Source organism: Streptomyces sp. NPDC059909 (assembly GCF_042730885.1).
In the GTDB taxonomy this organism is placed as follows: domain Bacteria; phylum Actinomycetota; class Actinomycetes; order Streptomycetales; family Streptomycetaceae; genus Streptomyces.
This window is the reverse complement of the sequence record NZ_JBHWKX010000007.1, coordinates 1-115,343: the sequence shown is the minus strand read 5'-3', so window position 1 is coordinate 115,343 and position 115,343 is coordinate 1. Positions and strand designations below refer to the sequence as shown.

Below are 115,343 nucleotides of genomic sequence, written 5' to 3'. Positions count from 1 at the left end.
GACGGCGTCCCGTACCTCGGCGCGCAGGGCCTCCTCGTCGGGGACGACGCGGGCGCCGGGCAGCTCCGCCGCCGGGTCGCCGGGCAGACAGGCGAACGTGCGGACGCGGACGCTCAGCCGCCCGAGGGCCCGCTGGATGGCGACGTCCTCGATGGGCACCCGGGGCACCCGGCGGTCCAGAAACCAGGGGACCGTGATCAGCAGACAGGCCGGCCAGGCGTAGCGGTGGAGTCCGAAGCTGGCGACGACGTCGGGGCGGGCCTGCTGCCCGTAGTCGCGCAGCACCTGGGCGTTGTCCCAGGCGAGGAACGCGTCCAGGGCCGGCCCCCCGGCCGCGAGGTCCGCCGCCGTTACCCAGCCGCCGCCCTGGGGCGCCCGCTCGCCGTCGGCCGGCTCCTGGATCCGCAGCCCCGGGAACGCCTCGGTCAGGCGCGCGTAGGCGTCCGAGACGGGCGTGGCGGCGGGGGCGGGGGTGACAGGCCGCGAGCTGGGGAGAACGGCGGGGACGGTCATGCAGGGGACCACCGAATCGCGATCGTTGGCAGGTTAGCCTTACCTTACCCGAAGCGATCGATGTTTGAACTGCCGTCGTGTCCGCCTATCGTGCACAGGGGGCCCGCACCACGCGGGCCGGCCCCGCACGAAGCCGGAGGAGGACCCGAGTGGAGCAGGACAGAGCGCGCGGCACCGCCGCGGCACGTCCGTACGCGTCCTCCCACGCGCCCGGTGCGGAGGCGCGCGCGGCCGACGCGCAGGCACGGATACCGGAACAGGCGCGCGGCGAGCAGGCACGCGGTCCGCAGGTGCGCGGTGACCGGACGCGCGGTGACCAGGCGCACGGCGGTCACCTGCACGGCGACCAGGTGCGGGGCGAGCACACCCACAGCGAGCCCCCGGCGCCCCGGGTCACCGTCCAGCGCCACTCGGTCCGCGGCCAGATCCTGGAGGCCCTGCGCGCCGCCCTCGTCACCGGCGAGCTGGCCCCGGGCGAGATCTACTCCGCGCCCGTACTCGGCGAGCGGTTCGGCGTCTCCGCCACCCCCGTGCGCGAGGCCATGCAGCAGCTCTCACTCGAAGGCGCGGTCGAGGTCGTCCCCAACCGCGGCTTCCGCGTCGTCGAGCGCGACGCCCGCGAGCTCTCCGAGCTCGCCGAGGTCCGCGCCCTGATCGAGGTCCCGGTCATGCTCCGCCTCGCCCGCACCGTCCCGGCCGCCCGCTGGACCGAGCTGCGCCCCCTTGCCGAGGCGACCGCGGCGGCCGCCGCGACCGGGGACCGCGCAGGCTACGCCGAGTCCGACCGGGCCTTCCACCGCGCGGTCCTCTCCCTCACCGGCAACGAGCAGCTCGTCGCCATCGCCGACGACCTCCACCGTCGCTCCCAATGGCCCCTCGTGAGCGCCCCTGCCACCCGACGGGCCGAACTCGTCGCCGACGCCGCCGAGCACTCCGCGCTGCTGGAGGCTCTGATCGCCCAGGACCTGGTGGTGGTGCAGACGCTGGTACGGGAGCACTTCACCGGCGGGGACGGCTGAGAACGGGGGCGGGGCCCTTGCCTGACGCGGTCGTGTCCCTCGCGGGCCAGAGTGTGCGAGGCACCGTCTGGGCGCTGGCGAACCAACTCGGCGTGGTGGCGCGGACGCCCGGTGAGCTGATCGGTGCCCTGACGGCCGACCCGCGCCCCAGGGTGCTCGCGCTGCCGGACCTGCCCGCCGCCCGCGATCCCGAGGCGCTGGCCGAACTGATGCAGGCGCTGCGGGAGCTGGGCCACATCCGGCTGATCACCGAGGCGCGTCCGGGCGGCTCGGAGCCGGCCGGCGGCGCCCCGCCGGACCTGGACGACCCGGCCGCGGTCTGCGCCGCGGACCCGCTGCTGGTGACGGCCGCGTACGCGAACGACACCGGCGACCGGGACGACGAGCACGGAGGTCTGCGGGCGGCCTGGTTCCGGGCGGGTCAGTCCCTGGTCCGCGACCAGCCGGCCGCCGAACGCGCCCTGGTCCTGCTGGCCGCCCTCGGCGACGGCGCGGACCCCCGGCTGCGCCCCGCCCTCACCGGCCTTGCCACGGCCGCGCCCTGGCGGGTCGACTGGACCCGCGTGCGCGGCGACGTCACCCCGCCCTGGCCCGGTCCAGTGGCCGCACTGGCCCACGGCACCGGCCGATGGGCGGGCCATCTGCTCGTGGCGGATCAGCGGGGCACCGTCCGCTCGCTGCACCCTGCCGATGCCACGCACGTGCCGGGCTCCGCCCCGATGCCCGCCCGGATCAAGGCACTTGCGCCGGTGGCCGACGGCAGCCTGCTCCTGCTGGACGAGCTGGGACATCTGCATACCCAGGGCCGTACGCCCCTGACGGAAGCCGTCACGGCCACGCTGGCGAAGCACCCGGGCACGGCACTGGCCGCCAGCCGCGGCCTCGTCCTGACCGGCGACCGGCACGGCTCGGTGCACGCGTTCGGCCTTCGGAGGATGCATCAGGCCGCCCTCCACCGCGGCCGGGTCACGACCCTGGCGGTGACCGACACGACCCCGGCGCCGCTGGCCTACAGCGGAGGAGCGGACGGCACGGTCCGTGCCTGGCACCCGGGTCGCGCCCCGGCGCCGGCCCCGGTCGCCGAGCGCCACTGCCCCGTGGTCGCCCTCTCCGCACAGGGCTCTGCGCTGGCGGTCGCCTGGGCCGACGGGCTCGTGGAACTCCACCGCCCGGACGCCGCCGGTGTCCTGCCCTTCCGCCCCGGCCCTCCGGTCCGTGCCGTCGCGGTGGCCTCCGACCGGTCGGTGGTCATCGGCATGGACGAGGCCCTGATCCGTCTCACGGCCCGATCCGCGCCCTGACGGCATCGCCCCCGGCCGCTCCGTCGTACGGCAGCAGCGCGACCGCAGCGAAGGCGCGCGGTGGCACAGCAGCGACCGCCTCGTGGCCGACTGACGTCGTAGCCTCATCAGGCCGCCGATCCCTCGGTGCCGAGCTGCCTCCTTCGGCGTGCCCGCCGGCTGAACGGTGCCGGGTATCTCGGCGGCGGCTCAGGAGGACACCGTGGATTCGCTCACCGCGCAGCGCCGAGTGCGCTCCCGGAAGCGTTTCCTCCTTGCCGCCATGGGATGCGCCGGTGGAATGGTCCTGTTCGACCAGACCGTCGTCGCTGTTGCCCTGACTCCCATGGCACGGGATCTGGGGCTCGATGCCGCAGCCATGTACCGCGTGGTGCTCATCTATGTCCTGTCGCTGTCCTCACTGGCCGCCGTCGTCGGCATGATTGCGCGCCGATTCGGGTTTCTCCGCACCGTCCAGTGCGGGGTCGTGCTCTTCGCCGCCGCTTCCGCGTGCTGCGGTCTCACCCCACCGGGCGAGACCGCGGAACCGTTCATACTCGTGGCGCGAGCCGTGAAAGGCGCGGGCGCGGCTCTCATGCTCTCCGTGGCCACAGCCGTCATCACGGATGTCCACGTGGCACACGAGCGGGGAAAGGCCCTGGCGGTCTACGCGGCGTACGCCCAGATCTTCTTGGTCATGGGCCCGGTCGCGGGCGCACTTCTGACTCATGTCTTCGGATGGCGCTCCGTCTTCCTGGTCAACGTACCGGTGTCCGCCGCGATCCTCTGGATGCTCACGCAGGCGCGTCTGCCGAAGCGCGCCCAAGGAGGTGATGTCGCTGTTCTTCAGGCCGTGCTGGTCGTCCTGGCGCTGGTGGTCTTCGTCTTCGGTCTCTTCCAGAGCGGTGCCTGGGGGCTGCAGGACGCGAGAACGATCACTTTCGTCAGCGCGGGACTCCTGCTGCTCGCCCTGTCGGCGTGGGTGGTTCTGCGGTCCCGCCGACCGATCCTGGACCTGCGTCTGATGAAGCTCCGGGCCTTCGCGGTCGCTGTGGCGCTGACGTTCCTGGTACAGGCGGGACAGCTGAGCCTGTTGGTGCACGCCGCGTTGCACCTGCAGCAGGTGCAGCACCTCTCGGTGGTCACCTCCGGCGCCATGCTGCTCGCCCTGGTCGTTCCCCTGGCGGCCGGAACCTATCTGTCCGGTCGTCTGCGGGACCACTTCGGTTCGGCCCGGGCCGCGACCGTGCTCGGGCTGGCGTGCGGCACAGCAGGAGTGGCCGCGTGGACGTCGGCCCTCGCGTCGGACAACGCCTACGGGCAGATCCCCGGAATGCTCGCGGCAGGTCTGGGGATGGGTATGCCCATCCCCGCACTCAGTGCCGAGATGATGAACTCCGTGCCCGACGAGGCGAGGACCGACGCCTCCGTGCTCCGCCAGACGCTACGGCAGATGGGTGGGGCCTTCGGTCTCGCCGTGATCGGAGCGGTCGCACTCACCAGCAATGACCGCACTGCGAATGGCGCGGGCGTCTTCACCGGATCGGCCACGGTCGCCGGTTTCATCGGGGCGGGTGTCTTCCTGACCCTTGCGTTCGTGCTCGCCCTCACCATGCTGCCGCGGCACACCGAACGGTTCGCCGCGTGACGTGTGACGTGTGACGTCCGCTGAGGTGTGCAATCCACGGCGCGTTTCGCGGCTCACACCGCCGTGGGGGCCTGCGCCGGCTGCGGTCCGGCCAGAGGTGCCAACTGGTCGGCCAGCCACGTCGGTACGCCGCCCAGGAGCCGGAAGAGCCGGGCCGCCTCGACCCGCAGGCGGCCCGCCTCCGGCTCCGGCTCGGTGTCGGCGAGCGCGGCCAGGGCCGGGGCCGTACCGATCAGGTAGCCGAGCTCCTCGCGGATACGGAGGGACTCCGTGAACCCGTGCCGGGCCTCGGCCAGTTCGCCGTCGCGGAGCGCGAGCGCGGCCAGATGGCGCCAGGTGAAGGAGAGCAGCAGGGTGTCGCCCTGGGCGGCGGCACCCGTGTGGGCACGGTGGTACGCGGCGCGGGCGGCCTGCGGCGAGTCCGCGAGGTGTTCGGCGACGAGGCCGCGGCGGAAGTCGAGGAGCGGTCGGCCCGGGGCGTCCGGTGCGAGCAGGGCGGCCGCCCGGCCGAGGGCCGCGCGGGCCTCGTCCGTCCGGTCACGGACGCTCAGTACCGTTGACGCATAGGCGAGTTGCCCGCGTTCACAGGCCGCGGCGCCGCGCTCGTCGTCGTCACCGGCCGCCGCCTCCGCCGTGCGCAGGGCGTCCTCGGCGTCGGCCCAGCCCTTTCCGGTGAACAGACAGCGCTCGACGAGCAGCGCGGCGCGCTGCAGCGCGAGCGCGGGGGACTCCGTACGAGGACCCAGCAGGGCCGCCGCGTCGGTCCAACAGCCGCGCGAGCGCAACCGCCATACCGCGGTCTGGAGTGGATCGTCACCTGCAGTGCTTCCGGAACCAGACATGGCGGTATGCGCCACATTGCCCTCCCCGAGCGCGCCATTGTGCTGTTGGGTCAGACCGAATCTCAGCATGGACAGGCATGCCTGTCCAAGGGTTCTGGTGAATCAGTTCACAATCAGGTGGCGTTCAGGCGTTCGTTTGAAGCCGTCCGGGCGAACGAGGCGTCGACGACCTGGTAGTCGTGGCCCTGCCAGATGTTGTCCATGGCCATCGTCAGCCGTTCGCGTCCGCCGTCGAGACGGATCCGCCAGTCGGCGCCCTCGCCGTAGGCGCTCGTCCGCGGCGCTGGGCCTCGGCCGGTCGTCGGCTCGTCGTCAGCTCATCCTCAGGGCGAGGAAGAAGTCCAGCTTGTCCTCGAGCCGGGACAGGTCGCGACCGGTCAGCTGTTCGATCCGCCCCACCCGGTAGCGCAGCGTGTTCACGTGCAGATGCAGCCGCGTCGCACAGCGCGTCCATGACCCGTCGCAGTCCAGGAACGCCTCCAGCGTCGGGATGAGCTCGGCCCTGTGCCGCCGGTCGTAGTCGCGCAGCGGGTCCAGGAGGCGGGCCGTGAAGGCGCGGCGGACGTCGTCCGGGACGAAGGGGAGCAGTAGGACGTGCGAGGCCAGTTCGTGGTGTCCGGCCGCGCACACCCGGCCCGGGCGGGCGGCGGCGACGCGGCGGGCGTGCCGGGCCTCCTCCAGGGCGCCGCGCAGGCCCTCCGCCGAGTGGACCGCGGCGCTGACGCCGAGCGTGAGGCGGCCGTCGCCGTCGAGACCCGCGGAGAGCGGCTCGCGGACGGCGGCGAGCAGCGCGTCGGCGTGGAGCCCGGCGCTGCTGGTGCCGATGTCGGCCGCCGGGCCCTCGAGCAGGTCCTCGGGCGTGTCGGAGGCGCCGGGAACGCCGGCGGGGGCCACGGCGGGCAGCGGCACGAGGGCGATCGCCTCGTCCCCGGTGTGGGCGACGGCGATGCGGTCGGCGGACTCCGCGCCCGTCGTCGCCGGGTCGACCAGGATCTCCTCGAGCAGCGACTGGGTGACGGGTCCTGCCTCGATCGGCGCGCCGCCCTCCTGCTCCCACTCCACCCGCGCCACGACGACCTGCCAGTGCGGGGCGGTGCCGAGGCCGGGCATCAGCACGGGGGCGGCGACCCGCAGCCGTGCCGCGATCTCGGCGGGCGCGGCGCCCGTCTGGACGAGCTCCAGGACCTCCTGGGCGAGCCGGCGGCGTACGGTACGGGCCGCTTCGCGCCGGTCGCGTTCGACGGCGATGAGCTGGGTGACGCCCTGGAGCAGATCGAGGCGGGCGGCGGGCCAGTCGGAGGCGTCGGCATCGACGGCGAGCAGCCAGTCGGACAGCACGGTCTCCCGGACGTCGCGCGACGCGGGCGCGGCTCCCCGGCCGGTGTTACGGATCGGGAAGAGCGAATACGTCGAACCGGCGGCGGTCGCGCGGTGCGGGCCGCGCCGGCCGGTGCGGGTCGCGGCCAGGTGCTCACCGGCGAGCGCGGCGCTCACCCCGGCGGGCAGCGGGTCGCCCGCCCCCGCGATCTGGCGGCCTGTGGCGGAGAGGACCCAGGCGCGGAGGTCGAGGTCGGAGCCGAGGAGGTCGAGCACCACCTCGGGGCCGCCGCCCGCCGGTCCCGAGGTCATCAGCCGCCGGTGCCGGTCCACGACGGCGGCCAGGTCCCCGGCCCGCTCGCCGGACACCTGGCGGACGACATGCTCGGTGATCGTTGCGAACGCGACGGACTCGTTGACCGCGAAGAGCGGCAGCCGGTGCCGTACGCACGCCTCGACGAGATCGCCCGGGATGTCCCCGAGTTCTGCCTCGCCGGCGGCGAGCCCCGCGACCCCGGCGCTTGCGAGAATACGGACAAAAGGCTCGGAGTCCTCGGCGGTGCGACGCCAGGCGAGGCCGGTGAGGACCAGCTCACCGCCCGACAGATAGCGGCTCGGGTCCTTGAGGTCGGTCGTCATCACGCCACGGACGGTGCGGTCCAGCTCGTCGTCGCCGCCGAGCAGCCGCAGTCCCAGCGCGTCGGTTTCCAGCAGTGCGCGCAGCCGCATCTCGTCGCCGCCGATCTGTCTCGTTGTTGCCGTTGGAGTGGGGTGAGGTTCGGGCCGTTGGTGTCAGGAGGAAAGCCGTGAGGTTACCGAGTCCCGCCTTTCGTTCGAATCTACAAGACGAGGGTGGCGACCAGCCAACTCCTTCATGGTTTCGGTGACTGCACCCGGCGGGGCGGTGCTTGTGTACTTGGGCCACACCGCGTTAACAGGACATGAATATCCAGTCGAGGGCCGGCCGTCCCCAGCCCCTGCGAACGACCGAATCACGTAGAAGAGAGCCACTCATGGACTTCCTTCGCCCCGCCAGCTGGGAGGAGGCGCTCGCCGCCAAGGCCGAGCACCCCACGGCTGTGCCCATTGCGGGTGGCACCGACATCATGGTCGAGATCAACTTCGACCACCGGCGGCCCGAGTACCTCCTGGACCTGAACCGCATCGTCGAGCTGCGCGAGTGGGAAGTCGGTGAGGAGAACGTCCGCCTGGGCGCCTCCGTCCCGTACACCCAGATCATGGAGAACCTCCGGGCGGAGCTGCCCGGCCTCGCGCTGGCCTCGCACACCGTCGCCTCGCCGCAGATCCGCAACCGCGGCGGCGTCGGCGGCAACCTCGGCACCGCGTCCCCGGCCGGTGACGCGCACCCGGCCCTGCTGGCCGCGGGCGCCGAAGTCGAGGTCGAGTCGGTACGAGGCGCGCGCTTCATCCCGATCGACGCGTTCTACACGGGCGTGAAGCGCAACGCGCTCGCCCCGGACGAGCTCATCAAGACCGTCCACATCAAGAAGGCGGACGGCCCGCAGCAGTACTCGAAGGTCGGCACGCGCAACGCGATGGTCATCGCCGTGTGCGCCTTCGGTATCGCCCTGCACCCCGAGACCCGCACCGTGAAGACCGGCATCGGCTCCGCCGCGCCCACTCCGGTGCGAGCCACGGCGGCCGAGGAGTTCCTGAACGCCGCGCTCGAGGAGGGCGGCTTCTGGGACAGCGGCAAGATCATCACTCCCTCGATCGCCAAGCAGTTCGCGGAGCTGGCCTCCGCCGCCTGCAACCCGATCGACGACGTCCGTGGCACCGCCAAGTACCGCAGGCACGCCGTCGGCATCATGGCCCGCCGCACTCTCGGCTGGACCTGGGAGCAGTACCGCGGCACCGGCCGCACGCTTGAAGGAGCTGCATAGCCATGCGCGTGAATTTCACGGTCAACGGCCGTAAGCAGGAAGCGGACGACGTCTGGGAGGGCGAGAGCCTCCTCTACGTGCTGCGTGAGCGCCTGGGCCTGCCCGGTTCGAAGAACGCCTGTGAGCAGGGCGAGTGCGGTTCCTGCACGGTCCGCCTCGACGGTGTGCCGGTGTGTTCGTGCCTCGTCGCCGCCGGTCAGGTCGAGGGCCGCGAGGTCGTCACCGTCGAGGGCCTGGCGGATTTCGCCAAGCAGCGCTCCGAGGGCGGCTCCTGCGGCACGGGCGCCTGCGGCTCCTCCGGCACCTCCCTCCAGGACGCCCACCAGTGGTCCGCGAAAGGCACCGACTCCCAGACCGGCGAGGGCACCGAGCTCGCCCCGATCCAGCAGGCGTTCATCGACGCCGGCGCCGTGCAGTGCGGCTTCTGCACCCCGGGTCTGCTGGTCGCGGCCGACGAGCTGCTGGAGCGCAACGCGTCGCCGTCCGACGCGGACATCCGCGAGGCGCTCTCCGGCAACCTCTGCCGCTGCACCGGTTACGAGAAGATCCTCGACGCGGTCCGTCTCGCGGCCGCCCGTCAGGAAGAGGCGGTCTGAGCACCATGGCGCTGAATCCCCGAGTCGCCGCCGCACCGGCGGGCACTCCCACCAAGGTCACCCAGGGGACCCCGACCAAGGGCGGCATCGGCGAGTCCACGCTCCGCCCCGACGGCACCCTCAAGGTCACCGGTGAGTTCGCGTACTCCTCGGACATGTGGCACGAGGACATGCTGTGGGGCCAGATCCTGCGCTCCACCGTCGCGCACGCGGAGATCGTCTCCATCGACACGTCCGAGGCCCTCGCCCAGGCCGGCGTCTACGCCGTGCTGACGTACGAGGACCTGCCGACCGAGGTGAAGAACTACGGCCTGGAGATCCAGGACACCCCGGTGCTCGCCAACGGCGTCGTGCGCCACCACGGCGAGCCGGTGGCCCTCGTCGCCGCCGACCACCCGGAGACCGCGCGCCGCGCGGCCGCCAAGATCAAGGTCGAGTACAGGGAGCTGCCCGTCGTCACCGACGAGGCCTCCGCGACCGCGCCCGACGCGCCGCTCCTGCATCCGGGCCGCGACGACCACCACGCCGGCCACGTCCCGCACCCGAACATCGTCCACCGCCAGCCGATCGTGCGCGGCAACGCGGACGAGGCCGCCAAGCGCGCCGATGTGATCGTCACGGGCGAGTACACCTTCGGCATGCAGGACCAGGCGTTCCTCGGCCCGGAGTCCGGCCTCGCCGTACCCGCCGAGGACGGCGGTGTCGACCTGTACGTCGCCACCCAGTGGCTGCACTCCGACCTGCGGCAGATCGCCCCGGTCCTCGGCCTGCCCGAGGAGAAGGTCCGCATGACGCTCTCCGGCGTCGGCGGCGCCTTCGGCGGCCGCGAGGACCTGTCGATGCAGATCCACGCCTGCCTGCTGGCGCTGCGTACCGGCAAGCCGGTCAAGATCGTCTACAACCGGTTCGAGTCCTTCTTCGGGCATGTGCACCGCCACCCGGCGAAGCTCTACTACGAGCACGGCGCCACCAAGGACGGCAAGCTCACGCACATGAAGTGCCGGATCGTGCTGGACGGCGGCGCCTACGCGTCGGCCTCCCCCGCGGTCGTCGGCAACGCCTCCTCGCTCTCCGTCGGCCCGTACGTCATCGACGACGTCGACATCGAGGCGATCGCGCTCTACACCAACAACCCGCCCTGCGGCGCCATGCGCGGCTTCGGCGCGGTCCAGGCGTGCTTCGCGTACGAGGCGCAGATGGACAAGCTCGCCGCGAAGCTGGGCATCGACCCGGTCGAGTTCCGGCAGATGAACGCCATGGAGCAGGGCACGATCATGCCGACCGGACAGCCGGTCGACTCCCCGGCCCCGGTCGCCGAGCTGCTGCGCCGCATCAAGGCCATGCCGCTCCCGCCCGAGCAGCAGTGGGTGACCACCGAGGGCGCCGACGTGCGCGCACTCCCCGGCGGTCTGTCCAACACCACCCACGGCGAGGGCGTCGTCCGCGGCATCGGCTACGCGGTCGGCATCAAGAACGTCGGCTTCTCCGAGGGCTTCGACGACTACTCCACCGCCAAGGTGCGGATGGAGGTCATCAACGGTGAGCCGGTCGCGACCGTGCACACCGCGATGGCGGAGGTCGGCCAGGGCGGTGTCACCGTGCACGCTCAAATTGCACGCACCGAACTCGGCGTGACACAGGTGACGATCCACCCCGCCGACACCCAGGTCGGCTCCGCCGGCTCCACGTCCGCCTCCCGGCAGACCTACGTCACCGGCGGCGCCGTCAAGAACTCCTGCGAGCTCGTCCGCGAGAAGGTCCTCGAGCTCGGCCGCCGCAAGTTCGGCACGTACCACCCGGCCTGGGCCACCGCCGAGCTGCTCCTCGAGGGCGGCAAGGTCGTCACCGATGGCGGCGAGGTCCTCGCCGACCTGGTGGACGTGCTGGAGGGCGAGTCCGTCGAGGTCGAGGCCGAGTGGCGGCACCGCCCGACCGAGGCCTTCGACCTGCACACCGGTCAGGGCAACGGCCATGTCCAGTACTCGTTCGCCGCGCACCGCGCGGTCGTCGAGGTGGACACCGAACTCGGTCTGGTGAAGGTCATCGAGCTGGCCTGCGCCCAGGACGTCGGCAAGGCGCTCAACCCGCTGTCCGTCGTCGGCCAGATCCAGGGTGGTACCACCCAGGGCCTGGGCGTGGCGGTCATGGAGGAGATCATCGTCGACCCGAAGACCGCGAAGGTGCGCAACCCCTCCTTCACGGACTACCTCATCCCCACGATCCTCGACACGCCGACCATCCCGGTCGACGTGCTCGAACTCGCCGACGACCACGCCCCCTACGGACTCCGTGGCATCGGCGAGGCCCCGACCCTGTCGTCCACGCCGGCCGTCCTCGCGGCGATCCGGAACGCGACCGGGCTGGAGCTCAACAGGACGCCGGTACGCCCCGAGCACCTCACCGGCACCTGATCCCCCCACAGCTCTCCGGACCGGTGCGTGCCTCGCAGGAACGTCACAGTCCACGGCCGAAGCCCGCACCGTCCGGAGAACCCCGTGCCGCACCGCTCGCGGTCACAGCAGCACCACCCCCCGCAGTAACCGGTAGTACCAATCGTTCGTCTCGGGCCGTCCCCCGGGTCGTGCAGCCAACGCAAGATCCCAAATCCCGCAGCTTGTCCGACTTTCCGAGTCTTATGCGGGTGCCCCTGTGAACCTTGGGAGTAGGCATCATGACCCAGTCGTCAGTGGAGCCGAAGACCGCCGCGGAGGAAGCGGGCCCCGGCTCGCACGTCCCCGCCGGTAGGTCTTGGCTCGACCGGTACTTTCACATATCCGAACGAGGATCGACGGTCGCGCGTGAGGTGCGCGGCGGCATCACCACCTTCATGGCGATGGCGTACATCCTCCTGCTCAACCCCCTGATCCTCAATGGCAAGGACGTTGCGGGCAACGTCCTCGGCCAGCCGGGACTCATCACTGCGACTGCCTTCGCGGCCGCCGCGACCACCCTGCTGATGGGCTTCGTCGGCAAGGTTCCGCTCGCCCTCGCGGCCGGCCTGAGCGTGTCCGGCGTTCTCGCCTCGCAAGTAGTGCCCCAGATGACCTGGCCGCAGGCCATGGCCATGTGCGTCCTGTACGGCCTGGTGATCTGCCTGCTGGTGGTCACCGGTCTGCGTGAGCTGATCATGAACGCGATCCCGCTCCCGCTCAAGCACGGCATCACCATGGGCATCGGCCTGTTCATCGCCCTGATCGGCCTGGTCAAGTCCGGCTTCGTCGGCAAGGGCTCGGAGTTCGGCCCGCCCGTCACCCTCGGCCTGGGCGGCGAGCTGGCCGGCTGGCCCGTCCTGATCTTCTGCTTCACCCTGCTGCTGATCTTCATGCTGCAGGCTCGTAACATCCCCGGCGCGATCCTGATCGGCATCGTCGTCGGCACGATCGTCGCCGTCGTCGTGCACAACGCGGCCGGCCTCGACGCCAAGGCGTGGAACATGGCCCCGCCGGAGCTCAGCGGCGGCGCGGTCTCCATGCCCGACTTCTCGCTCTTCGGCCAGGTCGAGTTCGGCGGCTGGGGCGACGTCGGCGCGATCACCGTCGGCTTCATCGTCTTCACCCTGGTGCTGGCCGGCTTCTTCGACGCCATGGCCACGATCATCGGCGTGGGCACCGAGGCCAAGCTCGCCGACGAGCGGGGCCGGATGCCCGGCCTGTCCAAGGCCCTCTTCATCGACGGTGCGGGCGGTGCGATCGGCGGTGTATCGGGCGGCTCCGGCCAGACCGTGTTCGTCGAGTCGGCCACCGGCGTCGGCGAGGGTGCCAGGACCGGACTCGCCTCGGTCGTCACCGGCCTGTTCTTCGCGGCCTGTCTGTTCTTCACCCCGCTCACCGCGATCGTGCCGCCCCAGGTGGCCTCCGCGGCCCTGGTCGTCATCGGCGCGATGATGATGCAGAACGCCAAGCACGTGGACTGGAGCGACCGTTCGGTCGCCATCCCGGTCTTCCTCACCGTCGTGCTGATGCCGTTCACGTACAGCATCACCCCGGGTGTGGCCGCCGGTGTCATCTCGTACGTTGCCATCAAGGCCGCCCAGGGCAAGGCCCGTGAGGTGGGCGGCTTCATGTGGGGCCTGACCGCGATCTTCATCGTGTTCTTCGCCCTCCACCCGCTCGAGGGGTGGCTGGGGGTCCACTGACCCCGACGCGCCCTCCACGCATCCGCCGACCCCCTGAGGAGACCGACATGCTGGACATCGCCGACGAGCTGCACCGGTGGGTCGAGCAGGGACGTGACTTCGCCGTCGCCACCGTGGTGGCCGTCGGCGGCAGCGCGCCCCGCCAGCCCGGTGCCGCACTCGCGGTCGACAGCGAGGGCACGGCGATCGGATCGGTCTCCGGAGGCTGCGTGGAGGGCGCCGTCTACGACCTGTGCCGGCAGGCGCTCGAGGACGGCGAAAGCGTCCTCGAGCGCTTCGGGTACAGCGACGAGGACGCCTTCGCCGTGGGCCTGACCTGCGGCGGGATCATCGACATCCTCGTCACCCCGGTACGGGCGGACTCTCCCGCACGGGAGACCTTCGCGGCCGCGCTGTCCGCCGCCGCCGGAGGGGAGGCGGCGGCGGTCGCGCGGATCACCGACGGGCCGGCCGACCTGATGGGCCGCGGCCTCCTCGTCCGTACGGACGGATCGTACGAAGGCACCCTCGGGGGCCACCCGGAACTGGACCGCACCGCCGCGGCCGAGGCCCGCGCCCTGCTCGACGCCGGCCGCACCGGTACCGCCGTCATCGGCGAGGACGGCTCGCGCTGCGGGCAGCCGCTCACCCTGCTCGTCGAGTCCAGCGTCCCCGCCCCGCGCATGATCGTCTTCGGCGCCATCGACTTCGCGTGCGCGCTGGTCCGGGTCGGGAAGTTCCTCGGCTACCACGTGACCGTGTGCGACGCCCGACCGGTCTTCGCGACGGAACTCCGCTTCCCCGAGGCGGACGAGATCGTCGTCGACTGGCCGCACCGCTACCTGGAGTCGACGGAGGTCGACGGCCGTACGGTGCTGTGCGTCCTCACCCACGACGCCAAGTTCGACGTGCCCCTGCTGGAACTGGCGCTGAGGCTTCCCGTCGCGTACGTCGGCGCGATGGGCTCCCGCCGCACCCACGAGGACCGCAACCGGCGGCTGCGCGAGGTCGGCGTCACCGAGCGGGAGCTCGCCCGGCTGCGCTCGCCAATCGGCCTCGATCTCGGCGCCAGGACGCCCGAGGAGACGGCCGTGTCGATCGCGGCCGAGATCGTCGCCAACCGGCGCGGCGGCAGCGGGGTCTCGCTGACCGGTGCGCACACCCCGATCCACCACGACGGGCCGCGGGTCCCGGCGCAGGTCATCGGGTCGGTGGCCTGACGGCCCGACGCCGCCGAGGCTCCGCGTCCGGCCGCCTGACGAGCGCCCAAAAGGGGTAAAAGTTAGAATCTTGGCATGGGAGAGCGTCCCGTCGCGCCGAACGCACCTGAGCTCGTCCTCCAAACCGACGGGGGCGCGACTCTGATGAGCCCCGGCCGGGTCTACCACGTCGGGCGGGACCCCACGAGCGAGATCGTGCTCGACGACGAACGGGTGTCCTGGCACCACGCCGTGCTGCGCACCGAGGGCGGGCACTGGACCGTCCAGGACGAGAACAGCACCAACGGCACCTACGCCGACGGCCACCGCATCAACGAGTGGGGCGTGGGGCCCGGCAGCGTCATACGCTTCGGCAACCCCGCCGACGGACCGCGGGTCGTGCTCAACGGAGTGTCCGAACCGGAGCCCCGGCGCGCCACCGCGCCCCCCGCCGGGCCTGCTCGCAGCGCACCACCGTCCGCCGGGCCTCCGCGTACCGCACCACCGTCCGCCGGGCCTCCGCGTACCGCACCACCGTCCGCCGGGCCTCCGCTTACCCCACCCCCGTCCGCCGGGCCCCCGTCCGCCGTCTCCATGCCCTCCGCCACCCACACCTTCCGGCAGCCCACCTCCGTCCGCCCGCTGCTCACCCGGACCGTCCGTATCGGGCGGGCCCCGGACAACGACCTCGTCATCGACGATCTGATCGTCTCCCGCCGGCACGCTGAGCTGCACACGCACCAGGACGGCACCTACGAGATCGTCGACCTCGGCAGCCACAACGGCACCTACCTCAACGGCGCGTCCGTCAGCCACGCCCCCGTGACCGAGAACGACATCATCGGCATCGGCCACTCCACCTTCCGCCTCGTCGGCGACCAGCTGCAGGAGTACATCGACTCCGGTGAGATCTCGCTCGACGTGCAGAACCTCGCCGTCGCCGTGGACGGCGGCCGCAAGGTCCTCCTCGACGGAGTCTCCTTCCCCGTCGCCGAGAAATCGCTGCTCGCCGTCGTCGGACCGAGCGGCGCCGGAAAGTCCACCCTCCTGAACGCGCTCACCGGACTGCGCCCCGCCGACCACGGCGCCGTCCTCTACGACGGCCGCGACCTCTACCGCGACTACGCCGAACTGCGCCAGCGCATCGGACTCGTACCCCAGGACGACATCCTGCACCTCCAGCTCACCGTGCGCCGGGCCCTGCGGTACGCGGCCGAACTGCGCTTCCCGGGGGACAGCGCACCCGAGGAGCGTGAGGAGCGGGTCGAGGAGGTCATCCGCGAACTCGGCCTGGAACAGCGCGCGGACCAGCCCATCCACACCCTCTCCGGCGGCCAGCGCAAGCGGGTCAGCGTCGCCCTGGAGCTGCTGACGAAGCCGTCGCTGCTCTTCCTGGACGAGCCGACGTCGGGCCTCGACCCCGGCATGGACCGCTCGGTCATGCACCGGTTGCGCGGGCTCGCCGACGACGGACGCACTGTCATCGTCGTCACCCACAGCGTGCTCAGCCTGGACGTCTGCGACCGGCTGCTCGTGCTCGCGCCCGGTGGCCGGATCGCCTACTACGGGCCGCCCGAGGACGCCCTCTCGTTCTTCGGATTCGCGCACTGGCCCGAGGCGTTCGAGGCGTTCGAGAACGACCGCGACCGCGACTGGGCGGGACAGTACCGGGCGTCCCCGTACCACCGGCAGTACATCGCCTCCAGCGCGCAGCCCCGGCTCGACCAGGACCGGCAGCCCGTGGACTTCGCGCCGCCGCCCAAGTCGCAGAGCTGGTCCGACCAGCTCAGCACGCTCGTACGGCGCTACGCGGCCGTGCTGAGCGCCGACCGCACCTTCATCATCATCATGATCGCGCTGCCGTTCGGGATGGGCCTCATGGCCCGGGGCCTGGCCGGCAGCAAATTCACCCAGGAGACCGCGCTGGACGCCCTGCTCGTGCTGTGCGTGGGCGCGGTGCTGACCGGCGCGGCGAACGCGGTGCGCGAACTCGTCAAGGAACGCGTCATCTACCGGCGGGAGCGCGCCGTCGGACTCTCCAGATCCGCCTACCTGATGTCCAAGGTGGTGGTCCTCGGCACCGTCACCGCCGCACAGGCCGTCGTGCTCACCCTCGTCGGACTGTTCGGGGTCGACCTCAACGTTCCCGGCGGCAAGGGGGTCCTGATGCCTCCGCTCCTCGAGATCACCGTGGCCGTCGCGCTGCTGGCCCTCACCGCGATGATGCTCGGCCTCGTCGTCTCCGCGCTGGTGCCCAAGGAAGAGGTCACCATGCCTCTGCTGGTCCTCCTCACCATGGTCCAGATCGTCTTCTGCGGTGCTCTGCTGAATCTGAACGGCACCGCGGGTCTCGAGCAGTTCGCATGGCTCGTGCCGGCGCGATGGGGCTTCGCGGCCATGGCGGAGTCCGTCGACATCGCCCGGATCGTGCCGACGCCGGACACCGACGACCCGCTGTTCGAGCACTCCGCCGGGCTGTGGCTGCAGAACATGGGCATCCTGGTGGTCTTCTGCGTCGTCCTCCTGTACGTCGTCTCGCGGCTGCTGCGGCGCCATGAGCCCGCGGTCATGCGGAAGTAGAGGACGGTGGAGAGGTGACCGATTCCGCTGCCGTGCCCGGCTTCCGGCCCACGCACGTCGTCCCCGGCGATGGCCTGCAGACCTGGGAGTCGCCCGACGCGAGCCGCCCCAGCACGCCACTCGACCCCTACCTGCCGGTCGAGGTCGTCGACCGGCGCGGCGACTGGGGGCGGGTGATGTGCGCCAACGGCTGGTCGGCCTGGGTCGACGGCCGGCTGCTCGTCGCCGTACCGCAGGACCCGCCGACCGCCGGACAGCCGCTCGCCCGCACGGCCGACCCGCGGCCGCTGCTCGCCCGAGCGGAGGAGGCGCTCGGCCAGTACCGGCGAGCCGCGGAGTCCCTCGCCGGTGGCGGGACGGACGGCGAGACGTTCCGCCGGGACACCCAGGGCCTCCGGGTCGGGGTGGTCGTGGACGGGGAGTCGCTGTGGCTGTACGACGGCGAGCACGAGCGCTGGGTGTACTGCGACGGCACCCGACTGGGCACGTTCGCGACGGGTTCGCCCCCGCAGGGCACGCCGGCGCCGCCCCGCACGTCCACGGGCGGTCCCGCCGCGGCTCCGCCCCCCACGCGCGCCGTCGCCCTGGACGGCTCCGACCCACAGGCGACCCCACCCCCGCCCTCGCCCTCGCACCAGGACACCGCAGGCCGGCGCTCGCCCGGGTGAGACCCGCGTGCCGGGCGAGAGTCCCCGGCACGTGTGGGGCGGGGGCCTGCGGAGGGCCTTTCCCCCGCCGTTCCCGAGCCGGGGGCAAGCCCCCGGACCCCCGGGAACGGGACCGCTACCGTCCGGTCGGCCCGTGTGTCCGTCCTCAATCGCCGACGGGCTTGAAGCGCACCCCGCACCGCCGGCCCGCCGGAGTGTCCGTCCTCGACCGCCGGACGGGCTGAGTGCGGGCGCCCGGCACAACCGGTACACGCTCGGGGCGCAGCGTCCGGAACGGGACTCGGGGCGGCGGCCGCCGTGGGTGCGGGGCGCAGCCCCGAAAAGCGGCCCCGGGGCGCAGCTCACGGAACAGGCCCGGGCCGCCGCCCCGTCACGGGGTCTGAAGCAGCGCCCCAGTTGGGGAAGGGGCGGGGTGGGGAAAGGGCCCGCCGCAGGCGCTCACGTACGTCGGCCGGAGGGCGGCCTGGAGTGGGGAATGGGCCGCCGCAGGCACCCACGTACGTCGGCCCGGTGGGCGGCCTAGGGGTGGCCCGGATCCGGCGGGACCTCGCCGCGGCGGCGGACCGGGGCGGCCAGGAGGGCGCCGAGCAGACCGGTGACCAGGCCCCACACGAAGCCGATCCCGACCGTCGCCCACAGCCGCGGCTCCAGCGCGACCTCGCCGCCGAGCCCCTCGACGTCGCCGATGCCGATGAGCGACAGGCCGTAGCGCGCGGTGACCCGCACCAGGAGGCAGACGACCAGCATCGTGAGGGCCAGCGCGACGCCCATGTGGAGGGCGTGCTGCCAGGGCCGCATCCGCGCCGGTGACCGCGCGGCCATCAGGAACGCCGCCACGAGCACCAGCACCGCGGCGGCCACCAGCAGCCACCACGCCCGGCCGTCCCGCTCGGTGAGCGTCGAGAGGTTCAGCGTCGAACCGTCCGGAGTACGCAGCACCTCGTCCAGCACCTGGGGCATCGGCAGCCCGAACGGCCCCTGCACCTTGCCGTCCCACGACGCACCGAGGCCCAGCGTGAGCGCGAGCCACACCACGTTCGGCAGCCCGAGAAGGATCACCGCGAACGTCCGGCCGGCGTGCCCCTGCGTCGCCGCGACGACCAGGCCGATGCAGAGGCCGATGACGACGTATGCGAGCAGCAACGCCACCATCGCGAACGCCGCCGGGCGCACCGACTCCTGGAAGCGCACCAGCCGGGCGGGCAGCGGCGCACGCCGCGACACCAGGAGCGCCACCGCGATGACCCCGATCAGCCACAGCAGGCCGTAGAGGAGCGTCTGACCCACGTCCGCCGCGAAGCCGACCTCCGGCCTGGTGTCGAGGAGGTCGCCGATGTCGCCGATCAGCGAGTCCTCGCCCAGCGAGATCTGGAAGCTCTGCCGGGCGAACGCGGCCAGACCCGCGAGCGCCGCCAGCCACAGCAGCGCCGACCGGGCGAAGCGGCCCAGCAGCTCTCCGGTCCCGGCGACGGCCCGGTGCCGCAACGGACGCAGGAAGAGCTCCGCCGTCACCAGCGCGCCGGCGAGACTCACGGACAGCGGCACGACGGTGAGCTCGGCCTGCGACTCCGCGATGACTCCAGCGTCCCCGGCGAGACCGACGGAGCCGCCCGCCGCCATGACGACGACGGCGGCGACGACGCGCGGGAACGCGCTCTCGGGAAGACCGGCCCCGCCCGCCGCCCACAGCCCGAGCGCCGCCACGACGATCATGGTGATCAGGCCCGCGAGGACCGCCACCAGCGCGTCGGCCCAGGCGCGGACACCGCGCGCGGCGCGGCTCGGTGCGGTGGATCCCCGCCGGTGCACGCTGCCGAGGTGGTCGCTCACGCAGTCACCGTAAGCAGGGGTGACGTGCCCGCGCGCGCCCGGCGGGTCCGACCGCGTCGGCTTGCGGGCCGTACGGAGCAGAGGCACACAATTGGGGCAAGGGGAACAGGAGTGAGGAAGCGAGCTCCGCTGCCTGGAAGAAGGGCCCGTGAGCGACCAGCCGCCGTCAGGCCGACCCACAGGACCTCCCTCGGGCCCGCTGTCCGGCGGGGAGTCGGCGCCGTCGTCCCCGCCGCCGGGACCGCCCAGCGGGCCGACCAGCGGTGCCGCCGGACGGCCCGGCGCAGGAGCGGGCGGCCCCGGGGGTCCTGCCGGCACCGGGGGAGCGGGAGGCCCCGGTGGCGGGCGGGGTCCCGGCGGTGGGGGACCGGCCGGCGGTGAGGGGGGACGCGCCGAGCCCTGGTACCGGTCCATCCCCAAGATCGCCGCGGTCACGGCCATCGTCGTGGCGGCGGTCGTCGTCTCCGTCGTCCTCACCCGCCCCGACGGCTCGACCGGCGCCCGCGACGAGGTCGTCCTCCAGGCCGCTGACACCACCGGTCGCGACCCCTTCACCGAGTCGTCGGCCAACGGCACCGCCGAGGAGCCGCCCGCGGCCGTCCCCACCACGGCCGCCCCCACCTCGCCGGGCGAGGGCAATGTGCGGGACGTGGACGGTGCGACACCCGGCCTGTACGGCGGCACCCGCAACACCGCCAGCTGCGACGTCGAGAAGCAGATCACCCTCCTCGCCGCCGACCCGGCGAAGAACCGCGCCTTCGCGCAGGTCCTGCGCATCGATCCGTCCGCCGTCCCGGACCATCTCCGCTCCCTGACCGCCGTTCAGCTGCGGGTGGACACCTGGGTCACCAACCACGGCTACAAGGACGGCACGGCAACCAGCTACCAGGCCGTGCTGGAGGCCGGCACGGCCGTGCTCGTCAACGGCCTCGGGGTGCCCCAGGTGCGCTGTGCCTGCGGCAACCCGCTGACACCCCCCGACCTGTCCCGGAGCACGTTCAAGCGCACCGGCGACAGCTGGGAGGGCTTCGAGCAGTCCAACGTCGTGATCGTCCGGCCCGCCCCCCAGGTCGTCGACGACTTCGTCGTGTACGACCCCAAGGGCAGCGACTACTTCTCCCGCGACCGCGGCGACACGGGCGCGCATGACAAGCCCGTACCGCCGCCCAACCACCCCCTGACGCCGACCCATGTGCCGAAGCCGCCGGGGGGCGACCACCCCAGCAATCCCAAGGACAAGGACAAGGACGGGCAGAACGAGGAGGACGGGTCCAGGAGCCCGGCCCCGAAGAGCCCTTCGTCGAAAGGCGAGTCCCCGAAAGGCGAGTCCCCGAAAGGCGAGTCCCCGAAAGGCGAGTCCCCGAAAGGCGAGTCCCCGAAGAGTGAGGCCCCGAAGAGCCCCTCGTCCGAGCACCCGTCCCCGAAGGGCGAGCCGCCGAAGAGCAAGCCCCCGAAGACCCCGCCGCCCAAGAACCCTCCCGCGGAGACCCGGACCGGCGACACGGCCCCGAACGAGCTGCCCCCGATCGAGCCGCCGTCCGACCTCCCGCCGATTCCGGGCCGCAGCGCGCCGGAGGAGGAACAGCCGCCACCCCAGTCGCTCGGCCCCAAGTCCCCGCCCGCGTCCCCGCAGGCACGGTCGCTGCGGCGGTTGTCGCAGGCCCCCGGCGCGCTGCCCGAACCCCTGACGCCGGAGTCCCCGGCGCCGGCGTAGCCGTGGACGCCCCAGGGTGGGAGGAGGAGATGAGCAGGACATGACCGACCGGTCCCCGTCCGCTTCCAGGCCCCCGCCCGTCCCCGGGGGCGAGGACCGGCGGCCCGTGCTCTCGATCGCCCTGGCCGGGATGATGGACCAGGTCCATGCCCACTCCGGTGCCGTCTATCTGATGTCCCACGACAGGAAGGCGCTGGAGATGGCCGTGATGGCCGGGCTCCCGCGGGCGTTCGCCGCGCCCTGGGAACGCGTCGGCATCGCCGCGCCGATCCCCGTCGCCGACGCGGTGCGCGAGCGGCGGCTCATCTGGGTGGGCGGCGAGCAGGAGATGGCCGCCCGCTATCCGCGGATCGCGGTGGTGCTGCCCTATCCCTTTGCGCTCGCCGCGCTGCCCGTCGCCACCGCCGGCACCGTGTACGGGGCCGTGTTCGTGACCTGGCCCGGCTCCCACCCGCCGGAGCTGTCGGACGGGGAACGCGACTACCTCACCGGGGCCTGCGGGCGGCTTGCGAGCCATCTGGAGCACGCTGCCGAGGCGGGCCGGCCCGTCCGCGCCGAGCCCGATCTGCTCGGCGACTCCACCCTGACCGGCGCGTCGAGCGCGGTCGACGCGGTGCAGATGGTGAACCGCATGCCGGAAGGGCTCTGCTCGCTCGACCTGAACGGCCGGATCACCTTCGTCAACTCCGCAGCAGCCGCACTCGTGGGCGTCGACCGTCACCGGATGGTCGGCAGAAAGATGTGGACCGCGCTGCCCTGGCTGCACGATCCCGTCTACGAGGACCGTTACCGTGCCGCCCTGATCAGCCAGCAGCCCACGTCGTTCGTCGCGCTGCGTCCACCGCGCGACTGGCTCTCCTTCCGACTCCACCCCAGCATCAGCGGTATCACCGTGCGCATCGATCGGGCCCGCACGGAACGCCGCGCCGAACAGGGAGGCTGCGAAGCCGCGCCCGAGCGGCTCATCGTCATCTCCCACTGCCTCAGCCTGGCCGCAGGACTGACCGAGGCCATCGGCGTCGACGATGTGATCGAGATGGTCGAGGACGAGTTCATGCCCGCCGTCGGCTGCCAGGCCCTCGTGATGCTCGGATCGGAGGCCGGCCGGCTGAACGTGCTCGGGCACCGGGGCTACGACAACCCGCACATCGTCGAGCGGTTCCACGGAATGTCCCTGACCGCGCAGACACCGGGTGCGCAGGCGCTGGTCACCGGAGTGCCGTCGTTCTTCGAGTCACGCAAGGAGCTCGAACAGGTCTACCCAGCCCGCCACGCCACCCCCGACGGCATGGCCGCCTGGGCCTATCTGCCCCTTATCGCCTCCGGCCGCCCGGTGGGCACGTGCGTGCTCGGCTACGCGGAGCCGCACCGCTTCTCGCCCGACGACCGCTCGATGCTGACCAGCCTCGGCAGCCTCATCGCCCAGGCCCTCGAGCGGGCCCGGCTCTACGACGCCAAGCACCGGCTCGCCCACGGGCTCCAGGCCGCCCTCATGCCGCACTCCCTGCCGCAACTGCCCGGCCTGGAGCGGGCCGCCCGCTATCTGCCCGCCACCCGTGGCATGGACATCGGCGGCGACTTCTACGACCTGATGCCCGGCGACGCCCTCGGGCCGGGCGCCGTCATCGGGGACGTTCAGGGCCACAACGTGACCGCGGCCGGGCTGATGGGCCAGGTCCGCACCGCCGTCCGCGCCTTCACGGCGGTCGGACAGTCCCCCGGCGAGGTCATGACCGGCACCAACCAGCTGCTGTTCGACCTCGACGCCGACCTCTTCGTCAGCTGTGTGTACGTCCAGCTCGACGTGCCGGGCCACCGGGCCCAGATCTCCCGCGCGGGGCACCCGTACCCGCTGCTCCGCGAGCCGGACGGATCCGTGCACGTCCTCGACATCCTGGGCGGGCCGCTCCTCGGCGTCGACCAGACGTCCCGGTACCCGGCCACGGAGGTGCCCCTGCCGCCCGGATCCGTGCTCGCCCTCTACACCGACGGGCTCATCGAGGCGCCCGGGAGCGACTTCGACGCGGCCCTGGCCGACCTCGGCGCCCACCTCGCCGCGATCGGCGACCGGCCGCTCGAAGAGGTCGCCGACAGCCTCGTCCGGCACACCGAACAGACCCATGAACGAGCCGACGACATGGCGCTGTTGCTGCTGCGGGTGACCTGATGCCCCTGTGACGCTCCTGATCCCCCACCGGCCGCGGCCCGGGTCATGCCGGCCCGGGTCATGCCCATGCCCCGCATGCCCGGCTAAGGGTGGGGGCGCTCCAGCAGCGGCTGTTCCTCGGCCTTGGTGCGGCGGCGGATGCGCGCAGCGAGCAGCGCCACGTCGTCCTCCGCCTTCTCCGCGCCCAGTTCCCTGACCACAGCGTCGACCAGCTCGTCCACCGGTGCGGTGCCCGGCATCACCACGCGGGTCAGCCGCGCCAGCGACTCGTCGATGTCCTCGCCACGGCGCTCGACCAGGCCGTCCGTGAACAGGAGCAGCGTGTCCTCCGGGGTGAGCTCGCGGGTGACGAGCTCGTACCCGCCGAGGCCCGTGCCGAGTGGCGGTCCGGCCGGTACGTCGATCAGCTCGGCGTGCCCGTCACCGGTGAACACGACAGGTGGCAGATGTCCGGCGCTGGAGAACGACCCGAGCATCCTGGCCGGGTCCACGCGGACCAGCAGACAGGTCGCGGGACGGGCGCTGGTCTCGGAGATGGCGATGTCGAGCTGCCGGAGCACCCGGTGCGGCGGCAGGTCGGCGGCGGCGACGTCGCGCAGCATCGCGCGGTAGGTGTTCATCTCGACGGCCGCCTCGACGCCGTGGCCCATCACGTCGCCCATGACGAGGAGCGTCCGCCCGTAGTGGAGGCGGACCGTCTCGAACCAGTCCCCGCCCACCAGATTTCTCGTGCCGACCGGCAGATAGCGGGTCGCGAACTGGAGATTGGGGTGCGGTTTGCCGGGCTCGGTCAGCAGGGCGCGCTGGAGTTCGACCGTGGTCCGCTGTTCCGCCGCCAACTGACGGGCGTGCGTGATACCGACGGCGCCGCGGCGCGTCGCGTGCTGGGCGATGAGGATGTCGTTCCTGCCGAACGCCGCGTGCGTAAGGGCCAGCTGGACCACCCCGATGACTTTGCCGCCGGTCTCCGTGATCGGCACGGCGAGCACCGCGGCGCGGGCGCCGACGCTGTGCTCGGTGGCCGGCAGACCGGACGCGACGGCCTTCGCGGCCGCCGACTGCGCGGGGTAGCCGCTGCCACTGTCCTCCGCCGTGTCGCCGAAGAGATCCTCGGCGCCGGCGGCAGCGGCGCGCAGCATCCTGGCCGGGCCGGGGCTCTTCTGCAGCGAGCCCTTCGGCGGCGGGGCGGGGAGTACGTCGACGGCCGCCGCTTCCGCGATCCAGGAGCTCAGGAACTCCACCAGTTCCCGGCATGTGGTGCCCTCGTCGAGGGAGGTCCCGATCCGCTCGACCGCCTCGTCGGCCGCGGCGAGGCGGGCCCGGGCCAGCTCCAGCTCTTCGTACAGTTCGGGGGTGGGGGTCTCGACCACGATGCACAGGACGCCGGTCACCCTCCCGTGGTTCTCCAGCCGGACGCAGGTCGTGTGGCAGCTGCCGCCGGGGCCCGAGACCCGGCTGCGGGGGATCCCGTCGTCGAGCACCCCGGCCAGCAGGTCGGCGGGCCCGAGGTACTGCTCCGCGGGCACGCCGGGGGACCGGCCCGCGACCCTCTCCGGCTCTCCGGTCATCCGGCAGTAGGCGGGGTTGGCGAAGACGTAACGGAGGTCCGTCCCGAGAACGGCGATGCCGGCTGTGGTGCCCCGCAGAACCTCCTCCAGCGTCCAGGTGCCGGGGCCGTCGGCCTCGGACGTGCGGCGCCCGCTGCGACCCTGGAACCAGTCCCGACGATCGGCGGCCACACGATCACCTCCTCCCCTCACGGGGCGGTGACCCCAGCTTGCTCCACAGCCTCACCGCTCGCATCACCTGAGGGATACGCACGGCCCGCTCTCGCCGGCAGGGACCCGGTCGGCAGAATGGTCCTATGAACGGGGAGGATAGAGGCCAGGCGAACCGGACCGTAAGTAAGGGGACCGTGGATGACCGGGCCGTACGGCCGGCCGCGTCCATCGGCGCGGGGTCCGACTTACTCCAGCTGGACCCCCACGACGCCGCGACCGGCGGTCTCTCCGGCTGGCTGGCCGGCCGCCTCCGGCGCGCCATCGCCGACGGCCGGCTCCCGGTGGGCAGCAGGCTGCCGCCCACGCGCCTCCTCGCGGCGGAGCTGCGGGTGTCGCGCGGAGTGGTCACCGAGGCGTACCGGCGTCTGACCGAGGACGGACACGTGGTCGGGCGGGGCCGCGGCGGTACGACCGTGGTGGCGGCACCGGTGACGGCCGCGGCGCCCGCGGCCCCGGATACGCCCGCCATGCCGGCCGCTTCCGACGCGTCCGCCGGACTTTTCTCCGGAACGCCCGGGACCGGGATCTTCGACGCCGTGCGCGCCGCGGGCGCGCGGATCGACCTGTCGCCCGGAGTGCCGGAGCTCGCCGCCTTTCCGCGGGGCGCCTGGGTGCGCACCGAGCGCGCCGTGCTCGCGGAGCTCCCCGCGTCCGCACTGGGCTACGCGGACCCGCGCGGAACCCCCGAGCTGCGGCGCGCCGCCGCCGACTGGCTGGCCCGGAACCGGGGCGTCCGGGCGCACCCGGACGAGGTGATCGTCGTCGCCGGCACCGCGCAGGCACTGGGCCTCGCCGCCCAGGTGCTGCGCGCCGACGGCATCGCCCGCGTCGCGGTCGAGGACCCCGGGGCGCTCGGCTCGCGCCAGCACCTGGAGCACTGGGGCATCGACACGCCGCCCGTGCCCGTCGACTTCCGGGGCGTACGGGTCGACGCGCTCCGCGCCACCGGGGCACCCGCGGTGCTGCTGACGCCGGCGCACCAGTTCCCGACGGGCGTCGTGCTCGACGGCGCGCGGCGGCGTGAGCTCATGAGGTGGGCGGGCGGGGACGGCGGACTGGTCGTCGAGGACGACTACGACGCGGAGCACCGCTACGACCGGCCTCCGGTCCCCGCCCTGAGGTCGATGCTCCCGGAGCGCGTCCTCTACGCCGGGAGCGTGTCCAAACTCCTAGCCCCGGCCCTGCGCACCGGCTGGGTGCTCGCCCCGCCCGCCCTCCGCGACGCCCTCGTCGACGCGAAACGCTTCGCGGACCTCGGCAATCCCGTGCTGCCGCAGCTGGTCCTGGCCCGGCTGATGGAATCCGGTGAGCTGGAACGCCATCTGCGCCTCATCCGGGGACGCCACCGGCGGCGACGCGATGCCATGATCGCGGCCATCGGTGCGCGGCTTCCCGGCGCGGAGGTGCACGGCGCGGCGGCGGGGCTGCATCTGATGATCACCTTCGATGCGGGGTTCGCCGACGCCGACCTCGCGGACGCGGCGCTCGCGCGCGGCGTGAAGACGCAGCCCCTCTCCTGGCACCGCAGGCGCCCGGGCCCACCCGGTCTGGTCCTCGGCTACGCGCTGAACACCCCCGCGTTGATCGTCGAGGGCATCGCCCTCATCGCCGAGGCCCTCGCCACGGTGCGCAGATGACCCCCCGGTCGGTCGCGTCCTCGGGTGGCGGAGCCTGCGGGCCCCGTACCGGTGGCTGCGCCCCCCGGCCCCCGTACCGGTGGCTGCGCCCCGGGGTTTTCCCGATGGGTGCCGGGCACCGGACAGGGGCCGGGGCCTACGCCGTCACAGGACGGACGCCCCCGTCAGCGCAAGGGCCAGGACCGCCTGGTCGTCGTTGTCCGTGTTCGCCGCATCCGCGGCCCAGCGCTCCGTGTCCGACCGCAGGAACGCCACGATCGCCTCCGGGTCCGGCGAGCGCGCGCCGCCGAAGCGATCCGCGAGGCGCTCCAGGACCGGGTAGAACGCGCCGGACGCGTCGCGGGCCTCGCTCACGCCGTCGGTGTGGACGACGAGCACCTCGCCGGGACTCAGCGCGTGCACCGTGGCTTCCGCGGGTCCGTCCGGGCACATGCCGCCGAGCCCCAGGGGGAGCGCGGGCGCGGTGGCCAGGCGCCGCGCGCCCTGCGGGCCGACGACGATCGGGGGCGGATGCCCGCGGTCGACGACCCGGACCTCACCGCCCCCCTGCGGGAACTCCAGCACCAGCGCGGTCACGAACAGCTCGGGGTCCCCGTCCTCGACGGCAGGGCTGTTGCGGGCGATGCTGAGCTCCAGCCGCTCGGCGAGACTGCTGAGGCTCATCCACTCGTGCGCGGACACCCGGAAGCTGCCCAGGACGGCGGCGACCGTCTGCACCGCGTCCATGCCCTTCCCGCGTACGTCACCGATGATCACCCGCACCCCGAAGGGCGTCGTACACACGTCGTACAGATCCCCGCCGACGAGCGTGCCGCCCTCGCCCGCCGAGTAGAACCCCGCGGCCCGCACCGGACCGAGCCTGCGCGGCACCGGGCGCAGCAGGGTCTGCTGCATCGCATCGGCCACCGATCGTGCGCGGATCAGATGCCGCGTCGTGCGCTCGCGCTGCCAGGCGAGTGCCGTGCTCGCGGTCCCGATGAGCAGCGTGGCGATGTACAGGGCGACATGGTGCTGCTCGGCGAAGTGTCCGGGCCGCAGGGCCGCCATCAGCATCTGCAGCCCCAGACAGACGGCGGTCGCCACGGCCGTGCCCCGCGGCCCGCGCGTGGCGGCGGTCAGGGGCGGTACGCCGGTGAGCAGGAAACTCACGGGCTCCTGCCCGCGGAAGGCCAGCTCCATGGCCAGATCGGCCAGCACCGCCGCGAACGGCAGCCACCAGAGCCAGCCCTGACGCACCAGGGACCACCGGTCCCTGTCCGGGCGACGACTTCTGTCAGGCATGGGGCCAGGCATAAGGCGCACCCTAGGATCCGGGCCCGCCGCGGACGATCACGGCGTGCGCCGTGTCGTGGACCGAGCCCTCGATCCTGGCGAGTTGGGCGGTGAGACTGTTCAGCCACATTTCGAGGTCGATCAGCATGGGCAGCGGCCGTGCCTCCGCCGGCGGCGGGCAGGTCGGATCGGGCGCCCGCGGCCGCGGTGCGTCCTCGGTGGCGAGCGCGGCGATCCGTTCGGTGGTCGCGGCCAGCCGGCCGGCCGTCGTACGGGCCCAGTCGGCGACGGCCGGCGGGACCGCGACCGCGGGAACGTCGACCCGGGGGAGCCAGTGGGCGCCGAGAATGACCTGGTTCGCGGTGATGAGCACGGCGTGCCAGTCGGCGAGGGCGGTGGCCTGGTCACCGCCGGGCTCGCTCCGGTACTGGTCGTACGCGGCCTCCGCGAGCCGCAGGCGGTGCAGGGTGGGCCAGGTGGACGGCGGCTGTGACCTGGCGCCCGGCGGGGTGGTCAGCAGGACGCGGACCGTCCCCGTGATCAGCGGGCCGCAGCAGCGGAGGAGGGCGGCCATGGTCCTGCGCACCTCCCGCCGGGCACCGGCGGGCCAGGCGAGCAGCCCGCACAGCAGCCCGATCACGCTGCCCGTCACGACATCGATGATGCGCGCCTCGGCCAAGTGCCAGGACGCGGGGGCGATCTGGGCGAACGCGGACGCCACGACGAGCGTGAACAACCCCTGCGCCCACGCGATCCCGAGGAGCGGCCCGAGCGCGAACGCGACGAGCATGCCGGGCGCGAGGATGGCCGCGTACGCCTCGGTGTTCCTGCCGATCCCCTCGATCAGCGCGCCTGCCGCCACGGCTCCCACGAGGTTCCCGGCCACCGCCTTGCGCACGGCCGTCCAGGTCGCCCCGACGGTGGTCCGGCCCAGTGTCAGGACGGCGAGCAGCACCCAGAAGCCGTGCGTCAGGTCGAGCGAGCCCGCCACCAGCCGGGCGGCGCCCAGGCCCAGTGCGATGCGCGCGGCGTTCTGGAACTGCACCGACTGCAGGCTCACGTTCCCGAAGAGCCGCGCCGTCCACAGCCGTGCGGTGCTCGCGTCGGCGTACCAGAACAGCCCCTGCGGCGGGATCGGTGCCGTCCGCCGCCCTTCCGTGCCGACCAGCACCGCGGTCTCCAGGATCCGCGCCGACTCCGCCACCCCCAGCACCGCCGCCTGCCGCCGCAGCACCGGCGCGGCGGGCACGGCCTCGGGCGGCCCGGTGGCCTGCCGGACGCGCAGCTCCTGGAAACCCCGGATCGCCTTTTCGAGCACCCCGGGCGCCGGGGGCGGGGTGCCGGCGCGCAGGGCGGCCGCGATACCGGTGCACAGGGCCGCGACCCGGCGCAGGAGGGACGCGGAAGCGGCGTCGTACGTAACGGCACCGCCGCCGGGGCGCTCCATGTCCGGTCGTTCGACGTCCGGTCGCGCCGTGTCCGGCCGCGCGGCGCCGCCCGGTGGGGCCATGTCCGCGAAGTGCGCCAGCTGGTCGAGGAGGCGGCGGGCCGCGCTGCCCGCCTGGAACATGGCACGGTCCGTCCGCCAGGGGCCGGCGGGCCGTTCGGCCGGCGGCAGCTGGGAGAGACGCAGTTCGCGTCCGCTCGAGCGGAGGTCGGCGGCGGAGGCGGCGAACGGGTCCGCCGCCGCGACGGCCGCGACGTCGACCGCCTCCGCGAGGCGCTCCCGGTAGGACGCGGTCGTCGGGGCGGGCAGCAGGAGGACCTCGCAGGCGACCAGGAGCAGGACCCCAGTGGTGAGGCCGGCGAGGCGCAGCCCCAGGGTTTCGGGGGCGTACGGCGGGAAGCACGCCAGGATGTAGAAGAGCTGCAGCCCGGGCGCCACCCCGGCCGGGCGGGGGCCCGCGACCGCCGCGAAGGCGAGCAGGAAGCCGACGACGAGCATCCCGAGCACCGCCGCCCAGGTCCGTACCGCCAGCGCCGTCCCCAGCGCGACCAGCACCAGACCGATCGGCAGTGCCTTCAGCATCACGACCGCCCGCTGCCGGCCCGACCCCGGGACCCGCGACAGGATGCCGAGGGAGATGGGGGCGAACAGCGCGTACAGCGCCATCACGGGCTCGTCGAGCCCGTACAGGAAGGTGTAGAAGCCGGCGCTCGCCGCGACGGCCACCCGGACCGCCCGGTGCACGATCGCCGTACGCTCCGCCCCGCCGGTCACTGCCGGTCCTCACCGGTCCGCGGGTCCCCACCGTGCAGGTCGCCGCCACAGCCTCCGCCACCGCCCCCGCTCGGCACCGGGACGGCCCCGGCGCGCATGGACAGCGGCAGGACCTTGCCCAGGACGACGAGCCGGTGGCGTACGGCCATGACGACCACGGCCGCCGCCAGGACGACCACGCCGCCGAAGCGCAGGATCGCGTCGTACGCCTCCTCGGGCGACCGCTCCGGGGTCATGGCGGTGATCGCGGCCGCCGCCCCCGCCAGGGCGATCGCACCCAGCGTGACCAGGAACGTCAGCAGCACCCCCGACGCCTCACCCGTCCGGGCGGGCGCCACGACCTGTGAGACACGGAAGACGAACCCCGTGCCGACGCCCTGCACGATCCGCGCGGCCACGAGCGGACCGAGGCCGGGCGCGAGCGCGCACCCCACGGAACCGGCGGCGAACAGCGCGAGCCCGGCGAGCAGCGTGCCCCGGCGCCCGAAGACGTCACCCAGCCTGCCGCCCACGATGAAGAAGCAGCCGACGGCGAGCATGTACGCGGAGAGAGTCCCCTGGGCGGCCGAGGCCGTGACACCGAACTCGTCGGCGATACCGGGGATGGCCAGGTTCAGGGCGAAGAAGTCGGCCTGGATGAAGAACAGCGCGACCGCGACCGCGACGAAGGCCCCCGTCCGTGCGGCCGCTGACGACTCTGCTCGCATGAGCATGTTCCTCTCGGCCGACGCCGTGCCGACGTCGCCGATGGCGTGCCGACGTCGTGAGTGGGTCGGCGCATGCGGGTCGGGGCATGCGACCTCTCCCATTGTCGGACGGGCCCGTGAGGTCCGCAGCCCGGCCGGTTCGGTCGCGGGGGACGGCGGACGGGGGTCACCATGGCAGGAAGTCCGGGGACGCCGCCCGGGGGTCGAGGCGGGAGGTCGTACGGTGCACACCCTCCTCCTCCCGGTCCTTTTCGCCCTCGCCTCGGCTCTCAGCAACGCCTTCGCCACGGTGCTGCAGCGCGAGGAGACCCTCAAAGTGCCCAGCGCCACCGGCTTCCGCCCGGGGCTGATGCTCGATCTGCTGCGGCGTCCCCTCTGGCTGGCCGGGATCGGCGCCGTGATCGCCGCGGGGGTGTGCCAGGCCCTGGCCCTGAACACCGGGCCGCTGACGGTCGTTCAGCCGATCTTCGTCCTGGAACTGCCGCTCGCGCTGATCGTCGCCTCGCTCCTCATGCGCCGGCATCTGCCGCGGGCCGGCTGGCTGGCCGTGACCTGTGTGGTGGTGGGTCTCGCCGTCGCCCTCGCCGCCCTGGCCCCCACGGGCAATCGCACCCAGGTCCCGATGCATCGCTGGCTGCCCGCCCTCGCCGTCTGCGCCGGAGCGGTCGTCGTCCTGGCCGCGGTGGCGCTGCGGCGCCCCGAGGGGCGGGCCCGAGCGGCCTTCCTCGGCGCGGCCACCGCGATCAGCTACGCACTGACCGCGGCGCTCATGAAGTCGGCGACGCACACCCTGGACGACCACGGAGTCGCGGCCTTCTTCACCGCCTGGCAGACCTACGCGTTCGCCGTGACCGGCGGGACCGCGCTCTTCCTGCTGGAGAACGCGCTGCAAGGGGGACCGCTGGTCGCCTCGCAGCCCGCGCTCACGCTCGGCGACGCGACGGTGAGCGTCGCGCTCGGCATCACCCTCTACGAGGAGCAGGTGCGCTCCGGCTGGTGGCTGCTGCCGCAGCTCCTCGGCCTCGTGCTGATCGCCGTCGGGGCCATCGCGCTGGCCCGTGTCCCGCTCACCCGGTCGCTCGTGGCGGCCGGCGAGTCGCCCGGGACGCCGGGCCCGTCACCTCCTCCAGCCGGGCGGCAGCTGCCGTGAGCAGCATGTCGAGCGCCCTCGGGTAGGCGCTGAGGTTCATGTCCGCCACCAAATGCCGCGCCGTGGCGGCGATATGGGGGTGCGTCCCGGCGGGCAGCCTCGCATACGTCGACCGCCAGGCCGCCTCGTCCGCCTCCCGCGCGGCCGCGGGAAGCGCCGTGGCCGCCGAGTCCAGCGCGGCGAACGCCAGGGCCTGGTCGACGAAGGCGTGGTAGATCCGCACCGCCTCGGCGTCGGGGAACCCGGCCCCCCGCAGCACGCCGATCATCGTCTCCACCGCCCGGATCTCGTGGAGGCGGCCCGTCACCCGGCAGGCGCTGAGCACCGCCGCCTGCGGATGCGCGAGGTAGTCGGCGTGCATCCGCAGGCCCAGGGAGCGCAGGTCGGCGCGCCAGTCACCGGTCGGCCGCCAGGCGCGCAGCGTACGGCCGATCAGCTCGTCGGCGATGGCGAGCAGCAGCTCGTCGGTGTCCCGGAAGTACCGGTACAGCGCGCTCGGGTCGGCTCCCAGGGCGAGGCCCAGGCGGCGGACCGTGAGAGCGTCCGAGCCGTGCTCCTTCAGCAGCCGCAGGGCGGTCTCGACGATCAGCTCCTCGGACAGCACGACGCCCTGCTTGGTCGGACGTCTGCGCCGCCGGGCCGCCGGCGGTACGACGCGTTCACTCATCGGCGTCCTCCTCACCGAGAGGGTGTCCTGGTCCGGGGCACCTTATGACAACGCCATTGACCTGTGAAGCCCGGCGCCAGTTTCATGTGCGGTCACCGGGGCCGGCCAAGGCCCCTTCGGTGCGAGCGGAGCTGCCATGACAGCGAGGAACACCCCCTACGGCGCGGACCCTCCCGCGCCTGCCGCCCTGCGGAAGTCCCTCGGCGTCGTGGACGGCGTCGCCATCGCCGCCTCCAGCACGGCGGCGACCACCAGCATCGGCATCGGCCTCGGCGTCACGGCCGGAGTGGTCGGGCTGCATCTGCCCGCGATCATGCTGGTGGCCTTTCTGCCCGTCCTCGGCATCGCCGGCGCCTTCTCCCGGCTCAACCGGGTCGAGCCGAACGCCGGAAACGGCTATGTGTGGGTGGGCCGTTCCCTCACACCCTGGCTCGGATTCCTCGTCGGCTGGCTGGCCATCGTCGCCACGGTCGTCTTCCTCGCCTACACCACGGCCGTCACCGGGTCCGCGATCCTCCAACTGGCCGGGCAGGCAGGTCTCCACGAGGTGGCGGGACTCGTCCTGGACCCGGACTCCACGGCCCAGACGACCGCGGTGGGCATCCTGGTCCTCGCCGCCGTCACCCTCACCGCGGTCACCGGCGTCCGCACCGCGGCCAGGCTGCAGGGCTGGCTGCTCGTCTTCGAGTACCTGGTCCTGCTGGGCTTCTGCGGCTACGGCATCGTCACCGGACCGCACGCCTTCAGCCTCGACTGGTTCAACCCGCTCGCCATACCGTCGCCGTCCGCGCTTGCGCAGGGACTGCTGCTGTCGGTCTTCTGCTACTGGGGCTTCGAGGCGGCGTTCACCGTGAACGAGGAGGTCCACGAGCCCCGCGACGCGTCGCGGGCCGGAACCACCACCCTGTTCACGATGCTGGCGCTGTTCCTGCTCGGCTCGGTCGCCTTCCAGCGCGTCCTGAGCGAGGAGGAACTCGCGGGCCACGGCGCCCAGGGACTGGCGTTCTTCGGCGAACGGCTGGCCTCCCAGCCGCTGGCCGCGCTGCCGCTGGTGGCCCTCATGTTCTCGGCCGTCGCCTCGCTGCAGGCAGGCGTGATCCCGGCCGCCCGGGGCATGTTCGCGATGAGCCGGGACCGTACCGTCGGGCCCGTGTGGTCCCGGGTCAGCCCCCGGTACGGGACGCCGGCGGCCGGGACGCTGGTGATCGGCGCACTCGCGGGCACCGTCGCCGTACTGGCCCTGGTCATCCCCGAGCTCGCCGACATGATCCTCGCCGCGGTCAACGCGATCGGCATCGTCGTCGCCCTCTCCTACGCCCTGATCGCCCTGGCCGCCGCCGTCCGGTTCCGCGGGCTGCTGCGCGAGGCCTGGTGGCAGGGGGTCCGCGCGGTGATCCTGCCCGCGCTCAGCGCCGTCGTCCTGCTCGCGCTCGGCGGCTACCTCGCCTGGTCCTTCCTCGGCGCGGCCGACCACTTCGAAGTCAGCGCGGACAACGGCTGGTTCATGCTGCTGGTCCCGGGAATCATGATCGTCTCCGGGTTCGTGGCCGCCGCCTGGGCCAAGTGGGGCCGCAAGTCCCCCTACTTCCGTACCGGCCGAGGCACCGACGCCGACGACGTCCGGCTGCTCGCCACCGAGCCGGCCCCCTCCTCCTCCTCCACCACCTCCTGACCAGAGAAACGGAAAGCCCTATGCACTCCCGCCATGCCGACCTCGTCCTCACCGGCGGCCCCGTCCTCACCCCGGCCGCCGACGCGTCCGGCCCCGACGACCGCCGGCCGACCGCGGTCGCCGTCAGTGGCGACCGGATCACCGCCGTCGGCCACCCCGACGACGTACGCGACCTGATCGGCCCGAAGACCGAAGTCGTCGACCTCGCCGGGCGGTTGCTGATGCCCGGCTTCCAGGACGCCCACGTCCACCCGGTCCCCGCGGGCCTCGAGCTCACCCAGTGCGACCTCACCGGGACCAGCACCGCCGATGACACACTCGCGGCCGTACGGGCGTACGCCACGGCCCACCCCGACCGGGAGTGGATCACCGGCGGCGGCTGGTCCATGGAGGCCTTCGAAGGAGGTACGCCGACGAAGGAGCCGCTCGATGCGGTCGTCCCCGACCGGCCGGTCTATCTGCCCAACCGGGACCACCACGGCGCCTGGGCCAACAGCCGCGCCCTCCAGCTCGCCGGAATCACCCGCGACACCCCCGACCCCGCCGACGGTCGCATCGAGCGCGACGCCTCGGGCGAGCCCACCGGCATGCTCCAGGAGGGGGCGATGCAACTCGTCGGCCGTATCGCGCCCTCGGCCGGGCCCGCCGACCGGCTCGCCGCGCTCCTGCACGCCCAGCGGCATCTGCACGCCCTCGGCATCACCGCCTGGCAGGACGCGCTCGTCGGCGATTTCCTCGGCATGGACGACCCCTCCGCCACGTATCGCGCCGCCGCCCGCGACGGGTTGCTCACCGCCCGCGTCGTCGGCGCCCTGTGGTGGGACCGCGAGCGCGGGGCCGAGCAGATCCCCGGACTCGTCGAGCGCAGGGAGGCGCTGACCCACGGCCGGTTCCGCGCCGGCACTGTCAAGCTCATGCTCGACGGGGTCGCCGAGAACGGCACCGCGGCGCTCCTCGACCCCTATCTGGACCGCTGCGGCTGCGCGACCGCCAACCGCGGCACCAGCTTCGTCGACCCGGCACGCCTCGGCGCGTACGTCACCGAGCTGGACGCGCTCGGCTTCCAGGCCCACTTCCACGCCCTCGGCGACCGTGCCGTACGCGACGCCCTGGACGCCGTCGAGGCCGCCCGCGCCGCCAACGGCCGCACCGACACCCGCCCGCATCTGGCCCACCTCCAGGTCGTGCACCCCGACGACGTCCCGCGCTTCCGCGGCCTCGGCGCGACCGCGAACATGCAGCCACTGTGGGCCGCGCACGAACCGCAGATGGACGAGCTGACCATCCCGTTCCTCGGGCCGGAGCGGACCGCCTGGCAGTACCCGTTCGGCGCACTGCTGCGCTCCGGGGCGACCCTTGCCGCGGGCAGCGACTGGCCGGTCAGCAGCCCCGACCCGCTCCAGGGCATCCATGTCGCCGTCAACCGCGTCCTGCCGGGGGAGTCGGGGCCGGTGTTCCTGCCCGGCGAACGCATCGGCCTGACCGCCGCACTCACGGCGTACACCGCGGGCTCGGCGTACGTGAACCACCTCGACGACACCGGCGCCGTGCGCACCGGAGCCCTCGCCGATCTGATCGTCCTGGACCGCGACCCGTACGCGGGTCCGCCGGAGGCCATCGCCGAGACCCGGGTCGCGCTGACGTACGTCGGAGGCGAGCGGGTCCACGCGGCGCCCGACGCCTGACGCTCGCTCACCGGACGGGCTCGTCCTGCGCCCGTCCGGTACCTGCCGGCCCCGCGTGTCCGTACGCGAACGCCGGACGGACCGGACAGGGCGTCACACAACGCAGAACTCATTGCCCTCCGGGTCCTGGAGCACCACCGCGTAGTACTCCATACCGGGCTCGTCCATGACGCGGAGCACGGTGGCGCCGGCCTTCGTCAGCCGCTCCACCGTGCTGGTGACCCGCTGGGTGCGGACCGCCACCGGCACGGCCCGGCCACCGCCCACCTTCAGGTCCAGGTGCACCCGGTTCTTGACCACCTTCGGCTCCGGAACCCGCTGGAACCACACCCTCGGCCCCCGGCCCTCCGGATCGACGATCGACTCCGGCGCGTCCCCCGCACCGTTGGTGAGCTCCTCCTCGGGCACCCCCATGTCCGCCCAGTAGTCCCGCCAGGTGGCATGCCCGCCCGGCGGCGGCTCGGGCACGTAGCCGAGGGCCTCGCACCAGAAGGGGACCAGCCTTCGCGGGTCGGCACAGTCGATGGTCAGCTGCAGTGTCGTCTCCATGCCGGCAGCTTTCCAGACAGGTCCGACAGTGCCCTCCCAGGCCGTTGACCGGAACGGTACAAAAAGCGTTTCATTGCAGGTGAAAGGGTCAATTCAGGCTTCCGAGGGAGGCGGCCCGCAATGACCACACACCCGAGCATCGAGCAACATCCCGACCTGGCCGAGATGCGCGCCCGCTTCGAACGGGCGACCACCACGCCCCGCGCCCAGGCGATAGAGACTCTGGCCCTCCTCACGGGCCTCTACCTGGCGGCCTCGCCGTGGATAGCGGGCTTCAACGGCCTCACCACGCTGGCCGTCTGCAACCTCATCACCGGCGCTGCGTACGCCCTCTGCATGGGCGGGTTCGGTTCGGCGTACGAGCGGACGCACGCCATGGCCTGGTCCGCCATCGTCATCGGAGCGTGGACGATCATCGCTCCGTGGGTGGTCGCCGGGGACGTCGCCACGACCCGCAGCATCGTCAGCAACGTCATCGTCGGCATCGTGGCTCTGTGCCTCGGCCTCGCCATGGCCGCCACGGCCGGCGGCCCGTCCGGTGGTCGCCGTGTCACCGCGGCCCGCCGCGGCGGCCGCTCGAACATCGACCCGCTTCACTGACGCGCACCGCTTCACGAAGGGCTCCGCTCCACGAAGGGTCCCGGCCCGAGGGCCGGGGCCCTTCCGGGTGTGCGTCAGTCGTGTACGCGGGCGATGAGCAGCGCCACATCGTCCTCGCCGGTCCCGCTGCGCAGGGCCTCGAGGAGCCGGTCGCACGTCTCCTCCAGCCCCGGCCGCGGGTCGTCGAGCAGCCCGAGCAGCACGTCGAGGCGTACGTCGATGTCCTCGTCGCGGGTCTCGACGAGCCCGTCGGTGTAGAGCACGAGCCGGTCGCCCGGGTCGAGGTCGACAGTGACGGCGCGGAACGGGACGCCGCCGACGCCGAGCGGTGCGCCGGTGGGCAGTTCGAGCAGCCGCGGCGCGTGGCCGGGCCGAACCAGCACCGGCGGCAGATGGCCGGCGGTGGCGATGGTGCACTGGGCCTGGTGCGGGTCGTAGCAGGCGTAGAGGCAGGTGGCGATGTGCGACTCGAGGCCGGCGGTGACCGCGTCGAGGTGCCGCAGTACCTGCGCCGGGTCGAGGTCGAGCACGGACAGCGTCCGGGTCGCGGTGCGCAGCTGCCCCATGGCGGTGGCCGCGTTGATGCCGCTGCCCATGACGTCGCCCACCACCAGGGCGGTCCGGTCGCCGCTCAGCGGCAGGATGTCGTACCAGTCGCCGCCGACCTCCCCGGCGGTACCGGCCGGCTGGTAGCGGGAGGCGACCTCCAGACCCACCACGGGAGGCGGCTGCTGGGGCAGCAGACTGCGCTGCAGCGTCAGCGCGGTGTTGCGCTGCTGCTGGTACCAGCGGGCGTTGTCGATGCACACCGCCGCCCTGGCGGCCAATTCGGACGCCAGGACGACGTCGTCGGCGTCGAAGGGCAGCGGATTCCTGAACCGCTTGAGATCGAGTGCGCCGAGCACCTCACCGCGGGCGATGAGCGGTACGGCGAGATACGAATGGACGCCGGCCTCGGCGAGCAGGACGGCGGCCTTGGCGTCCCGCGCGATGCCCGGCAGGTCCGCCGCGCCCACGTGGGGCACCACGACCGGCTCGCCCGTCTGCACGCACTTCGTGACCAGACGGTCCGAGTCGTAGCGGGCGAGTTCGCCGGGAGGGTCGGCCGCGCGGACCGCGGGGGTGGGGGCCGCCGCGGCCACGGCGAGGGCGCGCAGGACCGCGGTGCCGCCCGCCGGGATCTCTTCGCGGCGGCCCTGGACGGCGGAGTCGAGGACGTCGACGGCGGCGATGTCGGCCAGTTCGGGCACGGCGACCTCGGCCAGTTCCCGGGCGGTCTCGCGCAGGTCCAGCGTGGTGCCGATGCGCACCGACGCGTCGGCGACCATGGTGAGCCGGTGCCTGGCCCGCTCCGCCTCCGTGGCCGCCTGGTGCCGGTCCGTGACGTCGACGACCGATGCGGCGACGCCGAGGATCCGTCCGCTGGGGTCCTCGAGCCGGTACAGGGACACCGACCAGGCCCGTTCGGTGTCCGGGTCGGCGGGCGTCCTGCCGAGGACCTGCCGGTCCAGCAGCGGCTTCCCGGTCTCCAGGACCTTCAGCATCGCGGCCTCGATGGTGCCGTCGTCCCGGAACGGCAGCGTCTCGTCCGCCCGCCGTCCGATCTGCTCCGCCGCCGGGATCCCGTTGACCCGTTCCAGCGCCGGGTTGACCGCCACGTAGCGCAGGTCGGAGTCCAGCACGGCGAGTCCGATGGGGGACTGGTCCACCAGGCGTACGGACAGGGCGAGGTCCCGTTCCACGCGGCGCAGCGTGGCCTGCTCGGCGGCCAGGCCGAGCGCGTAGTAGCTGCCGTGCACGTCCTGCAGCCGCATGTTGCGCATCTCGAGGAGCCGTATGCAGCCGTCCTTGTGCCGGACGGGGAAGACACCGGCCCAGCTCTCGCCGCTGCCCATGACCTGCGCGAAGAGGCCGAGCACCAGCTCGACGTGCTCGTCGGCGACCAGCAGCCGGGCCGCGTACTCGCCCAGTGCCTCCTCCGGGGTGTAGCCGAGCAGTTCCTCGGCCGCGGGGCTCCAGAGCGAGATCCGGCCCGACTCGTCGAGCACGACCGCCGCCATCTGCAGGACGTCCAGCAGTCCGCCCGGCGGGGCAGGCCCGAACTCCACCTGGCCGGTCGGGGCCGGGCCGGCGGAGAACGCGTCCGTGCCACCCATCCCTAGCCGCTCCTCCCGACGCCCTCGCGGCGTACTTGTGCGGACCCCCGCCCCATCGGATCCGCGCGCGTTCCATACTCCCTCCGCGACCATGGACATGCACCCCCCGCGTGCGGCTTCGTCCCCGGAGTGTGACCGAAAGGCCCGCCGGGTGACGGCTCCGGGCGGGTGACCGCTCCGGGGCCGATCCCGGGGCCGGCCGTCCTCGGGACGGAGCGCTTCCCACCAAGGAGGACCGGCTTCCCTGCGCGGGCCGCCCGGTAAACAGATCGGTATACTCGCCGCCATGGTCAGCCCGGCACCGGCCCCGGCCCCGCACCGCATCGCGATGACCCCCGGCGCACACCGCGCCCTGGAGGCCGCCACGCACCTCTTCTACGAGCGCGGGATCCACGCCGTCGGCGTCGACCTGATCGCCGCCGAGGCGGGGGTCACGAAGAAGACCCTGTACGACCGGTTCGGCTCCAAGGAACAGCTGGTCGTGGAGTATCTCGCCGCGCGGGACGAACGCTGGCGGGAATTCCTCTCCGAGCGCCTGGCGGCGGCCGCGGGGGATCCGCCCGAGGGCCGCGTCCTCGCCGTCTTCGACGCCTCGCGCGACTGGTCGGCGCGGCACTGCACCCGCGGCTGCGGCATGGTCAACGCCCATGCGGAGATCGGCGACCCGCGGCATCCCGCGTACGGGATCATCACCGGCCAGAAGGCGTGGATGCTCGCGCTGTTCATCGGACTGGCCCGCGACAGCGTTCCGAGCGTTCCGAGCGCTCCGGGCGGCGCCGGCCCGAGCGCCCCGGACCGGGCGGAGCAGCTGGGCCGGGCGCTGATGCTGCTGCACGAAGGGGCGCTGGTCGCGTACGGCCTCGGCGTCTTCGACGACCCGCTCGGCGCCGCGCGGGACCAGGCCCGTGCCCTGCTGGCCTCGGCCTGAGGGCCCGGTGAACCCGGCCCGGACGCCTGGGAAGCAGACGGAACGACGGACCGCGGACCAGGCCGCCGCGCTGCGGGGCGCGCTATGTTGAGCACGAATGGGACAAGAAGGAGGCACACGGTGCCATCAGGGCAGCAGGCGCGGGCACAGGCGTCTGCGATCACGCCGGGACGGCAGTCCCCGGACACGGAACCGTCCCCCGCGGACAAGGTCCGCGCTCTGTTCGGCGGTCACCGTCTCTCTCCTGGGCAGCGGCGCATCGCGCAGTACATCACCGACCACCTGACCGAGGCCGCGTTCCTGTCGATCACGGACCTCGCGGAACGGGTGGGCGTGAGCCAGCCGTCGGTGACGCGCTTCGCCTCGTCGCTGGGCTTCAGCGGCTACCCGGCGCTGAGGGAAGCCCTCCAGCCCATCGCACTGAGTGCGCTCGCCGGCTCCCCGGACACGGGGGACGAGCTCCGCCGCAACGAGCTCCAGGCCGCCGTCGACGCCGAAATCGCCAACCTGGAGAGCCTGCGCCGCGTCCTCGCCGACACCGACCAGGTGCTCGCCCTCGGCCGCGAACTGGCCAGGTCGGTCCCCCTGACGATCCTGGGGCTGCGGATCTCCGCGTCGCTGGCGGAGTACGTCGCGTACGCGGCCCGGCGCATCCACCCGGACGTACGCCTGGTCTCCCGCGGTGGAAGCGTGTCCTACGACGCGCTCCTCCAGTCCCGGGAGGCGGGCGGGACCTGGGTGCTGGCCTTCGCGATGCCGCGGCACGCCAAGGAGACGCTCGCGGCGGTGCGCTCCGCGCGCAGCACGGGCCTGCGCGTCGCCCTGATCACGGACCTCACGCTCGGCCCCCTCGTCGACGAGGCCGACGTCGCGCTCACCGCCGGCACCGGATCCCGTCTCGTCTTCGACTCCTACGCGGCGCCGGGCGTCCTTTGCGCGGCGATCCTTCAGGCCATGGCCGACGCCGACCCCGAGCGCACGCAGCTCCGGCTGGAGAAGTACGAACAGGCCGCCGAGCAGCACGACTTCTTCCTCGAGTACTGACAGGGGCCCGCGCCGGGGCCGGGGGTTTCACGCCAGCGCGCAGCATGAAATTTTTCATACCCTTGCTTACTTGGCGGTATATATATTTACTACTCCTGGCACTGCGGACGACACTCCTCCTCGTCGGCCCCACGGTGTTCTGACCGGGTACTTCGCTCCCCTCGGAGTGCCCGTTCCCCGGTGGCCCCGGGCAACCCCTGGGCCGGGGCCGCCGGCAAACCTCCTCACGCGCGGTCGAACGTCCTCGCGCGCGTCAGGCGAGCTTCTGCTCGGTCCAGATCGTCTTGCCCTGCTGCGTGTAGCGCGTTCCCCAGCGCTCGGAGCACTGCGCGACGAGGAACAGCCCACGGCCGCCCTCGTCACTCGTGCGGGCATGCCGCAGCCGCGGGGCCGTGCTGCTGCCGTCGGAGACCTCGCACGTCAGGACGCGGTCGCGGATCAGGCGCAGCCGGATGGGGGCCTTCGCGTGCCGCACGGCGTTGGTGACCAGCTCGCTGGCGATGAGTTCGGTGGCGAACGCCTCCTCCTCCAGGGCCCACGACGAGAGCTGGCGGGTCACGAGCGAGCGGGCCGTGGACACGATGGCCGGGTCCGTCGGCAGGTCCCACGAAGCGACCCGGCCCGAGCCGAGGGCGTGCGTACGCGCCACGAGCACGGCCGCGTCCTCGGTGGGCCGTTCCGGGACCAGCGCCTCGGTGAGCACGCGGGCGGTGTCCCGCACGGAGCCGCGCGAGCGCACGAGCAGATCCGCGAGCCGGGACTCCTCCCCGTCGCCCTGGTACGCCTGCATGAGCCCGCTGGTGTAGAGCGCGAGCACCGAACCCTCGGGCAGCGTCACCTCGGTCTGCGCGAACGGGGGTCCGGGGAGCCCGAGAGGGGCGGTGGCCGGGATGTCGAGGATCTTCGCCGTCCCGTCCGGGTAGACGACGGCGGGGCCCGGATGGCCCGCCCCGGCCACGGAGCAGCGCCGGGTGACGGGGTCGTAGACCAGATAGAGGAGGGTGCACCCGGCGCCGTCGCCCGCGGGGCGCGGCCCGGACTCCTCCTCGGGCTGCGGTTCACCGGCGCCCGCCCGGGAGTCGTCCCTGTCGAGGCGGCGTACCAGGTCGTCCAGGCGCGCGAGCAGTTCGTCCGGCTCCAGGTCAAGGTCCGAGAGCGTGTGCACGGCCGCCCGCAGCCGTCCCACGGCGGCGGCGGACCCCAGGCCGCGTCCGGGTGCGCCGCCCGCCAGGAGTGCGACCCGGGCTCCCGACAGCGGTACGACGTCGACCCAGCCGCCCCCGGTGCCGGCGTGGACGTACTCGTGGGCCACCTCCACCCCGCCGCTCTGCGGCAACTCCGCCGGAAGCAGGCTGCGTTGGAGTGCCACGAGGGAGTTGTGCTCACGGAGGTACCGGCGGGCGTTGTCCAGGCACAGGGCCGTGTGATGGCCGAGGTCGACGGCCAGGGTGAGATCGTTCTGCTGGAAGGGACCCTCGTCCCCCCACCGGTAGAAGGTCGCGATGCCCAGGGCGCGGTCCTGGGCGACCAGGGGAACGAACATGAGCGAGTGCACCTTCTCGTCCAGCATCCGCCGGCCGCGGACGGGATCGTGGAGCACCCAGTCGCTGTCGGCGTGCAGCGGGCTGATCAGGCGCGGTCGCAGATCGGCGAGGACCCGGGTGGACGGGGCGACGAGGGGGAACGTGCTCTCCTCGCCGATCGCGTAGGCACCCTGCGGTACGCCGTGCCGGCGTGAACGCGACGCCGCCCTGCGCAGCACGGAGTCGGGCCGCACCGGGCCGGGCGCGATGTCCTCGCCCGCGAGCACCGGCTCGAGGACCTCGACCGCGATGCTGTCGGCCAGCCGCGGCACCGCGACTTCGGCCAACTCCTGGGCGGTGCGCATCACGTCGAGGGTGGAGCCGATCCGGGCGCCGCCTTCGGCGAGCACGGCCAGCCGCTGCTGCGCGAGATAGCGCTCGGTGACGTCGACCGAGGCGTCGGCCGCGCCGAGGACGCGGCCGTCGGCGTCCTCGAGGCGGAACGCGGAGACCGAGTGGACGTGCTCGCGACCCGGGTCGCCGGGGGGCCTGCCGTGCTTCTCGAAGCCGATCACCGGTTCACCCGTCTCCAGGACCTGCTTCAGGATGCGCTCCGCCAACTCCGCGCTGAAGTCGGGCCACACCTCGCTCGCCCGCTTCCCGATCCCCTCAGAGGCCGGCGTGCCCTGCATCCCTTCCGCCGCGGCGTTGTACCGCACCAGCCGAAGCTCCGGGTCGACGACGAAGAGCCCCACCGGCGACTGCGTGAAGAGCGCCTCCAGCAGCGCCCGGTCAAGGTCCGACTGCCTGGCGCCCTCCGGCTCCCGTCCTTGTCCGGGCTCGTACCGTCCCTCCGGTTCGCGTCGCTTCACGGGGGCGAGCATCACTTCCCAGCGCGGCGCACCGGCCCACTGCCCTGCCTCGGCGGGGTCCTCGGCGCGGATGGCCAGCCGGAGGGGCACGAGCCTGCCGTCGCGATGCCGCGCCAGGATCGCGCCGCGCTCCGCGCCGCTCGCGGCGGCTCCCTCCGCGTCGCCGGGCTCGTGCGCCCGCTCCGCGGCCGTGGCCAGCAGGTCGGCCGCAGGGCGCCCCAGTACCCGGTCCGCCGGGTGGCCGAGCAACTGCTGGGCGGCCGCGCTCCATCCGGTCACGACACCACGCGCGTCGACCATCACACGAGCCCAGCCGGGCCGCGCGTACGCATCGCGGCCGCCCGTGCCCTGTCCGACGTCCGGTGCACCCATGGCCACCAGCCTCGCCCTGCGTCGACGTCTTCCCTGCTCCCCAGTCTCCTCTACGGAAACCCGGTCACAAGTCGGTGACCGGACCTGAATAACCCGGGGGACGATGTACTCGATCTTGGTGAGGTCGCCGGCCCCGGGAGCGAACCGTTCCGGGACGCCGGACGCCGGACGCAGACGCCGCAACGGCTTCGCGAGCGGCCGCCTCCGGTCTCCACAGGGAGATGTGACAGATTCGGGCTCGCATGCGCTGGGAGATGCGAGATGACCGAAAATCGATCCGGGGACGCCATGGACTCCAGGGACGGCACGCGGCGGCCCGCAACGCTCGACGATCTGCTGACGGCCGCCGCACGTCCGGCACCGGTGGACGCTGAGGCTGCTGAACGGGCCCTTTCCGCGTTCCTCGCCGCCCGGGACACGGGGGCCCTGTCCGCGTCCCCGCGACGAAGGGACGACTGGCGGACGACAGGGCAGCGTCGCCGCACCGTCTGGATCAAGACAGCCCTCGGTGCGCTCGCCGGCACGCTGATGCTCGGCGGCGTCGCCATGGCGACCGGCACGGTCCCGGCGCCGTTCGACCCGGAGGAAGAGAAGCCGCGCCCGCATCCCGGCGTCTCGAACGGTCGGCAGGACGGGTCCGCCGGCCAGGACAGCACCGGTTCGCAGGAGCCGGCGGGCACGCCGTCCGTGCCCCCCTCGGCCGGCCTGTCGGCCGAGGCCAGGGCGGCCGATGTCGCGCGCTGCCGCGCCTACGAGGCGAAGGCCGGGCACGGCCAGGCACTGGAGGCCACCGCGTGGCAGCGTCTGGAAGAGGCCGCGGGCGGCCCGGACGCCGTCACCGAGTACTGCGCACGCCTGCTCCACCCGCAGTCGCCGAGGAAGACCCCGGAAGAGCTGCCCGGGGGCGGCAAGGACCAGCAGCAGCCCCGCGTCACCGACAGGGAGCCCGGCGGGACGGGCGACGCGAGGCCCGGTGCCGGGCCGTCCAAGGCGCCGTGATCCGCGCGCGGTTGACGCGCGCTCCACACGTACGGCCGACCCGTGCACTTTCACGCGTGCACTTTCACGTGTGCGCCTTCAGGCGTGCACCTGTACGCGTGCACCTCACACCTGCGCCTGAATCCGCGCCCTGCTCATCCCGCGCACGCACCCCTCACGCGTGCACCCCACGCATCCTGCTCACGCCTGCCCTGTGGAGCGGGGAATGTGAACGGTGAACGGCCGGGGTCCCCTTCTCCTGGGACCCCGGCCGTTGCCTGTGTGGTGTGACGCGCGACGCGTTACGGCGTGATCTGCTTGCCGATCCCGACGCCCGTGGGCGCGCCGAGGGTCGTCACCCCGTAGTAGAAGCCCGACGACGCCACGATGCCCTGCGTACTGCTGTTGTCGAGCTGGAGGATCACACCGTTGTTCGCGTCCTCACCGTCGGCGCCGATGGCCAGGTCCGCCCGGGAGTAGCCGGACAGGTCGGTCAGCGAGACGGCGGAGCCGAGCCGGTCGTTCGGCTCGGTCGAGCCGGGTACGTTGGCGGTGTCCTGGTGGTAGGCGACCGCGCCGGTGGCCGTAGGGCCGGTGGCCGAGCCGCGCAGGAGGATCACCTGGCCCGCGTTGGCCTGGTTGACGCCGCCGCGGGTGAGGTCCTCGCCCGGCAGGCCGGTGAGGATGTCACCGTATCCGTCGAGGTTGACGTCGCCGATCGAGACCGAGGCGCCCATGTCGTCGCCGGTCTCGCCGGTGTCCGGGACGCCCGACGTGTCCTGGCCGAAGGTCTTGCGGCCGGTGGAGGTGAGGCCGGTGGACGAGCCGAACACCGCGGTGACCGCACCGCCGTTCGCGGTGTGACCGGACTCGGCCGCGCTCGGCTGGCCGACGGCGAGGTCGGTGTAGCCGTCGCCGTTCAGGTCGCCGGCGGCAAGGGAGCGGCCGCCGCGGGCGTCGAGGATGCCGACCCGTACCAGTCCGTCGGCCGAGCCCTTGAGCCAGAGCAGCCGCCCGACGCCGGCGGTGTCGCGGTAGGAGACGGCGGCGTCGGTGTAGCCGTCGTTGTTGAAGTCGCCGCTCGCTGCGGAGGCGTACAGCACGGCGGCGGTGTGTGCCGTGGTGCCCAGGTAGCCGCTCTTCGGCAGGCTGCCGTTGCTGAGGGCCCACCAGCGGCCGGGCTTTCCGGGGGCGACCGTCAGGACGTCCGCCTTGCCGTCGGCGTTGAAGTCGCCCGTGGCGAGGGCGCTGCCGAACTTGTCGCCGCTGGTGCGGTTCGCGAGCGGCGCCATCGCGCTGGTGCCCGAGGTGAGCCCCGGACCGTACAGGATGGTGACCGAGCCGGTGTCCGTCAGGCCCGACGCGTCCTCACCGGGCGTACCGATGAACAGGTCCGCGTGGCCGTCGCCGTTGTAGTCCGCCCACGCCGAGCTCGTACCGAAACCGTCGCCGGGCTCCACACTGTCGGGCACGCCCGCGCTGTTCTGGTCGATGCTCTTGCGCACAGTGGTGCTCGGCCCGTCGACGGTACCCGGCACGACGGTGACGCGCCCCGCGCCGCTCGCGGTCTTCGGCAGGCCGGCGACCATGTCGGTGATGCCGTCGCGGTTGTAGTCGGCCGTCGGGATCGCGGAGTTGCGGCCGGGGCCCGCCGCGTAGGTGCGGATCGCCGGGATCTTGGCGTAGAGGTTCTTCCCCGGACACGCGGTCGCGAAGCCGTCGCGGTGTCCGGAGATCACGTTCAGCGTGGCCTGCTGGCCCTCGGTGTACTTGCCGGTGTTGCCCTGGGCGGTCAGCGTGACCGTGCCCTTCGGGTTGCCCCCGACCTGGCCGAGCTTCCAGGCGGCCACGCGCGCGGCCGCCTCCAGTGCGGCGGTCGACGGCTTGCCCGCGGGCTTGGCGGGAGTCGCCGTCGCGTCGCCCTCGAAGTCCCCGAGCAGCGCGATACCGGTGGAGTAGCTGTTGAAGCCGTACGTGTGCGCGCCCTTGACGGGCAGATCGATGCCGCCCGCGCGGCCCTCGAAGATCTGGCCGCACTTGTCGACCAGGAAGTTGTAGCCGAGGTCGTTCCAGCCCTCGGTCGTGATGTGGTAGTCCATGATGCCGCGGACCAGGGCCGCCGACTCGGCGCAGCTGTAGTTGTTGGCTCCGACGGTGTGGTGGATGAAGACCGCCTGGACCTTCTCGATGTACTCGGCGGGGTCGTCGACCAGCGACTCGTCGGCGCCCCACTGGGCGCGGCTGATGATGGGCGGCTGTTTGACCGTCGAGGGCAGCGGTACCGGCTTGGTCGCGGTGGGGGAGGGCGACGCGGAGTCGGACGGCGTGGCGGTCGCCGTGTCCGTCGGCGTCACGGTGCCGGTGGACGTCGCGCTGTCGGTCGGGGTCGCCGGTTCCGTGGGCGTCGCGCTGTCGGCCGGAGCGGTCGACCCGGCCGGGTCGGTGGGCGTCGCCGAGTCCGTCGGGACGGCCGTGTCCGTCGGGGCCACCGTGTCGGTCGCGGTCGCGCCCGGGGTCTCGTCCACCGTGAACGCGGCGTTGTCCATGTCCGAGCCCTCGGCGGGCGTGCTGAGGGGCGCGGCCGGAGCGGCGGGGTTCTTCGCCTCCGCCTTGCTCACTCCGGGGTCCACCATGTGCAGCTTCAGGCCCTTGGGCAGGGCCTTGCCCGAACTCACGCGCACCTGCACGGCGGTGGACGGACCGACCCACAACGGCTCGGACGCGCTCCGTGCGCCCTTGGCCTCCGCGCCCTCGGGCAGGTGTGCCTCCAGGTCGACCGCCTGCCAGCCGGACCACTTGCCCGTCTCCGCGCTGCGGGTACGGACCTGCGCCGTGCCCTCGACTGCGGTGGTCGCACCGTCCCAGCCGATGCCGACGAGCGAGAACGGCTCGGCGTCCGTGGCGGGCAGCTCCCGCGCGTTGGCGCCGCCCTTGGACAGGTCCAGCGTGCGGTGCGCGACCGCCCGCTCCCGCAGGCCGGGCTTCGACGGCGGATCCGACGGATTGGCGGTGGCCACGGTGACCACCCCCGCTCCGCCCAGCACCACGGCGCCGATCGTCAGCCAGGTTCGGCGCTTCCAGCCCAACGGGCGGTACGCATGCGACTTACGCGGGCTCAACTGCCCCACCTCTCGGAAAGTTCACTGGAGGCACTCCCGTTGCGCGAGCACCTGGCGTACCCAGCGCATCGGCTTCCCGAAACATCACGGCCGAGGCGGCATATGTGACCGGCATCACCACACCGGTCTTGCCGCGAGGGAGATCCGACCTGACAGCAGCTGAACTGCCCAGATTGTCGGCATGCTTGGTGCCCTGCCCGGGCGCCCACTGGGGCGGGCCCGTAGCGACCCTTCCGACGTCCCGGACTCGTGCCCCGCCTCCTGCCGCGGGGTGGGGTGCGGATGCTCGGCACCCCACCCCATCGACACCCGTGACCAGGCAGTCACGCGACGTGATCATCACCCCGAGGCGAGCTCCCTGCGGACCGCCGTGCAGGCGGGCTTGGCCGCGACATTCTCGTCGAGCAGGTTGGCCGCGCCCTGGCCCCTCGAACCAGCCGGGCCCCCACGAGTACTTGTCGGTGAAGCCCCACACCGTGAACGACGTGCAGCGCCGGACGTTGAGGCAGGCGTCGAGCAGCCGGCGGTAGTCGTCGGCCTGCCGGGCCGGCTCGGTGTCGTCGGCCGGCAGCGTCATCCGTACGTTGACCTCGGTGAAGGCCGGTGCAGCCCGAAGGCGGCCTCGACATCGGTGAGACGGGATTGCCGGGGACGACGGCGTGGGAGAGGACCCCCGACCAGGACAGGAACGGCGCCATCCACTCAACTCGGCTTCGGCGGACAGTTCGTCGAGGTGGACCTCACCGCGGCCCTGCCCGACCGAGCCTCTCCCTCGCGGGCGTCCTCACCGCCGAGGGGACGCCGCATGCCCACGTCACGTAGCCTCGCGCCTTGTGAAGCTCATACGGACAGCATCGGGTCGTCGGCGGCTGAGGTTGGCCCGTAGCGGTGTGTCCCGCTCTCAGGTCGAGGCCCTCGGCCGCCTCCGTGACCAGTTCGAGGAGGGCCGGTACGAGGAGGCCGAGGCCGGGGCGATCGCTCTTGCGGCAGCCGCCCGGCGTGGCCGGCGTCGCCGGAGTCGCGCTGTGGTCTGGTCGGCCAGGGTCGTCGCCACCACGGCGGCCGTCGCCCACGGGCGTGGCTCCGGTGTGCCGGCCGAGCTGGACGCCCTGATCGAGGAGTTGGAACAGACGGAGGGCTCCGATCGGGCACTGCTGCTGCTCGCCCGGGTGATCCGGGCGGCCGTCCTCGTCCGGCGGGAGAGGTACACGGAGGCCGAGGCCGAGGCGCAGGACGTCCTGCGCGCCACGACCCGCATCGCGCACCTCACCAAGGTGTGGAGGATCGAGCTGGCCGCTCTGGGCACCATGGCGGAGGCGCTGTGCGGTCAGCGCCGCTACAAGGAGGCGGAGGCCATAGCCCAGGGCAATCTGTACCGGACGGAGGGGCCCATGGCGGCCGCCTTGCACTGTCTTCTGGTGCGCAGCCTGAACGGGCAGGAGCGTTACGAGGAGGCTCTGTCCGAGGCTCGTCGGCTTCCCCCGCACTCGGCCCGCGCCGGCAGCGGATCCGCGGGCATCGTCACCGCCATGGCCCTCGACGGTCTCGGCCGCCGCGCCGAAGCGGAAGTGACAGCCCGTCAGGCAGTCGCCGACTGCGAGCAGTTCCTGCATCCGGAACACCCCCGCATCCAGGAGGCCCGAACCCTGCTGGCCCGCATCACCGGCGAGGCTCCGCGCTCCTGACGAGCGTCACCCCTCGGCGGGGAAGTCCTTGACCGGCGGGTGTCCGAAGACGGGCGCGAGGACCTCGGCGAGCCGCGCCCTGACCGCGTCACCGTGGGTGAGGGCGTGCGGCGGCCCGAAGGGAATCAGTGGGACACCCTGATCGGCCAGCACATAGAGCGTCCTGAGGGTCCGCATGGCGTTGGACGCGTACACGGGCTTCATCGTCCTGCGGGAGACGGCCTCGAAGTCGGCTTGGATCGCGTCGAGCCACGACGTCGACGCCTGCACGGTCAGTTCCGGGCGAGTCAGCACCCGGGCGACGGCACCGGCGAGGCGGTCGTCCTCCTGCTGGTCATAGACATAGCTGGTGCGCGTCAGCATGCGTTCGGCCGCGAGGTCCAGCATGCCGGCCGGGTCGACCTGGGGCAGCCGCCCGAAGGTTCCCAGCAGATCGGCTCCATGGGCGACCGCGTGCAGCCAGCCGAGCACGGGATCGTAGCCCTGTAGATCGGTCTCGGCCGCGAACCAGGTGGTGAACGCGTCCAGCCAGGACTGCCTGAAATCGCCCCGGCTGACAATCATGTCCAGGACCAGCGGCGCAAACGTACGGGCCTGGATCTGCGAGTCGGTGAACCGGGCCGCCATCTCATCACCCAGCCGGATCCGGCGTTCACCCGCGATGACGTCCCGGGCGATCCACGTGCGCAGCACCACGTACGGAGCACCATCACGTATCTCTGGATCGGGGTCACGCAGGCACCGTGAGAGCTCAGCGGTGAGTACGTCGAGATCGGCACCGGCAGGCACAACGAACCCGGTGTCGCACACTTCCTCCCAGTCAATGATCACGGCCCGGGACCGTACACAGGCGTGAGAAACACCCGCAACGCGATTTCTGAGACCGGGTCACCGATGCGTCCCTCGAGCGTTGGGCGACAAGCTCAGCGTCCCGCCCGCGCGAACCATCCGCCCGCTTCGCCGAGTACCGATTCGATCCTGTCCCACGCCGCCTGGTCCCGTGCCACGGCGGGCAGTTCGCGGCCCCGGCCCGTGCCCCAGTCCGTGGCGACGGCCACCGGATCGGCGTCCGTCGCGGCGCCCGCCGCGAGCGCCGCGGCGCCCAGTGCGACGAGTTCCTGGGCCTCGGGGATCAGGACGGGCCGGCCCGAGAGGCGGCGTACCGTCTCGACCCACGTGCGACCCTGCGCACCGCCGCCGATCAGGCGGAGGGGCCGCGACCGTACGCCGGGCTCCTCGGGGTCGAGGCCGCCCGCGGCCACGAGTTCGTCCAGCGCGCGCAGCACGGTGAAGACCGCACCCTCGTAGGCCGCGCCGAGAAGCTGACGTGCCGTGGTCGCGTGGCGCAGGCCGGTGAGCAGACCCGAGGCATGGGGAAGGTCGGGCGTGCGCTCGCCGTCGAGGTACGGCAGCAGGACCGCCTCGCCGCCGGGCTCCGCGTCCTCCCGGCCGAGGCCGAGCAGCTCCGCGACCTTGTCGACCGCGAGCGTGCAGTTGAGGGTGCACGCGAGCGGCAGATAGCTGCCGTCGGTGGCGGCGAACCCGGCGAGCGCGGCCGATGCGGGCCGTGTGCGGGTGGCCGCGAAGATGGTGCCCGAGGTGCCGAGGCTGACCACGGGGTGGTCGAGCAGTCCCCCGGCGCCGAGGCCGAGCCCCACCGCGGCCGCCATGTTGTCGCCCGTGCCGGCGGCCACCGCGATGCCCTGGGGCAGGCCGAGCGCACCGGCGGCCGCGCGGCTCAGGGAGCCCACCCGCTCGGCGCCGCTCGCGGCCACGGCCGGCAGCAGCGCCGCGTCGAGGCCGACGAGGTCGAGCAGGCCGGGGTCGTACGTACCGGTGGCGGTGGAGTACCAGCAGGTGCCCGACGCGTCGCCCGGGTCGGTCGCCCCGACGCCCGTCAGCCGCTCGGTGAGGAAGTCGTGCGGCAGGCGCACGGCGGCGACCGCGTCGGCGGTGGCGGGCTCGTGCTCCCGCAGCCACTGCCACTTGGCGGCGGTCATCGAGGCGACGGGCACCGAGCCGGAGCGGGCCAGCCACGCGTCCGGACCACCGAGCGCCTCGGTGAGCGCAGCGGCCTGCGGAGCCGAGCGGGTGTCGTTCCACAGCAGGGCGGGGCGCAGCGGGCGGCCCGCGGAGTCCAGGGTGACCAGGCCGTGCTGCTGGCCCGCGACCGCGATGCCGGTCACGGCCGACGCATCCGTACCGGACTCCTTCAGGGCGAGGGCGACGGCCTCGCGCAGGGCCTGCCACCACTCCTCGGGGTCGGTCTCCCGCGCGCCGCCGTCACCCGTGACGGTGTGGGGTGCGCGCCCCACCGCCAGGATCCGGCCGGTGACGGCGTCCGTGACGGCCGCCTTGGTGGACTGGGTGGAGCTGTCCACCCCGATCACGACGGGCGATGTCGGTGTCGGCACTGCGCACCTCACTGGTGATTCATGGAGCCAGGGACGGACGGACGGATCGGATCAGGGCGGGTCCGGGCGCCTTGGCGCCCGAAGGTTTTTTGGTTATACGAAGAACAAAATATGTCCATGCCGCGTGCGCCCGTCAAGCACCGCCAATCGGCTGAATGCCAGGGGCAGGCGAGCGTCCGCACCGCACCTCCCAGGGCTCTCGGGGGCTTTGCCGGGGCCTTGGCGGGACGTCTTCCATGAGGTATTGGTTAGAGGACAAACAAATCCCGAGCCGCCGTCATCCAAGGGGCCGCAGCATGTCGGAGCAGTTCACTCCCACCTCGCAGGACAAGTTCACGTTCGGTCTGTGGACCGTCGGCTGGCAGGGCCGCGACCCCTTCGGCGAGGCCACCCGCCCGGCCCTCGACCCGGTCGAGTCCGTCGAGCGCCTGGCCGAGCTCGGTGCGTACGGCGTGACCTTCCACGACGACGACCTGATCCCGTTCGGCTCCTCCGACGCCCAGCGCGAAACGGCCGTCAAGCGCTTCAAGGACGCGCTGGAGCGCACCGGTCTCAAGGTGCCGATGGCGACGACCAACCTCTTCACGCACCCGGTCTTCAAGGACGGCGCCTTCACCGCCAACGACCGCGACGTTCGCCGCTACGCCCTGCGCAAGACCATTCGCAACATCGACCTCGCCGTCGAGCTGGGTGCCGGCACCTATGTCGCCTGGGGCGGCCGCGAGGGCGCGGAGTCGGGTGCGGCCAAGGACGTGCGGGTCGCGCTCGACCGTATGAAGGAGGCGTTCGACCTCCTCGGCGACTACGTCACCGAGCAGGGCTACGACCTGCGCTTCGCCATCGAGCCGAAGCCCAACGAGCCCCGTGGCGACATCCTCCTGCCGACGATCGGCCACGCCCTCGCCTTCATCGAGCGCCTGGAGCGCCCCGAGCTGGTCGGCGTCAACCCGGAGACCGGCCACGAGCAGATGGCGGGCCTGAACTTCCCGCACGGCATCGCCCAGGCGCTGTGGGCGGGCAAGCTCTACCACATCGACCTCAACGGCCAGTCCGGCATCAAGTACGACCAGGACTTCCGCTTCGGCGCCGGCGACCTGCGCCAGGCGTTCTGGCTCGTCGACCTGCTGGAGACGGCCGGCTACGAGGGCCCGCGCCACTTCGACTTCAAGCCGGTGCGCACCGACGGCTTCGACGGTGTGTGGGAGTCCGCGAAGAACTGCATGCGCAACTACCTGATCCTCAAGGAGCGCGCATCAGCATTCCGCGCCGACGCCGAGGTCCAGGAGGCGCTGGTCGCGTCCCGGCTCGACGAGCTCGCGCAGCCGACCGCAGCCGACGGCCTCAAGGGACTGCTCGCCGACACCTCCGCCTACGAGGAGTTCGACGTGCAGGCCGCGGCCGAGCGCTCGATGGCCTTCGAGCGTCTCGACCAGCTCGCCATGGAGCACCTGCTCGGCGTGCGCCGCTGACCGGCGGATAGGTTGACCTGTCGTCCTTGACCGGTCAGGACGACCGGCCGTCCTGACCGGTCCGTCGTCGATCGGGAGCCGCAATCCCTGCGGCCGGATCCGTCCGGTCCGGCCGAGGGCAGGTAGGGAGTGAGTACGTGCCACTGAGCGCCGCCGAAGCGGCTCGCTCCCCCGGGGCGGCCCCCGTCGACCAGGCAGCGGTCCGCCGCGTCAACCTCGTGCGCGTGCTGCGCGAGGTCCGCACGGCGGGACCGCTGTCCAGGGCGACCGTCGCCCGGCACACCGGGCTGACCCGTGCCACGGTCTCCAGCCTCGTCTCCGAGCTGATCGAGCGCCGGCTGCTGCGGGAGACCGACTACCAGCAGGACGGCACGGTCGGACGCCCGGGCCGGCGGCTGGAGATCGACGGCAGGGGAGTGGCGGCCCTCGGCCTGGAGGTCAACTCCCGCTATCTGGCGGCCTGGTCGACGGACCTCGCGGGCCGGCGGCTGCAGGAGCGGCGCCTCGTGCACGACGCGACGCACCAGGACGCCGAGCACACGATCCGTACGCTCGCCGGCCTCGCCGCCGAGCTGATCGACGCCGCTCGCGGGGCCGGGGCCCACACGGCGGGGATCGGTGTCGCCGTGCCCGGCCCCGTGGACATCGCCACCGGGTTCGTACGCTCCGCGCCGAACCTGCACTGGCGGGACGTCCCGGCCGCCGCGCTGCTGCGCGAGCTGCTCGACCTGCCGGACGAGGTGAGCGTCGTCGTCGACAACGAGGCCAACCTGGCCGCCCTGGCCGAGCGTGGCCACGGCCGGTCGAGCGCCGCCGACCTGGTCTACGTGACCGGGGAGGCGGGCATCGGCGCGGGCATCGTCGCCGGCGGCAGGCTGCTGCGCGGCTCCGGCGGCTTCAGTGGCGAGCTCGGGCATCTCCAGGTCGACCCCGCGGGCGAGCGCTGCGCCTGCGGGCGCAGCGGCTGCCTGGAGACCAAGGTCGGGCTGCCCGCGGCAATGCGTCTCGCCGCCCCGGACCTGGCGGACGGCATGACCCCGGAGGGCATCTCGGCGGGCGCCGCGTCCCACGACCCCCAGGAACAGGCCGGCGAGCTGCTGCGCCGCGCCACGGCGGGCGACCCGCGGGCGCTCACCGGTCTGGACGAGATCGGCCGCTGGCTCGGCATCGGCCTGTCGATCCCGGTCAATCTGCTCAATCCGGATGTGATCGTGCTCGGCGGCTACTTCGCGGCGGTCGCCCCCTACCTCATGCCGGCCGCGATGCGCGAACTGCGCGAGCGGGCCGTGGCGGGCGATGCGGCGGTGTGCCGGGTCACCGGCTCGGCCCTGGGCTTCACGGCGGCGGTGCGCGGCGCGGCGGACGTCATCGTGGAGGAGATCTTCGCCGACCCCGGCCGCGTGGCCGTCCCGGCATAGGATCCCGAAACTTTGCCGGAACTCTTCACGTCTCCAGCGCACAACCGCGGTCGGCCCGCCGCAGCACTCGCCTGCGGCAACAGCAGCTGGTCCGGGCGCCCACCGGCCGGCAGCGGCCCTCGCGCTCAGTCCCCGGACGGCGGCGGCGCCGTGCTCTTCCTGACGACGAGGCTCGTCGCCAGCTCCAGCCTGGTCGCCGCGGGTTCCTCGGTGCGCAGCCGCAGCAGCATCTGCGCGGCCTCCTCGGCCATCTGCCGCAGCGGCTGGTGGACCGTGGTCAGCGCCGGGCTGGACCACCGGGCGACCTGGACGTCGTCGTAGCCGACGACCGAGAGGTCGTGCGGGACGCGCAGCCCGTTGACGCGCGCCGCCTCCAGGACGCCGAGGGCCTGGAGGTCGCTGCCCGCGAAGATGGCGGTCGGCCGCTCCGGCAGATCCAGCATCTCCATCGCCCTGTCGTACCCGCCCTCCACATGGAAGTTGCCGAACCGGACCAGTTCGGGCCCGGTGTCCAGGCCGGCCATGCTCATCGCCGAGCGGTAGCCGTCGAGGCGGGCCAGCGAGCACAGCATGTCCTCGGGGCCGGTGATGATGCCGATCCGCCGGTGTCCGAGCTCGATGAGATGGCGCGTCGCGGCCAGGCCGCCGGTCCAGTTGGCAGACCCCACCGACGGCACGTCGGGATCGGGGTCACCGGCCGGGTCGATAATGACGAACGGAATGGAGCGGGCCCTGAGTTGCTGCTTGACCGCCTGGGGGAGGGCCGAGAAGACCAGCACCACACCGATCGGCCGGCGCTGCAGGACCCCTTCGATCCAGTCGGGACTCGGTGAGTGGCGGGTGCCGCTCTCGGTCAGGACCACGCTGGCCTGGTTGGCCTTGGCGACGTTCTCCACCCCCCGGATCAGCTCCAGCGCCCAGATGCTGTCCAGCTCGTGGAAGACGATCTCGATGAGCGGTGCCTCCCGGGACGACCTCGCCGTGCGTCGGTAGGCGTGGGTCTCCAGGAGGCGCTCCACCTTGATCCTCGTCGGGGGCGCCACGTCCTGCCGCCCGTTGAGGACCTTCGAAACTGTCGAAATGGAGACGCCGGCCTTCTGAGCCACCTGGGCCAGAGTGATGCGGCCCATCTCCTCGTCATCGCGCATGGCGGGAGCATAAGGCACGCCCAGGCGGCGCAACAGGCGTAACGCTTTGGTAACTCGGCGTTCGAGGGTTGACCCCCCAGGTGGGGAGGCCTAGCGTCCCCACTCGTGAACTTTCGGTAATGGTGCCGAAATAGTTTCGAGAGGCGAGGCGATGAAGCAACGCGCACGGTTCCCGCGAACCGCCGCCGTCGGTGGTGTGGCGCTGGCCATGGTGCTCTCACTGTCCGCGTGCGGCGGGGGCTCCGACGACTCGGCCGGCCGGGCCAACGAGATCCACGTCCTGGTCTACGGGGACGCGACGAACAAGGTCGAGAAGCAGCTGATCGAGACCTTCAACAAGACCTCTGAGGTCAAGGCCGTCCTGGACACCATCCCGGGCGCGGACTACCAGGCCAAGCTGCAGACGATCATCAACAGCAAGCAGGCCCCCGACGTCTTCTTCAACTGGGGCGGCGGCAGCATCAAGCCGTTCGTCGACGCCGGCCTGCTGATGCCGCTGGACGACTTCATCGCGAAGGACCCTGGCCTCAAGGACAAGTTCCTGCCCTCGGTCTTCAACACCGCCGTCGTCGGCGGAAAGCCGTACGGCGTCCCCATGCGCGGCACCCAGCCCGTCATGCTGTTCCACAACAAGAAGGTCCTCGCGGATGCCGGTGTCACCCCGCCCAAGACCTGGGACGAGCTGCTGGCGGCGGTCAAGACCCTCAAGGGCAAGGGCGTCACCCCGATTGCGCTCGGCGGCGGCGACAAGTGGCCGACGCAGATGTGGTACCAGTACGTCTACGACCGCGTGGCCGGGCCGGAACTGTTCCAGAAGGCCCTCGGCGGCGACAAGAGCGCCTGGGAGAGCGCCGACAGCAAGAAGGCCCTCTCCATGATCAAGGAGCTCGTCGGCGCGGGCGCCTTCGGCACCAACTTCGATTCGGTGAAGTTCACCGACCAGGGTTCGCCGACCCTGCTCGCCACCGGCAAGGCCGCCTTCGAACTGATGGGCTCGTGGGAGTACTCGACCCTGCAGGACGCCCACCCCGACTTCGCCAAGAACGACCTCGGCTACGGCACCTTCCCGACCGTCACCGGCGGCAAGGGCGAACCGGCCAACATCGCCGGCAACACGAACAACTTCTACTCGGTGCTGAAGAAGACCAAGCACCCCGAGGCGGTCGCGGAGTTCCTGAAGCTCCAGTACTCCGACGAGTTCGTCAAGGCGCAGCTCGGCGTCGGCAACCTGCCCACGACGACGAACACCCCGGACTTCCTCGACACCTCCGCGAACCCGGCGTACTCGAAGTTCCAGTACGACCTGGTCGCGAAGGCCCCGGCGTTCCAGCTCTCCTGGGACCAGGCATACCCGCCCGCGGCGACCACCACGATCCACACGGCCGTCCAGCAGTTCTTCAACGGCCAGATCGACGCGGACGGATTCATCAAGGCCATGCAGTCCCTGCCGGCCGCCTGACCCACCGACACCGATCCGGATCACCTGACATGACCACTGCCACTGCATCCGCCGTGGACAGCGAGAAGACCGACCGGACCGGCCCGCTCCGCGGCCGGTCCGGCACCGGAGTGGGCCGCCCGGGCTTCGCCTGGGCGGCACCCGCCGCCGTGTTCTTCGGACTCTTCGCGATCATCCCGCTCGTCATGGTCGTCGTGCTGTCCTTCGCCGGCTGGAACGGCCTCGGCGAACCCGAGTTCGCCGGCCTCGACAACTGGAAGAAGCTGCTCGACGACCCCGTCATGCTGGAGAGCCTCTGGCTCAGCGTCCTGCTCACCGTCCTCGGCGTCGTCGTCCAGACGCCGATCAGCCTGCTGCTCGGCGTGTGGGCCGCGGGCCACCAGCGCAACCGGGCGGTCCTGTCCGCCGTCTACTTCGTTCCGCTGCTGCTCTCCATGACGGCCGTGTCGGTGCTGTGGCGCGCCGTGCTCGACCCGAACTTCGGTGTGCCCTCGCAGGCCGAGTGGCTCTTCGGCGACGGCAATCTCTTCGGTACCCAGGCCGGCGCGATCGGGGTCCTGGTCTTCGTCAGCACCTGGCAGTTCACCCCGCTGCACACGCTCATCTACCAGGGCGCGGCCCGCGCGATCCCGCAGGTCCTCTACCAGGCTGCCCAGATCGACGGCGCGGGCACGGTACGGCAGTTCTTCCACATCACCCTGCCGCAGCTGCGCAACAGCATCATCACCTCGATGATCCTGATGGTCGTCGGCGGCCTCACCACCTTCGACACCGTGCTGATCCTCACCCAGGGCGGCCCCGGCACCGACACCACCATCAGCGCCTACTACATGTACCAAAAGGCCTTCAAGAGCTTCGACTTCGGCACGGGCGCCGCCATCGCGCTGCTGCTCGTCCTCGTCGCCACGGTCATCTCGCTGATCATGGTCCGGCTGTCCGGCTACGACAGGATGCGCAGCACCATGGAGGGCGTGTGATGAAGAGCCGTCCCAACTACCTGGCGGGGTTCGGCTCGCTCGTCTGGCTCTTCCTGGTCGGCCTGCCGCTCTATGTCATGCTGATCGCCACGTTCCAGACCCGCGCCGACTACGCGGCGAACGGCCCGCTCGCCTTTCCCGAGCACTTCACGCTCGACAACTACATCAACGACCTCAACAGCGGCTTCGGGCAGTACTTCCTCAACACGGTGATCGTCACCGTGTCCGTGGTCGGCATCGTCGTGCTGCTCGTGCCGCCGTTGGCGTACGCGATCGTCAGAAGCCAGGGCCGGACCACCACCACCGTCTTCCGGCTGTTCCTGCTGGGCCTCGCGATCCCCTCGCAGGCCGTGATCGTCCCGATGTTCTACGTCATCAGCAAGGCAGGTCTCTACGACAACCTCATCGGCATCATCCTGCCGACCGCGGCCTTCGCGATGCCGGTGTGCGCGCTCATCCTCACCGGCGTCATGCGTGACATCACACCCGACCTGTACGAGGCGATGACCGTGGACGGCGCCTCGCCCTGGCGGGTCTTCTTCCAGCTGGTCCTCCCGCTCTCCAAGAGCGGCCTGTCGACGATCGTCGTCTTCTCGGCGCTCCAGGCCTGGAACGGCTTCCTCTTCCCGCTGGTCCTGACCCAGTCCACGGAGACCAAGGTGATCACCATGGGCCTGTACGACTTCCAGACCGAACACGGAGTCGACATCCCGGGCCTGCTCGCCGCCGTGGTCCTGTCCATGCTTCCCATCCTGCTCGTCTACCTGTTCGCCCGTCGCGCCCTGGTCCAGGGGCTGATGGGAGTCGGAGGAAAGTGACCGACAACGTGGCTGTAGAGGACAACGCGACCGTGGAGACCGCTTCCGCCACCCGGTTGTGGCGCGATCCGTCCCTCGACGCGACGACCCGTGCCGACGCCCTGATCGCCGAGATGACCCTGCGGGAGAAGATCGCCCAGCTCTTCGGCGTCTGGGTGGGGGCCTCCGACGAGGGCGCCGAAGTCGCCCCCCACCAGCACGACATGGAGGAGGCGGTCGACCTCGACGACCTGCTGCCGTACGGGCTCGGCCAGCTGACCCGGCCCTTCGGCACGGCCCCGGTCGACCCGGCCGTCGGTGCGCTGTCGCTGGCGCGCACCCAGCGGCGGATCGCCGGCGCGAACCGGTTCGGCATACCGGCCCTGGCCCACGAGGAGTGCCTCGCGGGCTTCGCCACCTGGGGGGCCACCGCGTACCCCGTGCCGCTTTCGTGGGGCGCGACCTTCAACCCCGCGCTCATCCGCGAGATGGCCGCCGCCATCGGCCGGGACATGCGCGCGGTCGGCGTCCACCAGGGACTCGCCCCTGTCCTCGACGTCGTACGCGACGCACGCTGGGGCCGGGTCGAGGAGACCATCGGCGAGGACCCCTACCTCGTCGGCACCATCGCCACCGCGTACGTCCAGGGCCTGGAGTCCACCGGCATCGTCGCCACGCTCAAGCACTTCGCCGGGTACTCCGCCTCCCGGGCCGGACGCAACCTCGCCCCGGTCGGCATGGGGGCCCGCGAGCGCGCCGACATCATCCTGCCGCCGTTCGAGATGGCCGTGCGGGAGAGCGGCGTCCGCTCGGTCATGCACGCCTACACCGACACCGACGGCATCCCCTCCGCCGCCGACGAGCGCCTGCTGACCGGTCTGCTGCGGGACAGCTGGGGCTTCACCGGAACCGTCGTCGCCGACTACTTCGGCATCGCCTTCCTCAAGACCCTGCACGGCGTCGCCGGAACCTTCGGCGAGGCGGCCGGCGCCGCGCTCGCCGCGGGCGTGGACGTGGAACTGCCCACGGTCAAGACCTTCGGCGAACCGCTGCTCGACGCGGTCACCGCGGGACGGGTGCCCGAGGCGCTGGTCGACCGTGCCGTACGGCGCGTACTGGTCCAGAAGGCCGAGCTCGGGCTGCTCGACCCGGACTGGAGCCCGCGGCCCGCCGCGCTGGCCGGAGCCGACGCCGGAGCCGGAGGCGGGTCCGCGGCCGGAGCCGACGCCGGCTCGGAGGCCCTGCGCGGCACGATCAGCCTGGACGCGGACGACAACCGGGCCCTGGCCCGCCGCGTCGCCGAGCAGGCCGTCGTCCTGCTCCACAACGACGGCACGCTGCCCCTCGACCGGTCCGCCTCCGCAGCGGAGCGCCCGCGCAGGATCGCGCTGATCGGCCCCAACGCCGAGGCCCCCACCGCGGTACTGGGCTGCTACGCCTTCCCGGTCCACGTCGGTGTCCAGCACCCCGAGGTCCCGGTCGGGATCGACCTGCCGACCCTGCGCGAGGCATTGGCGGCCGAGTTCCCCGACTGCGAGATCGTCGTGGCCCGGGGCGCGAGCGTCGACGGCACCGACACCGACGGCTTCGCCGCGGCCGCCGAGCTCGCCCGCGGCTCCGACATCGTTATCGCCGCACTGGGCGACCGGGCCGGGCTCTTCGGCCGCGGCACCAGCGGCGAGGGCTGCGACGCCGAGTCCCTGGCCCTCCCCGGAGTCCAGCAGCAGCTGCTCGATACGCTCCTCGACACCGGCACACCGGTCGTGGTGACCCTGCTGGCCGGGCGGCCCTACGCCCTGGGCCGGGCGGTGACGGAATCCGCCGCCATCGTCCAGTCCTTCTTCCCCGGCGAGGAGGGCACGACGGCCATCGCCTCCGTCCTCGGCGGCCGGACGGCCCCGGCAGGCCGGCTTCCGGTCAGCATCCCGCGCCACCCCGGCGCACAGCCGTCCACGTACCTGGCGGCACGCCTCGGCCACTCCAGCGAGGTCTCCAGCATCGACCCGACACCGGCCTTCGGCTTCGGGCACGGACTGACCTACACCACCTTCGCGTGGACCGACCTGGTGGTGGAGAGCGGCGACGCGGCCACGGACGGCGCGTTCCGGCTCTCCTGCACGGTCCGCAACACCGGTCCGCGCGAGGGCACCGAGCTGGTGCAGCTGTATCTGCACGACCCCGTGGCCTCGGTGGTCCAGCCCGTCCAGCGGCTCGTCGGCTACGTCCGTCTGGACCTCGCACCCGGCGAGGCCGTACGGATCCACGCGACGGTCCCCGCCGACCTGGCCGCCTTCACCGGTCGCGGCGGAAGCCGCATCGTGGAGCCGGGTGAGCTGGAGCTGCGGCTCAGCGCGTCGAGCACCGAACCGCGGCTGACGGCACGGGTCACGCTCACCGGCCTCGTACGGGAGGTGGACCACCGGCGCAGGCTCCACGCGGAGTTCACGACGGTGCCGCACCCGGCACGGTGACCCGCCGGTGCCCCGGGCGCGTCGTCGCCCGGGGCACCGCACCGGACGTCGCCCGGGTGTCGGACGGGCCGGGTGCCGGGCAGGTGCTGCCCCGGACCCCGGCTTTTCCGTCGTACGTGTCACGAGTACCGCCGTACGTGTCACGCGTACTCCCGTGACAGTCACATGGCAGCGGTGCGAAGCTGTCGTTGCAGTTGTGGGGCTGCCAACTGCCGCCCGTTGACCGGCGATCGGGGCCTGGATAGCTTCGGCGGCATGTGGATCTCCCCGCGGTTCACCCGACGCCGAGCCGTCGATCTGATGCGTGTCACCGCCGCGCTATGTAGCTGACCTGGCACCGCACGCCGTTTCCCGTGCGTCGCACGGCTCGTTACGCAGCCGTCCGCACGTCCCGGCACCGCCCGTCGGGCAGGCCCCCTCAGGTGCCTGACGCCTGCGCGTGCAGTCGTGCCCCGCCGCACTCATCGGACAGCCCCGCGAAGGAGTACGCATGTTTCCGCTGAATTCGCTGATTCCGCTCAGAACCCGCCGCCGCATCGTCCCTCCCGCCCGCACCGCCCTCGTGGCGCTGGGCTCGCTCACCCTCCTGGCCGGATCCGTCAGCGTCCCGTCAGCGGCCGCCGCCACGGCCGAGGCGCGGCAGTCGACACGCGACGCGTCCGTGGCGCTCGACTGGTACGACACGACGGCCGCGACCGTCGCCGCGGGCGGCGCCCCGACCCAGATCACCAACAGCCGTACCTGGGCCATCAGTTGGCTGTCGGCGGCCCGGGCCGTACGGGAGGCGCCGTCGGGTGCCGGCCGGCGCGACTTCCAGGACGCGGCCCTCGCCACCGCCGTGCACGACTCCCTCGTCACCCTCGTCCCGTCGCGCGCCGAAGCCCTGGACACGGCGCTGCGCACGACGCTCGACCGCGTCCCGGACGGACCCGCCGAGTCGGCCGGCGTGGCGGCCGGCACCCGCCAGGCCCGTCTGGTGCTCGCGTCCCGTGAGGGCGACGGCCTGGACCCGGCTTCGGTGAACGCGCCGTTCACGGTGCCCCCGGCGGCCCCCGGGGTATGGCGGCCGACCCCGCCCGCCTACGCTCCGGCCGCGCAGTACGGCAACCGGCTGGCCAGGCCCTTCCTGCTGGACAGCGCCGACCGGTTCCGGCTCCCCGCACCCCCCGCGCCGGACTCGGCGCGACACCGTGCCGATCTGGCCGAGGTGCGCGCGTACGGCGCCGTCAACAGCGCCGTACGCACAGCGCACCAGACCGAGACCGCCACGTTCTGGCTCGGCTCCTCACTGACGCTGTACACCGAGCCGCTTCGGGTCGCCCTGTCCAGGTCGCCGCGGTCACTCGCCGAACGGACCAGGCTGGTGGCGCTGTTCCACGTGGCCCTGGTGGACACGCAGATCGCCACCTCCGACAGCAAGTACGCGTACCAGACCTGGCGCCCGGTCACGGCCATCCGCACCGGCACGATCGACCCCGACCCCGCGTGGACGCCGCTGCACACGACGCCGGCCCACCCGGACTACCCCAGCGGCCACAACACCTACTCGGGGGCGGCGGAGGCCGTGCTCTCGGCGCTGACCGGGCCTCGTACGGCCCCGTTCGAGCTGACGAGCCCCACGGCACCCGGAGTGACCCGCACGTACACGTCCTGGAACAGGCTGTCGCAGGAGAACGAGGACGCCAGGGTCTTCTCGGGAATCCACACCCGCTCCGCCGACAAGGCCGGCCTTGTGCTCGGCAAGCGCGTGGCGGCACACGCGCTGCGCAACGCGGGGCGCCTGTTCGGCGAGCTGTGACGGGGAGGGGACTCGCTCGACCACTCGACGCCGGGGCGTCGAGTGGTCGGGTTGAGGCCTCGCCCCAGCGGCGTAGCCTGGAATGAGACCGGGCGCGGGACTCGCGGAAGTCCAGGAGCGACGCACGAGGAGCGATGGCCATGGGCAAGCCCTCGGTGGAACAGTTGCGGGAGCGCGTACGCGGGGCGGTCATCACCCCCGGCAGCGACACCTACGACGAGGCACGCAAGGTCAACAACGCCATGATCGACCGCCGGCCGGCGGTCGTCGTCCGGTGCGCCAACGCCGGAGACGTCATGACCACGGTCGACTTCGCACGCGAGGCGGAGGCCGATCTGGCGGTGCGCGGGGGCGGTCACAGCGTGCCCGGCTTCGGTACCTGTGACGGTGTGGTGGCCGACCTGTCCGGCATGCGCGGCGTCCGCGTCGATCCCGGGCGCCGGACGGCGCGCGCGGAGGGGGGCACGACCTGGGGCGACTTCAACGCGGCGACCCACGCATTCGGCCTCGCCACCACCGGCGGGATCATCTCCACGACCGGGGTCGGGGGGCTCACGCTCGGCGGGGGCATCGGATACCTGTGCCGGGGGCTAGGCCTGAGCTGCGACAATCTGATCTCGGCCGATGTGGTGACCGCGGACGGCCGGTTCCTCGTCGCGAGCGAGCAGGAACACGAGGACCTGTTCTGGGCCCTCCGCGGCGGCAGCGGCAACTTCGGTGCGGTGACCTCCTTCGAGTTCCGGCTCGGTCCGGTCAAGGACATCTACGGCGGACCGATCCTCTACGAGCTGGAGCATGCCGAGGCCGTGCTGCGCGCGTTCCGCGAACTCATCGCCGACGCACCGGAGGAACTCGGCGGGTTCCCCGCCTTCCAGATCGCCCCACCCCTGCCGTTCATCCCGGAGGACCGCCACGGCGAACCGTTCATCCTGATCGTGGCATGCTGGGCCGGACCGCTCGATCAGGGGGAGCGCGCTGTCAAGGTGTTCCGTGACATGGCACCGGTGGTCGCCGAACACGTCGGCCCCATGCCGTATCCCGCCCTCAACAGTGCGTTCGACGCACTCGTACCACCTGGCCTGCAGCACTACTGGAAGGCCAATTTCGTGACCGAGCTGAGCGACGCCGCGATCGCGGCGCACCTCGAGCACGCACCGCGCCTCCCTGTCGTCAACTCGACCGTCCACATCTACCCCGTCAACGGCGCCTGCCATCGCGTGGCACCGGACGCGACGGCCTTCGCGTACCGGGACGCCACGTTCGCCATGGTCATCGCCGGCATGTGGCCGGACCCCGCGGACAACGAGGCCAACATCGCCTGGGTGCGCGACTACTACGCGGCGATCGCCCCGCACTCGGAGGAGGGCGGCTACATCAACTTCATGGCCGGGGACGACCAGGACCGGATCAGGACGAACTTCAAGGGCAACTACGACCGCCTCGTCGAGGTCAAGCGGGCGTACGACCCGGGCAACCTGTTCCATGTGAACCAGAACATCAAGCCGTAGCCACGAAGGGCGCCGGCGGCGTCCATGATGGAGGTGGGACCGGGGCTTGACGGAGGGGAAACATGGCCGTTGGTCCTAGCCTCGTCCGGCCGACCCGTTCATGGCGTGCGGGTTTTCGTGCATGCGCCAGGAACGGTCGCACGGCTCACCCGCTTTGCGCCGATCAGTACGCGGTAACGCCGCCGTGCCGCGAAGTCCGTCAGGCGCCACACGGCCGGCCGGCCCACCTCCCTGCTGAGGTGGAGGACCGCGTCCTGGCCGACCGAGACGCCGATATGCGCGCCGTAGGGATCATCGGTGGCGTTGAAGAGAAGCAGATCCAGCGGCCGGGCGATCGCGACACGGACGGTGGCCTCGGTGTCCTCCCACAGATCGCTGGAGCGCAGGGCAGGCGGGGCCATGTCGAAGTGCCTGAGGACCTCGTAGGCGAACAGCTGGCAGTTGGCACCCGCTGCGAGGCCGGGCCGGTCGGCCACGGAGGCCGACCCGGGGAAGCGGGAGCCGACGTAGGGGACGGTCCAGAAGGCGTCCGGCAGCCGGGACAGGAGCGGTTCCATATCGCCATCATGGCCCGGACAGCATGTCCCTGTTCCTGCCCGCAGCCGGTGCGCGGGGGCTTGATGGTGTGACGGGGTGCCAGGCGCGGGCGGATCCGGGACCGCGCCGTGCCGTCCTGTCCGTCGGCGGTACCTGCCGCGGCGGCCGATGCGCCTTCCGCAGGAGGGCGCCGCCGATCTGGTTGAAGCCGATCCGGTTGAAGATGAACCGGGCGCTGGTCGCCCGGGGCGTGCTCGCCTCGCCGACGGCCCGGTGCATGAAGGCCACCGTGCCGGGCGCCGTGAGGCCGATGCCGATGCCGATGCCGAAGCCGGTGAGCCCGAGGGCGAAGGACAGCGCGGAGGCCATGTCGACCCCTGCACGAGTAGGCCCCGCCCGGATGGGCGGGGCTTCGTGCTGTCCGGATGCGTCCGACGCCGTCCGGGCGGACGCTGGGGGCATGGTGGAGGAGGCGCCCGTGATCGTTCACCCCCTGTCGCCGGAGGGCGGCAGGCCGGTGACGATTCGCGGTGAGCCCGTGGGCGTGGCGTTGCACCTGCTCGACGTAGTGGAGTTCCTGCGCCGTGCGGGGCTGCCGGAGACTGATACGGCGATTGACGACCCGGAGCTGATCGAGTGGCGTGGGGGCGGCCCGGAAGTGTGGTTCGAACCACCCGGCCGGCCTACGCGGCGGTGACTCCCTTCTCCGTGCATGGAGCCTTGTCGCCCAGGCGGCGCGCGGCGAGTAAGAAACCCCCTCCGGCAGCGCAATGACAATCGGTGAGCTGCTGATCGCATGGCGCCACCGGGGCGGGGTGTGGCAGAGCGGCCGTCTTCCTGGACTCGGCACAGCCGAAGGCGAGTGCATCGCGGAATCGGCCACCGCGGCATGGAGGCCGGGATCGTGGTCCGGGTGGGGATGGCAGGATGCGAATCCCCGCCCCGGTCACCGGCGCATGAGCGTGGTTCCCAATGGCGGTCCCCGTTTCTGCCGCGGCGGCGGCGAGACCGATCCGGACGCTTGCTCCTGTGCGCGCGAACCCCGCGTCGATGTGCCACGCGGGGCATACGGCGGCTCCAGGTCAGGCGGGAGTGACGTTTTCGGCTTGCGGACCCTTGGGGCCCTGAACCACGTCGAACTGGACTTTCTGGCCTTCAGTGAGTTCGCGGTATCCAGTGCTGGCAATGGCCGAGTAGTGGACGAAGACGTCCGGGCCACCGCCATCCTGGGCGATGAAGCCGAAACCCTTCTCCGCGTTGAACCACTTGACAGTGCCGGTGGCCATTCTGATCTCCTTCATGGGGGCGAAGTGCGTCCCGCGTGCGGCGGTTGCCCTGTGATCGTCACCCTAGCCCGGGACCATGAGAAGCAGCCACGCCCATGCCACCGTCATGGCGTACCTCCACGCGTGATCCGGCGCGGAACACGCGCGGAGCACTCACTCACGGCACCCCCGCCCCCTACGTGGTCGGCGCACTCAGAGCCTTGAGTGGAGCGTTCAACTTCAGCGAGGCACGCTGTACCCATGCGGTCGCTCTTCCGTTCGCCTCCTCGACCAGGAGCGGGCGGTCAAAGTGGGGTCCTCTTCACGCTGGCGAAATGTGTGCCCTTCGTGCTCGTGCTGGGCGTGCTGGGCATCGAGCTCTCGCCCGCACACGAGCTGGTCACCGGCCCTGTCCTCACCACAACGCCGGCACTGGCCGCGCTGACGATGGGCCCGATGGGGACCCTCTCCGCGGCAGCCGTCGCCCTGGCCGTGAACGTGACCACTGCGACCTACAACCAGGCGTGGGGTACGCATCAGGTCGTCGGCAACTTCCTGGGGCTGCTCGTGGTGTCCGTGGCCAGTGTCATCCTGAGTAACGCGGTGCGTGCGCGCAGGCAGATCGAGCTCGACCAGATGCGCCGGATCGCCGTGGCAGCTCAGGAGGTCGTCCTGCGGCCCGTTCCCGAGCGCCTGGGCCCGGTGCGGGCGGCCAGCCTGTGCCTCGCGGCTGGGACGGGGGCACAGATCGGCGGTGATCTGTACGAGGCTGTGCAGACGCGGTACGGCGTCCGGCTGGTCGTGGGGGACGTCCGGGGCAAGGGGCTGTCTGCCGTGCGCGCGGTCGCTGTGGCGTTGGGCGCGTTTCGGGAGGCCGTGCACTACGAGGACGAGCTGTCGGAGGTCATGGACCGCTGCGCGGCCGCGCTGCGGCGGGAGGCCGCCGTACCGGGTACGTACTCTCAGGCAGAACTTCCTGAAGTTCTGATGGAGGGATTCACCACCGCGCTCATGGCCCAGGTGCCGGACGAACACGTGGTGCAACTGGTCAACCGTGGCCATCCGCCTCCGCTGGTGCTGCACCACGGCAGGGTTCAGACCCTGACGCCCGCCTCGCCACTGCCGCCTCTCGGCCTGGAGGACCTCTTCAACGGCCCTCCCGCCAAGCCCGAGAGCTATCCGTTCGTACCGGGCGACCGCCTGCTCCTGTACACCGACGGCGTGATCGAGTCCCGCAATCGCGACAACGACTTCTTCGCCCTGCCGGAGACCATGGAGGGGATAGGTGCCGGCACCACCCCGTCGGAGTTCCTGGCAGAACTCCACAAGGCATTGATCCGCCACACCGAGGGTCACTTGGCGGACGACGTGGCGATGATCTTCGTTGACCGACTCGACGAGGAAGCCGGCGAGTAGATCAGCGCAACCGCTGCCTCCTCAGGTGACAGGCCGCGATGCTCGTCGAAATCCGCTTTCTCTACGGGGCCGAACCGGGGACCCCGTGAGCGGGCGCTCTGTGGGGTCCTGCTCCGTCGGACCCTGGACCCTGCTCCGCGTTCGGCCGACCAGTCGGCGACACGCTGCCGGCACAGCCGAAGACGACATCGGCCTGCCGCGGCGCGACTGTGCGAATGAGCCGGTCGGCCGTCAACGCGGGACAAAGAGGCGGCAAAGTCGCCGTGGCCTTGTCGGGACCCGACGCGTCGGCGAAGCCGCTGGCCAGGCCGGGTGCGCCGGTCCTTTCGGCATGCACGGATCACCCGACGAGCGCGCTCACGAGGAGGTCGTCGATGCCTACCGCGCCCAGCTGCGGGCGATGACCGACGGCGACACCGACGCTCTCGACGTACTGCTCGGCGACGGCCTCACCCTCACCCACATCACCGGATACGTGCAGCCGAAGGCCGAGTGGCTTTCGCAGATGCGAGCCGGACGGTTCGTCTACCACGAAGTCGTGCAGAAGAACGTGACCATCGAGGTCGAGGTCGACACGGCCCGCCTCATCGGCCGGATCGTCACGGACGCGACGGTGCACGGCACGCACGCCGACCGGCGGCTGCGACTGACCATGGAGTACGCCCGCGAGAGCGGCACCTGGTCACACTCCGCTCGGTCGCCACGACCTGGTGACCGGCCCTACGCCTGGCTCCGCACGGCGTCCCAGGGCGGGTGAACGCCCTGCGGAAGGGCGGCGGAGACCTGGTGACCGGCCCTTCGCCTGGCTCCGCACGGCGCCCCAGGGCGGGTGAACGCCCTGGGGAAGGGCGGCGGATGGCGTGATCACAGGGCCCTCGGCCGACGCGCCCCTCAAGTACGAACGAGCAGATGCAACTCGAAGCTGTACCGCGACGCCCGGTAGAGATGGCCGGCGTGCTCCACCACGCGCCCCGTCACGTCGTAGGCGATGCGCTCCATGCTGAGCAGCGGCGCGCCCTTCGGCTCCCTCAGCAGTGCGCCCTCCTCGGCGGTGGCCGCGCGGGCGCCGATCGTCTGACGGGCGCTGTGCAGAGTGACCCCCGCGCCGCGCATCAGCCGGTACAGGCCGGTCTTCTCCAACTCCTCCCCGCGCACGTCCAGTAGCCCCCCGGGCAGGTGGTTGCGCATCACGGCCAGCGGCTCGCCGTGCGCGAGGCGGAGGCGCTCCACCAAGGTGACGGCGGCGCCCTCCGCGATCCGGAGCGCCGCCGCGACGTCCGCGCTCGCCTCGACCGTGCGCACGTCGAGCACCCGCGTCGCGGGGCACTGCCCGGCCGCCTCCAGGTCGTCGTACAGGCTGCTGAGTTCCAGCGGCCGTTTGACCTGGCTGTGCACGACCTGGGTGCCCACGCCGCGCCGGCGCACGAGCAGGCCCTTGTCCACGAGGGCCTGGATCGCCGTCCGGACCGTGGGCCTGGACAGGCCCAGCCGGGCGGCGAGTTCGATCTCACTGCCCAGCAGGGAGCCGGGCCGCAGCCGGCCCTGCTCCACGGCCGCCTCGAGCTGCTGGGACAGCTGGAAGTAGAGCGGAACGGGGCTGGAGCGGTCCACTCCCAGCAGCAGGTCTGCCAGTTCGGCTCTCTGGTGCGTCATGTGCGGCACTCTAATTGCGCGTTACTCAAATGTTAAGACATCAGATCTTCACGTTGTCCTGCCGTCGTGGAACCCTCCAGTGGCACTTGACCGAGGGAGACCCATGAATGTGCTGACCAGATGTGCAATGGCGCTCACTGGCGCCGTGTCCCTTTCGCTCCTCCTTGCCGGGTGCGGTGACCCGGGAGACAGTTCGAGTTCCTCCAACACGCTGAAGATCTCGGCCAACGCGATCTCCGGCGGCAAGAACGCCGCACAGGCGGACTGGATCCAGAAGTGGGTCATTCCGCAGTTCGTCAAGGCGCAGAAGGCCAAGGGCGTCGACGTGAAGGTCACGTTCCAGCCGAGCGGCGTGGAGGACGAGCAGTACAAGACCAAGCTGGCCCTCGACCTCCAGTCGGGATCGGGTCCCGACGTGTTCGACATCGACGGCATCTGGGTCGGCGAGTTCGCCGAGGCGGGCTACATCAAGCCGCTTGACAGCGTTGTCAAGACGGCCGGCGACTGGGACGGCTGGAAGCAGATCCCCGAGGCGGTGCAGCAGCTGGCCTCCTTCGACGGCAAGCGCTACGGCATCCCCGGCGGCACCGACGGGCGGGTGATCTACTACAACAAGGAGCTGTTCAAGAAGGCGGGCCTGCCCGAGAACTGGCAGCCCACCAGCTGGGACGAGATCGTCGCGGCCGGCGAGAAGCTGAAGTCGCAGGACGGCGTCACCCCGATCCAGCTGAACGCCGGCACCGCCATGGGCGAGGCCACCACCATGCAGGGAGTCCTGCCGCTGCTGGCCGGGACCGGGGAGCCGGTCTGGGCGGACGGCAAGTGGACGGGCGCGAGCGCGGGCGTCAAGGAGGTCCTCGGCCTCTACCAGCGGATCTACTCCGAGAAGCTGGGCGACCCGCTGCTGCAGAAGGAGGCCCAGGGCCGGGACAAGTCCTTCCAGGAGTTCGCCGAGGGCAAGATCGGCATGCTGCTGGAGGGCGACTACTTCTGGCGCAGCGTCATCAACCCCAAGGACGGCGTCGCGCCGATGGCCGACCGCGACAAGACCGTGGGCTATGCCAAGATCCCGGCGACGGCACCGGGCCGGGGCGTGAACGGGCAGGACTTCGTCTCGTACTCCGGCGGCGGCGTGCAGACGATCAACCCCGCCGGCAAGAACAAGGACCTCGCCTTCGAGCTCATGGCCTTCATGAACTCCGCCGAGGCCATCAAGGCGCAGCTGGCCGGCGAGGCCCGGATCACCGCCCGCACCGACGTCAACAACGAGGTGCTGGCGGGCGACCCGATGCTCGGCTTCATCTCGAAGGAGATTCTCCCGCTGACCTCCTACCGCCCGCCGCTGGCCGCGTACACGCAGGTCTCCACGGCGCTGCAGGAGGCCACCGCGGCGGTCCTCGACGGCAAGGACCCCCAGGCGGCGGCGAACGACTACCAGAAGAAGCTGGAAGGGGCCGTGGGCGGTGCCGGCAACATCAAGTCCTGAGCTCGACGCCGGTGCGCCGAGCAAGGACCCGGAGGAGCGCCCGACCGCAGGCGCCTCCTCCGCCCCCGTCCGGGCCGGCGGCGACGCCGCCGGCCTGGGCCGGGCCCGCGCCGCCGCCTTCGTCGTCCCCTCCCTGCTGCTGATCGCGGCCTTCCTGCTCTTCCCCGCGCTGTGGACCATCTACCTGGGCCTCACGGACTACCGGCTGACCGGACTGGCCGCCGCCGACCCGCAGTTCGTCGGTCTCGACAACATGACCGCGGCGCTCGGTGACGACCGGTTCGGCAACTCGCTGTGGCTGACCGTGGAGTTCGTCCTCGGCTCGGCCGTCATCGGCCAGTCCCTGCTCGGCTTCGGGATCGCCTGGTCGATGCGTGAGCGGCGAGGGGCGCTGCGGCGGCTCGTCGAGGCCCTGGCGCTGCTGGCGTGGGTGCTGCCCAGCTCGGTCGTCACGTTCCTGTGGATCGCGCTGCTCGACCGGGACGGCGGATCGCTCAACGCCCTGCTGCACACGCCCGGCACGGGCTGGCTGCTCGAGTACCCGATGGCGTCGATCATCGTGTTCAACATCTGGCGGGGCGCCGCGTTCTCGATGATGCTCTACGCGGCCGCCCTCGGGAACGTGCCGCCGTCGCACATGGAGTCGGCGCGGCTGGCCGGTGCCTCGACCTGGCAGCAGCTGCGCGACGTGGTGCTCCCGCGGATCAAGGGGCACATCCTGACCAACCTGCTGCTCATCAGCCTCTGGACCTTCAACGACTTCACCGCGTTCCTGCTCACCGCGGGCGGTCCCGAGGACAAGACCGAGATCATGCCGGTGTTCATCTACAAGCTCGCGCTCAACAGCGGCGAACTCGGCTTCGGCGCGGCGATCTCGGTACTCATGCTGCTGTTCAACCTGGTGATCGCGCTGTTCTACGTGCGGATGCTCAGGCAGCGGAAGGACGAGACCGCATGACCTCCACCGAATCCGTCCTCCGGCCGGACGGCAAGGAGCGCGCGGCGCGGGGCGCGGAGCACGCGGCCGGCCTGCTCCAGGCCCGGCGCACGGCGGCCACCGTCGGCTTCTACACCTTCGTGTGCCTGCTGATCGCCTTCTTCGCGCTGCCGTTGCTGTGGCTGGCGTTCGCCCCGTTCGACGAGGCTCCGAGCGTCACCGCCTCGCTGCCGGACTTCACCCTGCGCAACTTCCAGGTGCTCGCGGACAACCCGTACGCGCTCACGTCGCTCGGCAACTCGGTGATCCTGGCGGCCGGCACCGGTGGCCTGACCGTCGTCCTCGCGGCCCTGGCCGCCTACGCGCTGAGCCGGGTGCGGCTGCCGGGACGCGACGCGCTGCTGTACGTCATGCTCCTGCTGTCCTCGATCGTGACCGGGACGGCGGCCATGGTGCCGCTGTTCAACCTGGCCTTCGAGCTGCACCTGATCGACTCCCAGCTCGGCGTCGTCCTCGTCATGACCGGCGGCCTGCTGCCCAGCGCGATCTTCATCCTGAAGGACTTCATGGACGGCACGCCCGTGTCGTACGAGGAGTCCGCCCGGGTGTTCGGCGCCTCGCCGCTCCAGATCGTGCGGCACATCGTGGTGCCGATGGTGCGCCCGGGCCTGGCGACCATCGCCGTGTGGGCCGTGGCCCAGGTGTGGGGCAACTTCCTCGTCCCGTTCCTGCTGCTGCGTACGCCGGAGAAGTCCCCGGCCGCCGTCGTGATGTACACGTTCTACACCGAAGGCGGACAGCCGAACCTCGCCCTCATCTCCACCTTCTCCCTGCTCTATTCGCTTCCGGTGATCCTGATGTTCCTGTTCGTCAGCTCCCGGTACGGATTCCGGTTCCACGGAGGTATCAAGCGCTGATGGCATCCATCACCATGAGCGAGCTCGTGAAGGTCTACCCCGGCGGGGTCCGCGCCCTGGACTCGGTCGACCTGAACGTCGAGGACGGGGAGTTCTTCGCGCTGCTCGGCCCGTCCGGCTGCGGCAAGACCACGCTGCTGCGCACCATCGCGGGTCTGGAGGCGTCCAGCGGCGGCACGATCCACATCGGCGACCGGGACGTGACCGCCCTCGCCCCCGGGCGGCGCGACGTCGCGATGGTCTTCCAGGACTACGCGCTGTTCCCGCACATGACGGTCACCGACAACATCGCCTACCCGCTGCGCATCAAGAAGGTGCCCACCGCCGAGCGCACCGGCAAGGCCGCCGAGACGGCCGCCGAGCTTGGCCTGACGGACTATCTGCGGCGGCGGCCCGGACAGCTGTCCGGCGGCCAGCAGCAGCGCGTGGCGCTGGCCCGCGCGATGGCCTGCCACCCGCGGGTCTTCCTGTTCGACGAGCCGCTGTCCAACCTGGACGCGCGGATGCGGCTGGAGGCCCGTACGTTCCTGAAGCGTCTGCAGCGCGAGCTCGGCGTGACGACCGTGTTCGTCACCCACGACCAGGCGGAGGCGCTCGCGCTCGCCGACCGGATCGCGGTGATGGAGGGTGGCCGGATCCGCCAGCTGGGCACCCCCAAGGAGGTGTTCCACCGCCCGGCCAACACCTTCGTGGCCTCGTTCATCGGCTCCACCCCGATGAACCTGCTGGACGCCGTGGTGGCGGAGCGGGGCCTGGAGATCGGTGACGCGGTGCTGCCGGTCCCCGCCGGGTTCGCGGGCGTGCCGACCGCGGGGGAGAAGCTGGTCCTCGGCGTCCGGCCCGAGTATCTGGCCTACTCCGCGCAGCCCGTCGAGGGCGCGCTGTCCGGCGAGGTCACCGTGGTCGAGAACCTGGGCAGCGCGCAGCTGGTCACCCTGTCCGGCGAGGCGGGAGACGTCCAGGTGGTCGTCGACGAGGACGCGGTGCTGGCCGCCGGCGACCGGGGCTGGGCCGTGCCGCGCGCGGACCGCGTGCTGCTCTACCGGGACGGCGACCTGGTCACCGCGGGCGCCGGGACGGCCGCGTGACCGGCGCCACCACCGTCCACCGGGGCCGCTGGTCGCTGCAGGACAGGCTCGACGCGATGCTCCGGGAGCTGCCGTTCGAGGTGGCTCCCGGCACGGCCGGCATCACCGTCGAGTTGGAGTTCGACCGCACCCAGGGGGTGCTGGACCTCGGCTGTCTGGGCGCGGCGGGTTTCCGCGGCTGGTCGGGCGGCGCGCGGGACACGTACACCGTCACCGCGGGCTGGGCGACGCCGGGTTACCTCCCCGGCGAGCTGGAGCCGGGGCTGTGGAACGTACTGCTGCGGCTGCACCGCATCCCGCCGGGCGGACTCGACTACGAGGTGCGCGTGCGGCCGCTCGGTGCGCTCCCGGCAGCTCCGCCCGCCCCGAAGGGACCGGATCCGGTGCCGCGGCCTCCCGCCCACGAGCGCCGGGACATCCCGGAGCTCGACGGGATGCGCTGGTACGCCGGCGACTTCCACAGCCACACCGTGCACAGCGACGGCGCGCTGAACGTCCCCGAGCTGGCGGCACTCGCCCGCGGCCAGGGTCTGGACTTCCTCGCCGTCACCGACCACAACACCGTCAGCCACCACCCCGAACTGCCCGCCGCCGGCGCCCGGTACGGCATCAGCCTGCTGCCCGGCCAGGAGGTCACCCGCGACGACGGCCACGCCAACGTCTTGGGCGACACCGGATGGGTGGACTTCCGGGGGACCGCCGGCTCCTGGCGCGAGCACGCCCGCACGCACGGCGGGGTGATGTCCGTCAACCACCCGCTGGGCGGCGACTGCGCCTGGCGGCTGCCCCTCGCCGACCGCCCCCGGCACGCCGAGATCTGGCACTCCGGCTGGTACGACCGCCGCTGGGGCGCGCCGCTGTCCTGGGCACAGGCCTGGCGGCCCGACGTCATCGCCATCGGCGGCAGCGACTTCCACCGCGAGGGCGCCGACGGACTGCCCGGCTCGCCCACCACATGGCTGCTCGCCGAGGACGACAATCCCGCCGCCCTGCTGACCGCCCTGGCCGCCGGGCGCACCGCGGTGTCCGCCGGACCCGACGCCACGCTGCTGCTGCGGCTCGGGGACGAACTGCTTCTGCTCGGCGCCGACGGCACCGTCCTGGTGCGCCCCGACGGGTGGCGCGAGGTCGTGCACGGCGACCGCACCATCCTGCCCGGCGGCGACGGCCCGTACCGCCTGGAGAGCCACGAGAACGAGGTGATCGCACTGTGCCAGTGACCATCGAGCCAGTGACCGTCAGGGTGGCGAACGCGCCGGTCAACTTCGGCATCTACCGTGCCGACCGCGCGCCGCTCGCCGCCACCGAGCTGCTGGCCGAACTGGCCGACGCGGGCTACGACGGCATCGACTCCGGTCCCATCGGCTATCTCGGCACGGCCGGCACGCTGACCGGGCACCTCGCCGACGCCGGCCTCGCACTGGCCGGCGGCTGGATCGATCTGCGCTACGGCGACGAGGGCGGCTTCACCGCCGACCTGGCCGGCCTCGATGCCGCCCTGGACGTCTTCACCAGTGTGCCCGTCGCCGACCCCCGCTTCGCCCCGCGCCCCACCCTGGCCTGTCCCGACAACCCCGAGCGCTGCGCCCGTCCCGGGCGCGCCCACGGCACCGTCGCGGACTGGGCGGGCTTCGCCGCCCGGGTGCAGCGGGCCGCCGACCGGTGCCGCGACCGCGGCCTGGAGCCGGTGTTCCACCACCATCTGGGCACCGACGTCGAGAGCGCCGAGGAGGTTGAGCGGCTGCTGGAGGCCACCGACGTCTCGCTGTGCCTGGACACCGGCCACCTCCACCTGGCGGGCGGTGACCCCCTTGCCGCGCTGCGCGACTGGGCGCCGCGGATCAAGCAGGTGCACATCAAGGACGCTTCTCGCGAGCGCCTGGAGGCCACCGTCGCGGCGGGTGGCGACTTCACGCAGGCGGTGCGCGACGGCGCGTTCCGCCCGCTGGGCGAGGGCGAGATCGATCCCGCCGACGTGGTGGCCGTGCTGCGCGAGACCGGCTACACCGGCTGGCTCGTCGTCGAGCAGGACGCCCCCGAGACCGGCACCCGGCTCGGCGACCTGCTCGCCGCCCAGCGGGCCAACCGCGAGGCGCTGCGAAAGGCGGGCATCCGATGACCCCGGTCTCCGTCGCGGTGGCCGGCCTCGGCACCATCGCCCAGACCATCCATCTGCCGCTGCTGGAACGGCTCGCCGGCCGCTTCACCCTGGCGGCCGTCGCGGACGTCTCGCCCGCTCTCACCGACCGGATCGGGCAGCGGTACGGCGTCCCGCCGCAACGCCGCTTCACCGACGTCGGGGCCCTGCTGGGGTGGGGCGGGTTCGACGCGCTGCTCCTGCTCACCTCGGGCACCCATGCCCCCGCCGCGGCCGACGCGCTGCGCCGCGGGCACGCCGTACTCGCCGAGAAGCCCCTCGGCTACGCCCTGCGGGAGATCGACGAGCTGGCGGGGCTCGGTGAGGCCGTCACCGACCGGCTCATGGTCGGCTACATGAAGCAGTACGACCCCGCGGTGCGGCGCCTGGCCGCGCTCGTCGAACGGATCGGCGGGCCCGGCGCGATCCATGCGATCGACGTCACCGTGCTCCATCCGTCCTCAGCGGCCCAGCTGGCCTTCGCCCAACTGCCGCCGCCCGCGGGCGACGTACCCGCGGCCGAGTCGGCCGCGCTGCGCGCCACTGCCGAGGAACCGCTGCGCACCGCCCTCGGCGAGGAGCCGGCCGGGCCGCTGCGGGAGTTGTACGGGATCATCATGAACAGCATCTGCCACGAGCTGTCCCTGATCCGCCTGCTCGCCGGAGTCCCGGCCACGGTCGACCACGTCGCCCTGTGGCCCGCGAAAGGCGCGGGCGAGGGCGACCCGCCGTCCGTCGAGCTGTCCGGCGCACTGCCGGCCGGCGGCCGCTACGGCATCCGCTGGCTCTACCAGCCCGACTACCCGGCGTACCGGGAGACGGTCGCCGTCCACCACGCGACCGGCTCCGCCGAACTGGTCTTCCCCGCCCCGTACCTGCTGGGCGTCCCGACCCTGCTGACGGAGACCAGCGGCCGGCACGAGGAGCTTGCCCGTACGGAGTTCCGCTCGCCCGTCGGGGGATTCGAGGCCCAGCTGACGGCGTTCCACGCCCTCGTCACACGGGGCACGCCCCCGCTCTCCGGCATCCGCGCCGCGGCGGCCGATCTCAGTTTCGCCCAGCAGGCCGTGCGGCGCCTCGCCGCACAGGACGGCCTCGAACCCGCCGGGGAGACGGCACATGCCTGAACTCGTGATCGTTCCGCACACCCACTGGGACCGGGAGTGGTACCTGCCCTTCCAGCGCTTCCGGTTGCAGCTGGTGGCGCTCCTGGACGAACTGCTGGACCGGATGGAGCGCGATCCGCGCCACCGCTTCACCCTCGACGGGCAACTGGCCGCCGTGGACGACTACCTGGAGGTGCGCCCCGAGGCGCGCGAGCGGGTGGTGGCCCTGGTGAAGGCCGGGCGGCTGGCCATCGGCCCGTGGGACATCCTGATGGACGAGTTCCTGTGCTCCGGCGAGCAGATCGTCCGCAACCTCGAACGCGGCATCCGCCGCTCCGGCGAGCTCGGTGGCACCATGCCCGTCGGCTACCTCCCCGACATGTTCGGCCACATCGCGCAGATGCCGCAGATCCTGCGGGGCGCCGGCCTGGACCACGCGTGCGTCTTCCGCGGTGTGCCGAGCGCCGTGACCACCGACACCTTCGCCTGGACCGCCCCCGACGGCACCGCCGTACGCACCCGCTACCTGCCGGCCGGCGGCTACGGCAACGCCGCCGGGCTGCTCGCCGACCGCGGCGCGGTCGCCGAGCGGATGCGGGAGCTCGTCGGGCGGATGGGCATTTGGGCGCTGCCCGACGGCGGCCCGCTGCTCGGCATGTACGGCTCCGACCACACCGCGCCCGAAGCGGACGCCCCCGACCTGCTGGCCGCGGCCGGTGAGGCGACCGGCACCAGCACGCGCCTGGCCACGCTCGCCGCGTTCTTCGCGGAGCTGCCCACCACCACCGACGGGCTGCCCGCCGTCCACGGCGAGCTGCGCTCCCACGCCCGCGCCAACATCCTCCCCGGCGTCAACTCGGTGCGCCCGCACCTGAAGCAGGCGATGAGCCGCGCCGAGCGGGCCGTCGAACGGTACGCCGAGCCGATGGCGGCACTGTACGGCGACGGCGGCGAGCAGCGCTTCCTCGACATGGCCTGGCAGCGGCTGATCGCCGTCAGCTGCCACGACTCGGTCACCGGCTGCGGCTGCGACGAGACCGCCCAGCAGGTCGGTGCCCGGATGGCGGAGGCCGAGCAGCTCGGCCAGGCAGTCTGCGACCTGATCGGCACCCGGCGCGCCGCGGACGTCCCGCAGGACGCGCTGCTCGTCTTCAACCCCTCGCCATGGCGGCGCACCGGCGTCGTCTTCGCCGAGACGGACCGGCCGGGCGTCGAGGTGCTGGCCGACGACGCCGGCGTACCGGCGGAGGTCGCGCTGACCCGGGTGCACGGCACGGAGCTGTACGGGCGGCACATCACCGGCTGGACACTGAGCGACGACGACGCGACGCTGACCTTCGAGGTCGCCCGCCACCCCAGCGGCGCCTTCGACGTCGCCGAGGTGAAGGAGGCGCTGGGCGCGGACGGCACCGACTGGCGTCGGCGCACCCTGCGGGTGCGGATCCTCACCGCCCCCGGCGAGAGGGTCCCCGTCTGGGCGGACGTCCCGCCGCTGGGCTATGCCGCGGTGCGCCCGCCGGCCCCGGGCACCGCCCCGCTGCCACCGCATGACGTACGGGCGGACGGCCGGGTGCTCGACAACGGCCTGGTCCGTGTCGAGGTCCTGGGAGACGGCACGTTCAGCCTGACCGGCGCCGACGGCACCACCGCCGCGGGCCTCGGCGCACTCGTCGACGGCGGTGACCTGGGCGACACGTACAACTACGCGCCGCCCGCCGCCGATGTGCTGGTCACCGAGCCGGAGTCGGTGCGGGTCACCCGCACCGCGGCCTCTGCGCTGCGCGCCGCGCTCGAGATCGAACGGCGCTACTCTTGGCCCGCCTCCGGCGACTTCGCGGTGGACGGCCGCTCGCCGCGTACGGAGCCCGTCACGGTCACGATGCGCGTGGAGCTGCGCGCCGCCGAGCCGTACGCGCGGATCGCCGTCGAGTTCGACAACCGCTGCGACGACCACCGGCTGCGCCTGCATCTGCCGCTGCCGCAGCGGACCGGATCCTCCTTCGCCGAGGGCCAGTTCGCGGTGGTCGAGCGCGGCCTGACCGCCGAGGGCGGGGGCGGCGAGCACCCGCTGGCGACCTTCCCGGCCGCGGGCCTCGTGGCGGCGGGCGGGCTCGCGGTGCTGCTGGAGGAGTACAGCGAGTACGAACTCGTCGACGGTGGCCGCGAGCTGGCCCTCACCCTGCTGCGCTCCGTCGGGCAGCTGTCGCGCAACCGGCACGTCCACCGCGACGAGCCTGCCGGGCCGCAACTGCCCACGCCCGAGGCGCAGAGCCGCGGCCGCCGGAGCGTGATGCTGGCACTGCTGCCCTACGGCGGCTCCTGGCCGACGGGCGCGGACGCCGTGCTGCGCGCGGCGGAGGAGTACCGGCACGGCCTCTTCGCCGTACCGGGGCGGGCCGAGCCGTCCGCGCCACTGCCGGACGAGGTGAGGGGACCGGCGGTCGGCGGCTCCGGTGTGGTGCTGACCAGCGTGCGGGAACGCGACGGCTGGACGGAGGTGCGGGTCGTCGCCGAAGGCGGCGAGGCCACCGAGGCCCTGGTCGAGGGCGGGTTCACCCGGGCGCGGCGCGCCGACCTGCTGGGCCGGCCGGGCGAGGCGCTGGCCGTGACCGAGGGAGCGGTGCGGCTGGCGCTGCGGCCGTGGGAGATCGCGACCCTCCAGCTGGGCCGCTGACCGGCCCGGACGTCGGGGCGCGCCGCGCCCCGGCGTCCGCGGGCACGTCCCCCGTGCCGTCCGGCACGCCGGAGAGCCGGTCAGGCACAGAGCCGGCACGTCAGAAGGAGAGAGAGTCCTACGTGAGCCTCAGCATCTCCGACCTCACCCAGGTGCGGTCGAGTCGCCCCGAAGCGATTGCCGAGGCCGCGGCCCGGCGCGTCCGCCGTCCCCTGCTGGGTGCCGGCGGCCGGCTGATGATCGTCGCGGCCGACCATCCCGCCCGGGGCGCCCTCACCGTCGGCGGCCGCACGCTCGCCATGGCCAACCGCCCCGATCTGCTGGAGCGGCTGAGCACCGCACTGTCCCGGCCCGGTGTGGACGGCGTGCTGGCCACCGCCGACATCCTCGAGGACCTGCTGATGCTGGGCGCACTCGACGGCAAGGTGGCCCTCGGATCGATGAACCGCGGCGGGCTGGCGGGCGCCTCCTTCGAGCTCGACGACCGCTTCACCGGCTACCGCCCGCTGGACATCGAGCGGCTCCGCCTCGACGGGGGCAAGCTGCTGCTGCGCATCGGATACGACGACGCCGGATCGCTCACCACGCTGCACGCGGCGGCCCGCGCCGTCGACGCGATGGCCGAGCGCCGGCTGCCCGTCTTCGTCGAGCCCTTCCTGTCGCGCCGGGTCGACGGCCGGCTGCGCAACGACCTCAGCGTCGAAGCGGTCGCCACGTCCATGGCCATCGCCTCCGGCCTCGGCGGCACCTCCGCCTACACCTGGCTGAAGGTGCCGGTGACCGCCGACCCGGACGACATGGCCGAGGCGATGGCGAGCTCCACGCTGCCCGCCGTGGTGCTGGGCGGCGAGGTCGGCACGGACCAGGACGCCACGTACGAGCGCTGGCGCACGGCGCTCGCCCTGCCCACCGTGCGCGGCCTGGTCGTCGGGCGCTCGCTGCTCTACCCGCCGGACGGCGATGTGGTGGCGGCGGTCGACACGGCGGTGGGGCTGCTGTAGGGGGTGAAGAGGTGGCAGCGGGGTTTGGAGCCAGTCCCGGTGATTGAAGATGAAGTACAGGCTCAGACAGACGACGCCCATCAGGGCCAGGGCGAACGGGTAGCCGAACGCCCAGTGCAGCTCCGGTATCCGGTCGAAGTTCATGCCGTAGATGGTGCCGACCAGGGTCGGCGCGAAGAGGATGGCTGCCCAGGAGGAGATCTGACAGAGCCCCACAGCATGCCGCCTGCGCCCTTCACCCAGGACCATCTGGTCCCGGCCGACCGTGGCTGTTCGCATCTTCCCAAGGAGGGACATGACCCGCACCGCGCGCTTCACCCTTGACCCGGCATTCACCGTCGGCGACGTCAACCCCCGCCTCTTCGGCTCTTTCGTCGAACACCTCGGCCGCTGTGTCTACACCGGCATATTCGAGCCGGGGCATCCGGCCGCGGACGAGTCCGGGCTGCGGACGGATGTCCTGGAGCTGATTCGCGAACTCGGCGTCACAGCCGTCCGCTATCCCGGCGGCAACTTCGTCTCCGGGTACAAGTGGGAGGACGGCGTCGGTCCGGCCGAGCAGCGACCGCGCCGACTCGATCTCGCCTGGCGCTCCACCGAGACGAATCGTTTCGGGCTCAGCGAGTACATCGGCTTCGTGAAGAAGATCGGCCACCAGGCCGAGCCCATGATGGCCGTCAACCTGGGCACACGCGGCGTCGCCGAGGCGCTGGAGCTCCAGGAGTACGCCAACCACCCGGCCGGTACCGAACTCGCCGACCGCCGCGTCGCCCATGGGGGCAAGGATCCGTTCGGCATCCGGCTGTGGTGCCTGGGGAACGAGATGGACGGGCCGTGGCAGACCGGCCACAAGACCGCCCACGAGTACGGACGGCTGGCCGCCGAGACCGCCCGTGCGATGCGGCAGATCGACCCGTCGGTCGAACTCGTCGCCTGTGGCAGCTCCAACCGGTCGATGCCCACCTTCGCCGCCTGGGAGGCGACGGTCCTTCAGGAGGCCTACGACGCCGTCGACTACATCTCCCTGCATGCCTATTACGAGGAGACCGAAGGCGACCGTGACTCCTTCCTGGCCTCGGCCGTGGACATGGAGGCCTTCATCGAGAACGTCGTCGCCACCTGTGACCACGTGGGCGCGCGACTCAAGTCGCCGAAGAGGATCAACCTCTCCTTCGACGAGTGGAACGTCTGGTACATGAGCCGTTTCCACGAGGAGTCGGAGGCAAGCCCCCTTCAGTGGCCCGAGGCCCCGCGTCTGTTGGAGGACAACTACTCCGTCACCGATGCCGTCGTGTTCGGCTCGCTGCTCATCGCGCTGCTGCGGCACGCCGACCGGGTGACCGTCGCCTGCCTCGCCCAGCTGGTCAACGTCATCGCCCCGATCATGACCGAGCCGGGCGGCGCGGCCTGGCGGCAGACCACGTTCTTCCCGTTCGCGCAGGCGTCCCGGTACGGTCGCGGCCAGGTCCTCGACGTACGTGTCGAATCGCCCACGTACGACACGGCGAAGTACGGCGCGGTCGCCCTGCTGCACGCCACGGCGGTCCGCGACCCGCGGTCGGGCGCGGTCACCGTCTTCGCCGTCAACCGCAGCCAGACAGAGGCCCTGCCGCTCGAAGTCTCCCTGCACGGCCTGGACGTGACGGAGCTCGTCGAGCACAGCGCACTGTCCGATGCCGATCCGGAGGCTCGCAACACCCTGGACGAACCGGACCGCGTCACGCCGCACCCGGCCGAGGGAACCTCGATGCGGTCCGGCGTCCTCGAAGCCGTCCTGGAGCCGATGTCCTGGAACGTGATCCGGCTGGCCTGAGCCGCCGACGCCGAGCGCGCTGCACCGACGGTGAGAGGTCCGCTCCGCTGGACGGAGCTGTTGTGCACGAGCCCGTCGTAGACGCGAAGGAGAGGGCCATCGAGTCGAGTTGGCCGATTCCGAGCTGCTCGACGGCCAGCACACGCCTCCTGACACGCCGGGGTGCGGGCGTTCGCGCCGCACGACGACCTGCGTCGGCCCGGAACGGCCGTCGCAAACGTGTCAGGACGCGCTACGACGACGAGCGGCGTCGACGAGTCCGAGTTGCGCGCAGGCCAGTAGGGCAACCTCGATGTCCAGTCGGTTCTCGGTGAGCGGGTGTCCGAGGATCTCCTCCGCCTTGCGCACGCGGTAGTGGACCGTGTTCTTGTGGACGTGCATGCGTGCGGCGGCGTCGGTGAAGCTGCCCCGTGCGTCCAGGAACACCTGTACGGTCTCGCGCAGTCGGGCCGTCGCGTCGTCGTCGTGCATGAGGTCGCCGAGGACGCGTCCGGCCCAGGCTTCGACGTCGGTGAGGTGATCGACGAGGAGTGCGGCGAGGGCGACCCGGGAGTGGACGACGAGTGCGCAGCCGGGGGCGGCTCCCGCGACGGCGACGGTGCGGGCACGCTGCGCGTCCCGGAACGTCTGGCGGAATCCTTCGAGGCCGGGGGAGATGTCACCGAGGGCGATGCGCAGTGCCGGGTGCTTGTGGAGCTCGTTCTCCAGCAGATCGAGGTCGAGAGCCGGCCTGCCGGTGGAGGACATCCAGGCCCAGTACGTCCGTTCGTCGGCGGAGATCGTCAGGGGGGCTCTGCCGGTGGCTGCGGCGAGCATCGCCGCGCCGGCGCGCAGCTGAGCCGCGTCCGGATCGGCCGAGCCGGGCTGCGTCCAGATGATCGCGGCGAGATGCCATCCACGCAGGGACGTCGACAGCATCTCCTCGGCAGCGGCGAGGTCGAGCCCGTCGGTGTCGAGCACGGCGCGGACCTGGGCGGCGCGGGCGGCGTCGGACCGCGCGTCCCACCGTCTGCGCTCGTCCTCGTAGATGTCGACGAGACCCTCGACAACCTGGTCGATGTATGTGTTCGCCAGGTGCACGATTCGGCTTGTCGCGGCCAGGGCTTCGTCGGTGGACAGTTCGAGCTGGTGCAGGACGGTCATCGCCCGCTGCACGAACATGTGCTCGCCGAGGCGGTAGGCACGCAGCAGCGCCTCCAGTGACAGGCCGTGCTGGGCGAAGCGGCGGGCGTACTCGGCCGCGGCCGGCGGGACGTTGATGTCGTCGAGGGAGATGTTCAGCGCCAGCATGTCGACGATCGCGGCCAGGTTCGACGACGTGCTGGCGACCATCAGCCGCCGTACGGCGTCGTCGTGGTGGAACTCGGGGATGACGTCGACGAACATCGAGGTCATCTCGGTGGTGAGATGCTCCAGATCGCCCTGGATGCGCTTGGCGGCTTCCTGGACGATCCCGTCGACACTGACGCTCATGGCGGGAAGGTACCCGACACGTCACGTTCCGACAGTACCGCCGACGCCTGCATCTCGATGTCCGCGTCCTGCTTTGTGCCCCCGGCACAAAGGTCGGGGTCCGTACTGGAGTGCAAGCCCGTATCCGGACACGTGCCCCGTGCCTACCTTGCAGCTATGACCGCCGTCACGCTGCTACTCAATGGTGAGGAAATCGTGCAGCACATAGCTGAACTGCCGGATGTCCGGTCCGGCCGGAATCCCACTGGACCCTGTATCGCGGATGATTGCGAGCAGCTGGACAACGACGCTTTCCTGAGACGGGTCCGATCCGCGGCGGCCGTGCTCGGCGCGCACGGAATTCGCGCCGGAGATGTGGTCGCGGTGTCGTTGCCGAATCGATTGGAACTGGTCGTCATCATGTTCGCGGCCTGGCGACTGGGCGCCGCGGTCACGCCGCTGAATCCCGCGCTCACCGAAGCCGAGGCCCGCCATCAGATCCAGGACTCCGGAGCGAAGGCGGTGATCACCGAGGCGGGGGCAGGGAGCTTCGGGACACTCGACGTGGCCGCCGTGGCGGGCGCTTCGGCGAGGGGGGCCGAGGCCTTGGCGCCGGACGCCGTCGCACTTGCCCCCGAATCGCTGGCCCTGATCATCTACACCAGCGGGACCACGGGCCGCCCGAAGGGCGTGATGCTCGACCACGCGAACATCGCCGCGATGTGCCGGATGGTCATCGACGCCATCGGCCTGGACGAGACCGACCACAGCCTGCTGGTCCTGCCGCTGTTCCATGTCAACGGGATCGTGGTGAGCGTGCTGTCTCCGCTGCTGGCGGGCGCGCGGGCGACGATCGCCGGCCGGTTCGGCGCGTCGACGTTCTTCGACACGGTCGACGCCGTCGGGCCGACGTACTTCTCGGCCGTACCGGCGATCTACGCGATGCTGGTGTCGCTGCCCGACGAGGTGCGTCCGGACACGTCGTCGCTGCGCCGGGCGATCTGCGGGGCCGCGCCGATGCCCGCCGAACTGATCGCCCGGTTCGAGAACCGGTTCCACGTGCCGGTCGTCGAGGGCTACGGGCTGTCCGAGGGCACCTGCGCCTCGACGCTGAATCCGCCCGCCGGCTTGCGCAAGCCCGGGACGGTCGGGCTCCCGCTGCCCGGACAGACCGTCGCCGTGATGGACGCCGAGGGCAATCTCCTCGACGACGGATCGGTCGGCGAGGTGGTGGTCCGGGGCCCGAACGTCATGCGCGGCTACCTCGGGCTGCCCGACGAGACGGCCAGGACCGTCGTCGACGGCTGGCTGCACACCGGCGACGTCGGGCGCTTCGACGTGGACGGCTATCTCATCCTGGTCGACCGGATCAAGGACATGATCATCCGCGGCGGGGAGAACATCTACCCCAAGGAGATCGAGAACGTCCTGCACACCCACGCGGCGGTGCTCGAAGCGGCGGTGGTCGGCAGGCCCGACCCCGTGCTCGGTGAGGTTCCGGTCGCATACGTCGCACTGCTTCCGGACGCGAAGGCCGCCCCCGAGGAACTCGTCGAGCACTGCCGCGGCTCACTGGCCCGCATCAAGGTACCGGTGTCGGTCGTCGTCACCGAGGCGTTGCCGAAGAATCCGGTGGGAAAGATCGACAAACCGCGCCTTCGTAGCACTGCCGTGAGCGCGTAGAGAATCCGCGCTCAGTACACGGCATTCACCCGAACACTCGCACCGGAGATTTCCGGGCGCGGAGCCGCACGCTCAGAAACCGTTGTACGGAGGGGCGAGAACAATGGGATTCAAGACGGGTGACTTCCCGCCGGTCGACCAGGAGACGTTCCTTGAGAAACCGCTCATGGAACGCGTGAAAGAACTGGCCCTCCACTGGGTGGAGCACGGTTTCGGTTCGCCGAAGATGATTCCGACGACGTACGTGGTCAAGCTGCTCCTCCTCTACGTCGTCGCCGGGACGGCCCTGGTGACCTGGACCTCGGGCATCGGCCCGTTCTGGGAGGTCCAGCGCTGGTGGGACCAGCCGGTCGCCTATCAGAAACTGGTGTTCTGGACGGTCTTTCTGGAGGCGGTCGGGGTGGCGGGGTCCTGGGGCCCGATCGCCGGCAAGTTCAGGCCGATGACCGGCGGGATCCTGTTCTGGGCCCGGCCGGGCACCATCCGGCTGCGCCCCTGGAAGCGCGTGCCCTTCACCGGCGGCGATCGCCGCACGGCGGCCGACGTGGCGCTCTACCTGGCCTTCCTGGCGTCGCTGCTCACGGCGATCTTGCTGCCCGGCGAGAAGAGCGCGTCACTCGTCGAGGTCCTGCCGGACAACACCTCGGGGCTGGTGCGCCCGGCGCTGATGATCGCACCGATCGTGCTGTACGTCGTGTGCGGCCTGCGGGACAAGACGCTCTTCCTGGCCGCACGGGGCGAGCAGTACCTGCCCGCGCTGGTGTTCTTCGCCGTGCTGCCCTTCATCGACATGATCGTCGCGGCCAAGCTGCTGATCTGTGTCGTGTGGATCGGCGCCGGGGTGTCGAAGTTCGGGCTGCACTTCACCAACGTGGTGCCGCCGATGGTCTCCAACAGCCCCTGCGTGCCGGCGAAGTGGCTCAGGCGGCTGCACTACCGCGACTTCCCCCACGACATTCGCCCGTCGAAGGTCGCGGGCTTCATGGCACACGTCGGCGGCACCACCGTCGAGATCGTCACCCCGCTGGTGCTGCTGTTCTCCACGAACCGCTGGCTCACCCTCGCCGGCGTGGTGCTGATGGTCGTCTTCCACCTCTTCATCACGTCGACGTTCCCGCTGGCGGTGCCGCTGGAGTGGAACATCCTGTTCGCGTACCTGACGGTCTTCCTGTTCCTCGGCTTCCCGGCCTGGGACGGCTACGGCGTCGGTGACATGTCCTCGCCCTGGCTGGCTGCCGGGATCGCCGCCGCCCTGGCGTTCTTCCCCGTCCTGGGCAATCTGCGCCCGGACCTGGTGTCGTTCCTGCCCTCGATGCGGCAGTACGCGGGCAATTGGGCCTCCGCACTGTGGGCCTTCGCACCGGGTGCGGAGGAGAAGCTGAACTCGCTGCGGCACCGTCCAACGCGCAACCAGGTCGACCAGCTCAAGGCGTTGGGCTACCCGCCGGTGGTCGCCGAGATCACCATGCAGCAGACGATCGCTTGGCGGTCGATGCACAGCCAGGGCCGCGGCCTGCTCTCCGTACTCCTGAAGAACCTGCCCGATCTTGAGCAACGCACCGTGCGCGAGGCCGAGTTCGGGTGCAACTCACTGATCGGGTTCAACTTCGGCGACGGCCATCTGCACAACCTCGACCTGATCAACGCCGTGCAGTCCCGCGTCGGGTTCGCCCCGGGGGAGTGGATCGTCGTCTGGGTGGAGTCGCAGGCCATCCACAGCTCCGTCCAGCGCTACCAGGTGATCGACGCCGCGCTCGGCGTGATCGAGCGGGGCACCTGGAAGGTCGCCGACGCGGTCCGGGAGCAGCCGTGGCTGCCGAACGGCCCGATCCCGCTCGACGTGATCTGGACCCGCGCCCAGTCGTCCTCGCAGGTTGCGGCGCAAGGCACGGTGGAAAGCATGACGACATGAGTACGGCAACCGTGATCGGCGCCGGTCCCAACGGACTCGCCGCCGCCATCGCCCTGGCCCGGGCGGGTTTGCGGGTCACGGTGCTGGAGGGGGCCGACAAGATCGGCGGCGGCGCCCGCTCCGGTGAGGCGATCCTTCCCGGATTGCTGCACGACCACTGCTCGGCCGTCCACCCGATGGCGGTCGGGTCGTCGTTCCTGCGCGGCCTCGGTCTGGAGCGCTACGGGCTGACATGGGCGTGGCCGGAGATCGACTGCGTGCATCCGCTCGACGGCGGCTCGGCGGGCGTCCTGCACCGTTCGGTCACCGAGACCGCCACCGGTCTCGGCGCCGACGGCCGACGCTGGCGCCTGCTGTTCGAGCGGCCGTCACAAGGCTACGACACCTTGAGCGGCGATATCCTCGGCCCGCTGCTGCGCATCCCGCGCCACCCTCTCCGCCTGGCACGCTTCGGCGTCCCCGCACTGGCCCCCGCGTCGCTGCTGGCGAAGACGTTCGTCACCGAGGAAGCGCGGGCGCTGTGGGGCGGTGTGGCCGCACATGCCTTCCACCCCCTGCACCGGCCGCTGAGCGCCAGCATCGGACTCGGCATCCTCACCGCGGGACACCGGCACGGCTGGGCCGTGGCCGCCGGCGGAACGGGCCGTATCACCGCCGCCATGGCCGCCCTGCTGACCGACCTGGGAGGAAAGATCGAGACCGGCGTACATGTCCGGTCGGCTTCCGACCTGCCCCCCGCGGACGCGACCGTCTGGGACGTGGCCCCCACCGCCCTGGCGGACATCATGGGCGACAGGCTGCCGCTCCGCGTCGCCCGCGCCTACCGGAGGTTCCGGTACGGACCCGGAGCGTTCAAGGCCGACTTCGCGGTCGAAGGCGGAGTCCCCTGGACCGCCGAAGCAGCGCGGCGGGCCGGCACGGTGCACGTCGGCGGCACGTACGCCGAGATCGCCGCCACCGAGCGGGACATCCACGCCGGACGGATGCCGGCCCGGCCGTTCGTCCTGGTCGGCCAGCAGTATCTGGCCGATCCGCAGCGCTCGGTCGGAGACGTGCATCCGGTGTGGACCTACGCCCACGTACCGGCCGGCTACTCCGGCGACGCCACGGAGGCGATCATCGCCCAGATCGAGCGGTTCGCCCCGGGATTCCGGGACCGCATCGTCGGCACCGCCGTGCGCACCACACCCGGATTCGCCGCATACAACCCCAACTACGTGGGCGGCAACATCATGACCGGAGCCAAGGACATCCCCCAGTTGCTGTTCGGCCCCCGGCCCACCCTCCATCCGTACGACACCGGCCTGCCGGGCCACTACCTGTGCTCCGCGGCGACCCCGCCCGGTCCCGGCGCGCACGGAATGTGCGGCGCTCACGCCGCCGCACGAGCCCTGCGCCACCTGGGAGACCCCGCAAGGCGATGACGAGCCCGCAGCGGGCTCTCCAGGGAAGGCCGGTCGTATCGGCCCGACGTGAGGTGCAGTGATCCCTGTCACCCGATGCGGAACGGGGCGCCGACGGCCGGGTGTTCGCCCACGACATCCTCGGAGTCGATCTGCGCGGCGTCGAACTCGTCACGATGAGCGCGTGCGAGTCGGCCCTCGGCAGGTTCGACATCAACGACAACCTGCACGGCCTGCCCGCCGCGTTCCTCCAGGCCGGAGCCGCCGCCATCATCGGCTGCCTGTGGCCCGTGGCCCCCGACGTGGCCACCACGTTCTTCGGCACCCTGTACGAACAGCTCGCTTTCTCACGGGGCCGCCGTACCGCGTTCCGTATCGCCCAGTCCACGACCCGTGCCCGCTACCCGGCCTACCGGGACTGGGGCGCGTTCTGCTTCGTCGGGGACTGGCGCACCGCCACCGATCACTCACAGGAAGCTACCGAATGAACTCTCTCGACCGGCTGACGGTTAAGGCAGCAACCTCCTACGACCTCACGCTCGTTCCAACCCTCCTCCTGCAGACACCGACCCCTCAGCCCCCGCTGACAGGGCGGATCTCGCTGGGTGCACCGGTCGTGCGCCTGCTGACCGGCATGCAGGCTGCCGAAGGGGATGGCGATTGGGGGGATTTCCTGGAGTCGCAGTCCACCCGGTACGATTACCTGCTCCTTAGTCTCGTCTGCTCCTTCCGCCCTTCACCGGACGGAGCTCCGTTTACGAACGCGGGCATCGGCGTCCGACTGGAGGCCCCGGGCCAGTCGGACGACCAGCAGCCCATCGCGTGGTCCACCTCTCCGAAAAAGCGGGCCGTCCCCGTCGTGCCCTCCGGCTCGCTGACGCTGACCGCCAATCTCATGCTCGTCGACGCAGGTGTGGAGTTCACGCCGCACCAGGGTGGACGCGAGGAATTGTTCGTGGTCGGCATGGGTGAACGCGACAGCGATCCCGAGTGGAGGTTTACCGCCACCCCGGACACACCCCTGGTCGGTGACGAATCACTCTCGCTGATCATCCGGACCCCAGTCGGTGTGCCGACGCAGGCCCACATCACAGTGGCCGCGACCGTCAAACAGCGCCGTCTTGGCCTGATTCCGTACCGAGCTGTGCTCCCCCCTGCCCTGCAGACCATCGCCCTTCAGTGACGACACGACCCTCCCCAAGGGGGGTCTTCCAGGGACGGACTTGGCGGAACGGAATCTGCGGTGCGATCAGTCGATGTCCGGGGCATCGGACTCTTCGAGGAGGCGGGTCGCGAGGCCGTCGGCCCACTCCACGGCCCAGGTGCGGAGAGCGGTGATGGTGGCATCGTCGAGGCCGTAGGCGGCGAAGGCTTTGTCATCGGTCCACTCGGCGCCGGTGAGGTTCGCTTGGAGGTCCTCGCGCTCGAAGCGGCCGCGGGCGTGGCGGCGACCGAACTCCTCGAGCTCGGAGTTCGTCCAGCGGCGGGAGGCAGCGAACACGTCGATCAGGTCGCGGGGCGCTCCTCGGTCGGCAAGGGCTCGGACCTTGGTCCCGATCACGTCCTCCTCCGCGAGGACAGGTCCGTAAGGGCTCTGGGCGACGGGCCGCCAGAAGATCTCCTTGAGGATGTCGACTTCACAGTCCTGCCCGGTGACTGGGTCGGTCACGGTGAAGCGAGCGGACAGAGGGGCAGTCTCCAGCGCCTGCACTTTCCAGCCCCTGGCCTTGAGGCCGCTACAGAGCGCGGCCGCGATGTCGGCCATGGGTGCCGGGTTCTCGGTTGCGACATCGAGGTCCTGGCTGGGACGGTTCACGAGGCGGTGCGCCCTCACGGCATACCCGCCGGTGAGGACCAAGGGATACGGCGAGCCGAGGGGCAATCACATCCGCCAGTAGCCGGGTGTGCAGCTCCGGCATGTCCGTCACGCGGCTGCCCGGGTGCCGGAGGCGAGCTGGGGGAAGGCGTCCTCCCACACGGTGCGCACCGTGCGACCGACGAGGGTGCGCAGCACGGGCCACTGCTGGAGGAGTAGATCCTGATTGAGGTAGCGGGGCAGGTCGTCGTGCAGGCCCTCGTGCAGGACGGTGCGGTACAGGCCCATGCGCTGGCGAGGTTTGCCCAGGTCGTACGAGGTCATCCCGGACCAGGCCAGGTGCAGCGGCAGCTCTACGATGCCGTGCGTCGGCCCGCGCAGCTCGTCCAGCGACTCCGGCAGACGGCGCCGGAACTTCTCCCGGTACAGCGCGAGGTCCGCGGCGTCCGCACCAGAGAGGTCTCTCGGCGCGGGTGCGGGGTGCTGCGGGCTGGAGGACATGCCTCCATTATGGCGGCCGCAGAAGCGGTGCGGGCCATGATGTGCGAGCCCGCGCCCGGAGTGAGCAGGGCGGCTCCCGCCAGTGAGCCGGCCGCCTGCCGCAGCCCGTTCTTGCCCTGAGCAGGCGACACGGGCTGTCGCCCGCTTGCGCATGAGACCTGGTACACGAAGAGGCCGGGCTGACCAGAACACGACTCGTCACCACAATCAGGGGGCCGCACAGAGGGGGCGGACGTGTGGCTCCGCTCAGAACCCAGTGTCACTGTCTGTGATCTGTTAGGGGGCGGCAAGGGCGACCGGCGAGATGTTGAGCAGGAAGCAGGATAGGGACGAAGCCGCAGACGCAGGAGCTGTGTCGTCAGCCATTCTCCCCGGATTCTCCCCAGTGCCTGCAGGAGGGTAAAAGTCCTGGTCAGGGCGTTGCTGAAGGCAGGTAGACGAGATCACCCGCATCGCTTCTCCCCAGGGACTCCCCAGAGCCCAAATTGGGCGCTTGTGTGGGTGCAGAAGCAAACCGCGCGCGCTGCGCGAGTGGCGTCGGGCGACCCCTATAGCCAGTCCCGACGCTTGAAAATCAAGTACAAACTGACGCAAACGACCCCCATCAAGCCGATCGCGAAGGGGTATCCGAGGTTCCAGCTCAACTCAGGCATCTGCTCAAAGTTCATGCCGTAGATGGTTCCCACGAGTGTGGGTGCAAAGAGAATGGCCGCCCAGGCCGAGATCTTCTTGATCTCCTCGTTCTGCTCGAAGCCCGCCTCCGCCAGCGCCCGCATCTCCGCGTTCTGCTGTTCCGTCACCAGGGTCGCGTTGACCGTGAGGATGTCCGCCAGGGCCTGGCGGAAGCCGTCGACGCGCTCGCTGGTGTGGGTGACGTGGTCGGCGACGTCGCGGAGGTAGCGCTGGAGTTCCTCGTCCGTGCCGTACTTGGCGAAGCCGGCCATCAGGCCGTGGAGCATGCCGACGAGGGGGCGGGTCGCGCGCTGGAACTCGACCATTTCGCGGGAGAGTTCGTAGATGCGGCGGGACACGGCCGGGTCTCCGCTGAAGACCTCGGTCTCGATCTCGTCGATGTCGTTCTGCACGCCCGCGACGACCGGGGCGTACCCGTCGACGACGGCGTCGAGGATGGCGTACAGCACCGCCTCGGGGCCGAGGGCGAGGAGGTCGGGGGTCGACTCCATGCGGCGGCGGACCGCCGACAGGTCGGGGGCCGCGCCGTGTCGGACCGTGATCAGGAAGTCGCTGCCGACGAATACGTGGAGCTCGCCGAAGTCGACCTCCTCCGGGGCGTCGAGATACCGGGCCGCGCGCAGGACGACGAAGAGGGTCTCGCCGTATCGTTCCAGCTTGGGGCGCTGGTGGGCCTCCAGTGCGTCCTCGACGGCGAGTGGGTGGAGGTCGAACTCATCGGCCAGCGAATGCAGTTCGGACTCGGTCGGCCGGTGCAGACCGATCCAGGCCATCCCGGCCGGCTCCTCGCGCAGCTGTCGGAACGTCTCGGCGAGCGAGGCGGGCGTCGAGACGCGGCGGCCGTCGCGGTACAGCGCCGCCTCGACGATGCTGCCCTGGTCCTTCTGAACGGGGGCGGTGATCTCAGGCGCGGCTGCCGGGCCAGGGGGAGGGGGCGGCGGGGCCGGCATGCCCGGGCGACGGCGCCAGGCGTGCTTCTTCGGGACCTGCGCGGGGCGCGCCCGTCGGTCGGACATCCTGGTCACCTCCCGGGGGACGCCGTGTGGGACGTACCTGCGGCCCTGATCAACGGCCACGGGCAGGATATACGGGCTGAATTCCCACGGCATCGTGTGACCGGGATCCGCGGGACCGACCCGCCCTTGCGGACAGAAAGTGTCCGCAAGGGTGGGTAGCGTGCCGTTCATGGCCTCGAACACCCGCCGGACGCAGCCGACGAACCGGTCGCAGGGACGGCCCGGCACGCCGCCCGTCCTCGGCCCCCGTGCCCTCAACCGCGCCACCCTGGCCCGCCAGCTCCTGCTGCGCCGCGACCCGGACAACCGGATGTCCGCGAAGGCGGCGGTCGAGCACCTCGTCGGCCTCCAGGCGCAGAACGTCAAGCCGCCGTACTACGCCCTCGCCGCCCGTCTGCACGGCTTCCGCCCCCAGGAGCTCTCCGCGCCGATGGAGTCGCGCGAGGTGGGGCGCATGGTCACGCTCCGTTCCACCATCCACACCCACACTGCCGCGGACTGTCTCGCCCTCCGTCCGTTCGCGCAGGCCGGAGGGCCGGACCGCGAGCTGAGAATGTTCCTCAGGAGGCTCGACGGCGTCGACCTGGCCCGCCTCACGGCGCTCAGCCGCGAACTGCTCCAGGAGCGCCCCCGCCCGGTCAAGGAGCTCCGAGAGGCCCTGCTCGCGCAGTGGCCCGATGCCGATCCGCTCGCCCTCACCACGGCCGCGCGCTGCCTCCTGCCCCTGGTGCAGACCACGCCGCGCGGGCTGTGGGGCCGGAGCGGCCAGGTCATGCTGACCACCGCCGAGGAGTGGTTCGGGCGGCCGGTGGAGCCCGCTCCGGCGCCGGACGCGATCGTACGGCGCTACCTCGCCGCCTTCGGGCCCGCATCGGTGAAGGACATGCAGACCTGGTCCGGGCTGAGCCGGCTCCGGGACGCCTTCGAACGGCTGCGCCCCGAGCTGCTCACCTTCCGCGACGAGAACGGCGTGGAGCTCTTCGACCTCCCGGACGCCCCGCGCCCCGACCCGGACACCCCGGCGCCGCCGCGCTTCCTCCCCGAGTACGACAACCTCCTGCTGTCGCATGCCGACCGCAGCCGGGTCGTCGCCGAGGAACTCAAGGCACGCACCTGGAAGGGCAACCGGGCCCTCTGCGTGTTCCTCGTCGACGGGTTCCTCGCCGGGCTGTGGCGGCTGGAGGAGACGAAGGAGTCCGCGACCCTGACCGTCCGGCCGTTCGTGAAGCTGACGCGGGCGCAGCGCACCGCCGTGACCGAGGAGGGCGAGCACCTGCTCACCGCCATGACCCCGGTCACGGCGTGGGACGTGCGCTTCGGGGACGTCGCGGAGTAGCAGTTCTCGGGGGGCGCGTTACACGCCCACGTCCCTGCGCAGCAGGTCCTCCAGGCGCTCGCGCCGCACCAGCAGTCGCGACCGCCCTTCCGTCACCGCCACCACCGGTGGCCTGCCGGTCGTGTTGTAACCCGACGCCATCGACACCTGGTACGCCCCCGACGCCGGTACCGCCAGCACGTCCCCCGGCCGTACGTCCTCCGGCAGCTCGACCGACTTCGCGAGCACGTCACCGGCCTCGCAGTGCCTGCCGACCACCGTCGTCGCGCGCATCGGGGCCGCCGAGGCCCGCCCGACCATACGGACGGTGTACCGCGCCCCGTACAGCGCGGGCCGCGGGTTGTCGCTCATGCCGCCGTCGACGGCGACGAAGACCCGGCCGGCCGACCGCTTCACCGACAGCACCCGGTACAGCGCGACGCCCGCCGGTGCCATGATCGAGCGGCCCGGCTCGACCGTCAGCCGGGGCACCGGGAAGCCGGACCCATGGCACGCGTACCGCAGTTCGTCGTCGATGCGGCGTCCGTACGCGGCGGGCGTGGGCGCCGGGTCGCCAGGCAGGTACGCGACCGCGAAGCCGCCGCCCAGGTCCAGCTCGCCCAGCGTGATCCCGTACCGGTCGCGGATGCGGGCCAGGAAGGACACGAGGCGCCGCACCGCCTGCGCGTACGGCTCGGGCGTGGCGATCTGCGAGCCCAAGTGGCAGTGCAGGCCGACCAGTTCGAGCCGCGGCTGCCCCAGGATCCGGGCGATCGCGTGCTCCGCGTCGCCCTCGGCGATCGACAGCCCGAACTTCTGGCCCTCCGCGCCGGTCCGGATCTTCTCGTGGCCCCCGGCCTCGATGCCGGGCAGCACCCGCACCATCACCTGCTGCGCGTCCGGGCCCGGGACCTGCGCCGCGAGGCGGGCGATCTCGCAGTCCGAGTCGATGACGATCCGGCCGACGCCGAGCCGCAGAGCGGTGCGCAGATCCTCCGGCGACTTGGCGTTGCCGTGCATGACGATCCGGTCCGGGGGAATCCCCCGGGTCGCGGCCAGCTCCAGCTCGCCCGCCGAGCAGACGTCGAGGCCGAGCCCCTCCTCCTCGACCCAGTCGACGACGGCCCGGCACAGGAACGCCTTGCCGGCGTAGACGATCTCCGCGTCGGGCAGCGCCCGCTGCCAGGCCCGTGCCCGTGCGCGCACCTCGCCCTCGTCGAGCACGTACGTGGGCGTCCCGTACCGCTCCGCGAGCCCGGTCAGCGACACGCCGCCGACGGTGACGTCCCCGCCGGGGGCCGACACGGCGGACGCGGGCCAGACTGACGGCGATGCGGACGGCCATGCGGCCGCCCGGCCGGGCGGGGTGGGCAGCTCCGGTGCTGCGCGGCCCACGGACACTGCGGTCATGTTCGCTCCTTCGGGCAACCTGGGGGCGGGCATCAACGGATGAACGCGAGCGCGTCCGCCCGGGCGGCGGGCATCCACGTCGTCGCGTGCGCAGTCGGCGCCGGGGCGGTGAGCTGCGGGTCCACGGTCACCGTGGTCACCCCCAGCGGTTCGGAGAGCGCCCGTAGCGCGGGCTCGGCGAGCCTGATCCACGCCTGGCCCTCGCCCAGCACGGCGGCCAGCCGGCCCGCGCTGGTGAAGCCGATGGCAGTGCGTACGCCGAGCGGGGTGCGCATGAAGCGCAGTTGGTGTCCCCCGGCAGAGCCGAGCCGAACCGGTACGAAGAGCGGCCCTGCCGGGGCGGGTTCGTCGGGGTCCGCGTCCTCGCGGATGAGGTTGTCCATGGTGCCCTCCGGGGCGAAGTTCCGTGTGCGCCGGTACGTGCGTACCGGCACCTCGAAGCGTCGCCCCCGGACCCCGAGGCAGGGCGCGGAGCCTCGGAATCATGACGCGCCGCTGACCGGTACGGGCCGTTCATTGACGGCTTCCTGGCGCACTGAGGCACGCACGTCGTGCCGACCGGTCCCGCGCCGGTCCGTCGGCCGGTTCGTGGCGTCAGTCCGCCCGCCCCGTCGCCGCCACCGTCACGCCGAGCCCGATCATTGCGAAGCCGCCCGCGCCGCCGATCAGCGAGAGCCGCCGTTCCGAGCGGGCGAACCAGTTCCGGGCGGCCGCCGCGCCCAGGCCCCACAGGGTGTCGGTGACCAGCCCGATCCCGATCGGCACCAGCCCGAGCAGGAGCATCTGCGCGGGCACCAGGCCCAGCGAGTGGTCCACGAACTGGGGGAGTACGGCGGCGAAGAAGACGATGCCCTTGGGGTTGGTGACCCCGACGACCACGCCGTCGACGACCGTGCGCAGATCGCCGCGTCCGGCAACGGCCGGGGTGCCCGGCGCCGCGGGGGCCGTGGGCATCGCCGAGAGCCTCAGCGCCTTGCGGTGCCGGAACGCCTGTACGCCCAGGTACACGAGATACGCGGCTCCCGCGAGCTTCACCGCGACGAACACGGTCACGGACCTCTCGACGAGCGCCCCGATGCCGAGCGCGACGGCCACGACGAGGACGTACGAACCGACGACGTTGCCGAGCACGGTCGCCATCGCGGTGCGCCGTCCGTGTGCCAGCGCCCGGCCGATCACGAAGAGCACGCTCGGCCCCGGGATCACGATCACCAGCAGGGACATCGCCGCGAAGGCGAGCATCCGGTCCGTCGACACCATCCGCTGAACCTCTTCCGTGTGAGGGAGCCGCCCGCGTACGAGGGAGCCGCCTTCGTGTGAGGGGTCGCTCACCGTGCCAGGCAGCGCCCCGCCTCAGGGCCTCCGCCCTGGGCCCGGCCCTGGGGGCATCAGGGCAGCAGCCCCGCCCGCCTCGCCGCCACCACCGCCTCCAGGCGCGTGTGCGCCCCCAGCTTGCGCATCGCGGCGCGCAGATAGCCCTTGACCGTTTCCGGGCGCAGGCCCAGGCGTTCGGCCGTCGTGGCGTTGGTGGAGCCGGTGGCCACACAGGCGAGGACGTCCAGCTCGCGCGGCGACAGGGCGGGCGACGAGGCGGCCGGCGCCGCGTGGCCCGGGGCGTTTGCGGTGGCGAGGCGTTCGCACAGGGCCAGCAGCTCCGCGCGGAGCGAGGTGTCGGGGATGCGCGGGGCGAGGGCGCGGAGCTCGGTGTGGGTGTCGCGGACGGCCTCCCAGGCACCGGCCCGGCCGGTCGCCTCCGGTGCGCGGGCCGCGGCCAGCAGCCGCTGGACCTCGTCCCGCACGACCAGGCTCTGCTCCACGTCCCGCGCGACCGCGACCGCCGCGTCGAGGGTCCGGTCGCCGAGGGGGAGGGGCCGGCGCAGCGCCCCGTACAGCACGCCGCGCACCGTGCGGCGGACGACGACGGGCACCGCGACCACCGAGCGGAGCCCTTCCGCCGCGACCGCCGCGTCGTACTCGTGGCTGATGTGCCGGGCCGTGCGGTAGTCGGTCACCACGCACGGCCGGGACAGCGCGATCGCCTTGCCGCCGAGACCGTTGCCCGACCGGATCGCCAGCCCGCGCAGCGCGCCGGTCACCGCGCCGTTCAGCTCGGCGATCCGCATCCGGCGGGGCTCGTGGAGCAGACCGCCGAAGGCGATCTGCAGCCCGGTGGCGCGGCGGAGCCGCGGCAGCGCCGCCCGTATCTCCGCCGCCGCGTCCGCCGTCATGTTCACCGGCACGTCCGCCGTCATGCCCGCTGTCATGTCCGTCGTCATGTTCACCGCCACGTCCGCCGCCACGTCCCCGTCATGTCCACCGTCGCCTCCGGCATCCGTGCCGGTGACGTCGCCGAGGTCACCCGATTCCGGCACTCCCGGCGCACAGCACCCCCCGTACGGGGGTAGTGAGACCTGCGTCACTGATTACACGATGCCTATCACCGGTCCCGCAACGAGGAGGACGCATGACGGCAGGAGCCGAGACGGAGGGGTTCCGGGCGGCCCGGGACTTCCTGATCCAGCACAGGGAGGACTACGCCACGGCGTACGAGGGGTTCGCCTGGCCGCGCTTCGAGCGGTTCAACTGGGCGCTGGACTGGTTCGACGTCATCGCGGACGGCAACGAACGGACGGCGCTGCACATTGTCGAGGAGGACGGGGCCACGACCCGCCTCTCCTTCGCCGAGCTGCGCACCCGCTCCAACCGCGCCGCGAACTGGCTCCGCGAGCACGGCGTCCGCGCCGGCGACCGCATCCTCGTGATGCTCGGCAACCAGGCCGAGCTCTGGGAGACCGCCCTCGCCGCGATGAAGCTGCGCGCCGTCGTCATCCCCGCCACCCCGCTCCTCGGCCCGGTCGACCTGCGCGACCGGATCGACCGGGGGCGCGTCCGGCAGGTGATCGTCCGGACCGACGACACCGCCAAGTTCGACGAGGTGCCGGGTGACTACACCCGGATCGCGGTCGGCGGCGGCGTCACCGGCTGGCTCCCGTACGAGCACGCCTCCGCGGCGCCGGAGAGCTTCGAGCCCGACGGGCCCACCCGCGCCGACGACCCCCTCATGCTCTACTTCACCTCCGGCACCACGGCCCGGCCCAAGCTCGTCGAGCACACCCATGTCTCGTACCCGGTCGGCCACTTGGCGACCATGTACTGGATCGGGCTCAAGCCCGGGGACGTGCACCTGAACATCTCCTCGCCCGGCTGGGCCAAGCACGCCTGGTCCAATCTCTTCGCGCCCTGGAACGCCGAGGCGACCGTCTTCATCCACAACTACACGCGCTTCGACGCCGCCCGCCTGATGGCCGAGATGGACCACGCCGGCGTCACCAGCTTCTGCGCCCCGCCCACCGTGTGGCGGATGCTGATCCAGGCCGACCTGAGCCAGCTGCGGACGCCCCCGCGCGAGGTGGTCGCGGCCGGTGAGCCGCTCAACCCCGAGGTCATCGAGACCGTCCGGCGCGCCTGGGGCGTGACCATCAGGGACGGATTCGGCCAGACCGAGACCGCGGTCCAGGTCTCCAACAGCCCGGGCCAGCTGCTGAAGGCGGGCTCGATGGGCCGGCCGAGCCCGGGCTTCCGCGTCGAGCTCCTCGACCCCGTCAGCGGCAAGCCGGGCGCCGACGAGGGCGAGATCTCGCTCGATCTGTCGGACGGGCCGGTGGGGCTGATGACCGGCTACCACGGCGATCCGGAGCGTACGGCCGAGGCCATGGCGGGCGGCTACTACCGCACGGGCGACATCGGCTCGCGCGACGCCGACGGCTACATCACCTACGTCGGCCGCGCAGACGACGTCTTCAAGGCGTCCGACTACAAGATCTCACCGTTCGAGCTGGAGAGCGCGCTGCTGGAGCACGAGGCGGTCGCGGAGGCCGCGGTCGTGCCGTCGCCCGATCCGGTGCGCCTCGCCGTTCCCAAGGCGTACGTGGTGCTCGCGGAGGGCTGGGAGCCGAACGCCGACACCGCGCGGCAGATCTTCGCGCACTCGCGCGCTGTCCTCGCGCCGTACAAGCGCATCCGCAAGCTCGAGTTCGGCGAGCTGCCCAAGACCGTCTCCGGGAAGATCCGCCGCATCGAGCTGCGCGAGGCCACGGCCGCCGGCTCCACGGCCGAGTACGACGAAGGGGACCTGCGATGACGACCTCGACGCTCTCGTACACGCACGGCACGGGCACGGTCCCGCTGCTCGGCGACACGATCGGCCGCAACCTGGACCGGGCGATCGAGGCCCACCCAGGCCGGGAGGCACTCGTCGACGTCCCGTCCGGGCGCCGCTGGACGTACGCGGAATTCGGCGCGGACGTCGACGAGCTGGCGCGGGCGCTCCTCGCGCACGGGATCGCCAAGGGCGACCGGGTCGGGATCTGGGCCGTGAACTGCCCGGAGTGGGTGCTCGTGCAGTACGCCACCGCCCGCATCGGCGCGATCATGGTGAACATCAATCCGGCGTACCGGGCGCACGAGCTGGAGTACGTCCTGAACCAGGCCGGGATCACGCTGCTGGTCGCCTCCCTCGCCCACAGGACGAGCGACTACAGGGCGCTCGTCGAGCAGGTCCGCGGCAGCTGTCCCGCCCTGCGGTCGGTGCACTACATCGGGGACGACAGCTGGACCGAACTCCTGGCGGCGGCAGCGTCCGTGGGGCCGGACGACGTGGCCCTCCGCGAGGCGCAGCTGTCCTGCGACGACCCGGTCAACATCCAGTACACCTCCGGCACCACCGGATTCCCCAAGGGCGCCACCCTCTCCCACCACAACATCCTCAACAACGGCTATTTCGTGGGGGAGATGATCGCCTACACCGAGCAGGACCGGGTCTGTCTGCCTGTGCCCTTTTATCACTGTTTCGGCATGGTAATGGGCAACTTGGGTGTTACCTCGCACGGCGCCTGCATCGTCATCCCGGCCCCGTCCTTCGACCCGGCCGCCACACTGCGGGCCGTGCAGCAGGAGCGCTGCACCTCGCTCTACGGGGTTCCGACGATGTTCATCGCGGAGCTGAACCTCCCCGACTTCGCGACGTACGACCTGAGTTCGCTCCGCACCGGGATCATGGCCGGCTCGCCCTGCCCGGTGGAGGTGATGAAGCGGGTCGTCGCCGAGATGAACATGGCGGAGGTGTCGATCTGCTACGGGATGACGGAGACCTCCCCGGTCTCCGCCCAGACCCGGCGCGACGACGACCTGGAGCGCCGCACCGGCACCGTCGGCCGGGTGCTCCCGCACGTGGAGGTCAAGGTCACCGACCCGGTCACCGGCGTGACCCTGCCGCGCGGCGAGGCGGGCGAGCTGTGCACGCGCGGCTACAGCGTGATGCTCGGCTACTGGGACGAGCCGGAGAAGACCGCCGAAGCCATCGACCCGGGCCGCTGGATGCACACGGGCGACCTCGCCGTCATACGGGAGGACGGCTACGTCCAGATCGTCGGCCGCATCAAGGACATGATCATCCGCGGCGGAGAGAACGTGTACCCGCGCGAGATCGAGGAGTTCCTGTACGGCCACCCGAAGATCGCGGACGTCCAGGTCGTCGGCGTACCGGACGAGAAGTACGGCGAGGAGATCCTCGCCTGCGTCATCCCGCGCGACCCGGCCGATCCGCCGACGCTGGAGGACCTCACCGCGTTCTGCCGCGAACAGCTCGCGCACTACAAGGTCCCGCGGAGGCTTGAGGTCCTCGACGCCTTTCCGATGACCGTGAGCGGCAAGGTACGGAAGGTGGAGCTGCGGGAGCGCTACGGCTGAGCGACGTCCCGGCGGCGACGGCTGAGCCGCGTTCCGGCAGCTACGGCTGAGCGACGTCCCGGCAGCTACGCCTGAGTCATGTCCCGGCGCATGCACACCCGCGGCCAGTGGTCCAGGCCGTGCTCCGCCTCCGCGCGGCGGATCTCCCGCAGCCCGTCGGTGAGTTCGTCATCGCCGAGGGCACGGAAGCCGAGGCGCGCGTAGTACGGCGCGTTCCACGGGACGTCGGCGAACGTGGTGAGCGTGAGGGCGGTCAGGCCGTCGGCCGCGGCCACCGCGGCCAGATGGTCGATCAGACCGCGGCCGAGGCCGCGCCGCGCGACGGCCGGGTGGACGGACAGCTGCTCGATGTGGGCGGCGCCGTCCACCGGTTCGCTCAGCAGGTACGCCACGGGCCGGTCGTCCGCGTCCGCCGTCACCCAGGCGTGGCCGGCCCGCCGGTACCGCTCCAGGAGGTCGAGCGGCGGTGGTTCGTCGTCCGCGATCGCCGCCATGCCGAGGGAGCGGAAGGGCTCCCCGGCAGCCCTCTCGATGTCCTGCAGGAGGGGGAGTTCGGCACGCGCGGCCGGTCGGATCTGCATACGGTGAGTATCGCTCAGGGGCCCGACCAGTCGCCGTCCAGTGGGCGGGCCGCGTAGTCCCTGGAGTGGCCGTGGCCCGCGCTGCCCGTGCCGAGCAGCCCGCCGTCCCGGGCGAAGTGCGGGACGAACAGCAGGAGCGCCGGGTCCCCGTACAGGGCGACGCACAGCTGGACCTCCTCCGGCGGGCAGCCGTGCCGGGACGCCGGCAGCGGGCGGCTCTTCCGGAGCGACGCGAGCAGGTGCCGGCCCGCGCGGGTACGGTGCGGCACGCACCACAGTGCCGCCGCGGGCAGGACGACCACCGCCGCGAGCACCAGCTCGAGCGGTGCGCCGGGTGCGCCGAGCCCGGTCATCAGCAGGCCGGCGGTCAGGGTCACCGGCACGGCGGCGAGCAGCACGCGAGCGGTGCGCCACCGCCCGTTCGACCGCACGAGTCCTTCCACCCACACGTCGTCCCGTAGCCCGTCGAGCGCGTGCCGCACGGCGAGGCGGGAGGCCAGCACACGTACCCCGACCGGCCAGTGGAGCGCGCGGTGCGCCGCCAGCTGGAGCGGATCGCGGACGCCGATCGCGGGGCCGTCCTGCCGTATCGTGCCCCGGCGGCCGGCCGCGACCGCACCCCGCTGGTGCAGTGCGACGAGCGCGACGGTCAGGGCCGCCCGCCGCCCGCCCCGCAGCATGGCGACCGCCTGCGGCGTCAGCTCGGGCCGGTCGGGCGGCCCCCACATCCACAGCAGGGCGGCCGCGGCGGCCAGCAGCACCCCGCACGCTCCGATGAACCACCACATGTCCGTCGGCATGGCGCCCACCTCCCCGTAGGGGTGGTGCCCTGCCGGGAATGTGCGCGAAGCCCGAACGGCCGGGTTCAGAGCTTGATTTGAGCTTCGTGGGCCCGGGGAACGGCGTAAATCGCCTCTTTCGTTTCCCGCGCCCCCCGTGCCCCGCGCCCCGGGCGCACCGGACAGCGCGCCGGTGCCGGAATGCCGGCGTCAGGCGCCGGACGACAGGAGCTCGTCCGCGGGGCCGTTCACCGGCTGCGGGGTGCCCGTCAGGTCCATGACGAAGAGCGGGACGCCGAGGTCGTCGGCGCGGGCCCGGGCGTCGTCGGCGTAACCCGCGAGGGAGAAGAAGACGCTCACCGACGACGCACTCAGTCCGTTCAGCCAGAGGCATTCCACGGCGCGCAGGGTGGCCGGGCGAGTGGTGGGGTCGACCTGGGCGACGAGTCCCGGTCCGCGCAGGTCGATCCCGGAGGCGGACCGCTCCTCCGGCTGGACGACCTCCTGGAACCCGAGCCACCGCAGATAGAGCGCGGCGGCCGCCACGGCGTCGCGGGCGGTGCGGATCGTGACCGGGTGGAAGGCGGGGCGGGGCACGGGGGCCGTGCGTGGCAGCGGTATGTGCGCCGGGCGGCCCGGAGCGGACGGCGATGCGGGGGACGAGCCGGGCGACGCGCCCGCCGGTGTCCCCTGCGTCCCGGACGACGGGGCGGGTCCGGACCCGGTGGACCCCGCGGACCCTGCGGAGCCCGATGCGGCGGAAGCGGTGGTACGGGAGGACGGGGCCGACGCCGACGACGTCGGAGCCGCGGTCACCGGCCGGACCGGTACCCGCAGGACCGTGCCGCAGGGGCAGCCGAGCTCCGGCTGCGGCCACTGGTCCTGCCGCCCGCAGGCCTGGCAGCGGACGGTGACCCAGTCGTCGGTCCAGGTGCGGTGACGGATCGGCTCCGCGGGCGCGCCGCGCAGGAGCGGAGGGGCGAGCGGTGCCCCGCACGCGCACGGGTAGACGGGCGCGGCGAACGTGTGCGTACGGCGGCAGACCGGGCAGCGGACCGGCACCTGATCTCCCATGTCTGACCCCCTTCGGCGCTGTGGACACGCCTCGTGGTCCATCGTCCACCACCCGCCACCCCTTGGGGAGGGACTTCGGCCATCCCCCGTCCGGGTGTCGGCCGCTCTCCCTTGACGTCGTTGACCACGCGCTTTAGATTACTTCCGTATAGCAGAACTAAACTTCCGCATGTCGGAAATCAACTCGGAATCGACGCTCTCAGGTGGCGCGACAGAGCCCGATTCGCCAGGCCGAAGCAGGAGCACCCATGCCTCGTATGACCGCCGCCCGAGCGGCAGTTGAGATCCTCAAGCGCGAAGGCGTCACCCACGCATTCGGTGTGCCGGGCGCGGCGATCAACCCCTTCTACAAGGCCCTCAAGGAGGGTGGCGGCATCGACCACACCCTCGCGCGCCACGTCGAGGGCGCCTCGCACATGGCCGAGGGATACACCCGGACCAACCCCGGCAACATCGGGGTCTGCATCGGCACGTCCGGCCCCGCCGGCACCGACATGATCACCGGCCTCTACTCCGCCATCGGTGACTCGATTCCGATCCTGTGCATCACCGGCCAGGCACCGACCCACGTGATCCACAAAGAGGACTTCCAGGCCGTCGACATCGCCTCGATCGCGAAGCCGGTCACCAAGGCCGCCACGACCGTCCTGGAGGCCGCGCAGGTCCCCGGCGTCTTCCAGCAGGCCTTCCACCTGATGCGCTCCGGCCGCCCCGGCCCGGTCCTCATCGACCTGCCGATCGACGTCCAGCTGACCGAGATCGAGTTCGACCCCGAGACGTACGAGCCGCTGCCGGTCTACAAGCCGTTCGCGACCCGCGCCCAGATCGAGAAGGCGATCTCCTTCCTGCTGGAGTCCGAGCGCCCGCTGATCGTCGCCGGCGGCGGCATCATCAGCGCCGACGCCTGCGACCTGCTGGTCGAGTTCGCCGAGATCACCGGCACCCCGGTCATCCCCACCCTGATGGGCTGGGGCACCGTGCCCGACGACCACGAGCTGAACGCCGGCATGGTCGGCGTCCAGACCTCGCACCGCTACGGCAACGCGAACTTCCTGGAGTCCGACTTCGTCCTCGGCATCGGCAACCGCTGGGCCAACCGCCACACCGGCTACAAGCTGGACGTCTACACCAAGGGCCGCAAGTTCGTCCACGTGGACATCGAGCCCACCCAGATCGGCAAGATCTTCGCCCCGGACTACGGCATCGCCTCGGACGCGAAGGCCGCGCTGGAGCTCTTCGTCGAGGTCGCCAAGGAGCTGAAGGCCGCGGGCAAGCTGCCCGACCGCAGCGAGTGGATCGCCTCCACGCAGGAGCGCAAGGCCACCCTGCACCGCCGTACGCACTTCGACAACGTGCCGCTGAAGCCGCAGCGCGTGTACGAGGAGATGAACAAGGCCTTCGGCCCGGAGACGCGCTACGTCACCACCATCGGCCTCTCCCAGATCGCCGGCGCGCAGATGCTGCACGTCTACCGGCCGCGCCACTGGATCAACTGCGGCCAGGCGGGCCCGCTCGGCTGGACCATCCCGGCCGCGCTCGGTGTCGCCACCGCCGACCCGGAGGCCCAGGTCGTCGCGCTCTCCGGCGACTACGACTTCCAGTTCATGATCGAGGAGCTGGCGGTCGGCGCTCAGCACCGCATCCCGTACGTCCACGTCCTCGTGAACAACTCCTACCTGGGCCTGATCCGTCAGGCGCAGATCGGCCTGGACATCAACTTCCAGGTCAACCTGGAGTTCGAGAACATCAACGCCCCGGAGCTCGGCGTCTACGGCGTCGACCACGTCAAGGTCGCCGAGGGCCTGGGCTGCAAGGCCATCCGGGTCACCGAGCCGGACCAGCTGCTGCCCGCCTTCGAGGAGGCGAAGAAGCTCGCCGCCGAGTACCGGGTGCCGGTGGTCGTCGAGGCGATCCTGGAGCGGATCACCAACATCTCGATGAGCCGCACGATGGACATCAGCGACATCTCCGAGTTCGAGGAGCTCGCCACCGAGCCGGGCCACGCGCCCACCGCGATTCGGCCGCTCGCCTGACAGCGCGGCTGCTGACGGGGGAACGACGGCCCTCGCCCCGGGACTCACGGGGCGGGGGCCGCGCCGTGCGGGTCCGAGCCGGCCCGCGTCCGATCGGGGCGCCGCAGCCGCTGACCGGCCGGAGCCCGAACCGTTCGGGCGTCCCCGGCGACGCGCTGCGTTCGCTCAGGCGCGGAACGCCGCGGACCGTTCCGGAGACGCCTCGGCCAGGGCCTTGGTGACCTCCTCGACGCCGGCGCGCAGGCCGTAGACGGGGGTGCCGGGCTGCTGGCGCCAGGACACGTCGATGCCGCCGGAGTCCACGGTGTCGAAGCCGAGTTCGTCGATCAGGTCGCGGACGGTCTTCTTCGCGGCCTCGTCGTCACCGGCCACCGGAAGCGCCATGCGATCGGGGTCTCCCTTGGGCCGCGGTCGTTCGAGGATGTCCTGGGCGTACGTACCGTTGAACGCCTTGATGACGGAGTGGCCGATGTGCCGCTCGGTCCAGCGGCTCTCGGTCAGCCCCTCGTCCTCGATCCCGGTGAGCTTGCCGTCGCGCTCCTTCGGGTAGTAGTTGCCGGTGTCGATCACGGCGACGTTCTCGGCGGCCTCGTCGAACAGGCCGGACGGCAGGTCGGGCACCCTCTTCAGCGGTACGGTCACCACCACGACCTGTGCGCCGCGCGCCGCCTCGGCGGCGGTGACCGGGGTGGCACCCGTCTCCTCCGCCAGTGCGGTCAGTGTGTGCGGGCCACGTGAGTTGGCCACCGACACGTCGTGCCCGAGTGCGGTCAGCCGCCGGGTGAGGTTTCCGCCGATGTTGCCCGCGCCGATGATGCCGATCTTCATGGGGCTGTCCTCCCGGTTGTGCTGCGGTCAGGTGCCGCTTCTCGCTGCAACCGCATGATCGCCGGGTCTATTTCCGGTATCCATGGGTTCTCGCCGTATCGGCCGATACGCACCGGATGGCAGGAACACGATCGGCCGGTGACCTCTGCTCGCAGGCCACCGGCTGACTGGAGGCGGCGCGGGGTCCGCGCACCTGCTGTCGGGAGTCGGCATGAATTGATCCGTCCGTTCCGCTTGTGCTCTCTGCCGCACTCCCGTGTCCCCGCCAAGGAGCCCAGCCCCTCTGCCAGCCTTTGCTGAAGCCCCATCAGCCTGGCTTGCACAGTGCCGTGGCCGACGTGAGCGGCCGTCTCGTACCACTGCACTGCCTCGGCGGGGTCCCCGAGCCGTTCCTCATGGAGACGGCCCAGCCAGCACGCGCCGAACATGTTGCCGAGCCGCGCGGCCCTCGTGTACCAGTGGATCGCCCCATCGATGTCACCAGGGAGTCGACCGACGCCAGCTGCGGTTCTGTGCGTTTCGAGGCGCGGTAGGCGTCACCGCCTCTGGTGTGCTGGACCTGGCTCGGCTCAGGCCATATTCCCGCCGCCGGCATGGGACTGTTCCGGGTTCTTGTGCGAGGCGATCTCGTCGCGCAGCACGCTGTAGCGCACGATGTCCCGCCACCGCCCGTCCCGGAACACAGTGCTGCGCAGCACGCCCTCACGGCTGAAGCCGGACTTCTCCAGTGCGCGCTGCTCGGCGATGTTCTCCGTCTCGGTATCCGCCTCGAGCCTTAAAAAAACAGGTGTGTGGGCGAACAGGTACCGCACCAGCAACTGCTGGGCTCGGGTGCCGACACCGCGACCCCGGCCGTCCGGTAGCAGCTGGGCTCCGATGTTCCAGCAGTACGAGTTCCGCGAGGTCACGACCTTCCGCCAGGCCACAAAGCCGAGCCGGTCGGCGCCGGCCACCACCATCAGCTGCCCGCCATCATCGCTCAGCAGGCCGTCCTCGGCCCAGCGGCGCCGCCAGCGCCCCGGGTCTGACCAGCCCATCCATTGGAACGGCCCGGTCGCCTCCGGATCTGTCAGAAATTGCTCGAGCAGCGACAGGTCTTCCTCGATGACTGGACGCAGTATCACGTGATCATCACTCATCCCAGTCACCCTAGGTTCTGCCGACCGTATGGGTGACAACGGTGCTGCTGACCCGCCAACTGTCGTGCTGCGGCACGGTTCGTCGGGCTCCTCGGTGTCGGCGGCCCGAGTCACTCCTCGACAGCGCTCGGAATGAACTCGCCGGGCGCAAGCTCGTCGGAGGGCGTCCTGACGATCGTCTGTGCGTGCAGCTCGGCCAGGCGACGGTGTGAAGCGTCTCTAATCAGCTGAGCGATCCCATGCGGACCGTAGGGTCCGGCTCGGGTTCTGCCCACTTGGGCGGGGCAGCATGAGCGTGGAGATGGAATCCCGCGCCGAGTGCTGCCCCTCGCGGCTTGTGCCGGTTGGTGGGTGTGCTGATCGTGGTCACGCCCTGGTGCCGGTGGGCTGCGCGGGGCAGCGGGTTCCGGTCCGTTGGTGCGTGTCCCTCCGGACGCTGGCCAGCGCGACCGGGAGGCCGTGCTGGGGAGGGAACCTCACGTCGTCTGGGCGTGAGGCGGTTGGTTCGTGGCCGGGTGGGGCCGGTCTTGGACCGGTCCGCCCGGTAGGTCTTCGGGGCGGCCGTGATGACGGCCTTGGCTTCCATCGTGTCCACCATGGAGCGGATCACCATGGTGCCGCTGGTGCGGTCTGTGACGGTCTTGGTCTGGTGGGCGAGGCCGCGTGCGGCGATCCTGCGCCATGCGCCCTGGTCTCGGTCGCCCTGCCAGCCGCAGCCGGGGCAGATGGCCCACTTCCAGCCGGACACGGTGGGCCGGTCGGGGGATTTGCGGTGGCGGAGCGGGGTGAGGCAGCAGGGGCAGTGCTTGGAGGTGTTGCGCGGTGGAACGGTGACCACGGCGATGCCGACTTCGGTGGCGAGGTGGCGCATGCGGTCGGCGATCTGCCCGCGCACGGTCTGCGACAGGCGGGTGTTCTGGGTGCGGCCCATGCCCCCGGCTTCCATCGACCGCAGGTCTTCCAGGTAGATGACCGTGGCCCCGGCAGCAACGGCTTGGTCGACGGCCCAGCGGGCAGCCGACCAGGCAAGGGCGTCGTTGAGGTTGGAGCGACGCTCGCAGACGCGGCGGATCTCCTGCGCCAAGGTGGCGGCCTTGCCGTCCACAGTGGGGCCGCCGAGCCGGGCGTAGTGGTCGGTCTTGGCGTGCAAGCGTTCGCTGATGCGGCGGAGCCGGTACTGCTTGGCCAGCACACCGGCGGCGCGGAACTGCGCACCCGACCCGAGGGCGGTGATCCGGCCGTCGTCGTGGAGGCGGGCCGCACCTGCGCTGAGGAGAGTGTTCAGTCCCCAGTCCACGCCGAGCCCGACGGTGTGGCCGGTGCGGTGAGTCTTGGGGGCGGGGTGGGTGTAGGCGAGGTCGGCCCGCATCTTTCCGCCCGTGATGCGCAGGGTGGGCAGGTGGATCACCGCGTTCGCCGGAACGGTCGGGGGCAGAGTGATGGCGCAGGCCACCCAGGTCCAGTCCGCGTACTTCTGCGGGTCGGGCCGTGCGGGGAGCTGCAAGCGCAGCAGGGCCTTCGTCGGCTCCGTGGCGGATCGTTCGATGGTGGCCTGCTGCCCATCACACGCAGCCAGGAGCAGCATGCGCGGGACACGCGGTGCGGGCTCCAGCTCGAATACATCGGCTGGAAGACGGCTGTGCTTGCGCTCGAAGGCGGTGATCTGGCGGGTGCGGGAGCGGATGATGCTGGACGGCAGGTACTCGCTGCCCGGTATCGCGGCGCGCACCTGGTCCCACTCCACGGGAGTGCGCTCGCGCGGGTCAAAGGGCCAGGTCGCCAGGACCCCGGCAGCCACGTCGGCGCGCCACTTCACCGACCGCAGCGCACGCCCGGCCATCTCCTGCGCCATGCGCACGATCCGGTCGTTCACCTTCACCGGAGCGGTGACAGTCCACCCCAGGCGGCGCAGCGCCATCCAGGCATTCGAGGGGAGCTTGCGGCCTCCGGCGTCCTGACCGGAGGCCAGGCTGTCGACGTCCGGAGTGTTCCAGTGCTCGGCGATCAGACGCCCGGCCATGCCCCAGACGAGATCGAGGCACCAGCCGATCCGCTCCGTCAGCGCGGCGGCGGGGATGATCTCGCCGGTCTCCTCGTCCACGCCCGACCGAATCAGGGCGCGGACGCACGCGGTACGGGCAGTCTCGCCCTCGGCGAGGGGCAGTTTCCGGCTCACGCGGCCTCACCCTGGTCGCTGCACTGGCCGGACTCGGCCAGCAGACGGCGACGGTTCTCCGCGCTGCGCATCCCATACAGCCGCCCGGCGAACGTGGTCACCAGGGAGACGAAGTCCTCCAGCAGTTCATCCCTGCCGCCGAGCTTCTTCGGGTGCAGCACCTCCACGGTGACCCCGTACACGGCGAACAACCGCTTGAGCCAGCCCACCCCGAACCGGGCCAGCCGGTCCTCATGCGTGACGCGCACAACGGTCACTGTGCCGTCCGACACCATCGCCAACACCCGGTTCAAACCAGGCCGGTTCTCCTTCAAGCCCGAGCCGCGATCCTTGACGACCTTGACGATCTCACCGGTCGAAGTGGCCCGCAGCTCGGCTTCCTGGGCCTCCAGCGAAGACTCCTGCCCGGACGAGCCGGACACACGCACATACAGCAACTCCCGGCGCGGACGAGTAGTCGAGGAGCCGCTGCCGCGCTTCATGTTCTCGACATCCACCGAAGAGAACCGGCGCTCCCGACCGACCCACGTGAACGGAATCTTGCCGTCCAACGCCCACTGACGAAGCGTCATCGGGTGTATCCCGAGACACTTCGCAGCCTTGGACATACGCAGCAACTCCATGCCCACAATTATACATGCACAACACTAGGGATACTTAATGAAGTTGATGAGCCTCAGGTTCCTTCTTCGTGGGGCGGTGGTGAATGGGCGGTGCTGTGACCCAGCCGGCCACACCGCCCCTGTTCCTCACGGGACTCCGCAGGGAGTCTGCCGAGTCACTCGTTCGGCGGAGTGTCTCCACAGCAGGACCGAGGCATGTCGACACCGGTGCTACGGGCCCCTTTCAGGGCCGCGCCGTGCCGGCAAGGCCGATTCCAGTGGCACCTCGGCGGGGGAGCGGCGGACACTGGCAGTCCTGGCCGTGTGACCAGGAGTAGAGAGCGCACAAGCTCGTGGCTTCCGGGTTGCCGGCTCCGGCTGGCGTCGAGCCGGCATTGGCACCCGGCCCGGCCAGGGTGCCGACGTATCCGCAAGGAGCTCGCATGGTGGAGAAGTCTGTCGAGGTGTTGACGCCCGAGCCCGATGAACCTGCGCCCTCCAAGCGCAGCGACGTCAGCCCGGTGAGGGACACCGGGACGAATCTCGCGGAGGTTCTGGCCGACGTCATGGGTGTCGAGCGGGTGTCGGTCGACGGTCATTTCTTCGACGACCTCGGGGCCAACTCGTTGCTGATGGCCCAGTTCTGCGCCCGGGTCAGGAAGCGGCCAGACCTGCCGTCGGTGTCGATGAAGGACATCTACCGGTACCCGACGCTGCGGAGCCTGGCGGCGGCTCTCGCGGACGCGGCCCCTTCCCCTGCCGCCCAGCCGCCGGGCCCGGCCGAGCTGTCGGTCCCGGAGGTGCCGGCGGCGGTACCTGCCAGCACCTTGCGGTACGTCCTCTGCGGCGTGGCACAGCTCCTGGTCTTCCTCGGCTACTCCTCGGTCGCCGGATTCGTGGCTGTGCGGGGCCTTGAATGGGTCGCTGACGGTTCGGGTCCGGTCGACTTCTATCTGCGGTCCGCTCTCTTCGGCGGCGCCGGCATGCTTGCCACGTGCACGTTCCCGATCGCGGCCAAGTGGATCCTCATCGGCCGGTGGAAACCGTGCGAGTTCCCGGTGTGGGGTCTGACCTATCTGCGCTTCTGGACCGTCAAGGTGCTGATCCATGCCAACCCGATGGTCCTCTTCACCGGCAATCCGCTGTATGTGCTGTATCTGCGGGCCCTCGGCGCACGCATCGGCAAGGGCGTCACGATCCTGACCCACTCCGTGCCGGTCTGCACCGATCTGCTCACGATCGGCGCCGGCACGGTGATCCGCAAGGAAGCGTTCCTCCAGTGCTATCGGGCGCATGCCGGACGTATCCAGACCGGTTGGATCACCATCGGCCAGAACGCCTTCATCGGCGAGAAGACCGTGTTCGACATCGACACATCGATGGGTGACGGCTCACAACTCGGCCACACCTCGGCGCTGTACAGCGGTCAGTCGGTACCGGCCGGAGAACGGTGGCACGGATCCCCGGCGCAGCGCACAGAGCTCGACTACGTACGGGTCGACCCGAGCGCCTGCGGCACACTGCGCCGGGCCGGCTACGCCCTCGCCACCGTGCTCCAGACGTTCTTCCTGTACATGCCGTTGACCATCGGCCTCGTGTACATGGTGCTGACCGAGCTTCCGGCGGTCGGAAGGGTGCTGGCTCCGGGCACGGCGAACCTCACCTCTGCCGGGATCTACGTCGACGCGCTGCTTGTTTCCGCCGCTTTCTTCTTCGGAGCCCTCGTCCTGGGCCTGGCCGTGCTGTACACCGTTCCCCGACTGCTGAACCTGCTGGTCGAACCGGACAGGGTCTATCCACTCTACGGACTGCACTACTCGGTGCACCGCACGATCGCCCGCATGACCAACGTCAAGTTCTTCACCTGGCTGTTCGGGGACAGCTCCTACATCGTCTACTACTTGCGAGGCCTCGGATACGACCTGTCCGGGGTCGAGCAGACCGGATCCAACTTCGGCACCGAAGTGCAGCACGAGACGCCGTATCTGAGCTCCATCGGCAGCGGAACCATGATCGCGGACGGGCTCTCGATCATGAACGCGGACTTCTCGAGCACGTCCTTCCGGGTCTCGCGGACATCGATCGGAGCACGCAACTTCCTCGGGAACAACATCGCCTATCCCTCCGGGGCCAGGACCGGCGAGAACTGCCTCCTCGCCACGAAGGTGATGGTTCCGCTGGACGGCGAGGTGCGTGAGGGCGTGGGACTGCTCGGCTCGCCCTGCTTCGAGATACCCAGGTCGGTCGAGCGCGACAACCGCTTCGACCACTTCAGGACCGGTGACGAACTGCGCCGCAATCTGGCGGCGAAGAACCGCTACAACATCCGCTCGATGGTGTATTTCCTGTTCCTGCGCTGGCTGTTCGTGTTCGTGCTCACCGCGATGGGCCTCGTGACCATCGACCTCTACGGCATTCTCGGGGCAGCGGTGATCGCCGCGTACCTGGTGATCTCGCTCGCGTTCTCCGCCCTCTACTACGTCCTGGTGGAGCGTGGCATCGCGGCCTTTCGCGCGCTTCGACCGCAGCTGTGCTCCATCTACGAGCCGTACTTCTGGTGGCACGAGCGCCTCTGGAAGGTTCCCGACGAATACCTCGACATCTTCAACGGCACCCCGTTCAAGAACGTGATCTGGCGGCTCCTCGGGGTCCGGATCGGCCGCAGAGTGTTCGACGACGGCTGCTATCTCACGGAACGGACCCTGACCACCCTCGGCGACGACTGCACGCTCAACGCGGGGAGCAAGATCCAGTGCCACTCCCAGGAGGACGGCACCTTCAAGTCCGACTACAGCACCATCGGCGACCAGTGCACCCTCGGCGTCGGCGCCCACGTCCATTACGGCGTGACCATGGGCGACGGCGCGGTACTCGCCCTGGACTCCTTCCTGATGAAGGGCGAGGAGGTCCCCGCGCGCGCCCGGTGGGGCGGAAACCCCGCGGTGGAGGAGATCCCCACCACGAACCCGCCGCGACGCGCCGACGCCGAGACAGCTGAGGCGAATGAGGCGACGAACGTGGCGATCACCTAGGAGCGTGTCTCGGTAACGGGCCACTGGCCGGGAGGTCGTGATGGGCGGGATCGGTCGTGGTCGCCCGGTCAGCGCCTATGGGGCCGATGAGCGGGTCGGTCGGAGGGGGATTTCGGCCCGCTGAGGCCGGTGTGGCCGGCGGGTCAGCCGGCCAGGGCAGCGAGGCCGGCCGTTCCGGCGTGTCGGAAGATCTTGCGGAGGTTGTGGCAGGCGGCCAGCAGTCGCCACTCGCCGCGGGCGCCGTCCTCGCCGCGCAGGAGGAGTTGGCGGCCGTTCTGGCAGGTCATGATCTGGCCGAAGACGGGTTCGACGATGGCTTTGCGGCGGCTGTAGGAGGCCTTGCCGGGCTTGGTCCGCAGTGTGCGCGCCATGCGCTCCTTGAGCGTGGCGCTGGCGGGGATGCGTCCGCGGGGTGCGGGCGGGACCTGTTCGTCGTGGCCGAGTCGACCGGTGGCCATGAACGTGTCGGTGCCGCAGGCGAGTTGGCGCTCTTGGGCGGCTTGCAGGTTGGTCTCGGAGCAGTAGCCGGCGTCGAGGAGGGCCTGCTTGGGGTGGATGCCGGTGTTCTGCGCGGACTGATCGAGCATCGGGGTGTAGTTCAGCGCGTCCGAGGCGTTGGCGGTGATGTCGGCGGCCGTGATGACCTGATGCT

At 71.7% G+C, this 115,343-nt stretch carries 87 protein-coding genes and 5 pseudogenes (1 of these 92 running past the window's edge); 52 read left to right on the top strand and 40 right to left on the bottom strand.

All coding sequences use genetic code 11. The features are described from left to right. Positions 1–513, bottom strand: partial view of a (2Fe-2S)-binding protein gene (locus ACFV9O_RS08105; RefSeq protein ID WP_385413876.1) — the 5' portion only. 363 nt of this gene lie to the left of the window's left edge; the window shows 513 of its 876 coding nt (coding positions 1–513); the start codon lies at positions 511–513; the stop codon falls past the left edge of the window. A gap of 149 nt (positions 514–662) precedes the next feature. Here ACFV9O_RS08105 and ACFV9O_RS08100 point away from each other — a divergent pair, with 149 nt between their 5' ends. The 3 genes from ACFV9O_RS08100 to ACFV9O_RS08090 all read left to right on the top strand — a co-directional run bounded on the left by ACFV9O_RS08100 (position 663) and on the right by ACFV9O_RS08090 (position 4,460). Continuing rightward, the gene (locus tag ACFV9O_RS08100; RefSeq protein WP_385413874.1) at positions 663–1,532 is read left to right on the top strand and encodes a GntR family transcriptional regulator; all 870 of its coding nucleotides are present in this window, start codon (positions 663–665) and stop codon (positions 1,530–1,532) included. Between the two features lie 17 nt (positions 1,533–1,549). After that, positions 1,550–2,833 carry a hypothetical protein gene (locus ACFV9O_RS08095; protein ID WP_385413871.1) on the top strand — a complete coding sequence of 428 codons (1,284 nt, stop codon included), beginning with the start codon at positions 1,550–1,552 and terminating at the stop codon, positions 2,831–2,833. Between the two features lie 202 nt (positions 2,834–3,035). After that, complete coding sequence (locus ACFV9O_RS08090; RefSeq protein ID WP_385413869.1) at positions 3,036–4,460, top strand: MFS transporter; 1,425 nt, start codon at positions 3,036–3,038, stop codon at positions 4,458–4,460. A 53-nt stretch (positions 4,461–4,513) separates the two neighbouring features. Here ACFV9O_RS08090 and ACFV9O_RS08085 read toward each other — a convergent pair whose 3' ends face one another. Both ACFV9O_RS08085 and ACFV9O_RS08080 read right to left on the bottom strand, forming a co-directional pair. After that, positions 4,514–5,302, bottom strand: a complete 789-nt coding sequence (locus tag ACFV9O_RS08085; RefSeq protein WP_385413866.1) for a hypothetical protein — start codon at positions 5,300–5,302, stop codon at positions 4,514–4,516. A gap of 312 nt (positions 5,303–5,614) precedes the next feature. After that, a complete protein-coding gene (locus tag ACFV9O_RS08080; RefSeq protein ID WP_385413863.1) occupies positions 5,615–7,348 on the bottom strand; it encodes a PucR family transcriptional regulator in 1,734 nt (577 codons plus the stop codon). A 284-nt stretch (positions 7,349–7,632) separates the two neighbouring features. On the opposite strand from ACFV9O_RS08080, the gene ACFV9O_RS08075 reads away from it, so the two are divergent. The 7 genes from ACFV9O_RS08075 to ACFV9O_RS08045 all read left to right on the top strand — a co-directional run bounded on the left by ACFV9O_RS08075 (position 7,633) and on the right by ACFV9O_RS08045 (position 17,680). Then, complete coding sequence (locus ACFV9O_RS08075) at positions 7,633–8,523, top strand: FAD binding domain-containing protein (RefSeq protein WP_385413860.1); 891 nt, start codon at positions 7,633–7,635, stop codon at positions 8,521–8,523. Positions 8,524–8,525: 2 nt separating this feature from the next. Beyond that, positions 8,526–9,119: a (2Fe-2S)-binding protein gene (locus tag ACFV9O_RS08070; protein WP_385413857.1), complete on the top strand. Its 594-nt coding sequence runs from the start codon at positions 8,526–8,528 to the stop codon at positions 9,117–9,119. A 5-nt stretch (positions 9,120–9,124) separates the two neighbouring features. Next, on the top strand, positions 9,125–11,530 hold the full coding sequence (locus ACFV9O_RS08065) for a xanthine dehydrogenase family protein molybdopterin-binding subunit (protein ID WP_385413854.1): 2,406 nt from the start codon (positions 9,125–9,127) through the stop codon (positions 11,528–11,530). Positions 11,531–11,790: 260 nt separating this feature from the next. Continuing rightward, a complete protein-coding gene (locus tag ACFV9O_RS08060; RefSeq protein WP_385413851.1) occupies positions 11,791–13,254 on the top strand; it encodes an NCS2 family permease in 1,464 nt (487 codons plus the stop codon). A gap of 47 nt (positions 13,255–13,301) precedes the next feature. Beyond that, on the top strand, positions 13,302–14,453 hold the full coding sequence (locus ACFV9O_RS08055) for an XdhC family protein (RefSeq protein WP_385413848.1): 1,152 nt from the start codon (positions 13,302–13,304) through the stop codon (positions 14,451–14,453). Between the two features lie 75 nt (positions 14,454–14,528). Beyond that, positions 14,529–17,012 carry an FHA domain-containing protein gene (locus ACFV9O_RS08050; RefSeq protein ID WP_385413845.1) on the top strand — a complete coding sequence of 828 codons (2,484 nt, stop codon included), beginning with the start codon at positions 14,529–14,531 and terminating at the stop codon, positions 17,010–17,012. A gap of 14 nt (positions 17,013–17,026) precedes the next feature. Beyond that, complete coding sequence (locus ACFV9O_RS08045) at positions 17,027–17,680, top strand: hypothetical protein (RefSeq protein ID WP_385413842.1); 654 nt, start codon at positions 17,027–17,029, stop codon at positions 17,678–17,680. Between the two features lie 519 nt (positions 17,681–18,199). On the opposite strand, the gene ACFV9O_RS08040 is transcribed toward ACFV9O_RS08045, so the two are convergent. Then, complete coding sequence (locus ACFV9O_RS08040; RefSeq protein WP_385413839.1) at positions 18,200–19,510, bottom strand: streptophobe family protein; 1,311 nt, start codon at positions 19,508–19,510, stop codon at positions 18,200–18,202. A 148-nt stretch (positions 19,511–19,658) separates the two neighbouring features. Between ACFV9O_RS08040 and ACFV9O_RS08035 the strand changes: the two are divergent. Next, a pseudogene (locus ACFV9O_RS08035) lies at positions 19,659–20,630 on the top strand (DUF6777 domain-containing protein); the annotation flags it as partial. A gap of 214 nt (positions 20,631–20,844) precedes the next feature. Here the strand turns inward: ACFV9O_RS08035 and ACFV9O_RS08030 are convergent. Next, a pseudogene (locus tag ACFV9O_RS08030) lies at positions 20,845–21,372 on the bottom strand (hypothetical protein); the annotation flags it as partial. Here ACFV9O_RS08030 and ACFV9O_RS08025 point away from each other — a divergent pair. Next, the gene (locus ACFV9O_RS08025) at positions 21,265–23,391 is read left to right on the top strand and encodes a SpoIIE family protein phosphatase (RefSeq protein WP_385413837.1); all 2,127 of its coding nucleotides are present in this window, start codon (positions 21,265–21,267) and stop codon (positions 23,389–23,391) included. The pseudogene ACFV9O_RS08030 and the gene ACFV9O_RS08025 overlap by 108 nt on opposite strands. 83 nt (positions 23,392–23,474) lie before the next feature. On the opposite strand, the gene ACFV9O_RS08020 is transcribed toward ACFV9O_RS08025, so the two are convergent. After that, entirely contained in the window at positions 23,475–25,130 is a 1,656-nt protein-coding gene (locus ACFV9O_RS08020) for a SpoIIE family protein phosphatase (RefSeq protein ID WP_385413834.1), read from the bottom strand. A gap of 125 nt (positions 25,131–25,255) precedes the next feature. On the opposite strand from ACFV9O_RS08020, the gene ACFV9O_RS08015 reads away from it, so the two are divergent. After that, the gene (locus ACFV9O_RS08015; RefSeq protein WP_385413832.1) at positions 25,256–26,809 is read left to right on the top strand and encodes a PLP-dependent aminotransferase family protein; all 1,554 of its coding nucleotides are present in this window, start codon (positions 25,256–25,258) and stop codon (positions 26,807–26,809) included. 144 nt (positions 26,810–26,953) lie between these two features. Here the strand turns inward: ACFV9O_RS08015 and ACFV9O_RS08010 are convergent, their stop codons facing one another. From ACFV9O_RS08010 to ACFV9O_RS08000, 3 genes are read right to left on the bottom strand one after another with little or no spacing between them, the layout of a single operon-like run. Continuing rightward, positions 26,954–28,090, bottom strand: coding sequence for a PP2C family protein-serine/threonine phosphatase (locus tag ACFV9O_RS08010; RefSeq protein WP_385413828.1), 1,137 nt, complete (start codon positions 28,088–28,090; stop codon positions 26,954–26,956). Positions 28,091–28,112: 22 nt separating this feature from the next. Beyond that, entirely contained in the window at positions 28,113–30,302 is a 2,190-nt protein-coding gene (locus ACFV9O_RS08005; RefSeq protein WP_385413825.1) for an FUSC family protein, read from the bottom strand. Next, a complete protein-coding gene (locus ACFV9O_RS08000) occupies positions 30,299–31,009 on the bottom strand; it encodes an MFS transporter (RefSeq protein WP_385413822.1) in 711 nt (236 codons plus the stop codon). The genes ACFV9O_RS08005 and ACFV9O_RS08000 overlap by 4 nt, the downstream gene beginning before the upstream one ends. A 223-nt stretch (positions 31,010–31,232) precedes the next feature. Between ACFV9O_RS08000 and ACFV9O_RS07995 the strand changes: the two genes are divergently transcribed. Beyond that, positions 31,233–32,159, top strand: a complete 927-nt coding sequence (locus ACFV9O_RS07995) for a DMT family transporter (protein ID WP_385413820.1) — start codon at positions 31,233–31,235, stop codon at positions 32,157–32,159. On the opposite strand, the gene ACFV9O_RS07990 is transcribed toward ACFV9O_RS07995, so the two are convergent. Next, positions 32,077–32,826 carry a TetR/AcrR family transcriptional regulator gene (locus ACFV9O_RS07990; RefSeq protein WP_385413818.1) on the bottom strand — a complete coding sequence of 250 codons (750 nt, stop codon included), beginning with the start codon at positions 32,824–32,826 and terminating at the stop codon, positions 32,077–32,079. The two genes, ACFV9O_RS07995 and ACFV9O_RS07990, sit on opposite strands and share 83 nt — an antisense overlap. A gap of 136 nt (positions 32,827–32,962) precedes the next feature. Between ACFV9O_RS07990 and ACFV9O_RS07985 the strand changes: the two genes are divergently transcribed. Both ACFV9O_RS07985 and ACFV9O_RS07980 read left to right on the top strand, forming a co-directional pair. Beyond that, positions 32,963–34,498 (top strand): APC family permease, encoded by a 1,536-nt coding sequence (locus ACFV9O_RS07985; protein WP_385413817.1) that lies wholly within the window; start codon positions 32,963–32,965, stop codon positions 34,496–34,498. A 20-nt stretch (positions 34,499–34,518) separates the two neighbouring features. Then, the gene (locus ACFV9O_RS07980) at positions 34,519–36,183 is read left to right on the top strand and encodes an amidohydrolase (RefSeq protein WP_385413814.1); all 1,665 of its coding nucleotides are present in this window, start codon (positions 34,519–34,521) and stop codon (positions 36,181–36,183) included. A gap of 93 nt (positions 36,184–36,276) precedes the next feature. On the opposite strand, the gene ACFV9O_RS07975 is transcribed toward ACFV9O_RS07980, so the two are convergent. After that, a complete protein-coding gene (locus tag ACFV9O_RS07975) occupies positions 36,277–36,732 on the bottom strand; it encodes a VOC family protein (protein WP_385413811.1) in 456 nt (151 codons plus the stop codon). 120 nt (positions 36,733–36,852) lie between these two features. Here ACFV9O_RS07975 and ACFV9O_RS07970 point away from each other — a divergent pair, with 120 nt between their 5' ends. Beyond that, complete coding sequence (locus tag ACFV9O_RS07970; RefSeq protein WP_385413808.1) at positions 36,853–37,332, top strand: SPW repeat protein; 480 nt, start codon at positions 36,853–36,855, stop codon at positions 37,330–37,332. Positions 37,333–37,406: 74 nt separating this feature from the next. On the opposite strand, the gene ACFV9O_RS07965 is transcribed toward ACFV9O_RS07970, so the two are convergent. Next, the gene (locus tag ACFV9O_RS07965; RefSeq protein ID WP_385413805.1) at positions 37,407–39,488 is read right to left on the bottom strand and encodes a SpoIIE family protein phosphatase; all 2,082 of its coding nucleotides are present in this window, start codon (positions 39,486–39,488) and stop codon (positions 37,407–37,409) included. A 286-nt stretch (positions 39,489–39,774) separates the two neighbouring features. Between ACFV9O_RS07965 and ACFV9O_RS07960 the strand changes: the two genes are divergently transcribed. Continuing rightward, a complete protein-coding gene (locus tag ACFV9O_RS07960; protein WP_385413802.1) occupies positions 39,775–40,416 on the top strand; it encodes a TetR/AcrR family transcriptional regulator in 642 nt (213 codons plus the stop codon). Positions 40,417–40,536: 120 nt separating this feature from the next. After that, positions 40,537–41,460 carry a MurR/RpiR family transcriptional regulator gene (locus tag ACFV9O_RS07955; RefSeq protein WP_385413800.1) on the top strand — a complete coding sequence of 308 codons (924 nt, stop codon included), beginning with the start codon at positions 40,537–40,539 and terminating at the stop codon, positions 41,458–41,460. Positions 41,461–41,713: 253 nt separating this feature from the next. Here the strand turns inward: ACFV9O_RS07955 and ACFV9O_RS07950 are convergent, their stop codons facing one another. After that, positions 41,714–44,227 (bottom strand): SpoIIE family protein phosphatase, encoded by a 2,514-nt coding sequence (locus ACFV9O_RS07950; protein WP_385413797.1) that lies wholly within the window; start codon positions 44,225–44,227, stop codon positions 41,714–41,716. A 261-nt stretch (positions 44,228–44,488) separates the two neighbouring features. Here ACFV9O_RS07950 and ACFV9O_RS07945 point away from each other — a divergent pair, with 261 nt between their 5' ends. After that, positions 44,489–45,226, top strand: a complete 738-nt coding sequence (locus ACFV9O_RS07945) for a hypothetical protein (RefSeq protein WP_385413795.1) — start codon at positions 44,489–44,491, stop codon at positions 45,224–45,226. Between the two features lie 281 nt (positions 45,227–45,507). Here the strand turns inward: ACFV9O_RS07945 and ACFV9O_RS07940 are convergent, their stop codons facing one another. Together ACFV9O_RS07940 and ACFV9O_RS07935 are read right to left on the bottom strand one after the other, a co-directional pair. Then, positions 45,508–48,333, bottom strand: a complete 2,826-nt coding sequence (locus ACFV9O_RS07940) for an FG-GAP-like repeat-containing protein (RefSeq protein WP_385413793.1) — start codon at positions 48,331–48,333, stop codon at positions 45,508–45,510. Next, positions 48,311–48,901, bottom strand: coding sequence for an endo-1,4-beta-xylanase (locus ACFV9O_RS07935; protein ID WP_385413790.1), 591 nt, complete (start codon positions 48,899–48,901; stop codon positions 48,311–48,313). Before ACFV9O_RS07935 ends, ACFV9O_RS07940 begins: the two co-directional genes overlap by 23 nt. A gap of 313 nt (positions 48,902–49,214) precedes the next feature. Here ACFV9O_RS07935 and ACFV9O_RS07930 point away from each other — a divergent pair, with 313 nt between their 5' ends. After that, positions 49,215–50,009 carry a hypothetical protein gene (locus ACFV9O_RS07930; RefSeq protein WP_385413788.1) on the top strand — a complete coding sequence of 265 codons (795 nt, stop codon included), beginning with the start codon at positions 49,215–49,217 and terminating at the stop codon, positions 50,007–50,009. A gap of 6 nt (positions 50,010–50,015) precedes the next feature. Here the strand turns inward: ACFV9O_RS07930 and ACFV9O_RS07925 are convergent, their stop codons facing one another. Together ACFV9O_RS07925 and xylB are read right to left on the bottom strand one after the other, a co-directional pair. Further along, the gene (locus tag ACFV9O_RS07925) at positions 50,016–50,840 is read right to left on the bottom strand and encodes a DUF2785 domain-containing protein (RefSeq protein ID WP_385413785.1); all 825 of its coding nucleotides are present in this window, start codon (positions 50,838–50,840) and stop codon (positions 50,016–50,018) included. Between the two features lie 92 nt (positions 50,841–50,932). After that, entirely contained in the window at positions 50,933–52,423 is a 1,491-nt protein-coding gene (gene xylB / locus ACFV9O_RS07920; RefSeq protein WP_385413782.1) for a xylulokinase, read from the bottom strand. 296 nt (positions 52,424–52,719) lie between these two features. On the opposite strand from xylB, the gene xylA reads away from it, so the two are divergent. After that, a complete protein-coding gene (gene xylA / locus ACFV9O_RS07915; protein WP_385413779.1) occupies positions 52,720–53,892 on the top strand; it encodes a xylose isomerase in 1,173 nt (390 codons plus the stop codon). 137 nt (positions 53,893–54,029) lie between these two features. Next, the gene (locus tag ACFV9O_RS07910) at positions 54,030–55,310 is read left to right on the top strand and encodes an ROK family protein (protein WP_385413776.1); all 1,281 of its coding nucleotides are present in this window, start codon (positions 54,030–54,032) and stop codon (positions 55,308–55,310) included. Positions 55,311–55,435: 125 nt separating this feature from the next. Here the strand turns inward: ACFV9O_RS07910 and ACFV9O_RS07905 are convergent, their stop codons facing one another. Further along, a complete protein-coding gene (locus tag ACFV9O_RS07905; RefSeq protein WP_385413773.1) occupies positions 55,436–56,458 on the bottom strand; it encodes a LacI family DNA-binding transcriptional regulator in 1,023 nt (340 codons plus the stop codon). A 151-nt stretch (positions 56,459–56,609) separates the two neighbouring features. Here ACFV9O_RS07905 and ACFV9O_RS07900 point away from each other — a divergent pair, with 151 nt between their 5' ends. The 6 genes from ACFV9O_RS07900 (at position 56,610) to ACFV9O_RS07875 (ending at position 65,468) form a co-directional block, all read left to right on the top strand. Beyond that, a complete protein-coding gene (locus ACFV9O_RS07900; protein WP_385413770.1) occupies positions 56,610–57,917 on the top strand; it encodes an ABC transporter substrate-binding protein in 1,308 nt (435 codons plus the stop codon). Between the two features lie 29 nt (positions 57,918–57,946). Beyond that, positions 57,947–58,894, top strand: a complete 948-nt coding sequence (locus ACFV9O_RS07895; protein ID WP_385413769.1) for a carbohydrate ABC transporter permease — start codon at positions 57,947–57,949, stop codon at positions 58,892–58,894. Then, a complete protein-coding gene (locus ACFV9O_RS07890; protein ID WP_385413766.1) occupies positions 58,894–59,712 on the top strand; it encodes a carbohydrate ABC transporter permease in 819 nt (272 codons plus the stop codon). The genes ACFV9O_RS07895 and ACFV9O_RS07890 overlap by 1 nt, the downstream gene beginning before the upstream one ends. Next, a complete protein-coding gene (locus tag ACFV9O_RS07885; RefSeq protein ID WP_385413763.1) occupies positions 59,709–62,162 on the top strand; it encodes a glycoside hydrolase family 3 N-terminal domain-containing protein in 2,454 nt (817 codons plus the stop codon). Before ACFV9O_RS07890 ends, ACFV9O_RS07885 begins: the two co-directional genes overlap by 4 nt. 490 nt (positions 62,163–62,652) lie before the next feature. After that, positions 62,653–63,960 (top strand): vanadium-dependent haloperoxidase, encoded by a 1,308-nt coding sequence (locus tag ACFV9O_RS07880; protein WP_385413760.1) that lies wholly within the window; start codon positions 62,653–62,655, stop codon positions 63,958–63,960. Between the two features lie 140 nt (positions 63,961–64,100). Further along, entirely contained in the window at positions 64,101–65,468 is a 1,368-nt protein-coding gene (locus ACFV9O_RS07875) for an FAD-binding oxidoreductase (RefSeq protein ID WP_385413758.1), read from the top strand. 98 nt (positions 65,469–65,566) lie between these two features. On the opposite strand, the gene ACFV9O_RS07870 is transcribed toward ACFV9O_RS07875, so the two are convergent. Further along, on the bottom strand, positions 65,567–66,025 hold the full coding sequence (locus ACFV9O_RS07870) for a hydrolase (protein WP_385413756.1): 459 nt from the start codon (positions 66,023–66,025) through the stop codon (positions 65,567–65,569). Between the two features lie 7 nt (positions 66,026–66,032). Then, positions 66,033–66,374 (bottom strand): hypothetical protein, encoded by a 342-nt coding sequence (locus ACFV9O_RS07865; RefSeq protein ID WP_385413753.1) that lies wholly within the window; start codon positions 66,372–66,374, stop codon positions 66,033–66,035. 91 nt (positions 66,375–66,465) lie between these two features. Between ACFV9O_RS07865 and ACFV9O_RS07860 the strand changes: the two genes are divergently transcribed. After that, positions 66,466–66,702 (top strand): hypothetical protein, encoded by a 237-nt coding sequence (locus ACFV9O_RS07860; RefSeq protein WP_385413750.1) that lies wholly within the window; start codon positions 66,466–66,468, stop codon positions 66,700–66,702. A 385-nt stretch (positions 66,703–67,087) separates the two neighbouring features. On the opposite strand, the gene ACFV9O_RS07855 is transcribed toward ACFV9O_RS07860, so the two are convergent. Further along, positions 67,088–67,291, bottom strand: coding sequence for a cold-shock protein (locus ACFV9O_RS07855; protein ID WP_385413748.1), 204 nt, complete (start codon positions 67,289–67,291; stop codon positions 67,088–67,090). 318 nt (positions 67,292–67,609) lie between these two features. Between ACFV9O_RS07855 and ACFV9O_RS07850 the strand changes: the two genes are divergently transcribed. Both ACFV9O_RS07850 and ACFV9O_RS07845 read left to right on the top strand, forming a co-directional pair. Further along, a complete protein-coding gene (locus ACFV9O_RS07850; RefSeq protein ID WP_385413745.1) occupies positions 67,610–68,686 on the top strand; it encodes a PP2C family protein-serine/threonine phosphatase in 1,077 nt (358 codons plus the stop codon). Positions 68,687–69,017: 331 nt separating this feature from the next. Further along, complete coding sequence (locus ACFV9O_RS07845; protein WP_385413742.1) at positions 69,018–69,443, top strand: nuclear transport factor 2 family protein; 426 nt, start codon at positions 69,018–69,020, stop codon at positions 69,441–69,443. Positions 69,444–69,577: 134 nt separating this feature from the next. Here ACFV9O_RS07845 and ACFV9O_RS07840 read toward each other — a convergent pair whose 3' ends face one another. After that, positions 69,578–70,339: a GntR family transcriptional regulator gene (locus tag ACFV9O_RS07840; protein WP_385413739.1), complete on the bottom strand. Its 762-nt coding sequence runs from the start codon at positions 70,337–70,339 to the stop codon at positions 69,578–69,580. A gap of 145 nt (positions 70,340–70,484) precedes the next feature. Between ACFV9O_RS07840 and ACFV9O_RS07835 the strand changes: the two genes are divergently transcribed. From ACFV9O_RS07835 to ACFV9O_RS07795, 9 genes are all read left to right on the top strand, one after another. Next, complete coding sequence (locus tag ACFV9O_RS07835) at positions 70,485–71,825, top strand: extracellular solute-binding protein (protein ID WP_385413738.1); 1,341 nt, start codon at positions 70,485–70,487, stop codon at positions 71,823–71,825. Next, complete coding sequence (locus ACFV9O_RS07830; RefSeq protein WP_385413735.1) at positions 71,803–72,783, top strand: carbohydrate ABC transporter permease; 981 nt, start codon at positions 71,803–71,805, stop codon at positions 72,781–72,783. Before ACFV9O_RS07835 ends, ACFV9O_RS07830 begins: the two co-directional genes overlap by 23 nt. Further along, entirely contained in the window at positions 72,780–73,679 is a 900-nt protein-coding gene (locus tag ACFV9O_RS07825; RefSeq protein ID WP_385413732.1) for a carbohydrate ABC transporter permease, read from the top strand. Before ACFV9O_RS07830 ends, ACFV9O_RS07825 begins: the two co-directional genes overlap by 4 nt. Continuing rightward, positions 73,679–74,767, top strand: a complete 1,089-nt coding sequence (locus ACFV9O_RS07820) for an ABC transporter ATP-binding protein (protein ID WP_385413729.1) — start codon at positions 73,679–73,681, stop codon at positions 74,765–74,767. The genes ACFV9O_RS07825 and ACFV9O_RS07820 overlap by 1 nt, the downstream gene beginning before the upstream one ends. Next, on the top strand, positions 74,764–75,987 hold the full coding sequence (locus ACFV9O_RS07815) for a CehA/McbA family metallohydrolase (RefSeq protein ID WP_385413726.1): 1,224 nt from the start codon (positions 74,764–74,766) through the stop codon (positions 75,985–75,987). The genes ACFV9O_RS07820 and ACFV9O_RS07815 overlap by 4 nt, the downstream gene beginning before the upstream one ends. Before the next feature lie 11 nt (positions 75,988–75,998). After that, entirely contained in the window at positions 75,999–76,886 is an 888-nt protein-coding gene (locus tag ACFV9O_RS07810; protein ID WP_385413724.1) for a sugar phosphate isomerase/epimerase family protein, read from the top strand. After that, positions 76,883–78,031 (top strand): Gfo/Idh/MocA family protein, encoded by a 1,149-nt coding sequence (locus ACFV9O_RS07805; protein WP_385413721.1) that lies wholly within the window; start codon positions 76,883–76,885, stop codon positions 78,029–78,031. Before ACFV9O_RS07810 ends, ACFV9O_RS07805 begins: the two co-directional genes overlap by 4 nt. Beyond that, positions 78,024–80,684 carry an alpha-mannosidase gene (locus tag ACFV9O_RS07800; protein ID WP_385413718.1) on the top strand — a complete coding sequence of 887 codons (2,661 nt, stop codon included), beginning with the start codon at positions 78,024–78,026 and terminating at the stop codon, positions 80,682–80,684. The genes ACFV9O_RS07805 and ACFV9O_RS07800 overlap by 8 nt, the downstream gene beginning before the upstream one ends. A 122-nt stretch (positions 80,685–80,806) precedes the next feature. After that, on the top strand, positions 80,807–81,685 hold the full coding sequence (locus ACFV9O_RS07795) for a deoxyribose-phosphate aldolase (protein WP_385413715.1): 879 nt from the start codon (positions 80,807–80,809) through the stop codon (positions 81,683–81,685). A 27-nt stretch (positions 81,686–81,712) separates the two neighbouring features. Here the strand turns inward: ACFV9O_RS07795 and ACFV9O_RS07790 are convergent. Further along, a pseudogene (locus ACFV9O_RS07790) lies at positions 81,713–81,889 on the bottom strand (CorA family divalent cation transporter); the annotation flags it as partial. A 91-nt stretch (positions 81,890–81,980) separates the two neighbouring features. Here ACFV9O_RS07790 and ACFV9O_RS07785 point away from each other — a divergent pair. Further along, positions 81,981–83,498 carry an alpha-N-arabinofuranosidase gene (locus ACFV9O_RS07785; RefSeq protein WP_385413713.1) on the top strand — a complete coding sequence of 506 codons (1,518 nt, stop codon included), beginning with the start codon at positions 81,981–81,983 and terminating at the stop codon, positions 83,496–83,498. Between the two features lie 222 nt (positions 83,499–83,720). Here the strand turns inward: ACFV9O_RS07785 and ACFV9O_RS07780 are convergent, their stop codons facing one another. Beyond that, positions 83,721–84,971, bottom strand: coding sequence for a helix-turn-helix domain-containing protein (locus ACFV9O_RS07780; protein ID WP_385413711.1), 1,251 nt, complete (start codon positions 84,969–84,971; stop codon positions 83,721–83,723). Positions 84,972–85,127: 156 nt separating this feature from the next. On the opposite strand from ACFV9O_RS07780, the gene ACFV9O_RS07775 reads away from it, so the two are divergent. The 5 genes from ACFV9O_RS07775 (at position 85,128) to ACFV9O_RS07755 (ending at position 91,131) form a co-directional block, all read left to right on the top strand. Further along, entirely contained in the window at positions 85,128–86,633 is a 1,506-nt protein-coding gene (locus ACFV9O_RS07775) for a class I adenylate-forming enzyme family protein (protein ID WP_385413708.1), read from the top strand. Between the two features lie 103 nt (positions 86,634–86,736). Continuing rightward, entirely contained in the window at positions 86,737–88,545 is a 1,809-nt protein-coding gene (locus ACFV9O_RS07770) for a DUF3556 domain-containing protein (protein ID WP_385413706.1), read from the top strand. Then, positions 88,542–89,969, top strand: coding sequence for a phytoene desaturase family protein (locus ACFV9O_RS07765; RefSeq protein ID WP_385413704.1), 1,428 nt, complete (start codon positions 88,542–88,544; stop codon positions 89,967–89,969). Before ACFV9O_RS07770 ends, ACFV9O_RS07765 begins: the two co-directional genes overlap by 4 nt. A gap of 65 nt (positions 89,970–90,034) precedes the next feature. Further along, entirely contained in the window at positions 90,035–90,436 is a 402-nt protein-coding gene (locus ACFV9O_RS07760; RefSeq protein ID WP_385413991.1) for a CHAT domain-containing protein, read from the top strand. Continuing rightward, the gene (locus ACFV9O_RS07755; protein ID WP_385413702.1) at positions 90,433–91,131 is read left to right on the top strand and encodes a hypothetical protein; all 699 of its coding nucleotides are present in this window, start codon (positions 90,433–90,435) and stop codon (positions 91,129–91,131) included. Before ACFV9O_RS07760 ends, ACFV9O_RS07755 begins: the two co-directional genes overlap by 4 nt. Positions 91,132–91,197: 66 nt before the next feature. On the opposite strand, the pseudogene ACFV9O_RS07750 reads toward ACFV9O_RS07755, so the two are convergent. The 3 genes and pseudogenes from ACFV9O_RS07750 to ACFV9O_RS07740 all read right to left on the bottom strand — a co-directional run bounded on the left by ACFV9O_RS07750 (position 91,198) and on the right by ACFV9O_RS07740 (position 93,974). Next, positions 91,198–91,867, bottom strand: a pseudogene (locus ACFV9O_RS07750) (nucleotidyl transferase AbiEii/AbiGii toxin family protein). Between the two features lie 5 nt (positions 91,868–91,872). Next, positions 91,873–92,265 carry a hypothetical protein gene (locus ACFV9O_RS07745; protein WP_385413701.1) on the bottom strand — a complete coding sequence of 131 codons (393 nt, stop codon included), beginning with the start codon at positions 92,263–92,265 and terminating at the stop codon, positions 91,873–91,875. 548 nt (positions 92,266–92,813) lie between these two features. Further along, on the bottom strand, positions 92,814–93,974 hold the full coding sequence (locus ACFV9O_RS07740; RefSeq protein WP_385413698.1) for a magnesium and cobalt transport protein CorA: 1,161 nt from the start codon (positions 93,972–93,974) through the stop codon (positions 92,814–92,816). Between the two features lie 169 nt (positions 93,975–94,143). Between ACFV9O_RS07740 and ACFV9O_RS07735 the strand changes: the two genes are divergently transcribed. Further along, positions 94,144–95,310 (top strand): winged helix DNA-binding domain-containing protein, encoded by a 1,167-nt coding sequence (locus ACFV9O_RS07735; RefSeq protein ID WP_385413696.1) that lies wholly within the window; start codon positions 94,144–94,146, stop codon positions 95,308–95,310. A gap of 18 nt (positions 95,311–95,328) precedes the next feature. On the opposite strand, the gene lysA is transcribed toward ACFV9O_RS07735, so the two are convergent. The 4 genes from lysA to ACFV9O_RS07715 form a co-directional block, all read right to left on the bottom strand. Next, positions 95,329–96,699, bottom strand: coding sequence for a diaminopimelate decarboxylase (lysA, locus tag ACFV9O_RS07730; protein WP_385413694.1), 1,371 nt, complete (start codon positions 96,697–96,699; stop codon positions 95,329–95,331). Between the two features lie 32 nt (positions 96,700–96,731). Further along, on the bottom strand, positions 96,732–97,082 hold the full coding sequence (locus tag ACFV9O_RS07725; RefSeq protein ID WP_385413692.1) for an SAV_915 family protein: 351 nt from the start codon (positions 97,080–97,082) through the stop codon (positions 96,732–96,734). Between the two features lie 211 nt (positions 97,083–97,293). After that, positions 97,294–97,959, bottom strand: coding sequence for a LysE family translocator (locus ACFV9O_RS07720; protein WP_385413689.1), 666 nt, complete (start codon positions 97,957–97,959; stop codon positions 97,294–97,296). Positions 97,960–98,087: 128 nt separating this feature from the next. Further along, entirely contained in the window at positions 98,088–98,927 is an 840-nt protein-coding gene (locus ACFV9O_RS07715; RefSeq protein ID WP_385413989.1) for a response regulator transcription factor, read from the bottom strand. Positions 98,928–99,163: 236 nt separating this feature from the next. Here ACFV9O_RS07715 and ACFV9O_RS07710 point away from each other — a divergent pair, with 236 nt between their 5' ends. Together ACFV9O_RS07710 and ACFV9O_RS07705 are read left to right on the top strand one after the other, a co-directional pair. Beyond that, complete coding sequence (locus ACFV9O_RS07710; RefSeq protein ID WP_385413687.1) at positions 99,164–100,840, top strand: AMP-binding protein; 1,677 nt, start codon at positions 99,164–99,166, stop codon at positions 100,838–100,840. Beyond that, positions 100,837–102,447, top strand: a complete 1,611-nt coding sequence (locus ACFV9O_RS07705; RefSeq protein WP_385413685.1) for an AMP-binding protein — start codon at positions 100,837–100,839, stop codon at positions 102,445–102,447. The genes ACFV9O_RS07710 and ACFV9O_RS07705 overlap by 4 nt, the downstream gene beginning before the upstream one ends. 65 nt (positions 102,448–102,512) lie before the next feature. Here ACFV9O_RS07705 and ACFV9O_RS07700 read toward each other — a convergent pair whose 3' ends face one another. The 3 genes from ACFV9O_RS07700 to ACFV9O_RS07690 all read right to left on the bottom strand — a co-directional run bounded on the left by ACFV9O_RS07700 (position 102,513) and on the right by ACFV9O_RS07690 (position 104,881). Beyond that, complete coding sequence (locus ACFV9O_RS07700) at positions 102,513–103,028, bottom strand: GNAT family N-acetyltransferase (protein ID WP_385413683.1); 516 nt, start codon at positions 103,026–103,028, stop codon at positions 102,513–102,515. 14 nt (positions 103,029–103,042) lie between these two features. After that, positions 103,043–103,828 carry a TIGR04222 domain-containing membrane protein gene (locus tag ACFV9O_RS07695; RefSeq protein WP_385413680.1) on the bottom strand — a complete coding sequence of 262 codons (786 nt, stop codon included), beginning with the start codon at positions 103,826–103,828 and terminating at the stop codon, positions 103,043–103,045. A gap of 189 nt (positions 103,829–104,017) precedes the next feature. Continuing rightward, complete coding sequence (locus tag ACFV9O_RS07690) at positions 104,018–104,881, bottom strand: hypothetical protein (RefSeq protein WP_385413677.1); 864 nt, start codon at positions 104,879–104,881, stop codon at positions 104,018–104,020. A gap of 248 nt (positions 104,882–105,129) precedes the next feature. Between ACFV9O_RS07690 and gcl the strand changes: the two genes are divergently transcribed. Beyond that, positions 105,130–106,914: a glyoxylate carboligase gene (gene gcl, locus ACFV9O_RS07685; RefSeq protein ID WP_385413675.1), complete on the top strand. Its 1,785-nt coding sequence runs from the start codon at positions 105,130–105,132 to the stop codon at positions 106,912–106,914. A 165-nt stretch (positions 106,915–107,079) separates the two neighbouring features. Here gcl and ACFV9O_RS07680 read toward each other — a convergent pair whose 3' ends face one another. From ACFV9O_RS07680 to ACFV9O_RS07660, 5 genes and pseudogenes are all read right to left on the bottom strand, one after another. Further along, on the bottom strand, positions 107,080–107,742 hold the full coding sequence (locus ACFV9O_RS07680; protein WP_385413672.1) for an NADPH-dependent F420 reductase: 663 nt from the start codon (positions 107,740–107,742) through the stop codon (positions 107,080–107,082). Then, a pseudogene (locus tag ACFV9O_RS07675) lies at positions 107,739–108,236 on the bottom strand (hypothetical protein); the annotation flags it as partial. The pseudogene ACFV9O_RS07675 and the gene ACFV9O_RS07680, both read right to left, overlap by 4 nt. A 75-nt stretch (positions 108,237–108,311) precedes the next feature. Next, positions 108,312–108,881, bottom strand: a complete 570-nt coding sequence (locus ACFV9O_RS07670; RefSeq protein ID WP_385413669.1) for a GNAT family N-acetyltransferase — start codon at positions 108,879–108,881, stop codon at positions 108,312–108,314. A gap of 223 nt (positions 108,882–109,104) precedes the next feature. Continuing rightward, positions 109,105–111,057, bottom strand: coding sequence for a zinc ribbon domain-containing protein (locus tag ACFV9O_RS07665; protein ID WP_385413666.1), 1,953 nt, complete (start codon positions 111,055–111,057; stop codon positions 109,105–109,107). Continuing rightward, positions 111,054–111,680, bottom strand: coding sequence for an IS607 family transposase (locus ACFV9O_RS07660; RefSeq protein ID WP_385413663.1), 627 nt, complete (start codon positions 111,678–111,680; stop codon positions 111,054–111,056). Before ACFV9O_RS07660 ends, ACFV9O_RS07665 begins: the two co-directional genes overlap by 4 nt. 422 nt (positions 111,681–112,102) lie before the next feature. Here ACFV9O_RS07660 and ACFV9O_RS07655 point away from each other — a divergent pair, with 422 nt between their 5' ends. Then, entirely contained in the window at positions 112,103–114,691 is a 2,589-nt protein-coding gene (locus ACFV9O_RS07655; RefSeq protein WP_385413660.1) for a Pls/PosA family non-ribosomal peptide synthetase, read from the top strand. Between the two features lie 143 nt (positions 114,692–114,834). Here the strand turns inward: ACFV9O_RS07655 and ACFV9O_RS07650 are convergent. Further along, on the bottom strand, positions 114,835–115,343 hold a 509-nt coding region (locus tag ACFV9O_RS07650), incomplete at its 5' end, for a transposase (protein WP_385413657.1).

Bases quoted from the DNA above. Each gene is read 5' to 3' on its own strand.
- ACFV9O_RS07860 (WP_385413750.1), top strand. From the start codon at position 66,466: ATGGTGGAGGAGGCGCCCGTGATCGTTCACCCCCTGTCGCCGGAGGGC.
- ACFV9O_RS08085 (WP_385413866.1), bottom strand. From the start codon at position 5,302: ATGTCTGGTTCCGGAAGCACTGCAGGTGACGATCCACTCCAGACCGCG.
- ACFV9O_RS07785 (WP_385413713.1), top strand. From the start codon at position 81,981: ATGACCCGCACCGCGCGCTTCACCCTTGACCCGGCATTCACCGTCGGC.
- ACFV9O_RS07905 (WP_385413773.1), bottom strand. From the start codon at position 56,458: ATGCGCGATGACGAGGAGATGGGCCGCATCACTCTGGCCCAGGTGGCT.
- ACFV9O_RS07720 (WP_385413689.1), bottom strand. From the start codon at position 97,959: ATGGTGTCGACGGACCGGATGCTCGCCTTCGCGGCGATGTCCCTGCTG.
- ACFV9O_RS07845 (WP_385413742.1), top strand. From the start codon at position 69,018: ATGCACGGATCACCCGACGAGCGCGCTCACGAGGAGGTCGTCGATGCC.
- ACFV9O_RS07690 (WP_385413677.1), bottom strand. From the start codon at position 104,881: ATGGGAGATCAGGTGCCGGTCCGCTGCCCGGTCTGCCGCCGTACGCAC.
- ACFV9O_RS07880 (WP_385413760.1), top strand. From the start codon at position 62,653: ATGTTTCCGCTGAATTCGCTGATTCCGCTCAGAACCCGCCGCCGCATC.
- ACFV9O_RS08080 (WP_385413863.1), bottom strand. From the start codon at position 7,348: ATGCGGCTGCGCGCACTGCTGGAAACCGACGCGCTGGGACTGCGGCTG.
- ACFV9O_RS08070 (WP_385413857.1), top strand. From the start codon at position 8,526: ATGCGCGTGAATTTCACGGTCAACGGCCGTAAGCAGGAAGCGGACGAC.
- ACFV9O_RS07805 (WP_385413721.1), top strand. From the start codon at position 76,883: ATGACCCCGGTCTCCGTCGCGGTGGCCGGCCTCGGCACCATCGCCCAG.
- ACFV9O_RS07855 (WP_385413748.1), bottom strand. From the start codon at position 67,291: ATGGCCACCGGCACTGTCAAGTGGTTCAACGCGGAGAAGGGTTTCGGC.
- xylA (WP_385413779.1), top strand. From the start codon at position 52,720: ATGTCGGAGCAGTTCACTCCCACCTCGCAGGACAAGTTCACGTTCGGT.
- ACFV9O_RS08000 (WP_385413822.1), bottom strand. From the start codon at position 31,009: ATGCGAGCAGAGTCGTCAGCGGCCGCACGGACGGGGGCCTTCGTCGCG.
- ACFV9O_RS07695 (WP_385413680.1), bottom strand. From the start codon at position 103,828: ATGCCGACGGACATGTGGTGGTTCATCGGAGCGTGCGGGGTGCTGCTG.
- ACFV9O_RS07780 (WP_385413711.1), bottom strand. From the start codon at position 84,971: ATGAGCGTCAGTGTCGACGGGATCGTCCAGGAAGCCGCCAAGCGCATC.
- ACFV9O_RS08015 (WP_385413832.1), top strand. From the start codon at position 25,256: ATGAACGGGGAGGATAGAGGCCAGGCGAACCGGACCGTAAGTAAGGGG.
- ACFV9O_RS07670 (WP_385413669.1), bottom strand. From the start codon at position 108,881: ATGAGTGATGATCACGTGATACTGCGTCCAGTCATCGAGGAAGACCTG.
- ACFV9O_RS07975 (WP_385413811.1), bottom strand. From the start codon at position 36,732: ATGGAGACGACACTGCAGCTGACCATCGACTGTGCCGACCCGCGAAGG.
- ACFV9O_RS08065 (WP_385413854.1), top strand. From the start codon at position 9,125: ATGGCGCTGAATCCCCGAGTCGCCGCCGCACCGGCGGGCACTCCCACC.
- ACFV9O_RS07875 (WP_385413758.1), top strand. From the start codon at position 64,101: ATGGGCAAGCCCTCGGTGGAACAGTTGCGGGAGCGCGTACGCGGGGCG.
- ACFV9O_RS07965 (WP_385413805.1), bottom strand. From the start codon at position 39,488: ATGGGTGGCACGGACGCGTTCTCCGCCGGCCCGGCCCCGACCGGCCAG.
- ACFV9O_RS07725 (WP_385413692.1), bottom strand. From the start codon at position 97,082: ATGGACAACCTCATCCGCGAGGACGCGGACCCCGACGAACCCGCCCCG.
- ACFV9O_RS07755 (WP_385413702.1), top strand. From the start codon at position 90,433: ATGAACTCTCTCGACCGGCTGACGGTTAAGGCAGCAACCTCCTACGAC.
- ACFV9O_RS07740 (WP_385413698.1), bottom strand. From the start codon at position 93,974: ATGTCCGACCGACGGGCGCGCCCCGCGCAGGTCCCGAAGAAGCACGCC.
- ACFV9O_RS07770 (WP_385413706.1), top strand. From the start codon at position 86,737: ATGGGATTCAAGACGGGTGACTTCCCGCCGGTCGACCAGGAGACGTTC.
- ACFV9O_RS07840 (WP_385413739.1), bottom strand. From the start codon at position 70,339: ATGACGCACCAGAGAGCCGAACTGGCAGACCTGCTGCTGGGAGTGGAC.
- ACFV9O_RS07985 (WP_385413817.1), top strand. From the start codon at position 32,963: ATGACAGCGAGGAACACCCCCTACGGCGCGGACCCTCCCGCGCCTGCC.
- ACFV9O_RS07710 (WP_385413687.1), top strand. From the start codon at position 99,164: ATGACGGCAGGAGCCGAGACGGAGGGGTTCCGGGCGGCCCGGGACTTC.
- ACFV9O_RS08025 (WP_385413837.1), top strand. From the start codon at position 21,265: ATGACCGACCGGTCCCCGTCCGCTTCCAGGCCCCCGCCCGTCCCCGGG.
- ACFV9O_RS07950 (WP_385413797.1), bottom strand. From the start codon at position 44,227: ATGGGTGCACCGGACGTCGGACAGGGCACGGGCGGCCGCGATGCGTAC.
- ACFV9O_RS07660 (WP_385413663.1), bottom strand. From the start codon at position 111,680: ATGGAGTTGCTGCGTATGTCCAAGGCTGCGAAGTGTCTCGGGATACAC.
- ACFV9O_RS07990 (WP_385413818.1), bottom strand. From the start codon at position 32,826: ATGAGTGAACGCGTCGTACCGCCGGCGGCCCGGCGGCGCAGACGTCCG.
- ACFV9O_RS07865 (WP_385413753.1), bottom strand. From the start codon at position 66,374: ATGGCCTCCGCGCTGTCCTTCGCCCTCGGGCTCACCGGCTTCGGCATC.
- ACFV9O_RS07680 (WP_385413672.1), bottom strand. From the start codon at position 107,742: ATGAAGATCGGCATCATCGGCGCGGGCAACATCGGCGGAAACCTCACC.
- ACFV9O_RS07735 (WP_385413696.1), top strand. From the start codon at position 94,144: ATGGCCTCGAACACCCGCCGGACGCAGCCGACGAACCGGTCGCAGGGA.
- ACFV9O_RS08055 (WP_385413848.1), top strand. From the start codon at position 13,302: ATGCTGGACATCGCCGACGAGCTGCACCGGTGGGTCGAGCAGGGACGT.
- ACFV9O_RS07765 (WP_385413704.1), top strand. From the start codon at position 88,542: ATGAGTACGGCAACCGTGATCGGCGCCGGTCCCAACGGACTCGCCGCC.
- lysA (WP_385413694.1), bottom strand. From the start codon at position 96,699: ATGACCGCAGTGTCCGTGGGCCGCGCAGCACCGGAGCTGCCCACCCCG.
- ACFV9O_RS08010 (WP_385413828.1), bottom strand. From the start codon at position 28,090: ATGCCTGACAGAAGTCGTCGCCCGGACAGGGACCGGTGGTCCCTGGTG.
- ACFV9O_RS07715 (WP_385413989.1), bottom strand. From the start codon at position 98,927: ATGACGGCGGACGCGGCGGCGGAGATACGGGCGGCGCTGCCGCGGCTC.
- ACFV9O_RS07960 (WP_385413802.1), top strand. From the start codon at position 39,775: ATGGTCAGCCCGGCACCGGCCCCGGCCCCGCACCGCATCGCGATGACC.
- ACFV9O_RS07900 (WP_385413770.1), top strand. From the start codon at position 56,610: ATGAAGCAACGCGCACGGTTCCCGCGAACCGCCGCCGTCGGTGGTGTG.
- ACFV9O_RS07980 (WP_385413814.1), top strand. From the start codon at position 34,519: ATGCACTCCCGCCATGCCGACCTCGTCCTCACCGGCGGCCCCGTCCTC.
- gcl (WP_385413675.1), top strand. From the start codon at position 105,130: ATGCCTCGTATGACCGCCGCCCGAGCGGCAGTTGAGATCCTCAAGCGC.
- ACFV9O_RS07655 (WP_385413660.1), top strand. From the start codon at position 112,103: ATGGTGGAGAAGTCTGTCGAGGTGTTGACGCCCGAGCCCGATGAACCT.
- ACFV9O_RS07775 (WP_385413708.1), top strand. From the start codon at position 85,128: ATGACCGCCGTCACGCTGCTACTCAATGGTGAGGAAATCGTGCAGCAC.
- ACFV9O_RS07820 (WP_385413729.1), top strand. From the start codon at position 73,679: ATGGCATCCATCACCATGAGCGAGCTCGTGAAGGTCTACCCCGGCGGG.
- ACFV9O_RS07745 (WP_385413701.1), bottom strand. From the start codon at position 92,265: ATGTCCTCCAGCCCGCAGCACCCCGCACCCGCGCCGAGAGACCTCTCT.
- ACFV9O_RS08060 (WP_385413851.1), top strand. From the start codon at position 11,791: ATGACCCAGTCGTCAGTGGAGCCGAAGACCGCCGCGGAGGAAGCGGGC.
- ACFV9O_RS08075 (WP_385413860.1), top strand. From the start codon at position 7,633: ATGGACTTCCTTCGCCCCGCCAGCTGGGAGGAGGCGCTCGCCGCCAAG.
- ACFV9O_RS07970 (WP_385413808.1), top strand. From the start codon at position 36,853: ATGACCACACACCCGAGCATCGAGCAACATCCCGACCTGGCCGAGATG.
- ACFV9O_RS07825 (WP_385413732.1), top strand. From the start codon at position 72,780: ATGACCTCCACCGAATCCGTCCTCCGGCCGGACGGCAAGGAGCGCGCG.
- ACFV9O_RS07705 (WP_385413685.1), top strand. From the start codon at position 100,837: ATGACGACCTCGACGCTCTCGTACACGCACGGCACGGGCACGGTCCCG.
- ACFV9O_RS07890 (WP_385413766.1), top strand. From the start codon at position 58,894: ATGAAGAGCCGTCCCAACTACCTGGCGGGGTTCGGCTCGCTCGTCTGG.
- ACFV9O_RS07870 (WP_385413756.1), bottom strand. From the start codon at position 66,025: ATGGAACCGCTCCTGTCCCGGCTGCCGGACGCCTTCTGGACCGTCCCC.
- ACFV9O_RS07935 (WP_385413790.1), bottom strand. From the start codon at position 48,901: ATGACGCTGCCGGCCGACGACACCGAGCCGGCCCGGCAGGCCGACGAC.
- ACFV9O_RS08050 (WP_385413845.1), top strand. From the start codon at position 14,529: ATGGGAGAGCGTCCCGTCGCGCCGAACGCACCTGAGCTCGTCCTCCAA.
- ACFV9O_RS07895 (WP_385413769.1), top strand. From the start codon at position 57,947: ATGACCACTGCCACTGCATCCGCCGTGGACAGCGAGAAGACCGACCGG.
- ACFV9O_RS07800 (WP_385413718.1), top strand. From the start codon at position 78,024: ATGCCTGAACTCGTGATCGTTCCGCACACCCACTGGGACCGGGAGTGG.
- ACFV9O_RS07700 (WP_385413683.1), bottom strand. From the start codon at position 103,028: ATGCAGATCCGACCGGCCGCGCGTGCCGAACTCCCCCTCCTGCAGGAC.
- ACFV9O_RS07945 (WP_385413795.1), top strand. From the start codon at position 44,489: ATGACCGAAAATCGATCCGGGGACGCCATGGACTCCAGGGACGGCACG.